113 protein-coding genes (2 of these 113 running past the window's edge) are annotated in these 111,935 nt (G+C 64.3%); 56 read left to right on the plus strand and 57 right to left on the minus strand.

The genetic code is table 11. The features are described from left to right. From AC1DRD_RS03905 to AC1DRD_RS03915, 3 genes are all read left to right on the plus strand, one after another. On the plus strand, nucleotides 1–149 hold the 3' portion of the coding sequence (locus AC1DRD_RS03905; protein ID WP_478040375.1) for a TonB-dependent receptor. The gene continues 2,599 nt to the left of window position 1, outside the view; 149 of the gene's 2,748 nt are visible here — the last part of the coding sequence; its start codon lies off the left edge, out of view; it ends in the stop codon at nucleotides 147–149. A 249-nt stretch (nucleotides 150–398) separates the two neighbouring features. Further along, nucleotides 399–5,021 carry an RHS repeat-associated core domain-containing protein gene (locus tag AC1DRD_RS03910; RefSeq protein WP_478040376.1) on the plus strand — a complete coding sequence of 1,541 codons (4,623 nt, stop codon included), beginning with the start codon at nucleotides 399–401 and terminating at the stop codon, nucleotides 5,019–5,021. 2 nt (nucleotides 5,022–5,023) lie between these two features. Next, a complete protein-coding gene (locus tag AC1DRD_RS03915) occupies nucleotides 5,024–5,710 on the plus strand; it encodes a hypothetical protein (protein WP_478040377.1) in 687 nt (228 codons plus the stop codon). Between the two features lie 161 nt (nucleotides 5,711–5,871). On the opposite strand, the gene AC1DRD_RS03920 is transcribed toward AC1DRD_RS03915, so the two are convergent. Further along, nucleotides 5,872–6,921 (minus strand): mannose-1-phosphate guanylyltransferase/mannose-6-phosphate isomerase, encoded by a 1,050-nt coding sequence (locus tag AC1DRD_RS03920; protein WP_478040378.1) that lies wholly within the window; start codon nucleotides 6,919–6,921, stop codon nucleotides 5,872–5,874. Nucleotides 6,922–7,103: 182 nt separating this feature from the next. On the opposite strand from AC1DRD_RS03920, the gene AC1DRD_RS03925 reads away from it, so the two are divergent. From AC1DRD_RS03925 to AC1DRD_RS03970, 10 genes are all read left to right on the plus strand, one after another. Next, nucleotides 7,104–8,492 (plus strand): TIGR03013 family XrtA/PEP-CTERM system glycosyltransferase, encoded by a 1,389-nt coding sequence (locus AC1DRD_RS03925; protein ID WP_478028225.1) that lies wholly within the window; start codon nucleotides 7,104–7,106, stop codon nucleotides 8,490–8,492. 121 nt (nucleotides 8,493–8,613) lie between these two features. Continuing rightward, on the plus strand, nucleotides 8,614–10,662 hold the full coding sequence (prsK, locus tag AC1DRD_RS03930; RefSeq protein ID WP_478028268.1) for an XrtA/PEP-CTERM system histidine kinase PrsK: 2,049 nt from the start codon (nucleotides 8,614–8,616) through the stop codon (nucleotides 10,660–10,662). Then, the gene (gene prsR, locus AC1DRD_RS03935) at nucleotides 10,659–12,008 is read left to right on the plus strand and encodes a PEP-CTERM-box response regulator transcription factor (protein WP_478040379.1); all 1,350 of its coding nucleotides are present in this window, start codon (nucleotides 10,659–10,661) and stop codon (nucleotides 12,006–12,008) included. The genes prsK and prsR overlap by 4 nt, the downstream gene beginning before the upstream one ends. A gap of 10 nt (nucleotides 12,009–12,018) precedes the next feature. Then, nucleotides 12,019–14,064 (plus strand): tetratricopeptide repeat protein, encoded by a 2,046-nt coding sequence (locus tag AC1DRD_RS03940; RefSeq protein WP_478040380.1) that lies wholly within the window; start codon nucleotides 12,019–12,021, stop codon nucleotides 14,062–14,064. 28 nt (nucleotides 14,065–14,092) lie between these two features. Further along, the gene (locus tag AC1DRD_RS03945; protein WP_478040381.1) at nucleotides 14,093–14,902 is read left to right on the plus strand and encodes a DUF815 domain-containing protein; all 810 of its coding nucleotides are present in this window, start codon (nucleotides 14,093–14,095) and stop codon (nucleotides 14,900–14,902) included. A gap of 53 nt (nucleotides 14,903–14,955) precedes the next feature. Next, entirely contained in the window at nucleotides 14,956–15,978 is a 1,023-nt protein-coding gene (locus AC1DRD_RS03950; protein WP_478040382.1) for a sensor histidine kinase, read from the plus strand. A 33-nt stretch (nucleotides 15,979–16,011) separates the two neighbouring features. Further along, on the plus strand, nucleotides 16,012–16,845 hold the full coding sequence (locus tag AC1DRD_RS03955; protein WP_478040383.1) for a diacylglycerol/lipid kinase family protein: 834 nt from the start codon (nucleotides 16,012–16,014) through the stop codon (nucleotides 16,843–16,845). Continuing rightward, on the plus strand, nucleotides 16,842–17,615 hold the full coding sequence (locus AC1DRD_RS03960; protein ID WP_478040384.1) for a metallophosphoesterase family protein: 774 nt from the start codon (nucleotides 16,842–16,844) through the stop codon (nucleotides 17,613–17,615). The genes AC1DRD_RS03955 and AC1DRD_RS03960 overlap by 4 nt, the downstream gene beginning before the upstream one ends. 366 nt (nucleotides 17,616–17,981) lie before the next feature. After that, nucleotides 17,982–19,238, plus strand: a complete 1,257-nt coding sequence (locus AC1DRD_RS03965) for a dipeptidase (protein WP_478040385.1) — start codon at nucleotides 17,982–17,984, stop codon at nucleotides 19,236–19,238. Further along, nucleotides 19,235–19,780 carry a GNAT family N-acetyltransferase gene (locus AC1DRD_RS03970; protein WP_478028282.1) on the plus strand — a complete coding sequence of 182 codons (546 nt, stop codon included), beginning with the start codon at nucleotides 19,235–19,237 and terminating at the stop codon, nucleotides 19,778–19,780. Before AC1DRD_RS03965 ends, AC1DRD_RS03970 begins: the two co-directional genes overlap by 4 nt. Before the next feature lie 23 nt (nucleotides 19,781–19,803). Here the strand turns inward: AC1DRD_RS03970 and AC1DRD_RS03975 are convergent, their stop codons facing one another. The 7 genes from AC1DRD_RS03975 to sseA all read right to left on the minus strand — a co-directional run bounded on the left by AC1DRD_RS03975 (nucleotide 19,804) and on the right by sseA (nucleotide 25,550). Further along, nucleotides 19,804–19,992 carry a hypothetical protein gene (locus AC1DRD_RS03975; RefSeq protein WP_478040386.1) on the minus strand — a complete coding sequence of 63 codons (189 nt, stop codon included), beginning with the start codon at nucleotides 19,990–19,992 and terminating at the stop codon, nucleotides 19,804–19,806. A 10-nt stretch (nucleotides 19,993–20,002) separates the two neighbouring features. Beyond that, nucleotides 20,003–20,491, minus strand: coding sequence for a Fur family transcriptional regulator (locus tag AC1DRD_RS03980; protein ID WP_478028286.1), 489 nt, complete (start codon nucleotides 20,489–20,491; stop codon nucleotides 20,003–20,005). A gap of 65 nt (nucleotides 20,492–20,556) precedes the next feature. Continuing rightward, a complete protein-coding gene (locus tag AC1DRD_RS03985) occupies nucleotides 20,557–20,943 on the minus strand; it encodes a MerC domain-containing protein (RefSeq protein WP_478028287.1) in 387 nt (128 codons plus the stop codon). 128 nt (nucleotides 20,944–21,071) lie between these two features. Beyond that, on the minus strand, nucleotides 21,072–21,989 hold the full coding sequence (locus tag AC1DRD_RS03990) for a TorF family putative porin (RefSeq protein WP_478040387.1): 918 nt from the start codon (nucleotides 21,987–21,989) through the stop codon (nucleotides 21,072–21,074). 199 nt (nucleotides 21,990–22,188) lie between these two features. Next, complete coding sequence (locus AC1DRD_RS03995) at nucleotides 22,189–23,466, minus strand: mechanosensitive ion channel family protein (RefSeq protein ID WP_478040388.1); 1,278 nt, start codon at nucleotides 23,464–23,466, stop codon at nucleotides 22,189–22,191. Continuing rightward, on the minus strand, nucleotides 23,463–24,650 hold the full coding sequence (gene metC / locus AC1DRD_RS04000) for a cystathionine beta-lyase (protein ID WP_478040389.1): 1,188 nt from the start codon (nucleotides 24,648–24,650) through the stop codon (nucleotides 23,463–23,465). The genes AC1DRD_RS03995 and metC overlap by 4 nt, the downstream gene beginning before the upstream one ends. Before the next feature lie 51 nt (nucleotides 24,651–24,701). Next, nucleotides 24,702–25,550, minus strand: coding sequence for a 3-mercaptopyruvate sulfurtransferase (gene sseA, locus AC1DRD_RS04005; RefSeq protein ID WP_478040611.1), 849 nt, complete (start codon nucleotides 25,548–25,550; stop codon nucleotides 24,702–24,704). A 190-nt stretch (nucleotides 25,551–25,740) separates the two neighbouring features. On the opposite strand from sseA, the gene queF reads away from it, so the two are divergent. The 3 genes from queF to AC1DRD_RS04020 all read left to right on the plus strand — a co-directional run bounded on the left by queF (nucleotide 25,741) and on the right by AC1DRD_RS04020 (nucleotide 29,926). After that, entirely contained in the window at nucleotides 25,741–26,187 is a 447-nt protein-coding gene (gene queF / locus AC1DRD_RS04010) for a preQ(1) synthase (protein WP_478028292.1), read from the plus strand. A gap of 136 nt (nucleotides 26,188–26,323) precedes the next feature. After that, entirely contained in the window at nucleotides 26,324–28,591 is a 2,268-nt protein-coding gene (locus AC1DRD_RS04015; RefSeq protein WP_478040390.1) for a glycosyltransferase family 4 protein, read from the plus strand. A gap of 48 nt (nucleotides 28,592–28,639) precedes the next feature. After that, a complete protein-coding gene (locus AC1DRD_RS04020; protein WP_478028296.1) occupies nucleotides 28,640–29,926 on the plus strand; it encodes a glycoside hydrolase family 130 protein in 1,287 nt (428 codons plus the stop codon). 45 nt (nucleotides 29,927–29,971) lie between these two features. On the opposite strand, the gene AC1DRD_RS04025 is transcribed toward AC1DRD_RS04020, so the two are convergent. The 8 genes from AC1DRD_RS04025 to hflK all read right to left on the minus strand — a co-directional run bounded on the left by AC1DRD_RS04025 (nucleotide 29,972) and on the right by hflK (nucleotide 38,763). Next, complete coding sequence (locus tag AC1DRD_RS04025; protein ID WP_478028298.1) at nucleotides 29,972–31,912, minus strand: OPT family oligopeptide transporter; 1,941 nt, start codon at nucleotides 31,910–31,912, stop codon at nucleotides 29,972–29,974. 127 nt (nucleotides 31,913–32,039) lie between these two features. Further along, nucleotides 32,040–32,702, minus strand: coding sequence for a GNAT family N-acetyltransferase (locus tag AC1DRD_RS04030; RefSeq protein WP_478040391.1), 663 nt, complete (start codon nucleotides 32,700–32,702; stop codon nucleotides 32,040–32,042). Between the two features lie 16 nt (nucleotides 32,703–32,718). Continuing rightward, nucleotides 32,719–33,051 carry a hypothetical protein gene (locus AC1DRD_RS04035; protein ID WP_478040392.1) on the minus strand — a complete coding sequence of 111 codons (333 nt, stop codon included), beginning with the start codon at nucleotides 33,049–33,051 and terminating at the stop codon, nucleotides 32,719–32,721. Further along, nucleotides 33,048–34,253 (minus strand): M20 metallopeptidase family protein, encoded by a 1,206-nt coding sequence (locus tag AC1DRD_RS04040; RefSeq protein ID WP_066808366.1) that lies wholly within the window; start codon nucleotides 34,251–34,253, stop codon nucleotides 33,048–33,050. Before AC1DRD_RS04040 ends, AC1DRD_RS04035 begins: the two co-directional genes overlap by 4 nt. 54 nt (nucleotides 34,254–34,307) lie before the next feature. Next, a complete protein-coding gene (locus AC1DRD_RS04045; protein WP_478040393.1) occupies nucleotides 34,308–34,949 on the minus strand; it encodes an MOSC domain-containing protein in 642 nt (213 codons plus the stop codon). Nucleotides 34,950–35,084: 135 nt separating this feature from the next. Continuing rightward, nucleotides 35,085–36,623: a Do family serine endopeptidase gene (locus AC1DRD_RS04050; RefSeq protein ID WP_478040394.1), complete on the minus strand. Its 1,539-nt coding sequence runs from the start codon at nucleotides 36,621–36,623 to the stop codon at nucleotides 35,085–35,087. A gap of 137 nt (nucleotides 36,624–36,760) precedes the next feature. Continuing rightward, nucleotides 36,761–37,636 carry a protease modulator HflC gene (gene hflC / locus AC1DRD_RS04055; RefSeq protein WP_478028308.1) on the minus strand — a complete coding sequence of 292 codons (876 nt, stop codon included), beginning with the start codon at nucleotides 37,634–37,636 and terminating at the stop codon, nucleotides 36,761–36,763. Continuing rightward, nucleotides 37,636–38,763: a protease modulator HflK gene (hflK, locus tag AC1DRD_RS04060; RefSeq protein WP_478040395.1), complete on the minus strand. Its 1,128-nt coding sequence runs from the start codon at nucleotides 38,761–38,763 to the stop codon at nucleotides 37,636–37,638. Before hflK ends, hflC begins: the two co-directional genes overlap by 1 nt. Nucleotides 38,764–38,845: 82 nt before the next feature. Between hflK and AC1DRD_RS04065 the strand changes: the two genes are divergently transcribed. From AC1DRD_RS04065 to AC1DRD_RS04085, 5 genes are all read left to right on the plus strand, one after another. Beyond that, nucleotides 38,846–39,796: an Mrp/NBP35 family ATP-binding protein gene (locus AC1DRD_RS04065; RefSeq protein ID WP_478040396.1), complete on the plus strand. Its 951-nt coding sequence runs from the start codon at nucleotides 38,846–38,848 to the stop codon at nucleotides 39,794–39,796. A gap of 23 nt (nucleotides 39,797–39,819) precedes the next feature. After that, a complete protein-coding gene (locus tag AC1DRD_RS04070; RefSeq protein WP_478040397.1) occupies nucleotides 39,820–40,251 on the plus strand; it encodes a CoA-binding protein in 432 nt (143 codons plus the stop codon). A 61-nt stretch (nucleotides 40,252–40,312) separates the two neighbouring features. Further along, nucleotides 40,313–40,657, plus strand: coding sequence for a hypothetical protein (locus AC1DRD_RS04075; RefSeq protein ID WP_066813276.1), 345 nt, complete (start codon nucleotides 40,313–40,315; stop codon nucleotides 40,655–40,657). 113 nt (nucleotides 40,658–40,770) lie between these two features. After that, complete coding sequence (locus AC1DRD_RS04080) at nucleotides 40,771–41,070, plus strand: hypothetical protein (protein ID WP_478040398.1); 300 nt, start codon at nucleotides 40,771–40,773, stop codon at nucleotides 41,068–41,070. A gap of 41 nt (nucleotides 41,071–41,111) precedes the next feature. After that, nucleotides 41,112–41,567, plus strand: coding sequence for a hypothetical protein (locus AC1DRD_RS04085; RefSeq protein WP_478040399.1), 456 nt, complete (start codon nucleotides 41,112–41,114; stop codon nucleotides 41,565–41,567). A 20-nt stretch (nucleotides 41,568–41,587) separates the two neighbouring features. Here the strand turns inward: AC1DRD_RS04085 and AC1DRD_RS04090 are convergent, their stop codons facing one another. The 5 genes from AC1DRD_RS04090 to AC1DRD_RS04110 all read right to left on the minus strand — a co-directional run bounded on the left by AC1DRD_RS04090 (nucleotide 41,588) and on the right by AC1DRD_RS04110 (nucleotide 45,896). Beyond that, complete coding sequence (locus AC1DRD_RS04090; protein ID WP_478040400.1) at nucleotides 41,588–42,883, minus strand: homoserine dehydrogenase; 1,296 nt, start codon at nucleotides 42,881–42,883, stop codon at nucleotides 41,588–41,590. A gap of 81 nt (nucleotides 42,884–42,964) precedes the next feature. After that, nucleotides 42,965–43,345 carry a hypothetical protein gene (locus AC1DRD_RS04095; RefSeq protein ID WP_478040401.1) on the minus strand — a complete coding sequence of 127 codons (381 nt, stop codon included), beginning with the start codon at nucleotides 43,343–43,345 and terminating at the stop codon, nucleotides 42,965–42,967. Between the two features lie 501 nt (nucleotides 43,346–43,846). Next, the gene (locus AC1DRD_RS04100) at nucleotides 43,847–44,800 is read right to left on the minus strand and encodes an isopenicillin N synthase family dioxygenase (RefSeq protein ID WP_478040402.1); all 954 of its coding nucleotides are present in this window, start codon (nucleotides 44,798–44,800) and stop codon (nucleotides 43,847–43,849) included. A 160-nt stretch (nucleotides 44,801–44,960) separates the two neighbouring features. Beyond that, complete coding sequence (locus tag AC1DRD_RS04105) at nucleotides 44,961–45,473, minus strand: hypothetical protein (protein ID WP_478040403.1); 513 nt, start codon at nucleotides 45,471–45,473, stop codon at nucleotides 44,961–44,963. A gap of 66 nt (nucleotides 45,474–45,539) precedes the next feature. Next, nucleotides 45,540–45,896, minus strand: coding sequence for a DUF3597 domain-containing protein (locus tag AC1DRD_RS04110; protein ID WP_478040404.1), 357 nt, complete (start codon nucleotides 45,894–45,896; stop codon nucleotides 45,540–45,542). A 162-nt stretch (nucleotides 45,897–46,058) separates the two neighbouring features. Between AC1DRD_RS04110 and AC1DRD_RS04115 the strand changes: the two genes are divergently transcribed. The 6 genes from AC1DRD_RS04115 to AC1DRD_RS04140 all read left to right on the plus strand — a co-directional run bounded on the left by AC1DRD_RS04115 (nucleotide 46,059) and on the right by AC1DRD_RS04140 (nucleotide 50,411). After that, entirely contained in the window at nucleotides 46,059–47,291 is a 1,233-nt protein-coding gene (locus AC1DRD_RS04115; RefSeq protein ID WP_478028328.1) for a multidrug effflux MFS transporter, read from the plus strand. A 65-nt stretch (nucleotides 47,292–47,356) separates the two neighbouring features. Beyond that, nucleotides 47,357–47,686 (plus strand): DNA primase, encoded by a 330-nt coding sequence (locus AC1DRD_RS04120; RefSeq protein WP_478028329.1) that lies wholly within the window; start codon nucleotides 47,357–47,359, stop codon nucleotides 47,684–47,686. A 106-nt stretch (nucleotides 47,687–47,792) separates the two neighbouring features. Next, a complete protein-coding gene (locus tag AC1DRD_RS04125; RefSeq protein ID WP_478040405.1) occupies nucleotides 47,793–48,386 on the plus strand; it encodes a YdeI/OmpD-associated family protein in 594 nt (197 codons plus the stop codon). 246 nt (nucleotides 48,387–48,632) lie between these two features. Then, nucleotides 48,633–49,043, plus strand: coding sequence for an ExbD/TolR family protein (locus tag AC1DRD_RS04130; protein WP_478040406.1), 411 nt, complete (start codon nucleotides 48,633–48,635; stop codon nucleotides 49,041–49,043). A gap of 66 nt (nucleotides 49,044–49,109) precedes the next feature. Then, entirely contained in the window at nucleotides 49,110–50,057 is a 948-nt protein-coding gene (locus AC1DRD_RS04135; protein WP_478040407.1) for an MliC family protein, read from the plus strand. Nucleotides 50,058–50,075: 18 nt separating this feature from the next. Next, entirely contained in the window at nucleotides 50,076–50,411 is a 336-nt protein-coding gene (locus AC1DRD_RS04140; RefSeq protein ID WP_066816687.1) for a DMT family protein, read from the plus strand. Between the two features lie 175 nt (nucleotides 50,412–50,586). Here AC1DRD_RS04140 and AC1DRD_RS04145 read toward each other — a convergent pair whose 3' ends face one another. Next, nucleotides 50,587–50,808: a hypothetical protein gene (locus AC1DRD_RS04145; RefSeq protein WP_478040408.1), complete on the minus strand. Its 222-nt coding sequence runs from the start codon at nucleotides 50,806–50,808 to the stop codon at nucleotides 50,587–50,589. A gap of 96 nt (nucleotides 50,809–50,904) precedes the next feature. On the opposite strand from AC1DRD_RS04145, the gene AC1DRD_RS04150 reads away from it, so the two are divergent. Continuing rightward, the gene (locus tag AC1DRD_RS04150) at nucleotides 50,905–51,369 is read left to right on the plus strand and encodes a c-type cytochrome (RefSeq protein WP_478040409.1); all 465 of its coding nucleotides are present in this window, start codon (nucleotides 50,905–50,907) and stop codon (nucleotides 51,367–51,369) included. Between the two features lie 482 nt (nucleotides 51,370–51,851). Here the strand turns inward: AC1DRD_RS04150 and AC1DRD_RS04155 are convergent, their stop codons facing one another. Further along, on the minus strand, nucleotides 51,852–52,367 hold the full coding sequence (locus tag AC1DRD_RS04155; protein WP_478040410.1) for a CHRD domain-containing protein: 516 nt from the start codon (nucleotides 52,365–52,367) through the stop codon (nucleotides 51,852–51,854). Nucleotides 52,368–52,747: 380 nt separating this feature from the next. Next, the gene (locus AC1DRD_RS04160) at nucleotides 52,748–53,005 is read right to left on the minus strand and encodes a YjhX family toxin (protein WP_478040411.1); all 258 of its coding nucleotides are present in this window, start codon (nucleotides 53,003–53,005) and stop codon (nucleotides 52,748–52,750) included. 275 nt (nucleotides 53,006–53,280) lie between these two features. Between AC1DRD_RS04160 and AC1DRD_RS04165 the strand changes: the two genes are divergently transcribed. Beyond that, entirely contained in the window at nucleotides 53,281–53,700 is a 420-nt protein-coding gene (locus AC1DRD_RS04165) for a hypothetical protein (protein WP_478040412.1), read from the plus strand. A gap of 7 nt (nucleotides 53,701–53,707) precedes the next feature. Here AC1DRD_RS04165 and AC1DRD_RS04170 read toward each other — a convergent pair whose 3' ends face one another. The 6 genes from AC1DRD_RS04170 to AC1DRD_RS04195 form a co-directional block, all read right to left on the minus strand. Then, the gene (locus AC1DRD_RS04170; RefSeq protein ID WP_478040413.1) at nucleotides 53,708–54,142 is read right to left on the minus strand and encodes a DUF1330 domain-containing protein; all 435 of its coding nucleotides are present in this window, start codon (nucleotides 54,140–54,142) and stop codon (nucleotides 53,708–53,710) included. Between the two features lie 73 nt (nucleotides 54,143–54,215). Then, nucleotides 54,216–55,775 (minus strand): hypothetical protein, encoded by a 1,560-nt coding sequence (locus AC1DRD_RS04175; RefSeq protein WP_478040414.1) that lies wholly within the window; start codon nucleotides 55,773–55,775, stop codon nucleotides 54,216–54,218. Between the two features lie 20 nt (nucleotides 55,776–55,795). Beyond that, complete coding sequence (locus AC1DRD_RS04180; RefSeq protein WP_478028346.1) at nucleotides 55,796–56,854, minus strand: ribonucleotide-diphosphate reductase subunit beta; 1,059 nt, start codon at nucleotides 56,852–56,854, stop codon at nucleotides 55,796–55,798. A gap of 14 nt (nucleotides 56,855–56,868) precedes the next feature. After that, entirely contained in the window at nucleotides 56,869–57,126 is a 258-nt protein-coding gene (locus AC1DRD_RS04185; protein WP_478040415.1) for a hypothetical protein, read from the minus strand. Next, nucleotides 57,123–57,668 (minus strand): hypothetical protein, encoded by a 546-nt coding sequence (locus AC1DRD_RS04190; RefSeq protein WP_478040416.1) that lies wholly within the window; start codon nucleotides 57,666–57,668, stop codon nucleotides 57,123–57,125. Before AC1DRD_RS04190 ends, AC1DRD_RS04185 begins: the two co-directional genes overlap by 4 nt. Next, nucleotides 57,665–57,859: a hypothetical protein gene (locus tag AC1DRD_RS04195; protein WP_478040417.1), complete on the minus strand. Its 195-nt coding sequence runs from the start codon at nucleotides 57,857–57,859 to the stop codon at nucleotides 57,665–57,667. Before AC1DRD_RS04195 ends, AC1DRD_RS04190 begins: the two co-directional genes overlap by 4 nt. A 119-nt stretch (nucleotides 57,860–57,978) precedes the next feature. Between AC1DRD_RS04195 and AC1DRD_RS04200 the strand changes: the two genes are divergently transcribed. Continuing rightward, nucleotides 57,979–58,221 (plus strand): DUF2171 domain-containing protein, encoded by a 243-nt coding sequence (locus tag AC1DRD_RS04200; protein WP_478040418.1) that lies wholly within the window; start codon nucleotides 57,979–57,981, stop codon nucleotides 58,219–58,221. Nucleotides 58,222–58,302: 81 nt separating this feature from the next. Beyond that, nucleotides 58,303–58,569: a DUF2171 domain-containing protein gene (locus tag AC1DRD_RS04205; RefSeq protein WP_478040419.1), complete on the plus strand. Its 267-nt coding sequence runs from the start codon at nucleotides 58,303–58,305 to the stop codon at nucleotides 58,567–58,569. Nucleotides 58,570–58,717: 148 nt separating this feature from the next. Here AC1DRD_RS04205 and AC1DRD_RS04210 read toward each other — a convergent pair whose 3' ends face one another. Further along, complete coding sequence (locus AC1DRD_RS04210; RefSeq protein WP_478040420.1) at nucleotides 58,718–59,116, minus strand: endonuclease domain-containing protein; 399 nt, start codon at nucleotides 59,114–59,116, stop codon at nucleotides 58,718–58,720. Nucleotides 59,117–59,195: 79 nt separating this feature from the next. After that, complete coding sequence (locus AC1DRD_RS04215) at nucleotides 59,196–61,115, minus strand: ribonucleoside-diphosphate reductase subunit alpha (protein ID WP_478040421.1); 1,920 nt, start codon at nucleotides 61,113–61,115, stop codon at nucleotides 59,196–59,198. Between the two features lie 416 nt (nucleotides 61,116–61,531). On the opposite strand from AC1DRD_RS04215, the gene AC1DRD_RS04220 reads away from it, so the two are divergent. After that, nucleotides 61,532–62,524, plus strand: coding sequence for a phytanoyl-CoA dioxygenase family protein (locus AC1DRD_RS04220; protein WP_478040422.1), 993 nt, complete (start codon nucleotides 61,532–61,534; stop codon nucleotides 62,522–62,524). Nucleotides 62,525–62,550: 26 nt separating this feature from the next. Here the strand turns inward: AC1DRD_RS04220 and AC1DRD_RS04225 are convergent, their stop codons facing one another. Further along, nucleotides 62,551–65,166: a putative bifunctional diguanylate cyclase/phosphodiesterase gene (locus tag AC1DRD_RS04225; protein ID WP_478040423.1), complete on the minus strand. Its 2,616-nt coding sequence runs from the start codon at nucleotides 65,164–65,166 to the stop codon at nucleotides 62,551–62,553. 107 nt (nucleotides 65,167–65,273) lie between these two features. Next, nucleotides 65,274–66,173: a LysR substrate-binding domain-containing protein gene (locus tag AC1DRD_RS04230; protein ID WP_478040424.1), complete on the minus strand. Its 900-nt coding sequence runs from the start codon at nucleotides 66,171–66,173 to the stop codon at nucleotides 65,274–65,276. 90 nt (nucleotides 66,174–66,263) lie between these two features. On the opposite strand from AC1DRD_RS04230, the gene AC1DRD_RS04235 reads away from it, so the two are divergent. After that, a complete protein-coding gene (locus tag AC1DRD_RS04235; RefSeq protein WP_478040425.1) occupies nucleotides 66,264–67,262 on the plus strand; it encodes an aldo/keto reductase in 999 nt (332 codons plus the stop codon). 6 nt (nucleotides 67,263–67,268) lie between these two features. Here AC1DRD_RS04235 and AC1DRD_RS04240 read toward each other — a convergent pair whose 3' ends face one another. Together AC1DRD_RS04240 and AC1DRD_RS04245 are read right to left on the minus strand one after the other, a co-directional pair. Next, on the minus strand, nucleotides 67,269–68,435 hold the full coding sequence (locus tag AC1DRD_RS04240) for a serine hydrolase domain-containing protein (protein ID WP_478040426.1): 1,167 nt from the start codon (nucleotides 68,433–68,435) through the stop codon (nucleotides 67,269–67,271). A gap of 39 nt (nucleotides 68,436–68,474) precedes the next feature. Then, nucleotides 68,475–68,957 carry a winged helix-turn-helix transcriptional regulator gene (locus AC1DRD_RS04245; RefSeq protein ID WP_478040427.1) on the minus strand — a complete coding sequence of 161 codons (483 nt, stop codon included), beginning with the start codon at nucleotides 68,955–68,957 and terminating at the stop codon, nucleotides 68,475–68,477. Between the two features lie 110 nt (nucleotides 68,958–69,067). On the opposite strand from AC1DRD_RS04245, the gene AC1DRD_RS04250 reads away from it, so the two are divergent. The 4 genes from AC1DRD_RS04250 to AC1DRD_RS04265 are packed head-to-tail and all read left to right on the plus strand — an operon-like array spanning nucleotide 69,068 to nucleotide 71,315. Then, the gene (locus AC1DRD_RS04250) at nucleotides 69,068–69,442 is read left to right on the plus strand and encodes a YciI family protein (RefSeq protein ID WP_478040428.1); all 375 of its coding nucleotides are present in this window, start codon (nucleotides 69,068–69,070) and stop codon (nucleotides 69,440–69,442) included. A gap of 14 nt (nucleotides 69,443–69,456) precedes the next feature. After that, nucleotides 69,457–70,110, plus strand: coding sequence for a dihydrofolate reductase family protein (locus AC1DRD_RS04255; protein WP_478040429.1), 654 nt, complete (start codon nucleotides 69,457–69,459; stop codon nucleotides 70,108–70,110). Then, nucleotides 70,107–70,766 (plus strand): glutathione S-transferase family protein, encoded by a 660-nt coding sequence (locus AC1DRD_RS04260; RefSeq protein ID WP_478040430.1) that lies wholly within the window; start codon nucleotides 70,107–70,109, stop codon nucleotides 70,764–70,766. Before AC1DRD_RS04255 ends, AC1DRD_RS04260 begins: the two co-directional genes overlap by 4 nt. Nucleotides 70,767–70,790: 24 nt before the next feature. Then, entirely contained in the window at nucleotides 70,791–71,315 is a 525-nt protein-coding gene (locus tag AC1DRD_RS04265; protein WP_478040431.1) for a DUF1993 domain-containing protein, read from the plus strand. Nucleotides 71,316–71,327: 12 nt separating this feature from the next. On the opposite strand, the gene AC1DRD_RS04270 is transcribed toward AC1DRD_RS04265, so the two are convergent. Continuing rightward, a complete protein-coding gene (locus AC1DRD_RS04270; protein ID WP_478040432.1) occupies nucleotides 71,328–72,044 on the minus strand; it encodes a haloacid dehalogenase type II in 717 nt (238 codons plus the stop codon). Nucleotides 72,045–72,188: 144 nt separating this feature from the next. Between AC1DRD_RS04270 and AC1DRD_RS04275 the strand changes: the two genes are divergently transcribed. The 9 genes from AC1DRD_RS04275 (at nucleotide 72,189) to AC1DRD_RS04315 (ending at nucleotide 79,799) form a co-directional block, all read left to right on the plus strand. Next, on the plus strand, nucleotides 72,189–72,623 hold the full coding sequence (locus AC1DRD_RS04275; protein ID WP_478028374.1) for a hypothetical protein: 435 nt from the start codon (nucleotides 72,189–72,191) through the stop codon (nucleotides 72,621–72,623). Between the two features lie 20 nt (nucleotides 72,624–72,643). After that, on the plus strand, nucleotides 72,644–73,054 hold the full coding sequence (locus AC1DRD_RS04280) for a hypothetical protein (protein ID WP_478040433.1): 411 nt from the start codon (nucleotides 72,644–72,646) through the stop codon (nucleotides 73,052–73,054). Between the two features lie 51 nt (nucleotides 73,055–73,105). Then, the gene (locus tag AC1DRD_RS04285) at nucleotides 73,106–74,629 is read left to right on the plus strand and encodes a fumarate hydratase (protein WP_478028377.1); all 1,524 of its coding nucleotides are present in this window, start codon (nucleotides 73,106–73,108) and stop codon (nucleotides 74,627–74,629) included. 97 nt (nucleotides 74,630–74,726) lie between these two features. Next, on the plus strand, nucleotides 74,727–75,092 hold the full coding sequence (locus tag AC1DRD_RS04290) for a GIY-YIG nuclease family protein (protein ID WP_478040434.1): 366 nt from the start codon (nucleotides 74,727–74,729) through the stop codon (nucleotides 75,090–75,092). Between the two features lie 31 nt (nucleotides 75,093–75,123). After that, the gene (locus tag AC1DRD_RS04295; RefSeq protein WP_478040435.1) at nucleotides 75,124–75,606 is read left to right on the plus strand and encodes a hypothetical protein; all 483 of its coding nucleotides are present in this window, start codon (nucleotides 75,124–75,126) and stop codon (nucleotides 75,604–75,606) included. After that, complete coding sequence (locus tag AC1DRD_RS04300) at nucleotides 75,603–76,520, plus strand: EamA family transporter (protein WP_478040436.1); 918 nt, start codon at nucleotides 75,603–75,605, stop codon at nucleotides 76,518–76,520. Before AC1DRD_RS04295 ends, AC1DRD_RS04300 begins: the two co-directional genes overlap by 4 nt. Nucleotides 76,521–76,530: 10 nt before the next feature. Next, the gene (locus AC1DRD_RS04305) at nucleotides 76,531–76,995 is read left to right on the plus strand and encodes an SAM-dependent methyltransferase (protein WP_478040437.1); all 465 of its coding nucleotides are present in this window, start codon (nucleotides 76,531–76,533) and stop codon (nucleotides 76,993–76,995) included. Continuing rightward, nucleotides 76,992–78,356: an MFS transporter gene (locus tag AC1DRD_RS04310; protein WP_478040438.1), complete on the plus strand. Its 1,365-nt coding sequence runs from the start codon at nucleotides 76,992–76,994 to the stop codon at nucleotides 78,354–78,356. The genes AC1DRD_RS04305 and AC1DRD_RS04310 overlap by 4 nt, the downstream gene beginning before the upstream one ends. A gap of 96 nt (nucleotides 78,357–78,452) precedes the next feature. After that, a complete protein-coding gene (locus AC1DRD_RS04315) occupies nucleotides 78,453–79,799 on the plus strand; it encodes a methyl-accepting chemotaxis protein (protein ID WP_478029011.1) in 1,347 nt (448 codons plus the stop codon). A gap of 7 nt (nucleotides 79,800–79,806) precedes the next feature. Here the strand turns inward: AC1DRD_RS04315 and AC1DRD_RS04320 are convergent, their stop codons facing one another. Next, nucleotides 79,807–80,316, minus strand: coding sequence for a hypothetical protein (locus AC1DRD_RS04320; protein ID WP_478028387.1), 510 nt, complete (start codon nucleotides 80,314–80,316; stop codon nucleotides 79,807–79,809). Further along, nucleotides 80,313–80,555 (minus strand): helix-turn-helix transcriptional regulator, encoded by a 243-nt coding sequence (locus AC1DRD_RS04325; RefSeq protein WP_478028389.1) that lies wholly within the window; start codon nucleotides 80,553–80,555, stop codon nucleotides 80,313–80,315. The genes AC1DRD_RS04320 and AC1DRD_RS04325 overlap by 4 nt, the downstream gene beginning before the upstream one ends. 100 nt (nucleotides 80,556–80,655) lie before the next feature. Between AC1DRD_RS04325 and AC1DRD_RS04330 the strand changes: the two genes are divergently transcribed. Both AC1DRD_RS04330 and AC1DRD_RS04335 read left to right on the plus strand, forming a co-directional pair. Continuing rightward, a complete protein-coding gene (locus AC1DRD_RS04330) occupies nucleotides 80,656–81,813 on the plus strand; it encodes an MBL fold metallo-hydrolase (protein WP_478040439.1) in 1,158 nt (385 codons plus the stop codon). A 77-nt stretch (nucleotides 81,814–81,890) separates the two neighbouring features. Next, nucleotides 81,891–82,349, plus strand: coding sequence for a hypothetical protein (locus AC1DRD_RS04335; protein WP_478040440.1), 459 nt, complete (start codon nucleotides 81,891–81,893; stop codon nucleotides 82,347–82,349). 68 nt (nucleotides 82,350–82,417) lie between these two features. Here AC1DRD_RS04335 and AC1DRD_RS04340 read toward each other — a convergent pair whose 3' ends face one another. After that, complete coding sequence (locus AC1DRD_RS04340; RefSeq protein ID WP_478040441.1) at nucleotides 82,418–82,960, minus strand: DUF3617 domain-containing protein; 543 nt, start codon at nucleotides 82,958–82,960, stop codon at nucleotides 82,418–82,420. Between the two features lie 83 nt (nucleotides 82,961–83,043). Here AC1DRD_RS04340 and uvrB point away from each other — a divergent pair, with 83 nt between their 5' ends. Both uvrB and AC1DRD_RS04350 read left to right on the plus strand, forming a co-directional pair. After that, nucleotides 83,044–85,239 (plus strand): excinuclease ABC subunit UvrB, encoded by a 2,196-nt coding sequence (uvrB, locus tag AC1DRD_RS04345; protein WP_478040442.1) that lies wholly within the window; start codon nucleotides 83,044–83,046, stop codon nucleotides 85,237–85,239. A 341-nt stretch (nucleotides 85,240–85,580) separates the two neighbouring features. Beyond that, nucleotides 85,581–86,306 carry a hypothetical protein gene (locus AC1DRD_RS04350; protein WP_478040443.1) on the plus strand — a complete coding sequence of 242 codons (726 nt, stop codon included), beginning with the start codon at nucleotides 85,581–85,583 and terminating at the stop codon, nucleotides 86,304–86,306. Between the two features lies 1 nt (nucleotide 86,307). On the opposite strand, the gene AC1DRD_RS04355 is transcribed toward AC1DRD_RS04350, so the two are convergent. Then, a complete protein-coding gene (locus tag AC1DRD_RS04355; protein ID WP_478040444.1) occupies nucleotides 86,308–86,676 on the minus strand; it encodes a PRC-barrel domain-containing protein in 369 nt (122 codons plus the stop codon). A 115-nt stretch (nucleotides 86,677–86,791) separates the two neighbouring features. Here AC1DRD_RS04355 and AC1DRD_RS04360 point away from each other — a divergent pair, with 115 nt between their 5' ends. From AC1DRD_RS04360 to AC1DRD_RS04375, 4 genes are all read left to right on the plus strand, one after another. Continuing rightward, a complete protein-coding gene (locus tag AC1DRD_RS04360; protein ID WP_478040445.1) occupies nucleotides 86,792–87,328 on the plus strand; it encodes a hypothetical protein in 537 nt (178 codons plus the stop codon). 100 nt (nucleotides 87,329–87,428) lie between these two features. Then, a complete protein-coding gene (locus AC1DRD_RS04365) occupies nucleotides 87,429–87,578 on the plus strand; it encodes a hypothetical protein (RefSeq protein WP_157082174.1) in 150 nt (49 codons plus the stop codon). 3 nt (nucleotides 87,579–87,581) lie between these two features. Next, on the plus strand, nucleotides 87,582–87,857 hold the full coding sequence (locus AC1DRD_RS04370) for a DUF3175 domain-containing protein (protein ID WP_478040612.1): 276 nt from the start codon (nucleotides 87,582–87,584) through the stop codon (nucleotides 87,855–87,857). Between the two features lie 376 nt (nucleotides 87,858–88,233). Next, entirely contained in the window at nucleotides 88,234–88,569 is a 336-nt protein-coding gene (locus tag AC1DRD_RS04375) for a hypothetical protein (protein WP_478040446.1), read from the plus strand. A gap of 34 nt (nucleotides 88,570–88,603) precedes the next feature. Here the strand turns inward: AC1DRD_RS04375 and AC1DRD_RS04380 are convergent, their stop codons facing one another. Next, nucleotides 88,604–90,061, minus strand: coding sequence for a flavin-containing monooxygenase (locus AC1DRD_RS04380; RefSeq protein ID WP_478040447.1), 1,458 nt, complete (start codon nucleotides 90,059–90,061; stop codon nucleotides 88,604–88,606). An 80-nt stretch (nucleotides 90,062–90,141) separates the two neighbouring features. Here AC1DRD_RS04380 and AC1DRD_RS04385 point away from each other — a divergent pair, with 80 nt between their 5' ends. After that, the gene (locus AC1DRD_RS04385; RefSeq protein WP_478040448.1) at nucleotides 90,142–91,725 is read left to right on the plus strand and encodes an amidase; all 1,584 of its coding nucleotides are present in this window, start codon (nucleotides 90,142–90,144) and stop codon (nucleotides 91,723–91,725) included. Here AC1DRD_RS04385 and AC1DRD_RS04390 read toward each other — a convergent pair. Further along, complete coding sequence (locus tag AC1DRD_RS04390) at nucleotides 91,722–92,180, minus strand: DUF2721 domain-containing protein (protein ID WP_478028408.1); 459 nt, start codon at nucleotides 92,178–92,180, stop codon at nucleotides 91,722–91,724. The genes AC1DRD_RS04385 and AC1DRD_RS04390 overlap by 4 nt on opposite strands. Nucleotides 92,181–92,314: 134 nt before the next feature. Between AC1DRD_RS04390 and AC1DRD_RS04395 the strand changes: the two genes are divergently transcribed. Further along, entirely contained in the window at nucleotides 92,315–93,442 is a 1,128-nt protein-coding gene (locus AC1DRD_RS04395; RefSeq protein ID WP_478040449.1) for a GNAT family N-acetyltransferase, read from the plus strand. Here the strand turns inward: AC1DRD_RS04395 and AC1DRD_RS04400 are convergent. From AC1DRD_RS04400 to AC1DRD_RS04465, 14 genes are all read right to left on the minus strand, one after another. Next, a complete protein-coding gene (locus AC1DRD_RS04400) occupies nucleotides 93,439–94,494 on the minus strand; it encodes a ParB/RepB/Spo0J family partition protein (protein WP_478040450.1) in 1,056 nt (351 codons plus the stop codon). The genes AC1DRD_RS04395 and AC1DRD_RS04400 overlap by 4 nt on opposite strands. Before the next feature lie 472 nt (nucleotides 94,495–94,966). Next, the gene (locus tag AC1DRD_RS04405; RefSeq protein WP_478040451.1) at nucleotides 94,967–96,631 is read right to left on the minus strand and encodes a hypothetical protein; all 1,665 of its coding nucleotides are present in this window, start codon (nucleotides 96,629–96,631) and stop codon (nucleotides 94,967–94,969) included. Nucleotide 96,632: 1 nt separating this feature from the next. Continuing rightward, nucleotides 96,633–97,601 (minus strand): hypothetical protein, encoded by a 969-nt coding sequence (locus tag AC1DRD_RS04410; protein ID WP_478040452.1) that lies wholly within the window; start codon nucleotides 97,599–97,601, stop codon nucleotides 96,633–96,635. A gap of 9 nt (nucleotides 97,602–97,610) precedes the next feature. Next, entirely contained in the window at nucleotides 97,611–98,885 is a 1,275-nt protein-coding gene (locus tag AC1DRD_RS04415) for a hypothetical protein (RefSeq protein ID WP_478040453.1), read from the minus strand. Between the two features lie 10 nt (nucleotides 98,886–98,895). Beyond that, a complete protein-coding gene (locus AC1DRD_RS04420) occupies nucleotides 98,896–100,224 on the minus strand; it encodes a hypothetical protein (protein ID WP_478040454.1) in 1,329 nt (442 codons plus the stop codon). A gap of 31 nt (nucleotides 100,225–100,255) precedes the next feature. Further along, on the minus strand, nucleotides 100,256–101,308 hold the full coding sequence (locus tag AC1DRD_RS04425; RefSeq protein WP_478040455.1) for a hypothetical protein: 1,053 nt from the start codon (nucleotides 101,306–101,308) through the stop codon (nucleotides 100,256–100,258). Nucleotides 101,309–101,350: 42 nt separating this feature from the next. Then, nucleotides 101,351–103,147 (minus strand): hypothetical protein, encoded by a 1,797-nt coding sequence (locus AC1DRD_RS04430; RefSeq protein WP_478040456.1) that lies wholly within the window; start codon nucleotides 103,145–103,147, stop codon nucleotides 101,351–101,353. 55 nt (nucleotides 103,148–103,202) lie between these two features. After that, entirely contained in the window at nucleotides 103,203–104,657 is a 1,455-nt protein-coding gene (locus AC1DRD_RS04435; protein WP_478040457.1) for a S8 family peptidase, read from the minus strand. Further along, complete coding sequence (locus tag AC1DRD_RS04440) at nucleotides 104,654–105,496, minus strand: hypothetical protein (protein WP_478040458.1); 843 nt, start codon at nucleotides 105,494–105,496, stop codon at nucleotides 104,654–104,656. Before AC1DRD_RS04440 ends, AC1DRD_RS04435 begins: the two co-directional genes overlap by 4 nt. Next, nucleotides 105,493–105,750 (minus strand): hypothetical protein, encoded by a 258-nt coding sequence (locus AC1DRD_RS04445; RefSeq protein ID WP_478040459.1) that lies wholly within the window; start codon nucleotides 105,748–105,750, stop codon nucleotides 105,493–105,495. Before AC1DRD_RS04445 ends, AC1DRD_RS04440 begins: the two co-directional genes overlap by 4 nt. After that, the gene (locus AC1DRD_RS04450; protein WP_478040460.1) at nucleotides 105,747–106,853 is read right to left on the minus strand and encodes a hypothetical protein; all 1,107 of its coding nucleotides are present in this window, start codon (nucleotides 106,851–106,853) and stop codon (nucleotides 105,747–105,749) included. Before AC1DRD_RS04450 ends, AC1DRD_RS04445 begins: the two co-directional genes overlap by 4 nt. A gap of 23 nt (nucleotides 106,854–106,876) precedes the next feature. Next, nucleotides 106,877–111,280 (minus strand): N-acetylmuramoyl-L-alanine amidase, encoded by a 4,404-nt coding sequence (locus tag AC1DRD_RS04455; protein ID WP_478040461.1) that lies wholly within the window; start codon nucleotides 111,278–111,280, stop codon nucleotides 106,877–106,879. 4 nt (nucleotides 111,281–111,284) lie between these two features. Next, a complete protein-coding gene (locus AC1DRD_RS04460; protein WP_478028433.1) occupies nucleotides 111,285–111,680 on the minus strand; it encodes a DUF3467 domain-containing protein in 396 nt (131 codons plus the stop codon). Nucleotides 111,681–111,827: 147 nt separating this feature from the next. Beyond that, a protein-coding gene (locus AC1DRD_RS04465) for a sigma-54 interaction domain-containing protein (protein ID WP_478028434.1) crosses the window boundary here: on the minus strand, nucleotides 111,828–111,935 show its end. It continues 867 nt past the right edge of the window; only the last 108 of its 975 coding nucleotides appear in the window; its start codon lies beyond the right edge, outside the window; its stop codon occupies nucleotides 111,828–111,830.

Consider the following 111,935-nt stretch of genomic DNA (forward strand, 5'->3'; position numbering starts at 1 on the left):
TACAGGTCACGCCGCAGTACACGATCTACTTCGACGCGGCCAACCTGACTGACTCGCCGTGGCGCCACTATCAGGGCAGCAAGGACTTCCTGGCCGAACGCGAGCGTTATGGGTCGACGTACCGCATTGGCGTGCAGCTGCACTTTTAGGATCGGGTTGCTCCCCCGTTGGGAGCTGCCTTTTCCGCCGCCTTCAAAGCTGGCGACGCTGCCGATGGTCGTTGATCGGCGAAAATTCGCCGGGCGCCGAAGCTTTCAACTGCGCGGTTTTGCAGGCAGGGCCGCGTGCGTGTCATGATATTGTAGTGAAAGGTAAATTTACGTTCTATTTGGACTTAACCCCTTGTGAAGCTGGAGATCGCAGTACACCTTCGCCGCATTGAGTCTCGATCGGGGGCGATGACGACGATGCACAGATTTGCTGCATATTTGGCTCTTCTCTTTACGCTGCTATTGTTCCCCGTCACGGCGAATGCGCAAGGAGTGGCCCCGCCGGCTTATGCGCCAACGCCACTCTGGAGCGGCAATTTTCCGAGTGATCCTGGAAACTGGCCAAGCCCGGATGCGGCCTGCAAGGCTCAGCACGATTATTACAACCCGGGCGCGACGCTTCAACCGCCGACCTATAATGGCGGGCGTACGGCGGCTTGCAACTGGACGCTGAACGCCAATTCCAACACCATCCTCTCCGCCCTCGCAACAGCATATTGCCCCTCCGGCTATCAATTGGCGGATCCCGGCATCTGCCTGCGCGGCGATGCCAATACCGGCTCGCGTGCGCAATGCGGTTGTAAAGACGGCGGTCCTGATGGCTCTCCAAATCCGACCGTAGGCAATCCTGTAGCGCTCAACCAAGGAGCAAAGGTCGATGAAGAGGTTGACTATTCCGCTGCCGAACGACGGTTCTCGGTCGATCGAACATATTACAGTCTCGGAGAGGACTATACGAACGTTGTCTCGCCAACAGCTATTCCGGGTTTTGGTGCGCGCTGGCACGGCGTCGTACCTGGAAGGCTCGCTTTTGGTAACGGCAGGCTCGAATATCTAGACGTCGATGGTTCCTTCGCCATCTTCCTTCCCGATGGTGGGGACTCCGTCTGGACCTGGCACACTTATGCGGCGACTAGGCGCAGACTATCGATGGTCGCCATTCCGTCGTCCGGTCGTAACGATTATTTCTATGCTGGATCGGCTGTCTCTAATGGCGGTGGCGAGGTCCGGATGGATATGCAGCAGGGTGAGTATATCCTGTTCCGTCGGGCCGGTCCCAGCAATCCAACGGATGGCGTCAGGTATCTTGTCCCAATTGAGCATGGTTGGGCGGATGGGTACAAGATTTCCTATTCATATCCCGACACAGGCGAGTTTCCCAACCTGGTGACCGATAGCCTCGGTCATCAAATGACCCTGACCTGGGCCGACGCGCCGCGGGAAACCGCAGCTACCCTGTCGCTGAATCACGCGGTGCACGTGATTTCCAAGATCGACCTGCCGGATGGAACGAGCCTGAACTATACCTATGGCAAGGACTATGACGTCCGCGGTTCCAAGCTCCAGGACCGCCTGGAAGGAGTCCAGCGCCTCTCATCCACCGGCACGTTGCTTTGGGGGCGGACCTATCTCTATGAAAACTTGGCGATCCCTTATGCGCTGACCGGCAAAGTCGACCAGAACGGCAACCGGCTTTCTACTTATACCTATGATGCGGCCGGGTTGGTCACGTCGACCGAACTCGCTGGCGGGTTCAACAAGTACCAAATCGTCAACCTGGAGGACATGTCTTGGGGGGCCTCGTTCATAAGGCAGGTGACAAATCCGCTCGGATATCGACAGGATTATAGATTCTATAAAGCGCATAACTGGGCTGACGCTCAGCGTGTGCTTCAAAGCGTTACCAACTACGCCTCGATGGGAGTCGAAGGGTCGACGACTAACTATAATTACTACGGCTATGTCGGCGACATGGCGATCGCCGACTTTACCGATGAGAAGGGGCTGCAGCAGCACGTCGATATCGACGGACAGCTCCGTCCCACGCTGTTGCGCGAAGCGTCAGGGACATCGGATGCGCGGACGACCAACTTCACCTGGGATCCAGTGTTCGATCTTCCCAAGCACGAAGATCGACCTGGGCTGAGCATCGATTACACTTACAGTCCGGCGGGATTGTTGCTGACGAAGACTGCGACCGACACAACGACGCAAACCATTCCCTACTCGACCGCGGGTCAAGCGAGGACCTGGACCTACACCTGGAACGACAACGGCCGGCTGTTGTCGGTCAACGGGCCCAAGGGGCTCGATGTGAACGGTAAGGACGACGTCACCACCTTCACCTACGACACCAACGGCAATCTGCTGACCTCGACCAATGCGCTTGGTTACGTGACGCATTTCGCCAATTACGATGCGAATGGTCGACCGGGAAAGATGACCGACCCCAATGGCATCGATACGCTGTATACTTATGATCAACTCGGCCGGGTAGCGACCGTGACCGTCAAGAGCCCGGTTTCATCCGGGGGCGACGCGGTGACGACCTTCGATTATGACGTCGAAGGCCGCGTCGTCGGGGTCACGCTGCCAGGCACATTTAAAATGGCGATCGACCGCGACCTTGCCGGGCAGGTTACCGCGATCCGCTCGACGGTGAACGGCGAAAAGATCGCCTTCGCCCGCGATCCGATGGGCAACGTCACGCTCCAATCCGTGAAACGATGGGACGGCACGACGGCGCGTGAGAGCAGCCGTACCTTCGATGGTCTCGGCCGCTTGTTGACCGAGACATTGGGTGCCGGCCGCACCACAACCTGGGCTTATGACAAGCTCGGCAACATCGTCTCGACCACCTCGGCGCGATCCTTCGCGACCGCCCAAGCTTTTAACGGACTCAATCAACTGGTCTCGTCGGTTGCGCCCGACACGGGTAGCAGCACGAGCAGTTATGACGCGTTCGATCGAGCGACCAGTTTCAAGGATCCCAAATCCATTCAGACGACGTTCGTCCGCGATGGCTTTGGCGACTTGATCCAGGAGGTCAGCCCCGATCGCGGCACCAGCACCTATTATTACGATGCGGCGGGCGACGTGATCGCGGCGATCGATGGGCGAGGGCAGCGCGTCGATATCGTGCGCGACGCGCTGGGGCGTATCTTGAGCAAGACGCCGGTGAGCCGTCCAGCATCTGAAATCGTCAACTATAGCTATGACGCTAATTTGATCACCGGCTCGTACGGCATTGGACGGTTGGTCTCTACCGTGGACAGCACCGGTGAAACCCAGTTCGGTTATGATCATCGGGGCAATATTACTACCAGGCGGCGGAAGAGCGGGACGACCGTCCTTGCCGATCTTTCCTATACTTACGACAACGCTGACCGCGTGGTGCGCATCACCTATCCGTCGGGTCGGATCGTGAACTACACGCGTAATTTGTACGGGCGCGTAACCCTGGTTTCCACGCGAGCGAATGCCTCCGCCCCGCTCCAATACCTGATATCCGGCATCACTTATGAACCCTTCGGGTCGATGCTGTCGGCGACATACGGAAACGGCCTCCTGTTCCAGCAAAGTTGGGGCAATGACGGCCGGCTCGCGAGCAGGCGGCTTTACCTCCCGGCAGGAACCGACGTCTCGTTGCTGACTTATGGTTACGACAATGACGACAACATCACGTCGATCGCCGACAACGTCGATTCCACCCGTAGCGTCACTTATGGCTATGATTCCGTCGGGCGATTGACGCAGAGCGTGCTGGCATCCGGGAGCGCGCGGCGCCAGGATTTGATTTACGATACCAATGGCAACCTGCAGCGCACCGAGCTGCGCGCCAATCCCGCGGACATCGTGCCGGCATCGACGACGACCTTCGCGCTTAACACGGGCACGAACCAGCTCGCTTCTGTGGTCGATGCCGCCGGCACGCGGTCGATCACCTATGACGGGCGTGGCAATACGATTGCCGAAACGCGGCCGGGGAGCGGGATTACCGTGGCCTATGACGGCTTCGGCCGGCTGACGAGCTACCAGGTGTCGGGCGGCGATACGCTGGTCAATGAATATAACGGCTTCGACGAGCGCATCACGGGTGGAACGACGACCGATCCGCGCCATTATGTGTACGATCTCGATGGTCGGATGATGGGCGAATATGGTTCGTCCTATACCGATGTGCGGGCCGAGACGATCTGGCTGAGCCCGACGGTGAGCAGTCCTGCCGAGCCTTTTGGCGGAGATGACGGCATGGGCGGCTACGCCCCGCTCGCCGTCGCGACCCCCGCCGGGCTCAATTGGGTCTACGGCAATCATCTCGGCGTACCGATCCTGATCACCGACAATCTGCGCAATGTGGTGACGCCGGGATACACACTGGTTGGGTTTCCCGGACAGACCCGGACGCTCGTGGACCTCTACTACAACCGTTACCGCGACTACGACCCCACGACCGGGCGGTATATCCAGGCCGACCCGATAGGCCTTTCGGGCGGTGCTAATCCCTATCTTTATGCAAACGGCAACCCGATCGGACAGACTGACCCCGCCGGCCTAAGTCCTGGAGGCGCGGCGGCGGCTGATGTCGCGGAATTTGCCGTCGATTGGTGGTTGGAACGACAACTCCGACCCGGGCGTGCCACCCCATGGGGACGCGCTATCGGCGTGGGAGAGGCCATCGGTGCGGTCGCTGCAGTGAGCGTGTTCCTATACGACCAACATTGCAAAGCTCGGCAGGAAGAGGAATGCCGCCTAATAATCGAAGAAATATACAGGTATATGGAGCAAGTTAGAAGTCGAATTGCCGATTTGCGCGTCGATAAGTTTGATCTGTATAATCTCGCGCGCTACGCGCCCAGTCCGTCGTTGCCAAAGGGAACTGGCTACTGGGGGGGGCATATCGAGCAAGTGACCGGGTGGCAGACCGGACTTAGAAACCTTATACGAAAGGCGGTCCAACAGGGATGTAAAGTTCCTCCCGAAGCGTGGAAGCTTGCGTATGCCCCGATTCCTCTTCGTCCAGGGCGCTGATTATGAACAAGACGTTTTTCGACAAATTGGCAATGCTATTGAGTACTGACTGGTTTTTCCCATGGTGGCCAAGTATCGGTCTGCTAATTTCGTACGATGATAAGAAAGTTGCTCAGAATAAATGCCGCGACGAAGTGAAGGTATTTACCAGGAATTTCGATAACTATTGGATTATTTCATTCGATGACGTTCGTATTGAGCATACTTCTCGACATATAATTGATACAATAAAGGAGTATGTTTATCCGGGGTTTATGCTATTTGATCTCGTTAATAATGGTGGTACGAAAATAGAGCCAAACTCTCAGAAAATTCCTTTAGATCTCATAGGAATTATGACAGAGTTGTTGGTTTCAGATCGTAACTCTATAGAGTTTGATCTACCGGAAGATGTATGCAGCATCGTGACGTATTGTTGGAAAAAAAGTGAAGAGGAAGACATAGATTATTCAGCGTTATGTCGGTCAGGTCGTGGGGAATGGGATCAGATTATATCTAATCTTACACCGGATTTGCCTTGTATGACTGCCGATTTTGTCTCGATAGATATCGATTCACATAATCGCATCGCTAGGTTTTGTGGGCTTATCAATAGCAAGCTAACCGGGCAATCTATGCATCTTTTGACGGATTGGTATGAGAATTTCGCGCGAGAATTGACCGGATCGGCAATGACAGCTCCGCTGTGAATGAGGTAGCGCAACATGGTATTACCAAGCATCGCAGGAGTCGGACCGCACGACCGTGTGATGCGCAATCGCGCCAAGCAGGGTGTCCGCACGCTGGATCGGTAGGTGCGATAACCCCAATTTGGCTTATGACTTTTGCGCTGTTACCGTAAATTTGGCGGCTATTCCATCGCCTCGATCAGCTTCTTGACTTCCTGGCTGCGGCCGCGCGGCAGGATCAGGACATCCTTGCCGTTGGCGACCACGATCAGGTCGGTCACACCGACCAAAGCGATGCGCACGCCATCGGCCTGGACTAGGCAATTCTCGGTCTCGATCGCGACGACATCGCCCTTGCAGACGTTGCCGTTGCCATCGCACGTACTCAGTTCGTGGAGCGCATCCCAGCTGCCGAGGTCGCTCCAGCCCATGCTGACCGGCACGACCGCGACGCGCGGCGTTTTCTCCATCACGGCATAGTCGATCGAGTCCGAGGGCGAAGCGGCGAAGGCTTGCGGGTCGGGGTGGACACGCGCTCCTTCGTGCCTGGCCTTGAGCATGGCCTGCTGAGCCGCATGCAGAACTTCGGGGGCATGGACCGCGAGCGCGCCCAGGAATGCGTCGGCCCGGAACAGAAAGATGCCGCCGTTCCAGACATGATCGCCCGCCGCCAGCATCGCCTCGGCGCGGTCGCGCGGGGGCTTTTCGACGAACCGCGTCACCTTGTGCACGCGCGGCGCAACTGCTTCGCCGACATGGATCCAGCCATAGCCGGTTTCCGGCGAGTGCGGATCAATCCCGAACGTGACCAACCAGCCCTGGTCGACCATCGGCCGCGCCGCATGGATCGCGGCGTGGAAGGCATCGGTATCGGTGATGACATGATCCGACGGCATGATCAGCAAGACGGCCTCTCCGTCGCCCGCCGCGAGCGCGGCGAGCGCGATCGCCGGCGCGGTGTTGCGCGCTACCGGTTCGAGGATCAGCGCCTGGGCCGGCGTGCCGATCGCCATGAGCTGTGCCTCGATCTCTTCGGCATGGCGCTGGTTGGCGACCACGATCGGCGGCGCGAAATGGTCGCCCGAGGCGCGCTGCGCGGTCAGCTGGAGCATGGTTTCGTCGGCGGTCAGCGCGAGCAATTGCTTGGGCGTTTCCGGCGTCGACATCGGCCACAACCGCGTGCCCGATCCGCCCGAGAGGATGACAGGGATGATCGACGTCGTCTCGGGCATTCACGGGTCCTTTGCGGTTGATGCTAATCTAGGGTCTTCCGACGATTTGCCAAACTCGCAGAAAGTCGCCGGTTTCCGCGGCGTTCAGCCTTTCTTTGTCAATTTCTGCGACACCGCCTGAAACCTGTCGGAAAACCTTACACCCGACGATTGCACTGAGGCCGAAAAGGCAGGCGAAGACGATGATCAGGCTGTTCAAGCACTATGTGCCGCACGCCGTTTTGTTCCTGGGACTGCTCGACGTCGCGTTGCTGATCGCGGCGGCGGAGATCGCCTATTCGATTCGCCTGCATCAGCTCGGCAGCATTGTCGAGCCGATCGTCAATCGCTTGCCGCAACTCTTCACATTCGCCGTGTCGCTGGAAACCGCGATGATCGCGGTCGGCGTCTATGGCGCCGACGCGCTGCAGTCGCTGCGTCGGGCGATCGCGCGCATCCTGGTCGCGATCTCGCTCGGCGTGATTTTCCTGTCGGTGCTGTACTTCCTGTCGCCGGCGATAACCTTCTGGCGATCGAACCTGTTCTACGCGATGGGAATCGCGCCGGTAGCGCTGATCGCCATCCGAATCCTGCTCGGCAAGATGCTGGGCAGCCATGTGTTCAAGCGCCGCGTCGTCGTGCTTGGCGCCGGCCCGCGCGCCGCGCGGCTGAAAGCCTTGCAGCAACAGCCCGGATCGGCCTTCGTCGTGGTCGGCTATGTCTCGATGAGCGAAGCCAACCGAGTGATCCCCGAAGCGATCGCGCGCGATGCGATCTACAATCTCGCCGACCATGTCGTATTGCTCAACGCGAGCGAAGTGGTGCTGGCGCTCGAGGAGCGGCGCAACGCACTGCCGCTCAAGGACCTGTTGCGGATCAAAACCACCGGCGTCCATGTCAACGATATCTCGACCTTCCTCGAGCGCGAGACCGGCCGCGTCGACCTGCAGAGCGTCAATCCGAGCTGGCTGATCTTCTCCGACGGTTTCTCGTCGGGGCGGATGCTGTCGGGTGTGTTCAAGCGGCTGTTCGATATCACCGCCAGCCTGCTCCTGCTCCTGGTTGCGGGGCCGGTCATCCTGCTCACCGCGCTGGCGGTGAAGCTCGAGAGCAAAGGCCCGGCTTTCTATCGCCAGCGCCGCGTCGGCCTCTACGGCGTCGGGTTCGATTGCCTCAAGCTGCGCTCGATGCGCCAGGATGCCGAGGTCAACGGCCAGGCGGTGTGGGCCGAGAAGGACGATCCGCGCATCACCCGGATCGGCCGCTTCATCCGCAAGGTGCGGATCGACGAACTGCCGCAATGCTGGTCGGTGCTGAAGGGGGAGATGAGCTTTGTCGGCCCGCGCCCCGAACGCCCGCAATTCGTCGAGGATCTCGAACAGCAGCTGCCTTATTATGCCGAGCGCCACATGGTGAAGCCGGGCATTACCGGCTGGGCGCAGATCAATTATCCCTATGGCGCGTCGATCGAGGACAGCCGGCAGAAGCTCGAATACGATCTATATTACGCCAAGAATTATTCGCCGTTCCTCGATCTGTTGATCCTGCTCCAGACGATCCGCGTCGTGCTGTGGCCCGAGGGTGCGCGCTGATGTTGTTGGTACGGCACCGGCCCGCTCCCCCACCCGGCCTCCCATCTACGGTACTCTATGGGAGGCCGGGTGGGGGAGCGGGCCGGTGCGGCGCGGACACAGCGAAGCTGGGTCCCAAATAATGGCGGGGACAGTCATCCTTTGGGGCCACGCGCTCGCCGCCTTGCTGTTCGCGGTGCTGGCGCTGTCGCAATTGCGCGACGGCGCGGTCAGCGTGCCGCGCACCGCGTTCGTTGCGGCATTGGGTATCACCGCATTGTGGGCGCTGGCGGTCGCGGGGATCGGCAACCCCGATCTGACGGCGCGCGTGGCGGAAAGCCTGCGCAACATCGCCTGGCTCGCCTTCATGATGGCCTTGCTGCGGCGCGACGATTCTGCAGGCCGCGATCGCGCGGTGACGATGATCTATGGCGTGGTCGTGCTGGTCGCGCTCGCCGGAATCGTGCTGAGTGTGATCCAGGCGTCGGTGCCCGCCGACCTGGTCAAGGGCTTCGCGGCGGTGCGCATCCTGTTGCGGATGATGGTCGCGCTCGGCGCGCTGGTGCTGGTGCACCATCTCTATTCGGTCGCAGCACCCGGAGCCCGTGGTGGTATCCGGCTCGCGGTGGCGGCGCTCGCGATTATGTGGACGACCGATCTCGTAATGTACACGACGGCCTATCTCAGCGGCGACGGTTCGCAGGAATTGATCGCCGCACGCGGTCTGGTCATGATCGCAATCGTGCCTCTGCTGGCGATCGCGGTCCATCGTAACGGCGACTGGACGCTCAAATTGTCGCGAACGGTGACGTGGCAGTCGCTCTCGCTGGTCGCGCTGATGGCCTATGCCGTCGTCACGGTGCTGGCGATCAGCGCGATCGACAATTTCGGCGGCAGCTATGCGCGGCTGGCGCAGACCGCCTTCGTGTTCGGCTCGGCCGCCGCCTTGCTGACCTTGCTGTCGTCGCCGACGATCAAGGCCTGGCTGCGGGTGATGGTCGCCAAGCATCTGTTCAACCATCGCTATGATTATCGCGCCGAATGGTCGCGTTTCACCGATACGCTGGGCGCCCCCGGTGAGGGTGCGGCGCCGCTCGAGGAACGGATCGTCAAGGCGGTCGCCGACGTCACCGATTCCGCCGCGGGACTGCTGCTGGTGGCGGACGACGGGATGTTCGGTCTGGGCGCGACATGGAACTGGCTCGGTGCCGTGCCCGTCGCCATCGCCGGCGAGACGCTCGCGCAGGCGATGGCCGGGAACAGCCGGATCATCGAACTCGACGCGGTGCGCGCGGGTGAGGCGCCGCCAGACGAGCTCGCTGCGGTGCCGCAATGGATGCTCGACGAGCCGAGCGCCTGGGCGATCGTGCCGCTGGTCCACCTCAACCAGCTGATCGGCGCGATCCTGCTGGCGCGGCCGCCGATCGACCGCTCGCTCGACTGGGAGGATTTCGACCTGTTGCGCATCGCCGGGCGCCAAGTCGCAAGCTATCTGGCCGAGGCGCGCGCGCACGAAGCGCTGGCCGACGCTCGCCGCTTCGACGAGTTCAATCGCCGTTTCGCCTTCATCATGCACGACGTGAAGAATCTGGTGAGCCAGTTGACCCTGGTCGCGCGCAACGCCGAACGCCATGCCGATAATCCCGATTTCCGCGCCGACATGATCGCCACGTTGAAGGATTCGGTCGGGCGGATGAACGACCTGTTGGCACGTCTGTCGCAGCACAATTCGGCGCGGGTCGAGGACCCGGTGGCGGTCGAGCTGATGCCGATCGTCGAGCGCGTCATGCGGCGGCGCGGCGGCAGCCATCCGATCGCGGTCACGGGCAAGCGCGATGCCGTCGCGGTCGCCGATCCTGCGCGGCTCGAACAGGCGCTGGGGCATCTGATCCAGAACGCGATCGAGGCAAGCGCGCCGGGTGAACCGGTTGGCGTGGTGGTCGGGCGTGCGACGATCGAGGTGATCGATTCCGGTCCGGGGATGAGCGCGAGCTTCATCCGCGACCGGCTGTTCCGGCCGTTCACCTCGACCAAGAGTGGCGGGTTCGGGATCGGCGCGTTCGAGGCGCGCCAGGTTATTCAGGCGATGGGCGGCAAGCTCGACGTGGTCAGCCGCGAAGGCGAGGGCACGCGCTTCACCATCGCGCTTCGAGAGGCGCTCGCGCCAGTCAAGATGGAGCGGGCGGCATGAACACAGGCCCACGACCGAAATTGCTGATCGTCGAGGATGATGCCGGGCTGCAGCGCCAGTTGCGTTGGGCCTATGACGATTACGAAGTGATCGTGGCGGGCGACCGCCGCGAGGCGATCGACGCGGTGCGTGCCGAAGAACCGGCGGTGGTGACGCTCGATCTGGGCCTGCCGCCCGATCCTGACGGGGTTAGCGAAGGGTTCGCGACGCTTGCCGAGATCCTGCGGTTGAAGCCCGATACAAAGGTCATCGTCGCTTCCGGTCACGGCGCGCGCGAAAGCGCGTTGCGTGCGATCGCCGAGGGCGCGTGGGATTTCTATCAGAAACCGATCGACATCGACGCATTGGGCCTGATCGTCGCGCGCGCCTTCCATGTCCACGCGCTCGAGGAAGAGAATCGGCGTCTCGCCACCACGTCACGCGAGGCGTTGGGCGGGCTGATCACCGCCGCGCCCGAAATGCTCAAGGTCACCAGCATGATCGAGCGCGTCGCCAATGCCGACGTGTCAGTGATGCTGCTCGGGGCGAGCGGTACCGGCAAGGAAGTGCTGGCGCGCGGCCTGCACGAGAAATCGGGGCGCAGGGGCCAGTTCGTCGCGATCAATTGTGCGGCGATCCCCGAGACGTTGCTCGAGAGCGAATTGTTCGGCCACGAAAAGGGCGCGTTCACCGGCGCGGTCAAGACGACCGAAGGCAAGATCGAACTCGCCGATGGTGGGACCTTGTTCCTCGACGAAATCGGCGACGTGCCGCTGCCGCTCCAGGTCAAGTTGCTGCGCTTCCTGCAGGAACGGGTGATCGAGCGGGTCGGCGGACGCAAACCGATTGCGGTCGACACCAGGATCGTCTGCGCGACGCACCAGGACGTCGATGCGATGGTTGCCGGCGGGACGTTCCGCGAAGATCTCTATTATCGCCTGGCCGAGATCGTCGTGCGCATCCCCAGTCTGGCCGAGCGCACCGGCGATCCCGTGCTGCTCGCCAAGCATTTCCTGCACCATTACGCCAAGACCATGAACCGGCCGGTCACCGGCCTGTCGCCCGATGCGCTGAGTGCGATCGATGCCTGGGGCTGGCCGGGCAATGTGCGCGAACTCGAAAACCGCATGAAGCGCGCGGTGATCATGGCCGACGGCAAAAGCGTGACCGCGATCGATCTTGATCTTGCAGAGCGCGACACACCCGATCCGATCAACCTGAAGGCGGTGCGCGAGAGCGCCGACCGCAAGGCGATCCGCCACGCGCTGGCACGCGCCGAGGGCAATATCTCGAACACCGCCAAGCTGCTCGGGATCAGCCGTCCGACGCTCTACGATTTGCTCAAGAATTACGACCTCCATGCCTAGGACCGGGACCATGAAGACCATCGTCAAAAGCGCGCTGATCGGCGCGACCGCGATCGCCGCTATCATCGGTGTCACGGCGACGTTGACCGCACCGGCGCAGGCCGACGCGACCGGCGCGCGCACCGAATTGGGGTATAGTCTGGCGCTGCTCCAGGACGGCAATTTCAACGCCGCGCGGGCGCATGCCCAGGCGGCGGTCAAGCAAGATCCGCAATGGGGCGCCGCGCATGCGGTGTTGGCGAAGACCTTCCTTGCGCTGGGCGATGGCGTAGGCGCCGAATCCGAACTCGGTCGCGCCGCAGCAGCAGGGTTCGACATGAGCCGCGGGCATCAATTGCTGGCCGAAGCTTGGCTGTTGCAGGGCGACGCCAAGCGCGCGTTGGCCGAGGCGGCCAAGGCGGATCCCAGGTTCGGCGCCTATGCCACGCGCGTCACCGCGCGCGCGCTGGCGGCGCAGGGCAAAGCGGCCGAGGCGCAGGCGCTGCTCGGCGAATTGCTCGACGGCAATCCCGGCAATTCCTACGCCTGGTCCGATCTCGCGCGCATCCGCTATAGCGCGGGTGACATCGCCGGCGCGTCGGGTAACGCGCAAAAAGCGGTCGAGCTCGACCCCAACAATCTCGAGGCGTTGACCTTGCGCGGCGAATTAGTGCGCGAGCAATATGGCCTGAACGCCGCCTTGCCGTGGTTCGAGGCGGCGCTGCAGCGCGATGCTTATTACCATCCGGCGCTGATCGAATATGCCGCGACCTTGGGCGATCTCGGCCGTTACACCGATATGCTCGGCGCCACGCGGCGCGCGCTGGCCGCGCGGCCGGCGAGCCCGCAGGCCTTCTATCTCCAGGCGGTGCTCGCAGCGCGCGCGGAGAATTACGATCTCGCGCGCAGCATGATGGAGCGGACCGGCGGACGAATCGACGATCTGCCTGGCGCGTTGCTGCTTAACGGCACGCTCGCTTACCAGGCCGGCGCCTATGAACAGGCAATCGGGGCGTGGCGCGAGCTGGTTGGGCGACAGCCGATGAATATCACCGCGCGCCGTCTGCTCGGCGCGGCGCTGCTGCGGTCGGGGGATGCCAAGGGCGCACTCGACGTGCTGCGCCCGGTGGCGATGCGCGGCGATGCCGACAGCTATACATTGGGCCTGGTCGGGCGCGCGTTCGAGGCGACCGGTGAGCGCGACTGGGCCGCCAAATTCCTCGACCGCTCGGCCTGGCCGGTGCGCGCCGGGGCGACGCCGTTCGGCACCGACGACAGCCTCGCGGTGCTGACCGGCGCGGCCGACAAGGATCCGACCAACCCGGTGCTCGCGGTCACCGTGGTCCGCGGGCTGATCGATGCCGGGCAGGGCGATACCGCCTTGGCGCGGGCGCGCGCGCTACAGGCAGCGACGCCGGGCGCGCCGGCGGCGCATCTGCTGGTCGGCGACACGTTGATGACGATGGGCCGATATGGCGAGGCGGCCGATGCCTATCGCAAGGCCGCCGATATCAAGTTCGACGAGCCGACCATGTTGCGAACGGTCGATGCGCTCGATCAGGCGGGGCGTCGGCCCGAGGCGACCGGCGTGCTGGCGCTGTTCCTGACCCAACATCCCGAAAGCGTGCCTGCTTTGCGCCTTGCCGCGCATTGGCAAATCGCATCGGGCGACTGGGACGGGGCAGTCGAGACGCTGGAGGATTTGCGCGCCCGCGTCGGCTCGCGCGATTCAGGCCTGCTGTCCGAACTCGCCTACGCCAATGTCGGGGCGGACAATGTTGACGATGCCGTCTCCTATGGCGCGGCGGCTTACGACATCGCGCCGATGAGCCCGGCGGCGACCGATGCTTATGGCTGGGCGCTATATGCGGCAGGCGAGAATGCCAAGGCGATCGACCTGTTCGAGAAAGCTGCGTCGCTCGCCCCCAAGCAGAGCGGCATTCGCTGGCATTTGGCCCAAGTCTATGCCGATAGCGGCCGCAATGCCCAAGCGAAGGCTGCCATCGCGGCGTTGCTCGCCGATCCCGGCTTCACCGATCGCGCGCCGGCCCAGGCATTGCTCAAGACGCTGGGCTGAACGCGCCAAGCCGTGTAACGCGGCCGTCATGACCGACCCGCTCGACCGTATCGCCGCCGCGCTCGAACGCATTGCGCCGGCCGTCCCGGCCGATGCCGATCCGCTCGCGCATCCGGCCTATATCTGGCGCGACGGGCGCCTGGCCGCCGCGCGCAAGTTCGATCCGCTGCCGCTCGACCTCCTCTTGGGGATCGATGCACAAAAAGCCGCTCTGGTCGAGGATTTCGGCCGGCTGGCGGACGGCTTCGCCGCGCAGGACGTATTGTTGTGGGGGGCACGCGGAACCGGCAAGTCGGCGTTGGTCAAAAGCGCGGTGTCGGCGGTCCAGGCCGAGGGTCGCAAGCTCGCCTTGATCGAGGTCGGGGCGATGGACGGCCTACGGGCGCTGTTCGACCGGATCGACGGCCTGCCGCGCGCGTTCGTGCTGTTCCTCGACGATCTCGGCTTCGACGCCGGCGGGGATGCCCGTGCGCTGCGTTCGCTGCTCCAGGGCGGAGCGGAGGCGCGGCCAGCCAATGCGCGGTTGGTAGTAACCGCCAATCGCCGCCATCTGGTACCGCGCGACATCGCCGAACAGGAAAGCGCGATCAATCCGCGCGACAGCGTCGACGATCATCTCGCGCTTGCCGACCGATTCGGGCTTAGCCTTGGATTCCATGTCGTCGACCAGGCGGGTTATTTGGCGATCGTCCGTGCCTATGCCGACCGGTTCGGCTTGTCGTTCGATCCCGACGAAGCGGTCGGTTGGTCGACCCGTCGCGGCGGTCGGTCGGGGCGCGTGGCTTGGCACTACATCACTGATTTGGCTGGACGATCGGGCAAGAAGCTGCCTTTCTAAACCGATAAGGATCATTATCTGGCCGCATCGGCTTGACTTCGAGGGGCGTAACGATGCCCAGTCCATATATGGCCAGGATTGGCGAACTCGATCTGCCCGACCGGTTGTACCCGGCGGTACCGCGCTGGGCGACCCAGTGCGGCGTAGCGTTGTTGTGCGTCGGCGCGGCGGGTCTGATTCGCCTCGGGATCAATGTCCTGGCACCCGGTGCGGCAGTGTTCGCGCTGGTCTTCCCCGCGATCATGCTCGCCACGCTGTTCGCTCGGTGGCAGTCGGGGCTGCTGACCGCCGTCATTTCCGTCAGCTATGCGTTTTTCTTTATCTATCTGCCGGCGCCGGCGACCTCCCAAAGCGGCCCTTATTGGACTTTGTTCGCTATCGTCATTTCCGCCGGACTGACCGTATCGCTGGCCGAGACCTTTCGCCGGGCGGTGCATCGCGCGACGGCCGAGCGCGATCGCGAAATCGCCGACCGCGACCTGATGCTCAGCGAATTCGAGCATCGCGTGAAGAACAATTTCCAGATCGTCGCCAGCATCCTCGACATCCAGCGCCGTCGCGTCAGGGATCCGGCCGCCAGTGAAGCCCTGGCATCGGCGTTGATGCGCGTCGACAGCATCGCGCGCGCGCATCGCCATCTTTATCGCGACGGTCAGGCGAGCGAGGTGAATGTCAGCGAATATCTGAAGGACTTGTGCGACGCGCTGTCGGACGCCTTGCTGTTGCGCGGCGGCATCACGCTGACCTGCGATGCCGACGCCGCCCATATCCCGCGCGACCATGCGGTATCGATTGGCCTGGTCGTCAACGAGCTCGTCACCAACGCCGCCAAACATGCTTTTCAGGACCGGGAGACAGGAACGATCAGCGTAGCTTGGAAACATCTGCCCGCGGGCGGATGGCGGCTGACCGTGGCCGATGACGGCGTCGGGCTTCCGTCCGGGTCGCGCGCCAAGAGCAAGGATGGCGGGCTCGGCCAGAAATTGATCGAAGCGTTTGCCAAGCAGGCGGGCGGCACATTGACCACGGCGAGCGATGCCAACGGCTTGCGGGTAACGATGGATTTACCCGACTGAAACTTCGCGCCGCCGGGGCGTTGTGCGTCGGGCATGGAACAACTCTGGTTTATCACCAATCCGCATTCTGGCTCATCAGACGCAAAAAAGGCCGAGGCGATCGAAGCGGCCTGCACCGAACGCGGGCTGAGCTTCGTCGGGCGCACCGATTTCCCCGATCAGGCGATGCCGACGGCCGCAGATCTCGATCATGTCGGGGCGGACACCGTGGTCCTGTTCGCCGGAGACGGGACGATCAACGCGGCGTCGTGCGCGCTGGCGGCTTGGGATGGCGGCATCCTGATCCTGCCCGGCGGCACGATGAACATGCTCGCCAAGGTATTGCACGGCAACGCCGATCCGGCGGCGATCCTGGAAGCGGCGCACGAGCAGGAACAGCGCGTCGCGCTCGCTTATGTCGAGGCGGGAAAGCATCGCGCGCTGGTCGGGATGATCGTCGGGCCGGCGGCAAGCTGGTATCGCGCCCGCGAACATGTGCGCGAGGGCAGCCTGGGCCAGATTTGGCCGGCGATCCGCAAGGCCTGGCGGCGGACGTTCGGGCATGGCGTGCATTTGACCGGCGCACCTGGCTTCCCGCCCCGCGTCCAGGGCGCCTATATCCGGGCGCAAGATGATCATCTGCAAATCGCCGCGGTCAATGCGCGCGATGCCGGCGCGATCGCCGATCTCGGCTGGAATTGGGTGACCGGAGATTGGCTCGCGGCCCAGTCGGTGACCGAAATTCGCGCCCAGCAAGTGCGCATCGCCGAGCGCCGCCCGGTACTAGCCTTGTTCGACGGCGAGCCGCAGATGCTCGATCCGGGAACGACCATCACGGTCGGGCGTAGCAGGCAACAGTTCATCACCACCGTGAAAGAGCACGCATGATCCGACTGTTCCATGTCAGCGACGTCCATTTCGGACGCGAGGACAAAGCAGCGATCGCCTGGTTCGACGCGCTGGTCGCGGCCGAAAAGCCCGACGCGGTAGTGATGACCGGCGACTTGACGATGCGCGCACGGCGTCGCGAATTCGATGCGGGCCTGGCGTGGCTGCGATCGCTCGACCGGCCCGTCACTGTCGAGGTCGGCAACCACGACCTGCCCTATTTCAACCTGCTGGCCCGGATATTCACGCCTTATCGCCGGATTCGCGAGATCGAGCGCATGATCGAAAAGCCGGTCGAACTGCCGGGCATCGCGATCGTGCCGCTCAAGACCACCGCACGCGCGCAATTCCGGCTCAACTGGGCGTCGGGTCGTGTCAGCCGGCATGCGCTCGAGCAGGCGCTGGCGTTGGTGGACGCTGTACCCAAGGACAAACTGGTCTTCATCGCGTGCCATCATCCGCTGATCGAGCCGCACAAGCGCCTGTCGAAGCAGACGCATCGTGGCGCCGAGGCTTTGGAGGCACTGGTCAGGGCGGGGGCGCACGCGGTGCTGACGGGGCATGTCCACGACGCGTTCGACGTCGAACATCGCGACGGCGACGCTGTGGTGCGGATGATCGGCGCCGGCACCCTGTCCGAACGCACGCGCTCGACTCCGCCGTCGTTCAACGAGATCAGGATCGAGGACGGGGCGTTCGAGGTGGTGTGCCGCACGATGACGCCGCAGCCCGATGAGGTTTTGCCGGTGGAGGAGCCAGTGGCGGCGTAAAACCCCATTGGTTGGGCGATACCGACCACAAACCGATGTAGCCCTCTCCCGCTCGCGGGTGCACCGGGTCGGTCATGCCCCCGGCATGACCTGAACAGCGCGGGGCGCTGTTCACCCGGTGCAGGTTGGGTGAGGGTCTTCTTTCTTCTTCCAAGCGGAGGAGTTCAAGAAGAAGAAAGAAGACCCTCACCTTCCCACCGCCTTCGGCGGTGGGGCCCTCCCTCTCCCACAGGCGGGAGAGGGGCAAATGTCTGACGGCCCCTCAACGAGCGAGAGGGCTGAGCGCAAAGATATTCCCTCCCTGACCTATCCCATAACTCCCGGTAGGACTTGAGCTACCCGCAATCCCGGCTAGGCTCGCGGTCCATGCGCCATGCTTTAGCTCTGCTGCTCGCCGCCCCGCTGATGATCAGCGCCGGTCCCGCTTCGTACGAAACCCGCGTCGCCAATGTCCTGGCCAAGACGCCGTTGATCGACGGGCATAACGACTGGGCGGAGACGCTGACCGACAAAGCGGGCGATGCGCGCTGGACGATGGATCTGACGCGGCTCGATCCGGCCAAGTACAATACCGATATCACCCGGCTGCGCGCAGGGCATGTCGGCGGGCAATTCTGGTCGGTTTACGTTTCGGCCAATCTGTCCGGGCCCGAGCAGGTCAAGGAGACGCTCGATCAGATCGGGCTGATGAAGAGCATTTTCCAGCGCTATCCCAATGTCTTCGCCCCCGCGGTGACGGCGGCGGACGTGCGGCGCATCCACGCCTCGGGCCGGATCGCGTCGATGCTGGGGGTCGAAGGTGGCGGCCAGATCGACGGCAGCTTCTCGGTGTTGCGCGCCTATCGCGCGCTCGGCGCTTCCTATCTGACCCTGACTCACGTCAAGACGATCGAATGGGCGGATTCGGCGACCGACAATCCCCAGCATGACGGGCTGACCAAGTTCGGCGAGGCGGTGGTCCACGAGCTCAACCGGCTCGGCATGCTGGTCGATCTCAGCCACGTGAGCGAGGACACGATGATCGACGCGCTGCGCGTGTCCAAGGCCCCGGTGATCTTCTCGCATTCCTCGGCGCGCGCGCTCGACGACCATCCGCGCGATGTGTCCGACAAGGTGCTGAAACTGCTCGCCCAGAATGGCGGCGTGATCATGGTCAATTATGCCCCGAGCTATGTCTCCGAGGCCCGGCGGCAATGGGAAGCGGCGCGCAACGGTGAAAAGGCGAGCTACAATGCGCCGCCTTATGGCGGGCTCTATATCGGCCAGCCCGATCGCGCGAAGGCGGCGCTGGCGGAATGGGACAAGGCACATCCGCGCCCCGCGGTGACGCTGGCGATGGTCGCCGATCATATCGATCATGTCGTCAAGGTCGCGGGCATCGACCATGTCGGGATCGGATCGGATTTCGACGGCGTGGAAAGCTTGCCCGACGGACTCGACAGCGTCGCCACCTATCCGGCGTTGCTTGCCGAATTGATGCGCCGCGGCTGGAGCGACGAGATGATCGCCAAGCTGGCCGGAGGCAATGTGCTGCGCGTGATGGAAGGCGCCGAGCGTGTGGCCGCGTCGATGGCCAAGGAGCCGCCCGCTACCGCCACTGTATCGATGCTCGACGGTAAATGACGGACGCGCTCAAGACGAGGATCGCGACAGAGGCCGACATTCCCGCAATCTCGGCGCTGATGGATCGCGCGATCGGCGAATTGCAAAGCGACTACCTGACGCCCGAGCAGGTCGCGGCGAGCCGGTTGAGTATGGGGCTCGATACCCAGTTGATCGCCGACGGCACCTATGTCGTGGTCGAGGATGGCGACGGCCGCATCGTCGGCTGCGGCGGCTGGAGCTATCGCGCGACTTTATACGGTGGCGATGCCGGGGCGGTGGCGCGCGATGCGGCGGTGCTAGATCCCGCCAAGGACGCGGCGCGCATCCGGGCAATGTACACCGACCCCGGGTTCACCCGGCGCGGCATCGGCCGGATGGTGCTCGCGGCGAACGAGGCAGCCGCGCGGACGGCCGGGTTCACGCGGGCCGAACTGATGGGCACGTTGGCGGGAGAACCGCTCTATCGCGCATGCGGCTATGAGACGATCGAGCGCGTCGACAGCATGGCGGATCGCGACGTGCCGGTGCCGGGGGTGCGGATGGGGAAGGTGCTGGCCTGAGGACGGCAGCAGATGTCAGGCCGTTACTTCTTCAATCGTTCGGCCAGTTTTTTGCTGACGGGCATCGTAATTTCAACATTGCCCACCTGACCCAAAACCGGTGCCGAAGCGGTCGCTACATATGCGGAACCGGCCGTCGCAACAGGTTCTGGGCACGTGATGTGGCCATTGATCCCACAATTACCGCCAACGTCCCCGTGACCATCGATCATCGATCTTCCTTCAGGAAATTGCGGGTCCCGCGTCCTCGCAGTCCGAACACTTACCCCGCACCTCGATCACCGGGCGCACCGGCGAGAAACCCGCTGCTTCGGCCGCGTGGCGGACATTGTTGGCGATCTTGTCGTCGTCGATATGCGTGGTCTGTCCGCAGCTGTCGCAGACCAGGAAGATGCAATCGTGCAGGCAGTCGGGATGCGCGTTGGCTATATAGGCGTTCGAGCTTTCGACCCGGCGCGCCAGATTGGCACCGACGAACAAATCGAGGATGCGATAGACGCTGTTGGCCGCGACGCGGCGCCCCTCCGTTTTCGACACCGCGTCGGCGATGTCATAGGCGCTGGCCGGCTTGTCGAACTTGGCGAGCGCATCGAAGATGCTCGCGCGCATCGTCGTCCATTGCTCGCCGGATTTCTCCAGCGTCGCCTGCGCGACCTTGGTCAATTCGACGCCGGACGCCTCATGATGGTCGTGATGATGATGTGCGCCCATGCCCGGGAATTTAGGGATTGTGATGGGATAGAGCAATGGCCCAAGCGGGCCGGGTCGCCCAGGGCCTAGTGCGCTGCGCGCCGGTTGAGATCGTGGCCGAGCGCCAGGATCGCGACCCCGATCAGGGTCCACAAAGTCTCGCCGCCATTGCCATGGGGAAGCTGCATCGCGCCGGCCATCATGCCGAGCCCCAGCGATCCGGTGACCGCGGGCGCCATATAGCCATGTTCGAAGATGCCACGCCCCAGCGCCAGCGCGCCCAGGATGATCGCGACGGTCAGTCCGATCTCGTGGAAAGCGGGGTTGAGCAGCATGCCGCCGGCGGTCGAGGCGAGCGCCACGAGCACCGCGCTGGCGAAGCAATGCACCGCGCACAGCCCCGACAGACCCATCGCATAGCGATCGAGCTGGGGGAAACGGGCCAACCAGGAAAGGCGAATCGCGGAATGCATCGAGCGCCCATCTAGGCCTAACCGCGCGACGTTACAATATTACATCAACAAAAATCGGCTGTGCCGGCATCGTCCGCCGACCCAGCGCCAGCGAAACCGGGGGAGCAGGGCTCCCCCGGTCGCGACTGTCAGAACGAAGCCCCGAGCGATACGACCACGCCGCTACGCGCGGCGTTCTTGCCATTGGCCAGGGTGAAGGTGCCATCGGTGTCGACATAGCTGACGCCGAACACCAATTGCTTGTAGGTCAGCGTCGCGCCCAACCCCCAATCGGTATATTCCTTGCCCAGCGACAGCCAACTCGGACCCCAGGTGTGGCCGAGATGCGCCGTCAGCCCGAGCGGAGTCTTCGGGATCGACGCCGACAGGTCGCCGGCGAGATAGACGTTGTCGTTGTTCTTGAACAAGCCGGTCTGGCCCTGGTCGAGTGCCAGCGCTTTTTGCTTGGGTGCGTAATTGACCGTGACCTTGCCGGTCACCGGCCCATAGGTATAGGCGATATCGGCATAAGGCTCGAAGAAATCGCCCTTGCTGTTGTCGCCGGCGGGGCGCGAGCGCGGATAGATGTAATAGAGTACGCCGGCGTCGAACGTGACGCCGCTATAGGTTTTCTTGAACCCGGCGATCGCGTCGATTTCCTGGCTGCCGGTGCCCGAGAAGGTGACATAGCCCGATGTCGACGAGCTCCAGACCGAGGCGTAGAAGCCCGACGAATGGGTGACCGTGAGCGATCCCTGGATCGCGGGCTGCAGGTTCGTCTGCGAAATGCCGCGGAAGCGGTAATCCGAGATCAAGGTCACCGAGCCGTTGATGGTGAAGGCCGGCGGCGGCGCGGTCGGGCCATCGCCCGCGGCAGGAGCGGCGGGCGCCGGTGCCGGATCGTCGACGGTCGCAACCGCGGCAGGGGTGCCGTTATCCGCCGACGTGGATGCCGCGGGCGCAGCCGCTGCATCGGGCGCCGGCGTCGTAGCGGGCAAGGGGTCCGCCAAGGCGGGAGTCGCAATGGCGAGCGCCAGCGCGCCAAGGCTGATGTGAGACAAGCGCATTATCTTCCTTTCGAAGCGAAAAGTGCGTTCGTCCCGCCTGCGGTACCGGTCCAGCCTCTGTATCGGCGAATGCCGATCGGGCCGTTGAGCCGGGTACACGCAGGCAGAGTGCCGATTTTCGCTGCGGTGCACAACACTATTCGACCTCAATAGCGCCTATGAGCGTAACGATGTTGCGCCGATGCAACACTTCAGGAGATCAGTCGGGCCCAGCTGTGCCGACAAGATGAACGTCGCGGCGTGGATAGGGGATGATGATGCCATGGTCGCGGAACAGCAGCCAGAGCCGGTTCAGCACGTCGGAGCGGATACTGCCAACGCCGCTTTCGGGATCGTTGATCCAGACCAGTATATCATGCTCGATGCCGATTTCGCCGAATTTGGTCAGCCAGACGTTGGACTTGGGCATATCGAGCACGCGCGGACTTTCCGCCGTCGCGCGCAGCATCAGTTCCTGCGCGAGCGGCAGATCGCAATCATAGGCGACCGTCACCGGGATGCGGACGCGCACGTTACGGTCTGTATAGGACCAGTTCTCGACTGGCTTGGTCATCAGATCCTCGTTCGGGATCAAATGCTCCTTGCCGTCGCGCGTGATGATGCTGACCGCGCGCACGCCGATCTTGTTGACCCAGCCGACATCCTTGTCGGCGACGACGATGACGTCGCCCGGCTTGATCGAGCGATCGAGCAACAGGATGATCCCGGCGATCAGGTTACCGACCGTTTTCTGGAGGCCGAACCCCACAGCCAGGCCGAGCGCGCCGGAGAATACCGTCAGGCTGGTCAGGCTGATGTCGAGCAAGTCGATGCCGATGAAGAAAGCGAGCGTGATCGTCGCGATCCCGGCCAGCTTTTGCGCGAGCAATTTCTGCGTCGGGTCAAAGCTGCTGGTGCTGACGATGGCGTGACCGACCAGCCGGTTGACCAGGCGGATCGCCGCGAGCAGGCAGATCACGGTCACCAGTACGATGATCACTCGCAGCAACGAAAAGCGCCACGAGCCGAGATCGAAGCCGATCGAATCGAGTGTATTGTTGACCGGTGCAAGCCCGCCGATCGAATGGCTGAAGATCGCGACGAACAGGACGAGCGCGACGCTCCACGCCATCCAGCGCGCGAGGTTGAGGCCGCGCAGGATTTGCGCCGCCATCCGCGCCACCGCGGCGCCCAGGAAAAAGCCGATCAGCCCGGCCGCGAGCGGCGGCCATTGTCCAGCCGCTTGCAGGATCGACAGCAGCAGTGCCGCGGCGCCATGCCGGACCACCGAGGGCACGCGCGGGCCGATCCCCTCGGCATGATGGCCGAGTTGGCGTCGCCACAGCGCCTCGATCGGCGGGCCGAGCCAGCGGCCGGCCAATACGCCGAGCGCAAGCGCCGCGACGATCAAACCGAAGACGATCGCCAATTCGGTCGCCTCGCTGCCGCGCGGGACCGCCAGTCCCTGCGCGCTCAACCAGGCGATCGCGTCGTTCATTCCTGCGCCGCGCGGAACGCCGCGAACGCCTGATCGAGGTCGGCGATCAGGTCGGCTGGGTCCTCGATCCCGATATGGAGGCGGACCAGCGCCCCGCCATGATCGGGCACGCCAAGGGCACGGCGGGGATCGGCGGTGACCGCCAGGCTTTCGAAGCCACCCCAGCTGAAGCCGATGCCGAACAATCGCAGCGCGTCGATGAACGCGGCGCGGCTGGCTTCGGTGCCTCCTTTGAGCGCGAAGGCGAACAACCCGGACGATCCCTTGAAGTCGCGGATGAAGAATTCGTGTCCTGGGCAGCTCGGCAAGGCGGGGTGGAGTACGGTGGCAACCTCCGGCCGCTGCGCCAGCCAGCGTGCGATCTCGAGCGCGCCCGCCTCGTGCTGCTTCAACCGCACGGCCATGGTGCGCAGCCCGCGCGATCCCAGCCAGCAATCGTCGGGGCTGGCGACCTGGCCCAATTGATAGCTCAGATTGCGCAGCTTGGCGAAATAGCCGGGCGCCGCGGTCACCGATCCCAGCATCACGTCGGAATGGCCGACGACATATTTGGTGCAAGCGAGCACCGTCAGGTCGATCCCCTTTTCGATCGCCGGAAAGAGCAAGGGAGTCGCCCAGGTATTGTCGAGGATCGTGACGATGCCCCGTGCCTTGGCCGCGACGACGATCGCCGGGATATCCTGCACCTCGAAGGTCAGGCTGCCCGGGCTTTCGAGCAGGATCGCCTTGGTCTTGTCGGTGAACAGTTCGGCGATGCCGGCACCGATCAGCGGATCGTAATGCCGCGTCGTGATGCCCATCCGCTTGAGGAAGCCGGCGGCGAAATTGGTCGTCGGGTCATAAGCCGAATCGACCAGCAGCAATTCGTCGCCCGGATCGAGCACCGACAGCAACGCGGCCGTGACGGCGGCAACGCCCGAGCAATAGAGGAAGGTATCCTCGGCGCCGGGCTCGAGTTCGGTCAGCGCATCGGCCAGCGCCCATTGCGTCGGCGTCCCGCGGCGGCCGTAATAGAGCCGATGGCGGGTGTCGCCGCGCCCGGTTTCGCGCAGATGCTCGACCGAATCGTAGAGGATCGTCGATGCGCGCCACACTGGCGGATTGACGATCCCCTGCGTCCATTCCCTGCGCCGCCCTGCGGTCACCACGCGGGTAGGGGGCTTGTCGTTCTCATTACCGGCCATCCGCCCGTGCTAGGCCGGGAAGCACGCGCGGACAAGAATCGAGTGCCGATCCTAGGCGGCACCCATCGCCTTGGGGGTCGACATATCTGCTCCCCATTCGGACCAACTGCCGTCGTACAGCGCACCGTCATTGCCGAGCAGGTGGGCGCCGAACAGCAACACCGCAGCGGTGATGCCCGAACCGCAGGTCGTGACCAGCGGCTTCGACAGGTCGACCCCGGCGCGCTCGAACTCCGCCTTGAGCGCGTCGCCGGTCTTCCACGTGCCGTCATCGTTGAGCAGTTGTTTGTATGGCAGGTTCTTCGAGCCCGGGATGTGGCCGGCATGGGTCGCCGGGCGCGGATCGGGTTCCTCGCCGGTGAAGCGCGGACCCGAACGGGCATCGAGCACCTGTTCCACGCCGCTGTCGACATTGGCCTTCATCTGATCGAGCGTTCGGACCTGGCTGTCATCGGCCCAGACGGTGAAGTGGCGGTGGCGATGCTGCGGTTTGCCGCTTTCGACCGGGCGCCCCTCCGCCTGCCATTTGGCGAAGCCGCCGTCGAGGATCGCGACGTCGTGCGCGCCGAACACGCGCAACATCCACCAGGCGCGTGCCGAGGTGTGGTAATGCGAATTGTCGTACAGCACGATGCGGCTGCCGTCGCCGAGCCCGAGCGATTGCATGCGGCTGGCGAATTTCTCGGGCGGGGGCAGCATCGTCGGCAGCGGGCTGTTGAGATCGGCGATCTCCGCGATATCGAAGAACGCCGCGCCCGGAATATGCGCCTTTTCGAACGCGGCCGCGGGATCGCCGTCCGGGCTGCCCGGCACCGAACCGAAATAGGTTGCGTCGACCACGCGAAGGTCGTTCGCTCCCAATTCGTTGGCCAGCCATTCGGTGGTCACCAGCGCGTCCATCATCGTCTCCTCTTACTGTCGATCAACACCAACTCGCCCGGGGAGGAAAGGGACGGCGTGATGATGTTAGCGCGGACCGGTGACGCCGTCGAGGTGGAGGAAAGGATGAATTCATTATCGCGCGGACCTCGCGCCGGCGTCCGCGGCGCGCGGGGTGACGCGCCGGGCACAGCCTCCTATATCCTCCGCCATGAACCCAAAGCATCTTGGCCAGGCGAGCAGCCTGCCCGCATCGCCCGAAGAGGCGGTGCTCGATTACGTCCCCAATCCGCGCCAGGGCCGACCCTATCTGGTCCGCTTCACCGCGCCCGAATTCACCTCGCTCTGCCCGGTGACCGGCCAGCCCGATTTCGCGCATCTGGTGATCGATTACGTGCCGGCGGAAACCATCGTCGAATCGAAGTCGCTCAAACTGTTCCTGAGCTCGTTCCGCAACCATGCCGCGTTCCATGAGGATTGCACGGTCGGAATCGGCGAACGGCTGACCGCCGAGATGAAGCCGCAATGGCTGCGGATCGGCGGCTATTGGTATCCGCGCGGCGGGATCCCGATCGACGTGTTCTGGCAATCGGGACCGGTACCGGATGGTCTGTGGCTGCCCGATCAAGGTGTGCCGACGTATCGTGGACGGGGCTGACCTACCCGGGTTTAACACAGGTCAACGCGAATCCTTTGTTGCAATGCAACATGAACGCAACCATATTCCTTTCAATCCGTTCAGGGAGGTGTGAGTCGGGCAACAATGCCCGGAAATTACTTGTGAAAGGGTCACAATGGCGACTTCGCCTCTTCTGCCCCGTACCAAACACGTCGCGCTGATTGGCAATTTCCTGCCGAGGCAATGCGGCATTGCGACATATACTACCGATACGTATCTGGCGCTCCAGGACCGCTTCCCCGACATCAAGGTCGACGTCTATGCGATGGACGACCGCCCAGAAGGGTACGATTATCCGCCGGAAGTCACCGGCTCGATCGCGCAGGAAGATCGCCTGGCCTATCTGAGCGCCGCGCGCGCGATCGAAGCGAGCGGTGCTCAGGCGGTTTGGATCCAACACGAATATGGCATCTTTGGCGGGCCGGCGGGCGAGCATCTGCTCGCGTTGCTCGACCGGCTGACCATTCCCGTGATCGTGACGCTGCACACGATCCTGGAAACCCCTAATGACGATCAGCGTCGGGTGATGGACGGCTTGCTCAAGCGCGCCGCACGGGTCGTCGTCATGGCCGATATCGGCCGCGACATTTTGATGCGCGTCTATGGCGCCGATCCGCGGACGATCATGATGATCCCGCACGGCGTGCCTGATCGTCCGCTGGTCGATCCCGACACCATGAAATCGCGTTTCGGCTGGGAAGGGCGCAAGGTGTTGCTGACCTTCGGTCTGCTGGCGCCGAACAAGGGGATCGAAAGCGTGATCTCCGCCATGCCCGAGGTGGTAGCAGCCAAGCCCGATGCGCTGTACGTCGTATTGGGCGCCACGCATCCCAATTTGGTCGCGCAGCAAGGCGAGGCCTATCGTGACCGGCTGAAGGCGCTTGCCGCCGAAAAGGGCGTCGCCGACCATGTCCGCTTCATCGACGGCTTTCTCGAGCATGACGAATTGCTCGACTATCTCCAGGCGACCGACCTCTACGTTACGCCCTATACCAACCCCGCGCAGATCACGTCGGGAACCCTGTCCTATGCGGTCGGCGTGGGCAAGGCAGTGGTGTCGACGCCCTATATCCACGCGACCGAAATCCTGGCCGACGGCCATGGCGTGATCGTCGATTTCGGCGATGTCGAGGGCTTTGCACGCGAGATTTCGCGGCTGCTGGCCGACGATGCGGAGCGCGCCGAACTGATGCGGCGCGCTTATGCTCGCGGTCGTACGATGATCTGGCCGCGCCTTGTCGAGGCCGGCATGGCCGGGATCGACGCGATCGTCGCAGCGGCACCGCGACGGATCAGGAGCGCCAAGCCGCTGACCCCGCTCAAGCCGAGCATCGCCGCCGTCGAACGGATGAGCGACGCGACCGGCATGTTCCAGCACGCCGTCCTTTCGGTGCCGGACTTTCGCCACGGCTATTGTATCGACGACAACGTCCGGGCGCTGATGCTGATGACCGCGATCGACGATCTCGACGAGGACAGCCGCGACAAATGGATGACGACCTACGCAGCGTTCATTCAATATGCGTGGAACCCCGACAAAAGGCGTTTCCGCAATTTCATGAACTTCGATCGCACCTGGTGCGAGGACGCGGGGTCGGAAGATTCGAACGGCCGTACGATCTGGGCGCTGGGTGTCACTGCCAAGCGGGCGACGCTCGCCAAGCACCGCGATTGGGCGGCGCGTCTGTTCGACGAGACGGCGGGGATCGCGTTCGATCTGAGCAGCCCGCGATCGCAGGCGTTCGCCATGCTGGGCGCCGCGGCGATGCTGAGCGCGCATCCCGGTCATGCGCGGTCGCGCACGATCCTGGAACGCTTCTCCGCCGATCTGGCCGATCTGCTCCAGGAAACGCGCCGGCCCGAATGGGAATGGTTCGAGATCGTTCTTGCCTACGACAACGCTCGCTTGCCCGAAGCGATGATCCGCGCGGGCATGGCACTCGAGCGCCAGGACCTGATCGAAACTGGCTTGCGTGCACTCGACTGGATCGTGGCCCAGCAGACCAGCCCCGAAGGCCGGTTCCGCGCCGTCGGCACCGAGAGTTTCGGGCGGCCTTATGAAGGGCCGTTGCCGTTCGATCAGCAACCGCTCGAAGCGCAAGCGACGATCGATGCGTGCGCCGCGGCGTTCAAGGCGACCGGCGACGTGCGCTGGGTCGAAGAGGCGAACCGGGCGTATCGCTGGTATCTGGGGCAGAACGACCTCGACCTGCCGCTGGCGACGGTGCAGGACGGCGGCTGTTTCGACGGCCTGATGCCGGGCGGTTTGAACCGGAATCAGGGCGCCGAGTCGATTTTAGCACTGCAATTGGCCTCTTGCGCGATTTCCGCACTTGGAAAGGCAGCCGGAACCGTGGCAGGGACGGGTCGCGCCGTCGCGTAGCAACGACACGCGGCGCCGCTTGGATCAAGGTTGCAAGCGGGATGGCCGTTGCTCGACATATTTCATCACAGCCTCAGGCTGCACGCCGACCCGTCGCGAGTCGTCGTTCGTCCATTCCATATCGGCTGGTCCCCCGTTGGCGGCGGGACCAGCCGGACCGATCGGTTGGTCCGGGCGGTTCTGGCGATGTCGGCGCAGGAAACGCGCGACGAACTTGAGGTCGTGCTCAAGGATTTCGAGGCGCGTCACTGGCAGACGCGCCGCGTGTTCATGACGCGCTATGACGAGATCGAGGATTTGCTCGGGCTCGACGGGCGCGACATCGGTGACGAGAAGCGCCAGCTGATCGGCGCCTATTTCTGCCACGAATATTCCTACGCCGCGGCGGCGCTGATGAACCCCAGCGCGGTGCCGCATTTCGACCAGACCGGCATGCCCAAGGGATCGATGCGCATCCTGATGTCGCTGCGCTCGGTGGGTGAGGGGCACATTTCGTCGGTCGCCTTCCGCGAAGGCATCATCACCTCCGACAATCAGCTCAAGCTCGCCCCCGAACCGCCCTTCGCGACGGCGGCGGACGTCCATGGCAGTGACGAGGAGCATGTGCCGTCCGGACCGGTGACGGTCCACCGTCATCGCGATTCGACTTTGTCGGGCACGGTGATTTTCCCGATCACCGACGCGCAATCGAAGGGGCTGGAGGACCTCCGCCTGGTCCAGTTCCGCCACGACGATGGCGAAGTCGAATGGCTCGGCACCTATACGGCCTATAACGGATCGCAGATCCAGTCGGAGCTGTTGCGCACCCGCGACTTCCGCGCCTTCGACCTGGTGCCGATGACCGGACCCGCGGCGCGCAACAAGGGCATAGCTCTGTTCCCGCGCAAAGTCGGCGGTCGGTACCTGGCGATCGGACGACAGGATGGCGAGAATCTCTTCCTGCTCGATTCGGATCGGCTGACGCATTGGGAGGAAGGCGCGCGCCTGCTCGAGCCGCGTTATCCGTGGGAACTGGTCCAGATCGGCAATTGCGGCCCGCCGATCGAGCTCGACGAGGGCTGGCTGTTGCTGACCCATGGCGTCGGCGCGATGCGTAAATATTCGGTCGGCGCAGTGCTGCTCGACAAGGACGATCCGTCGAAGGTGATCGGGCGCACTATCGAACCGATCCTGGCCGCCAAGGATCAGGACCGCGAGGGGTACGTGCCCAACGTCGTCTATTCGTGCGGCGCGATCCGCCATGGCGACAGCTTGTTCCTGCCGTACGGCGTGGCTGACAGCTCGGTCGCGTTCGCCTTCGTGCCGATCAAGGCGCTGGTCGCGACGCTGGTGTGACGTGATGCCATTTCCCCTCCCGCTAACGGGTGGGGAAATCGCCGATCAGCGCACCATGTTTTTCGTGCGGCTGTAGAGCCAGGCGATCGATCCGAAGAAGACCAGCAAGGCGGCGAGCTCGGCCCATTGGGCATAGCTCACGCCCATGATCCCGGCCGGGATCTCGCCGCCGCGCGCCGCGACGAAGAACGCGAAGCCGACGCCCCACAGGCTTTCGCCGACGATCAGGCCGGTCGCCGCCAGCGTGCCCATCCGCTCGGCGAAATCGGGATTGGCGGTGCGCTGCGCCCAGCGATCGTAGAAATGCCCGATCAGCGCGCCGACCGGGATCAGCAGGGTCAGCGCCATCGGCAGGTAGATGCCCATGCCGACGCCGAGCGGCGGCAAGCGCATCTTGCCCATCTTGCCGAGCGTCTCGTCGATCGCGATCACGATCACACCGATCAATGCGCCCGTCCCGATCAGCCACCAGTCGATGCCCGAGCCGAGAATGCCTTGCGCCAGCGCCGCGATCAGCGATGCCTGGGGGGCCTGCAGCGCGTTGGGACCAGCGCCGGGCATGCCGACGAAGCCGAACGTGTTCTTGAGCAGATCGAGCACGATCGGGATGACCAATGAGCCGAAGATCACTCCGAACACCAAGGCGACCTGTTGCTTCCACGGCGTCGCGCCGACCAGCTGCCCGGTCTTTAGGTCCTGAAGGTTGTCGTTGGAGATCGTCGCCACCGAAAAGACGATACCGGTGGTGAACAGGGCATAAGCGATCAGCGCGCTGGCACGGTGCGGATCGGTCTGGTGCCCGAAAAAGGCGAGCAGGAGCAGCGACGCGCCGACCGCGGCGAGAATGCCGACGCCCGACACGGGACTGTTCGACGCGCCGATCAGGCCGGCCATATAGCCGCACACCGATGCGATCACGACCGCGACGAGGGCGATGTAGATCACGGTGCCGCCGATCACGGCAACCGCATGTTCGCGGATCGGGCCGCCGGCGGAGAACTCCCACAGCAAGACGGCGATCAGCGGCAGCATCAGCAGGATCGTGCCGCCGACGATCGAGATCGGCAGGTCGCGCTCGGTCAATTCGAGCAGTTCGCCCTGACCGCGCGCTCTCGCCGCCGCCATTGCCGAGCGGATGCCGCCGATGATCGGGCCCAGGATCTTGAACAAGGTCCAGATCGCCGCGACGCCGATCGTGCCGGCGCCGACGAAGCGGACCTTGTTGCGGAAGATGTCGGTGACGATCGCGTCGGTCGCGCCGGGAACATGCGCGCTGAGCCACGGCACCAGCCCGACCCAGGCGATCAGCATGCCGAAGAACATCGCCGCGCCGACCGACAACCCGACCAGATGGCCGACGCCGATCAACGCCATCGAGAAACTGGTCGAAACGCCGCTGACGCTCGGGCCGATGCGAAAGTTCTTGGCGGCGTCCGCGGCAACTACCTTGAGCGTCGCGAGCAACTGGAACCCCGCCGAAATCAGCGAAGCGATCACGATGATCCGCAGCCCCTTGGCGTTCTCCTCACCGCCATCGGTGCTGGTGCCGACCTTGAGCACCTCGGCCGCCGCGACCCCTTCGGGATAGGGCAGGTCGGACCCGGTCACCAGCGCGCGCCGCAAGGGGACCGAGAACATCACCCCCATGATGCCGCCGGTCGCACACACCGCGACCGTCGTCCAATAGGGAAAGCCTTGCCACCAGCCGACCAGGATCAGCCCGGGCAGCACGAAGATGATCGCCGATAAAGTCCCTGCCGCCGACGCGATCGTCTGGACGATGTTGTTCTCGACGATATTGCTGCCCGGCAGCATCCGCAGGATCGCCATCGAGATCACCGCCGCGGGGATCGACGTGGCGAAGGTCAGCCCGACCTTCAGCCCGAGATAGACGTTGGCCGCTGTGAACAGGATGGTGATGATGCCGCCCAGGATCACGCCGCGAATGGTAAGCTCGGCGATCGGGCGGGTGGTGGCGGTGGTCATGCGCAAAACCCGGTTTAGTGTTCAAGGTGCCGGCGCGGTATGACCGTTGTGCGTCGGACTGTGTGTCGCCGCGCTGAACGGAAATCGCCCCGGTTGTCTGCCCGGAACGTGGCACATTATTGCGGGTCTAGGACAGAAGATTCTGCGTCGCTGGCAGCGAGGCCGTGGTGTAGTCGCTGTGCAACGACCAGCCGAGCGATGTGTAGAGCTCGCGACCAGCCGGCGTCGCACAGAGCATCGCCTCTTTGATACCCGATTGCCGCGCCTTGGCTGCCAGCGCGCGCATGATCGCGCTGCCCAGGCCGCGGCGCTGATATTGATCGGCGGTACGGATGCGGTCGAACACGATCAGGTCATCGACCGCTACGATTCGGCCGCGCGCGGCTTCTTCACCGGCAGCGCCTAATATATGCGCAAACGTAATGGAGTTGCTGTATGTGATGCGTAATTCGAATTCAGCTGGAAAGGCTGGCGCCCGGTCGAGCATGACCGACAAAGGTGCGGTCATCATATAGCCGGGCGTGGCGATCTCCCAGTCATGGGGCAATAGCGGGCGGACAGCGTCGGCCGGCGCGCAGATCTTGAGGTAAAGCAACGAACGGCCGATGCTCGCGGCAAGCGGACGGATTGCATCGGCGTCGAGCTGCGCGAAGATGTAGCGGCCGATCTGGTCGGGCTGATCGACATGGATATAGAGACCGCCGTGGCGCGCCACCGGCATCGCCGCGCCGCGCGAAATCGCCCAGGCATCCGCCCAGCGGGCGATCAGGTCGGGATCGGCAACGAGCATCGCTCAGTACGGACCTTCAGTCGGTCTTGGGGATCAGGCCATATTCGACGTTGAGGTCGAGCAGGCGATGGCCATGGATCGATCTCGCCTCGATATCGACCACCACGACCAGGAAGATGTCGGGCCGGTCGGTCTCGATGATGATCTGGTCATAGCGGCCGCGCGCGTCCTGATAGACGCGATCGACATCGTCGAAACTCTCCACGCCGAGCGACTTGGGGTCGAGCGAATCGACATAAGGCCAGATGTCGATGTCGAGATCGGAATCCTCGTCGTCGGTGACGTCGGGCATCGGCTCGTCGAAGCACGCGGCGAATTCGGCCGCGCTCAATTCGCGCGGCGTGGTCAATCGAACCCGTTCTCAAGGAAGCGTTCGGCATAGGCGCAATGCATCGCGATGCCCTTGGCCATGACCGATTCCTCGATCGTCATCTTGGTATTGTGGAGCGGCGGGTTCTTGGCGGGCTCGGAACCCTCGGGCGCGACACCGATGAACGCCATCGCGCCGGGCACTTCGCGCAGGACATAACTGAAATCCTCGCCGCCCATGATCGGCGCCGGCATCGGCTGCCACTGGCCGGGCTCGAGGTCCTCGGAAATCTGCTTGAGCAGCGACACCGCGCGCGGATCGCACATCGTCACCGGATAGCCGTCGTCGATCCGCACATCGGCGGTGCAGCCATGCGCGATGGCGATATTCTCGGCGATGCGTTTCAACCCTTCGCGCGCCTTTTCGCGCGTCTTCTGGCTGAGCGTACGCAGCGTGCCGATCATCTGCACTTCGTCGGGGATGATGTTGTAGGCACTGCCCGCCTCGATCTTGGTGATCGACAGTACGGCGGGGTCGGTCGCCGGAATCTGGCGCGCGATGAACACCGACAAAGCGGTGACGATCTCGGCCGCGACTGGAATCGGGTCCATCGCATCATGCGGCATGGCGGCATGGCCACCAGCGCCGCGGATGGTGAAATTGAGCGCGTCGGTCGAGGCGAGCAGGGCACCCGGGCGCGTCTGGATCGCACCGGCGCGCGCGTTGGGATAGATGTGGAGTGCGAAGGCGCTGTCGGGGCGCTCGATATCGAGCAGCCCGTCCTCGATCATGAAGCGCGCGCCGTGATGGCCTTCCTCGCCCGGCTGGAACATGAAGACGACGGTGCCGGGCAGGCTGTCCTTGCGCGCGGAAAGGGCACGTGCGGCGCCGACCAGCATCGAGCAGTGGCTGTCATGGCCGCAGGCATGCATCGCATTGGGCACCTGGCTGGCGAAATCGAGCCCGGTCTCCTCGGGCATCGGCAGCGCGTCCATATCGCCGCGCAACAACACGGTGCGGCCATTGTCGCCGCCGCCGCGCAGGATCGCGATGAAGCCGGTGGTCGAGGTCGATTCGTGGATTTCGAGCGGCAATCCGTCGAGCGCGGCGCGCAGCTTCGCAGTGGTGCGCGGACATTGGTTGCCGATTTCGGGATCGGCATGGATTGCGCGTCGCAGTGCCACCACGTCGGCGAGTTCTGCCTCGCCGGCGGCAATCCAGTCGGTGGAGAAGTCATTCATCGCTATCGTCCTCGAGTCTCGATCGCACGCTAGACCAATTCATCAGCAGAGGCATCATGCAGCAGCCAGCGCCTCGCGTACGCGGCGGCCGATATTGCTGGCGAGCCCGGGCATCGCCGCTAGGTCTTGCAATTCGGGCACGGTCGCGCCGCCGCGATTGACGATCGTCACCAGCCGCGGAAACCCGAAGCCGGGATTGGGTCGCTCGGCGAGCACGATCTCGTCGCCCGGCGCGATCGATCCTTCGCGCAGGACGCGATAATACCAGCCCGAATGTCCGGTCCTCACCATATGCCTGCCTAGCCTTGGCTCGCCGAGCGCCAGCGCGAGTTTGAAACAGGGTTGGCGCGGCTGGCAGACCTGGAGCAGTGCGCCGCCGATCGCATGAACGTCGCCGACGCAGAGGTCGTCCTCGATCATGCCGTCGACGGTCAGATTCTCTCCCATCGCGCCGGCGACGAAGCGCGGCGCGAGATCGGGAAAGGCGACCGCCCAATCGGGGTAGCGCGTGGACGCATAAGCGTAGACCGCCTTCTCGGGGCCGCCATGGACCGACAGATCGGCCTGATGATCGCCATCCAGCCCGAGCGCGGCGGCCGTGATCGGGCCCGATACCGCGCTCTTGATGAACCCGCTCGCCACGCGGTCGGGACCGAGCGGCGCGATCTGTCCAACCTGAATCGAGGCAATGCGCACCGTCACCGGCCCTTGTCGCCCGCACCGATGAAAATCGTGCTCATGTCACCCATGCAAAAACTCCCTCGTCCCGGCTGAGGGACGAGGGAGGTTTAACTGGCAAGCCCCGGGGCTGCCAAGCTTCGAGGCGATCGATCAGTTCCCCTTGAGCTTGATCGCGATATATTGGCTGCCCTGGCGCGCGCGGGTCATGTAGAGGAGCAATGTCGTCTTGCCCGCCGTCTTCGCCGCGCGGATCTGCGCGTCAAATTCGGTTGGTGTGCGCACCGGCACCCGATTGATCGACGAGATAATGTCGCCGCGCTGCAGGCCCTTGGCCGCCGCGTCGCTCGACATGTCGACCCCGGTGACGACCACGCCGCTGACCTGGCCCGGATTGACGCCGAGCGTATTGGCGATCTGCGGGGTGAGCGCGGTCACCTGCACGCCGAGCAGATTGACGCCGGCATGGAGTTCGGGCGCACCGTTGCCGGGCGTGCCGTCGCCATCATCGTCGCCGTCATTGCCGCCGGTGATCGAATTGGCGAGCTCTTCTTCGCTCGGGCGGTTGCCGACGATCGCGGTGACCGTCATTGGTTTACCGTCGCGGATGACGCTCAGCTTGGCGGCGCCACCCGGCGCGACGTTCGCGACCAGATAAGGAAGCGTCTGTTCGGGATTCACTTCCTGGCCATTGACCGCGACGATCACGTCGCCCTGTTTCAGCCCCGCTTTCTCTCCAGGCCCGCCCGGCTCGACGCGGTTGACCAGTTCGCCACGATCCTTGGGCAGGCCGAGCGTGCCGGCGATATCCTCGTCGATCGGCTGGCGGCCGATGCCGAGATAACCGCGCTGCACCTTGCCGCCCTTGATCATCGTGTCGATGATCGGCTTGGCCGAGGCGGCGGGGATGGCGAAGCCGATGCCGACCGATCCTTCCGACGGCGAATAGATTTGCGAGTTGATGCCGATCACGTTGCCGTTCAGGTCGAACATCGGGCCGCCCGAATTGCCCTTGTTGATCGCCGCATCGGTTTGGATGAAGCGGTCATAGGCGCCGCCCTGGCCGGTGACGCGGTTGAGCGCCGAGACGATGCCGGCGGTGACGGTGCCGCCCAAGCCGAACGGCTCGCCGATCGCGATCACCCAGTCGCCGACCCGCGCCTTGGTCGAATCGCCGAATTTCACGTACGGAAGATTGGTCGCGTCGACCTTCAGCACCGCGAGGTCGGAGGCGGTGTCGCTGCCGATCACTTTCGCCACATATTCCTTGCGGTTGAACAAGGTGACGGTGATCGATTCGATCTTGCCCTTGGCCGCGGCGGTGATGACGTGCGCGTTGGTGACGATATAGCCGTCGGGCGAAACGATGAAGCCCGACCCCAGGCTCTGCCCCTCGCGCGTGATCGGCTGGCCGTCATCCTGGCCCTGCTGGCCGAGCAACCCCCCGAACAAGTCGCCGAACGGATTGCCGCCCGACGAGACCTGCACCTTCTGCTTGGTGGAGATATTGACCACGGCTGGCTGCAGCTTGGCGACCATGTCGGCGAAGCTCATCGGCGCGCCGGCCTTGGGCGCTGCGGCGGAGATGGTGCCCGGCTCGTTCTGCGCGTTCTGCGCATAGGAAGGCGACAACACGGTCGTAGCGGCGCCCCCGAGCAGCAGGGCGGTAGTAATGGCGTAGGCGTAGCGCACTTGGGTGAATCCTCTTCGTCTCGATATGCCCCAGTTGGACTGTTCTTGCCCACCGGAGCCTGAACGGCGATTGAATATGAACGAACTGCAAGGAACGTGATTGGTCAAACCCGCCACGTTCCGATCGGTTCAGAACATCACTTTCCGTTGCCTTCGAATTCCTTCAGGTACGAATTGTCGGGCGTCAGGATCAGGTTGGTCGATCCCGGCGGCAGCTTGCCGTTGGAATCGGGCCCGAACGTGACTCGATAGGACTGCATCGCACGATAGAAGTCGTAGAAAGCAGGATCCTTGTTGAACGCTTCGGCGTAGATCTTCGCTGCCTGCGCATCGGCCTGGGCGCGGATGATCGCCGCATCGCGCTGACCTTCCGAGCGGATCGTCTGCGCCTGTTGTTCGCGCGTATTCTTCATCCGGTCGAGCGCCGATTGCAGCGGCGATCCTTCCGGATAATCGGCGTGCTTGATGCGGACGTCGATGATCTGGACGCCATAATTGCGCGCGTAACGCTGCAGTGCGATCTGGATATTGTCCATCAACTGGCCGCGTTCGGGACTCAGCAGCGCGTTGAAATCGACCTTGCCGAGTTCGGAGCGCAAGGCAGAGGCGAACAACGGCGTCAGCTGGGCGCGGACACGATCCTCGGTGCCCGAGGTCAGGCCCATCGACTGCACCAAACGCAGCGGATCGACGATCCGGAAGCGCGCGAAAGCGTCTACCTCGAGCCGTTGCTGGTCGGTTGACAGCACCGGCTGGTTGTCGAGATCGAGATCGAGCACGCGCTTGTCGATCCAGATCAGGCGATCGACCAGCGGAATGCGCGCCATCAGCCCCGCGCCGGTTTGGCCGAGCGCTTCGCCGGGCTTCCAGCGATTGACCGTGCCGATCGGATTTTCGAACTGGACGACGACGACCTGCTTGGTTTCGGGAACGATCGCGACCGTGCTGGCGAGCAGGATCACCGCGAGCAAGGCGACGACGCCGAGTGTGATCGGGTTACGCAACCAAGTCATCAGCGTGCCTCCGCTTGCGGGGCGTCGGGCAATTTCCTGATATTCCCGGGCACTGGCAGGAACGGCGCGATGTTGCGCGGCTCGATGATCGTCTTGTCGTTCTTGGACAGAATGGCTTCCATCGTCTCGTAATACATGCGGCGGCGCGTCACTTCGGGCGCGACCTTGTATTGCTCATAAACGCTGTTGAACGCGGCCGCCTGGCCTTGGGCGATCGCCACCACCTGTAGCGCATAGCCGCGCGCCTGGGTGACGTTCGACTGCCGCTCATTCTGCGCGGCGGTGACGTTCTTGAAGGCGTCGTTCACTTGCGCCGGCGCGGCGGCATTGTTGAGCGCGACGTTCACGATACGGATGCCCGACTGATAATCGTCGAGGATTTGCTGCATGGTGAGCGCGACCTGGGTCTGGATCGACAATTTGCCCGCCCCGAGCACGTCGTCGAGCGTCGAATTGGCGATCGCCGCGCGCACCGCGGTTTCCGCGGTGGCCTTCACGGCGTCATCGGGCTTGTCGAGCTCGAACACATATTTCTGCGGGTCGATGATGTTCCACTGCACCGAATAGCTGAGATCGACCAGATTGCCGTCGCGGGTCAGCACCAGATTGGGGCCGCCGCCGCCATTGTCGCTGTCGGGGAATTGAAAGGTCTGGATGCCCATGACGTTGATCGTCCGAACCGAGGCGATCGGCGCGGGCAGCGTCCAGTTATAGCCCGGGCCGATCGTGCCCGAATAGCGGCCGAAATAGGTCACCACGCCGCGCTCCTGCGGCCCGATCACGTGCAAGCTGGTGAACGCGATCCACAACACGACCAGTAAGCCGACGCCCGCCAGCCACAAGGATCGCCCATTGCCGCCACCGGGGAGGCGGAAATTACCGCCGCCACCGCCGCCGCCGCCACGGGCGCGCTTCAGCAAATCTTCGATGCCGCTGGCCGCGCGTGGGCCGCGAGCGCGCGATCCCGGCGCCTGCGCCCAGGGATTGCGCGGGCCGGCGTCGCCGCCGCCATTGCCGTCGCCGCTCCCGCCATCGGAATCGCCGCCGCCACCACCTCCCCAGGGGCTTTTCGGCTTGTCGGACATGGTTTCGGAAAGGCGGCGCCGCCACGGCAAGGCAATCGTCATATCCGTCTTTATAGGTGCCGCTGCGCGGAAAAACAGTGGCAAGCGGCGGTTGCGGCCCTATCTGGCGCGCATGGACGAAAAGATGGGGTTGGCGGCACGCGTCGCAGAAGTGGCGGGCAACCGCGCGACAGTGAGGCTGGATGGCGATCGCGCGAGCGTGATTCTCGACGTTACCGGGTTGGAATCGGAGGCGCGCGAGGCGCTAGAGGCGGCGGTGCATGCCGCTGCCGTGGCCGGTCCCGAGGCGCGCGAGGTGCGCATCGCGATGACCAGCGAGCGTGTCGGCCGCAAGCTGATCGCGGTGGCCAGCGGCAAGGGCGGAGTCGGCAAATCGACTGTCGCCGCCAATCTGGCGATCGCGCTGGCCAGGGCCGGACGCAAGGTCGGGCTGGTCGATGCCGATATCTATGGACCCTCGCAACCGACCCTGATGGGGGTCGAGGGGATCAAGCCCCGGGCGCGTGAGAAGACCATGATCCCGGTGCCGACCGCATTCGGCGTGCCGATCCTGTCGATGGGCCAGTTGGTCGCGCCCGGTCAGGCCATTGCCTGGCGCGGTCCGATGGCAGCCAGTGCGCTGGGGCAATTGATCGAGGGCGATTGGGGCGCCGCCGACACCCTTGTGGTTGATATGCCGCCAGGTACCGGCGACGTGCAGCTGACGATGATCCAGAAATACAAGCCGGCGGGCGTGGTGATCGTCTCGACGCCGCAGGATCTGGCGCTGATCGATGCGCGCCGCGCCGCCGATCTGTTCGGCAAGGCCGGCGTGCCGGTGATCGGCGTGATCGAGAATATGGCGGGCTATCGCTGTCCGCATTGCGGCGAATATTCCGATCCGTTCGGACAGGGCGGCGCGGAGGCCGCGGCGACGGAGATGGGTGTTCCGTTCCTCGGGCGCGTGCCGCTCGAGATGGCGATCCGGATCGCCTCAGACGCGGGCACACCGCCGGCTGCCGGGAACGGGCCAGAAGGCGCAGCGTTCGGAGAGATAGCCGGGAAAGTGAACGACTGGCTTTCCGCCGGTCGTTAGCCGAATGAATTTGGGAGACGGACATGCCGCTCAGCGCTGACCAGGATATCCGCGAGTTGCTGACCAACGCCCGCACGATCGCGATGGTTGGCGCGTCGGACCGGCCCGATCGCCCGAGCTATGGCGTGATGGCGATGCTGCAGCGGCACGGCTATCGTGTGATCCCGGTCAATCCGCAGATCACCGGCGAGCATGTTCATGGCGAGTACGTTTTCCACGACCTCGCCCAGATCGGCGTGCCGATCGACATCGTCGACATCTTCCGTCGGCCACAAGCGGCGGGTGAAGCGGTCGATGCGGCGATCGCCTCGGGCGCGAAGGCGGTGTGGATGCAATTGGGCGTCATCAACGAGGACGCCGCGGCGCGTGCCGAAGCGGCTGGGCTGAAGGTGGTGATGGATCGCTGTCCGGCGATCGAAATTCCCCGGCTGGGCGTGCCGCGCATCGTCGCCTGACGCGAAACCGCCGCAATCGTAGGTCATTACGGATCCGTCGTAACATCGGCGGAGTCGGATCATGCTGTGGTGGCTGGTGATGATGCAGGCGGCCCCGCAGCTCGATACGGCGATGGAGCGCTACCGCGCCGCAACCCGGGCCACGATCGACTGCCATGACAACCAGCCCGACGACATCGTTATCTGCGGGCGGCGCGAGGCTGATCGCTATCGCGCGCCGTTGACGGTGATCGACCCCAATGACCCCAGGCATGAAGGCGTCCCGGCCGAGCGCGAGCGGATGCTCGCCAGGACCAATAATTGCCAGGAAAAGTCGACCTTTCTCGTTGGTTGCGGCGCGGCCGGGGTATCGGTCAGCACGCGATCCGGCGTGTCGTTGATGGGTGAGCGACCGATCGCCCCGTAAACACGTTGGATTGCAGAAGAAATAGGGCCGAGCCGGGCGCACCCTCTGGCGCAGCGGAACGTCTTGTGGCCTCATGTGTTGGCATTTGGGGTGGTCGAGACAGGGGTCGTCCGATGCTCACGCCGTTATTGTTCGTCATGTTGGGCGCCGCGGCGCACAACCCGCCGTTGAAGCTGAATTTCACGCTCAAGCCACCGGCGCCGCCGTCGCGATGTGTGGGCGTATGCGCCGATCGATATCGACTGCCGGCGTCGAGCGAGGATACGCAGTCGCTCAAGGATCGTGCGCTTGCCGATGACGGCAGGAAATGCGACGTGATCGGTGCGATGCGCTGCCTCAGCAAGCGCCGCACCTTGTTGCGATCGAGCCAGGATCCGATCGATACCTTGCGGGCAAGTTTCCTGCCGCGTTAACGCCGGGTTCGAGCGGTACATTGCTCGCGGGAGGGATCTTTATGCCCGGATTGCTATTGTCTCTGGCGCTGCAGGCTGCGGTGGCGCCCGCCACCGTGCCACCCCAAACACCTGCCACCGACACGCCGGAGCGATTCTCGATCCTGGTCCCTGTCGCCAACGAGCCATGCGTCCGCCATGTCGATGGCAAGGACATCGTCGTGTGCGGCAATCCGCTGCCCTCGCAAACATTGCCCTATCCCGAAGAGATAACGCCCGACGGGCCGGTGCCGTCCAATCCGTATAAGAGCGGCACCGGCGCGTTGGCCGCCCAAGGCACGCCCTGTCCGATCAGCCGAAGCTGCGTCGTCGGATTCGGTCCGCCGCTCGTGCCGATGATCAAGGGGGCGGCGGACCTTGCCAAAAAGGCGTTCGCGAAGAAGCCCGACAAAACCGGCCGCGTCGCGATTCCGTTCGACGACACGCCGCCGTCGACCGAGGGGAAACTGCTGCCCTGAGGGAGAAGGCTCCCGAAGGATCAGCCGAGGATGTGCATCCAGAGCGGCTCGCCGGCCAGGCTTTGCGACCCGCGCAGCTTTTCGAGCGCCTGGGCCACCGCGCGTTCGGGTCCCTCATGCGTGACGATCGCGACGAGCACGCTGCCGTCGGCGCTGACACCGCGCTGCATCAGGCTCTCGATCGAGACACCGGCGTCGCGCATCGCCGCGGCGATCTCCGCCAGCACGCCGACCCGATCGGCGACCATGAAGCGGAGATAGGCGCGGCCGCGGCGCTCGCCGCTATCGGCGGCAGGCAATGCGGTGAGCTGGGCGGCGGGCATCGCGTAAGGCGGCCCGAATTCGTCGCGGGCGATGTCGATCAGGTCGGCGACCACCGCCGATGCGGTCGGGCCGTCGCCCGCGCCGGCACCCTGGAACAGCAATCGGCCAACAAAATTGCCTTCCGCGACGACCGCGTTGAGCGCGCCGGAAACATGTGCAAGCGGGTGGCTGAGCGGGACGAGATGCGCGTGGACGCGCTGGAACAACCCCTTCGACCCGGCTTCCGCGATGCCGACCAGGCGGATGCGATAGCCGAGGGTCGCGGCTTCGGCGATATCGGCGGCGAGGACGTGGCGAATCCCGCCGGTCGCGACATCGGCGAAAGCGGGGCGCGTGCCGAACGCCAGGCTGGCGAGGATCGACAGCTTGTGCGACGCATCGACGCCGTCGATGTCGAAGCTGGGATCGGCTTCTGCAAACCCCAAAGCCTGCGCCTCGGCCAGCACGTCGGCGAAGTCGCGTCCTTCGGCTTCCATCTTGGTCAGGATGAAATTGCAGGTGCCGTTGAGGATGCCGTAGACCCGGCTGATCTCATTGGCCGCGGCGCCTTCGCGCAGGCCCTTGATGACCGGAACGCCGCCGGCCACCGCTGCCTCGAACTTGAGCGGGGCATTGGCTGCTTCGGCCGCTTCGGCGAGTTCGAGCCCGTGATGCGCCATCATCGCCTTGTTGGCGGTGACGAGTCCCTTGCCGCCGGCCAGCGTGGCGCGCGCCAGCGTCAGTGCCGGGCCATCCGATCCGCCAATTAGCTCGACCACCACATCGGCGTCGTCGCGATGCGCCAGCGCCGCGGTGTCGTCGACCCAGTCGAACCGTTCGATATCGACCCCGCGGTCTTTGGCCCGATCCCTGGCGGACACCGCGACGATCTCGATCGGCCGGCCCGCGCGCCGCGCGATGAGCTCGCCATTGACGTCGAGGAGTTTGATCACGCCGGCACCGACGGTGCCAAGGCCTGCGAGCGCAACGCGGAGCGGGGAGATCGAAGTCATCGCTGTCCCGCGTAGAGGAACTTTGCCGCTCGCCGCAAGCGTTCGCAGCGAAGCGGATCGGTCGAAAAAGTGGTGAGCGCCCTAGATGCGCGTTCCGGCGATGCCCAGCGCGTTGGCCAAAGCGGCGCGGCGCAGCACCACGCTGGACGGACCGGGTACGCGCGATCCGGCCAGGCACCCGGCGAAGACCGGATCGAGCCGGCGCGCGGCGGCGAGCGACAGATCGGAGCCGAGCGGCGCGCGGACAAAGGTCAGCGCGGTGTTACGGTCGCGCTGGACCACGCAACGCCCCACCGTCGACCACAAGCGCAGCAGGCCGGTCGGGTTCGGCACCGTCCGCTCCACGCGCGCGACGTCGTCGCGTTCGCCGGCGAACAGATCGACCGCCGGTCGTGCCATCGCTCCTGGTAACAACCAGGTTGCGCCAGCCAGCAGACCCGCCGCCACGATAAAACGCTGCATCGCCCCCATGCCCCTCATTTCAAACTATCGCCCTAGTTTGACGCCTAGCGCGTCGGCAAGTGCCGCGCGACGAAGCGCCTTATCGTTCGGATCGGTGATTCCGCTATCCGCCAGGCAGCGAGCGAAGGCCGGCTCGAGCCGAGCCCGGGCGAGACTGGCCCCGCGGCCCCCGCCGACCCACGTCAAACTCGCTTCGCGGTCCTCTGCGCTGACGCACTGGCCCACCGCATTCCATCGTACCATCTGTGCGATTTGCTTCTGATTTGGCGGGGGCATGTAGCGAAGGCTCGTTTCCGCGCCGCTCCGAAACGCTCCTTGCCCGGTATAACTGGTATAGGGTGCCTGGAAGCCGGATTGGTTGCGTGGTGTTCGTTGAGCATGGGCCACTGGAATGGCGGTCAGTGCGGCGACAAGCGCGCCGACAATCAAGGTTTCGCGATACACGATACTTTCCCTTGCTGAACTTCCTCTTGCTGCAGAAATAGTCTTAGCACGAAACGATCAGGCTTTCACGAGGCCAATTTCGACCAGCCGTTCGTGCAGATAATCGTGCGCGGTGATCGGCGTCGGATAGCGGTTCGGATTGTCCGCGCTGATGCAGCTCGGCAGCGTCTCGATCAGGAATTCCGGATTGGGATGGAGGAAGAACGGCATCGAATAGCGCGAGAAACCGCGGCGTTCGGGCGGCGGGTTGACGACCCGGTGTGTGGTCGACGGCAGCACGTTGTTGGTCAGCCGCTGCAGCATGTCGCCGACATTGACCACCATCGCGCCTTCGGGTGGGCGGATCGCCAGCCACTTGCCGTCGCGGTCGAGCAGTTCGAGCCCGGCTTCCTCGGCGCCGAGCAACAAGGTGATCAGGTTGATGTCCTCGTGTGCGCCGGCGCGCACGCCCTCGGCATCGGCCGGGATCGGCGGGTAATGGAGCAGCCGCAGGATCGAATTGCCGTGATCGACGACGGTCTCGAAATAATCGGGCGATAGTTTCAAATGCCGCGCAATCGCCGAGAGCAGACGGAGACCGGCGCGGTCGAAGGCATTCCACAGGTCGGTCAGCGCTTCCTGGAAATCGCCCGGGCGCGACGGCCAGACATTAGGCATCATCGTCGCGGCGGCGGGATGGCCCTCTGGCAAGTTGCGCCCGACATGCCAGAATTCCTTGAGATCGACGTGCTTGGCGTCCTTGGCGATCTCGGTCTTGAACGGCGTATAGCCGCGCTGTCCGCCCCAGGCCTTGTCGTAATAGCCGTGCTTTTCGTCCTCGGGCAGCGCGAAGAATTGCTCGGTCAGGCTCCAGGCGCGCTGGATCAGCGGCAGCGGGATGCCGTGGTCGGCGACGATCGCGAAACCGAACCGTTCGAACGACCCGCCAAACGCGGCGGCAAAGGCGGCGGGATCGCGCGCTTCGTCGGCGAGGCTGAGGGCGGGGACCTGGGCAGAGGGGGTGTCTAGCATTTTCTATTGTCCGGAATTCTCGAAAGCGGGGATGATAGACCCTCGCCATTCATCCGTCACCCCTGCCGCCCGCCCGTCACCCCAGCGAAAGCTGGGGTCTTAAGAGGCTTTAGGTACGCTTGCGGCATGAGACCCCAGCTTTCGCTGCGGTGACGGGGTATTATCCACCCATATCGATCGTGCCGCTCGACTTGGTCGCGCCCTGGTCGCTCAGCTTGAGCGCGAACGGCTTGCCGTCGTCGGTCTTGCCGGTCAGGCCGGCGCCATCGGCGGACAGGGTGAAACCCGCTTTGCCCAGCCGTTCCTTGAGCCAGTCGCGCACCGTCGCGGCACTGGCCGGGCTAGTGAAGGCGACGCGGACCTTGCCGGAATCCTTGCCATTGTCCTTGCCGTCGTCGCCGCCATTGACGTTGATCGAGCTGATCGTCGAGCCGGGATAGAGATGCACCCCGTTCATCTCGAAATTGCTCGCGTCGACCGAGAATTTGGGCAGCTTCAGATCGGCCTTAAAGCCGTTGGTGTCGATCTTGAGGTTGCCCGAACTGTCGATGCCGCCGGACACGGCGCCGTCCGAACTGTTGCCGCTGAAGCTGATCGAGGTGCTGTTGCCGTCATGGTCGCCACAGGCGGCGAGCGCCAACGCGGCGGCGGCGAGAGGTGTCAAACGAAGCATGGCGGGCTCCCATAGTGCATTATATCTATAATACACTCGGGCGCCCGCCACAACAAGTCCAACGCGTCAGCCGTTCATCAATTTGTCCATTGTCTTCTGATGGAGCCAGATGTTCATCGTCGCGGTGTCGCTCTGATCACCGGTATAGCCGAGCTCGGTCGCGAGCTGCTTGCGCGCGTCGAGGCTCGAATCCTGGCCGATCGCCTTCATCAGGTCGACGATCGATTCCTTGTAGTTGAGCGGTTCGCCACGCGCCTCGGCGTGCTTTTCGAGCACCGCATAGATCTGATCCTCGCTCAGGGTTGCCGGCGGGGGAGGCGGGGGTGGAGGAGGCGCCGCTGCCTCGGCAGGAGCTGGGGCCGGCGCGGGCGCCGGTGCGGCCGAGCCGAAAATGGCGTCCTTGATCGTACCGAAGATGCTCATGCGATTCTCCTCACGTTTCCACCCCCGGAAGGACAGTGGCTTAGGACCTGTACCCGCGACCGGCAATGGCCGTGATCGGTCCGGTGGCGGCACCCTATTCCGCTTGCGTGACAAAATTTTTTCGGGGCTGATTTGTTCGCCCGGCTGGGGCATGGGGGCGGGATGCCGCAGCCTGGAGATCCTTCTCGCGCCGAATCCTCGTCGCCGATCCACTTCGTGGAGTTCGTCGCGCTGATCGCGGCGCTGATGGCGCTGGGCGCGCTCGGCATCGACACCATGTTGCCTGCGCTGCCGGAGATCGGTCAAAACCTGAATGTCTCGGCCCACGATTTGCCGCTGGTGATCGTGATGTTCTCGGGCGGGTTCGGCGCAGCGCAGTTGGTCCACGGTCCGCTCGCCGATCGCTATGGCCGGCGGCCGGTGCTGGTCGGCTCGATGGTGCTCTACATCCTGATGAATCTGGTCTGCGCGATGGCGAAGAGCTTCGACCTGCTGCTGATTTCGCGCGTGTGCGCCGGGGTAGCGATTGCGTCGACGCGCGTGGTGACGATCGCACTGATCCGCGATTGCTATTCCGGCCGTGCGATGGCGCGGGTCAGTAGCCTGGCAGTGATGACCTTCATGATCTTCCCGATCATCGCCCCGAGCATCGGCCAGTCGATAGTGAATCTGGGAGGATCGTGGCGGCTGATCTTCAACATGATCGCGATTGCCAGCGCGGTGGTGGCGGCATGGTTCATTTTCCGCATGCCCGAAACGCTTCCGGTCGAGCGCCGCGTGCCGCTTGAGGCGAAGCTGCTTTTAGGCAATTGGAAACGCACGCTGCAGGACCGGCTGTCGGTGGGCTACGCCGCCGCGGTGATCGGGCTGCAGGGTGCGCTGTTCGGTTACATCACGTCGATCCAGCCGATCGTCGATAAGGTGTTCCACCAGGGCAATCGGCTGGGGCTGATCTTCGCCGCCTGCGCGGTGACGATGGCCTGCGGCAATCTGCTCAATTCGCGGATCGTCATGTGGCTCGGCATGCGGCGCATCTCGCACGGCGCGATGGTCGTGCTGATCGTGACGGCGTCGACCAGCCTGGTGATCAGCCATCTCGGCCTGGAGAATCTGTGGACCTTCGTCGCGCTCCAGGCGGTGACGATGGCGTGTTTCGGCCTCGCCGCGTCGAACTGCTCCGCGATGGCGATGATGAACATGGGCGAGATCGCGGGCACCGCGTCGAGCCTGCAGGGATTCGTCGTCACCACCGGTGGCGCCGCGATCGGTGGGCTGATCGGCATGGCGTTCGACGGCACTACCACGCCGCTGCACCTTGGCTTCCTGGCGGCGGGAGTGGTAGCATTGGTGCTGGCGGCAATCGTCGAGCGCGGTCGCCTGTTTCGCCCCGCTTAGTATAGCGCCTGACGGAACCCGAAGCCCGCGCCGCCGTTCGCATCATGCCAGGCATGGAGATGGAGATGGGCGGTTATCAAGTATCGGGGCAGACCCCCGGCGACGACGGGTTCGACGAAGAAGGCTATGACGAAAGCCAGCGCGCCGAAATATTGGAAGCGACGCGCGACGGGCCGACCGACGGGACGATCCTGACTGACCTCGACCCCGATCTGGGCGATGAGCCAGACAAGGACGATGTCGAGATGTCCGACGCCGATGTCGGTGAAGAAGATGATGACGCCGACATGGACGAGGACGATATCGACGAGGACGAGGTCCAGGACGGATTCGACGACGGCGATTCCGACGACGACGACTTGTCCGACGCCGACGACGAGGCGCTCAATTCCTGACGCCCAATTCCTGACGCCCAATTCCTGGCGCCATGTCATCGGCGTTGACCGCCGGCTAGCGACGGCCCTAGGTTTTCGGCCCGACCGGAAGCCGAAAGGAGAGCCGATGTCCAGGGACCCGCGCGTCGACGCCTATATCGCGAGCAAGAACGATTTCGCGAAACCGATCCTCACGCATCTGCGCGACCTGATCCATGGCCATGCGCCCGCGGTCGAGGAAACGATCAAATGGAGCATGCCGTTCTTCACCTATAAGGGCGAATTGCTCGCCAATATGGCGGCGTTCAAGGAGCATGCCGCGTTCGGTTTCTGGGACCGGCTGGGGCTCGCCACCGGCAAGGAAGGCGACGCAATGGGGCAATATGGCCGCCTGACCGACGTCGCGACGCTGCCGCCCGACACGCTGCTGCTCGAGCGGCTCGACCAGGCGCTGGCCAAGATCGATGCCGGTGAAAAACCCAAGCGGCCGGCCCGTGCCGGCAAGCCCGAGGCCGAGGTCCCGCCAACGCTCGCCACCGCGCTGGCGGCGGACGCGCAGGCGACGGCGAACTGGAACGCCTTTGCGCCGAGTTGCCGCCGCGAATATTGCGAATGGGTAGCCGACGCCAAGCGCGACGAAACGCGGGCCAAGCGGGTCGCGCAGACGGTCGAGCAGGCGCGCGAGGGCAAGAAGCTCAACTGGAAATACGAGGATTGCTGAGGGGAAGCGAGTTGTCGACCTCCTAATCTCCCCTCCCTGACAAGGGAGGGGATCAAGGGGTGGGTATAGCGGCGGGCGAGGTTCGATGCCTCGCTCGTCGCTGTTTTGGCGATCAACTATTGAGTCTTTGTAGGCGCGCAGACGCGCGCACCCACCCCCGACCCCTCCCTGCAAGCAGGGAGGGGAGTCACTTGCCATCTTTCTCTGATATGATACGTTATCACGTAACTTAAAGGGAGAACGCTCATGGCCAGCCATACCGCCCATTCCCAACCGATCGCCGAGATGAACATCACGCCGCTGATCGACGTCTTGCTCGTTCTGCTGATCATGATGATCCTCACCTTGCCGGTCGCCACGCACAAGGTCGCGGTCGACTTGCCGAGCGGTCCCGGCCATCCGGTGTCGCCCGACAAGATGCACCGGCTCGAAATCGCCGCGTCGGGCGCGCTCAGCCTCGACGGCGCCGCCACCACGGAGAGCGCGTTGCCCGATCAACTGGTCGCGACGATGGCGGACAAGGATGCCACGCTGACTATCCGCGCCGATGCCGCCGCGCGCTACGAGACGTTCGACCGCGTGCTGGCGACGGTGAAGCGCGCGGGCGTCACGCGGCTGGGGTTTGTCGGCAACGATCAGTTCAAGGGCGTCTTCTGACGCGGGAACGACGCGGGCGTCGGAACGTTCACACCCCCTATCACCGTATTGTCCGGGGGTTTCATCTTGCGCGCCGTCTTGCTTGTTCCGTTCCTGTGCCTTGCCGCTTGTTCGCAGCCGACCACGACCGGCAATAGCGAAGTCGATATCAACGATGCCGCCGAACGCGCACGCGGCGACATCAACAGCTATAATGCGACGGACAATGTGTCGGAGGTCGCGACCAACGGTGCGACGGCGCCGGCTACCGACGATGAACCGCCGCTGGCACCCGCCGCGCCCGGCCAGCCGGGCGGGCTGCCCGATGACCGGACGCCGGTTTCCGAGGGGAAGTTCACCCCCGACAGCGCGCAGGGGGCGGCGAACGTCGTCCAGATCTATTTCGCCAGCATCGAGGGCGGTAAATACGCCGCCGCCCGCGCCTTGTGGGGCGATGACGGTGCCGACAGCAAATTGAGCCCAGCGGCGTTCGCCGTAAGCTTTGCCAAATACAAGGAATACCACGCCAATATCGGCGGCCCGGGCGAGATCGAGGGCGCGGCGGGAAGCCGCTATGTCTCGGTGCCCGTGCAAGTCTATGCCCGGCTCAAGGACGGCCGGCCCGATTACCAGACCGGTACGATCGTCCTGCGCCGCACCGTCGTCGATGGCGCGACGTCCGAGCAGCGCAAATGGCACATCTATTCGATCGACCTGAAGCCGGCCCCCGGCAAGGGTGGTGCGAAACCGGGCGCGGATGACGGAACCGGTCCTGGCGATACGAGCGGCACGCCGCCGGTGGTCAGCGCGCGCTACCGCTGCATGGACGGGAGCAAATTCGCGGTGCGGTTCGATAATCAGCGCGACACCGCCGAACTCACCCGCAACGCCCGGCCGCTGGCGACGCTCGACGGGCAGAAGCCGGCATCGGGCATCTGGTACAAGAAGGGGCCATACGAGCTGCGCGGCAAAGGCGATGCCGCGACCTTGACGACGCCGGGTCAGCCGCCCATCGCGTGCACCGTCATTCGCTAACGAAAGAGATCGACCGGCATGTGGACGGTGGCCCTGCTCGCGCTGTCCAATTGTTTCATGACGATCGCGTGGTACTGGCATTTGAAGGGCGGCATGGCCAAGCCGCTGTGGATCGTCATCGCGATCAGTTGGGGCATCGCCTTTTTCGAATATTGCCTGGCGGTGCCCGCCAACCGCATCGGCTATGCCGCCGGCTGGTCGGGCGGACAGCTCAAGGTGACGCAGGAAGCGATCGCGCTCGCGGCGTTCGGCGTGTTCATGGTGACCGTGCTGGGTGAACCGCTCGGTTGGCGGCATCTGGGGGCGTTTCTCTGCCTGGTCGGCGCGGTCGCGTTCCTGTTCGCGGGGAAGTAGGCGGTACCCACAACACCGCCGTCGTGCCGGGCTCGTCCCGGCATCCACTGCGCAACAATGCCTCAGCTCGATTGTGGAGGAGTGGATGCCGGGACGAGCCCGGCATGACGACTCGAAAGAAGGTGCCGTGAACCAGGACCTTCGCGGTTAGGGCTAAATGCTACGACCTCAGCCCCTAATTCCCCATCGCGTTGGCGAGCACCGCCAGGTCGCCATTGTCGACCGCGACGCCGGTCGCGTCGGTGTCGGCTGCGACGCTGTTGTTGGTCACCGGATCCGGCGTATTGGCGCTCGCCACGTCGTACGCCGTCCAGATGATCCCGGCCGCCCAGAACAGCGCCGACCATCGGCTGCGAAAGATTTTGGTCGAGATCATCACCGGACGATAGCCCGGCACAGTTAACGCGCGCTCCGCAAAGCCGGTTAACGGCGGGATTGCCCGATCGCTCGCACGGTCATAGCATCGCGCGACTTCAACCAAGGGAGAGGCGCGATGACCAGAACGATGTCGGCATTGATACTGGTGATGGCGGCGAGCGTGCTGACCGCGGCGGCGGCGACGCGGCGCGCCGATGCGGACCAGCTGATCGCGGCGCGGCAGGCGGGGTTCAAGCTTCAAGGTGCGGCCTTTGGCGGGATGAAAGGCGTGATCGACGCCAAGGGCGACGTGAAGACCCAGGCCTTCGCCGCCGGCGCGATCGCCGCCTGGGCGCGCGCCTTGCCCGGGCTGTTTCCTGCGGGCAGCGACGGCGGCACGACCAAGGCGCTGCCGACCGTGTGGAGCGACCGCGCCGGGTTCGAAAAGGCGGCGGCGACACTGGCGACCGAGGCGGCCAAGCTCGCCGACCTCGCCAAGGCAGGCGATCAGCCCGGCTTCGCGACGCAATGGGGCGTGGTGCGCAACGCCTGCTCGGCCTGCCATGACAAGTACCGGGTGGCCGACAAGCCCAAGGGATAGGGGTGCGGAGCGGCGGCAGGCGGTAGGCTCAAAAAGCCGCTTGGCAGGAAGCGACCCAGTAGCGGTCGTTCTTCAAAATGTTATCATCGGGGAATGTTGATACTTCTGGCGATCAGTAGCTTGGCCGTGCCGGACTGGGATACATTACGCCTTAACTACGGCAATCCGGTAGGGCGGATTGTGTGGCCGTATGTCAAATGCGTGACGGATCGCGACAATAGCCTGCCTCCCCGAAGCGTAAGACGAGCAATGTCTGACTGTCGCCCCGCCAAATTGAAGGCAATCAAGGAGGCTCGCGCGGGCAACGAGCGACAACGCGTCGCGTCCGCACTTCGCGATTTTGAAGCGCGGTATATGAGGTTTAAACTCAGAAGTTCCCATGTACGGGATGAATAATTTACCGGCTTCCTAATCCAAGAATCGTTGCCAGCGGATGTCCGCTTTCCGCCATTCCCCCACGGTCCTGTTTATGACCTCACCACCTAATTCGGCATCACCTTGCCGCTGATCTCGCCATCCGGGAATTTGTCGGTGTGGATGTTGATCACGATCTTGCCGGCGTTCAGCGCGTCGACGAATTCCTCGAACGTATCCTGATCGTTGAGCAGCTTCGCGCCCTCGGCATAGGCGTAGTTGCGCATCGATACGTGGAACCCGGTCTTGGTCGCGCGATAATTGGCGCCATAGGGCACGGGCAGCACCGCTTCGACATCGTCGGCGGTGCGATATTGGTGGAAATGGACCGGGCCGATCGGCTTGGCGACCAAGGCGTCGTTGAGCTGATCGAGCGTGATCCCCTGGACGTCGAGCTCGACCGAGACGCGTTGCGACTTGGTGTCGACCTTGACCGTCACGCGGCCATGCGCGGGCGATCCGGTCGTCGTCGGGATCGCGGTGCCGTCCAGCGCCGCATGAAAGCTCTCGGTCCTGGCGGCGGCCGGGGTAGCGATCGCGATGGCGGTGACGGCGGTCAGGGCAATCAGGGGAGTGAAGCGCATCGAATCCTCAATTGGCAGGCGAGCACGGGGCACGCGCTCGCGGCTGGTTAGCTCAGGCAAGCTTGCCCCAGGATGAAGCGGGCTCTCCTCCCCGATTTGGCCGGGACATAGGGCCGTTGCGACACCGGCGATAGGACAGACGCGGCACGCAAAATTCCCTCTCCCGTATGCGGGAGAGGGAGGGAGCCGCTCGCAGAGCGGCGGAAGGGTGAGGGCAGGGCGGTTGTTGTCCCGCCTCCGACGTGCCTCGGGCGGAAATGGGGACACGTCCTCACTCCCGTGCGTAGCGGCGCGGCAAAGCCGCGCCGTCGGACCTCGCTGACGCGAGGCCGGCCGCGCTGACCGCCGGTACCGGAAATAGCGGGGCTATTTCCGGGCGCTCAGCGATTATCCAGCTGACTCCGCACCGCCGCCAGCCCCAACCGGCTGATCCGATATGGCTGCCCGCTCTGGCTGAAGATCAGCCCGCGCCGCTTGAGCTTGCGGAACACCGGCAGCGAGCCGTCCGTCAGCACATGGCCTTCGCGGGTGAAGCAGATCGCCTCGACGATCCGCCCGTTGCTGTCACGGCGGTGATGGATCGCGCCGCCCTGCGCGAGCGCGTGCAGCACGCGCTGTTCGTACTTGGAAATGTTCACGTGGAATGTGCCCGTCAGTCGAGAAAACGACCGCGCCGCCCGACCGGGACGTCCCGGCGGGTCGAGCGCATGACGACGGCGCCTCCGGCAAAACCGGGGCCGTCAGGTCAGCGGGCGACAATTTCCTTCATACTTCCCTCAGGGGTGGTGAACGCCGCTGATGTGCCGTTGGGCGGCGGGTTCGTCAAGATTTGGGGGTGTACCAAGACGATATTCGACAAGGGCTTTAGGTGCTTAGCCGACGTGGTAGGATTAGGTTGAAAGGGGAGCTTGTCATGACCGGATGGATCGATTGGCTCCGCAACCTCCGTGGAGTACAATGGCTGGCGCTCGTCGCGTTGCTCTGCGCCTATGCCGTCATCGCAATGCCGTTCCTCGGCATGCCGTGGAATCGGATGGAAGATTTCGTGGCCCTGCTCATGATTTTGGGCGTGTTTGTTTTGCTCGCCACTGGCGGGAATACAGCCGCAGCAAGGCCAGGGCCATCGGGATTTGGCCATCTCGGCAGGGTCGCGATGGCCATGATGTTCATTTGGGGGCAGCCGTGGTGGCCTGTCCCGCGTCCCCAGCAAGCCAGTGATTTTTGGGTCTTCGTCTGGCCGTTCATCGTCCTGGTGAACGCAACTCAGCTTCTGTCGGCGAGGGCGCCAGATACCAAGGGCGCGGCGCTCGACGAGGAACCTGGTCTGGCGTGAGCCGCCGTCAGGCGAAGCCCGCACCCGCCTCGCGAGGATCGCAGCGGATCAGCCGGCTGGTCGCGACCGCCGCCTGGCGATGGACGACCGCGACGCGATAGGCGGGGTCGGTCACCATCTCGAGAAAGGCATGCGCCGACGGGTAGAGCGCGACGAACGCGGTATCCCACGCCTCGTCCGCCGGCCCGGTCAGCACGAGGCGCGGCGCACCCGACCAAATGACATTGCCACCGACGCGGCGAAAGATCAGGCCGCTTTCCGCGCCGTAGCGGGCATAGGCTTCGGCCCCGGTCAGTCCGAGCGCGGCGCAGTCATGGTCGTCGGGATAGGCGGCGCGCTCGCGATAACGGACCAGGTTGAGCATCGCGATCGGCGCGTCGCGAGGGAGCGCCTTGAAGGCGTCGAACTGCTCGCGGGTGGGGTCGATGTGGGCTTCGGGCATTGGGCTCTCCCGGGGCCGATGTGAAGCTATTTCGGAAGTCAGTAAACCGTCACCGCCATCCAAACGAACATGCTTAAAAAAGCAAAGTGGCGATAAATATCAGAACTAATAACCATATCGACAATACGGCGGAAGAAATGGTGAATGGAAGATTTTCGATAGTTATATATTTTGATATAAAATCGAAATTGGATGCAATCTTAACAATTGGAAACGCAATGAAAAATATCGACATAACTATTACATTGAACAAGGCCGTGCTATATATGGCAAAATTCATTGATCCTGCAGGAGATCCCTTATTTATGATCCAATTGTAACCGCCAAGGTCATAAAATAGGGTTTCGGCGAGAAGATTGTCCAGTGCAACTGCCTCTCTATTATCTCTCTCGGCGATATTGTGTTTATGAAACCATCCCTGTCCATTTTCTGGAGATAGAGCAAGATAGGGTGAGAAAGTTAAATACGATCCAACCCCGGAGGTTACATTACTCATTGTATCTTGCAAATTTAACTGGAGATAATAGTTGTAAATTTGTGAGTAACTCACATTTTTGTTATTGTAAGTGACAAGTGGAGTTATGAGCACAGATCGTTCGTGAAGGCAGGCGGAATATATATTATTCAGATTTACAGAGTCTCTTTCAACTAGGATGCTACGATCATTCGCTAAAAACATACTTATAGAGAATTTTTTGCAAAAATTATCTAGAACTTGTGCAAAAGATCTTTTGTCACGAAACTCTACCGAGGAGGTGCTTGAAGAAAAGCCTAATTCCAAGCTGCGGTAGCCCGTTGGATTTCCGCTCGCATCGGTCTGTCGAATCGACTTTCCGTCGGCAGACATGGATGCCTGCGATATGTGGCCTGCTCGAACTTCTTTTCGAGTTAAGTAGAAGTCCAGGTCGTTTCCATTGTTAGATCTATTTCCTTTATAGGAATAACTGACGTCAATCGTGAATATTTTATCTTGATGTGTGATGACATCATACAGTTCTGGATCGGTTATTTTGTTATCTAGCGCTCTGGCCGTTTCGGCGAGCGGGCTATCCAGGAGCCGATCGAACTTAATTTCGATTGGTATACTTCGCTGCGTGGATGTGATGTCGATGTATGAGCAAGCGAGCAGAGCGGCGGGTACGCCAAAAAGGGCGATAGAAGAAGTGATAAGAAAGTCTGCATATGCAACTAGTAAAAACTTGAAGAAATTTGGAGTAGTTCTTAGTATTTCTAAAAAATATAAAGTTTGTGCATTTGCTAATATGTATAACGGCAGGCCTATTAATAGGCAAATCATCCAGCTCAGCTTTTCTGCAGAGCTTCCATATGTCCATACCGATACTATGGTATCATATCTCGATGAACTATATAGTGGCAGAAATAATATTGATCCACCGATGAGTAATACATAGGCAATAGATGATCTAAGTAAGAATCTGCCAGATGTAGATTTTACGCCATACAATTGTGTGTATAATTTCCACGCCCACGCAGCAATGTAGGAATGCCAATCTAGTTGGTTAGATCGTTTTATTAATTCTACGGCCCGTTCTTTGAATGAGGGGGTCGCAAGTTTATCCAAGGCGCCACCAGCACTTAAAGCGGTGGTCACCAAGCCCAGTTCGATAAGCAACGCTCCCCCTCCTAGATCGTTTACTCCGCCGCAATCCCCGCCTTATCGAACATATCCCCTTCGCCGCTCCCGACATCCTCGTTCGCCGCAGGCCCGGCCTTCGCCTTCTGCCGCTTGTCGAAGCTGTCCCACACGTCGTTCCATTGCCCACGCGTCGCCGCCTTCGAATATTCCGTCGCGCGGGTTTCGAAGAAGTTGGCGTGCTCGACGCCGTTGAGCATCGGGGTCAGCCAGGGCAGGGGATGCTCGTCGATCATGTAGATCGGCTTCATGCCGAGCTGGCCCAGTCGCCAGTCGGCGATGTAGCGGATGTACTTCTTGATCTCCTTGGGGGACATGCCGTTGACCGGGCCCTGCTCGAACGCCAGGTCGATGAACGCATCCTCCAGCCGGATCGTCGTCTGGCACACGTCGCCGATATCGTCGCGCACCGCCTTGGTCAGGCAGTCGCGTTCCTGCACGAAGGCGTGAAACAGGCGGATGATGCCTTCGCAATGCAGGCTCTCATCGCGGACTGACCACGACACGATCTGGCCCATGCCCTTCATCTTGTTGAAGCGCGGGAAGTTCATCAGCATCGCGAAGCTGGCGAACAGCTGCACACCCTCGGTAAAGCCGCCGAACATCGCCAGGGTGCGGGCGATATCCTCGTCATTATCGACGCCGAACTGCTGCAGATAGTCGTGCTTGTCCTTCATCTCGGCATATTCGAGGAACATGCCGTACTCGCTCTCGGGCATGCCGATCGTGTCGAGCAGATGGCTGTACGCCGCGATATGCACCGTCTCCATGTTGCTGAACGCGGTCAGCATCATCTTAACCTCGGTCGGCTTGAACACACGGCCGTATTTCTCGTGATAGCAATCCTGCACCTCGACGTCCGCCTGGGTGAAGAAGCGGAAGATCTGGGTCAGCAGGTTGCGCTCATGGTCCGACAGCTTCTGCGCCCAGTCGCGGCAATCCTCGCCCAGCGGCACCTCTTCGGGCAGCCAGTGGAGCTGCTGCTGGCGCTTCCAATATTCATAGGCCCAGGGATATTCGAAGGGCTTGTAGGTCTTGCGGGCACTGAGAAGGGACATGGGCGAACTCCGGACTAGAATGTGATGGGAATGATGCCGCCGATCGGGACGATCCCGAACGACAGAAGAGCGACGACGAGCCACATACCGGGCGTGGCCATGAACAGGACGCGCGCGAAGCGGCGCGCGGCTTCGGGATTGACCGCGCCGGCCTGGGGCGCGGCGCCGACCATCGAATCCGCCTGGTTGGCCATGCGGAGAAAATAGAAGGCAATCACCAGGTCGGTGACGCAGACCAACGAGATCAGGCCGAGGAGCAGGGCGCCGCTCATGATGCGTGCCCTCCGAGCCTGTGCATCACGCTTGTGCCGACGACAAAGACACCCATGGCTAATATGCAAAAGCCGAGAATACGTGATCCGAGAGCATTGTAGGCGTTTGAATCAAAAGAGGCGAGGATCTGTTGGACGCCGAAAACCGGCATCCACCCTAGTCCAAGATCCTCCGCCCAAGCCGGCGCTTCGATTCCGATCAGCGATTTGCCTAGCCACTGGACCAGTACGAAGCCGAGCCAAAAGACGTATAGTACGGTTAGCACGTCATTGGCGGTTCTGAACCTCTGTGGCGCCCCGGGAACCGTGTTCGCCTGATGTTGCGCTATGGCAGTTTCGATCGAGCGCAATTCCTCGAAATAATTGTCCTCGCCTCGCGTGAGACGGCGATCGAGCCGGCGTTGCAGACGGCGCCCCCTCGACGCGTGCCAGCTATCGACGGCGCCAAACTTCCGCGTCGCGATGCCAATGGCCCAGCCGACGGCCGTGACCAGACCCGCCGTCAGCAACGACCAGGCGATATAGTCGCGTGCGCCGCTCATGCGCCCGCTCCCCAGCTCGCCATCGCGGTGGCGAACACCGTCAGGATCGCGGCCAGCGCGAGCAGCATCGTCGCGCCGATGCGCTGGGCATAGATCGCGCCTTCGCTCGCCGCGCGACGCGTGAGGACGATGATCCCGCCCGCGCCGGCGACGCCGGCGACCGCATACATGACGAGGGGCGCGCGGTTCATGCCGCCTTCCTTGCGCCGTAGCGACCGGCATTGGGCATGCGGGAAATCCCGGATGCCGCGCGCCCACGGCCTCGCCTAGGCCAATGGTGTGTCGCCATTCGACAAGAGGAGAAAGAACGATGAGCCAGTTGAGCAACGTCCGCGAGGGTATGGCCGTGATCGGTGCCGATGGCGTCACAGTCGGCGTCGTCGATGCGGTCACGCACCACAGCATCATGCTGCGTCCGACCGGCACGCGTGGTGAGGAAGGCGAGCGCGCCCACTTCATCCCCGCCGGCCTGATCGCCGAGATCGAGGGCGATACCGTGCGGTTGAGCGCCAATGCCGATGTCGCGGTCACGTTCGAGGACGAGCGCCTCTAAGGCGCCGACCAGGGGCATGCGACCAACTTCGCTGTCGCGCGTTCTGCCCGCGTAACCCTCATCACTACAAGGAGCATGACCATGGTCGATCTCAGCCAGATCAAGGAGCATATGGAAGTCATCGGCGCCGACGGCGTCCATGTCGGCACCGTCGATCATGTCGATGGCGACCGCATCAAGCTGACCAAGAAGGATTCGGGCGCGGATGTCGAGGAAGGGCAGGGCAGCCATGCCGGGCACCACCATTACATCTCCAAGGGCCTGATCGCCGACATCGAGGGCGACACGGTGCGGCTGAGCGCCAATGCTGATGTGGCGGTTCAGTTCGAGGAGGAAGAGCAGGCTTGAGGGGAGACTCCCCCTCACCCTTCCGGCGCGACGCGCCTCCCTCCCTCTCCCACAAGGGGAGAGGGAGATTGTAGCGCCCCGGCTCCCTCTCCCCTTGTGGGAGAGGGAGGGAGCGGCGCGTAGCGCCGCGGAAGGGTGAGGGGGACGCTCAACCACGAACTGCCCCCTTCATTACATCGGGCAAGTGATCCGCGATCGCCGAGATCACGCCTTCGACATTACCCATCACATCATTGTTCCAGAAGCGGATCACGCGATATCCTTCGTCGTTGAGGAAACGCGTACGAACCTCATCGCTATCCCTGCGCAACGCATGTGTCGCATCGTCGATCTCGACGATCAGCCTGGCACCATGCGAGCAGAAATCCGCATGATAACGACCCATCGGCACCTGATGGCGGAATTTCGCCTCAGGAAAAGCCTCGCGCAATGCCCGCCGCATGACGAGCTCGGGATCGCCGGCGTTCTTGCGGAGGTCACGCGATCTGGCGGTGGTCGAGGCGGGCAGCAGTTGGCGCTTGGTCAGGCCGTCCGCATTCCCCCTCACCCTTCCGCGACGCTGCGCGCCGCTCCCTCCCTCTCCCACGAGGGGAGAGGGAGATTGGTGGCCGCCTAGCTCTGCCACCTCACTGGCACGCCAGGCATTCGTCATAGTCCGTCGTTTCGCCCAGCTCGAACTTGGGCGCCTCGATCGTGTTGTCGGCTTCGACCCCGCCGGCGAACCCGGCGCGCTGCACCGATTTCGAGCGGAGATAGTAAAGCGACTTCACGCCCAGTTCCCACGCGCGGAAGTGGAGCATCAACAAGTCCCACTTCTCGACATCGGCCGGGATGAACAGATTGAGGCTGGTCGACTGGTCGATATAGGGCGTGCGATCGGCCTGGAGCTCGATCAGCCAGCGCTGGTCGATCTCGAAGCTGGTCTTGTAGCAGTCCTTTTCCTCCTGGCTGAGGAAGTCGAGATGCTGGACCGAGCCGCCGCGCTCGAGGATCGTGTTCCACACCGCGTCGCTGTTCTTCGATTTCTCGATGAAGATCTTCTCGAGATACGGATTCTTGACCGAGAAGGATCCCGACAGCGTTTTGTGGGTGTAGATGTTGGCCGGGATCGGCTCGATGCACGCGCTGGTGCCGCCGCAGATGATCGAGATCGACGCGGTCGGTGCGATCGCCATCTTGCAGCTGAACCGCTCCATCACGCCCATGTCGGCGGCGTCGGGGCAGGGGCCGCGCTCGACCGCCAGCGCCATCGACGCGGCGTCGACCTGCGCGCGGATCTGCTTGAACATCTTCATGTTCCACGACTTGGCCATCGCGCCTTCGAACGGCAGGCCGCGCGCCTGGAGGAACGAGTGGAAGCCCATCACGCCGAGGCCGACCGACCGCTCACGCATCGCCGAATAGGCGGCGCGCTCCATGCCGGGCTCGGCGCGGTCGATGAAATCCTGCAGCACGTTGTCGAGGAAGCGCATGATGTCCTCGATGAAATGCTCGTCCTTGTTCCACTGATCCCAGGTCTCGAGGTTGAGCGAGCTGAGGCAGCACACCGCGGTGCGATCCTTGCCGAGGTGATCCTTGCCGGTCGGCAGGGTGATTTCCGAGCACAGGTTCGAGGTCGAGACCTTGAGGCCGAGATCGCGATGATGCTTGGGCATCGTCGAGTTCACGTGATCGGCGAAGATGATGTACGGCTCACCGGTGGCGAGACGGGTCTCGACCAGCTTCTGGAACAAAGCGCGGGCATCGACCTTGCCGCGCTCGCTGCCGTCCTTGGGCGACTTGAGCGACCATTCGGAGCCGTCGCGCACCGCTTCCATGAAAGCGTCGGGGATCAGCACGCCGTGGTGCAGGTTGAGCGCCTTGCGGTTGAAGTCGCCCGACGGTTTGCGGATCTCGAGGAATTCCTCGATCTCCGGGTGCGAGATGTCGAGATAACAGGCGGCCGAACCGCGGCGCAGCGAGCCCTGGCTGATCGCGAGCGTCAGGCTGTCCATCACGCGGACGAACGGGATGATGCCGCTGGTCTTGCCGTTGAGGCCGACCGGCTCGCCGATGCCGCGGACATTGCCCCAATAAGTGCCGATGCCGCCGCCGCGCGAGGCGAGCCAGACATTCTCGTTCCAGGTATCGACGATGCCGTTGAGGCTGTCGGGCACCGAATTGAGGAAACACGAGATCGGCAGGCCGCGTCCGGTGCCGCCGTTCGACAGCACGGGTGTCGCCGGCATGAACCACAGACGCGAGATATAGTCGTACAGGCGCTGCGCGTGCGCGCCGTCATCGGCATAAGCCGACGCCACGCGGACGAACAGGTCCTGGTACGATTCGCCCGGCAGCAGATAGCGGTCGTTGAGCGTGTCCTTGCCGAAATCGGTCAGGAGGTCGTCGCGGGAATGATCGACCTCGACTGGATATGGCTTGGCGATCGACTTCGAATCGCGCTTCTTCGTCCGGGGTGCCGCATTCGCCTGCACCGTCGCCGCTGCCGCCTCGATCGCATCGGTCGCCATATTTTCGCCCGTTCCTTCGGTGTCTCTGAAATCCATCTCTCGCCCCTGCTTTTCCGCTCGCACAAATCGACTCGGGGGAACGAACCCCCACCTTACCATTCGGGCTCCACAGGCGAGAACAAAAATAGTCCACAGCCTGTTTAAAAAGCACGAGCAGGGTCCTGCCGCGATATAAGATCGCGACTGGATTTCCACCAGTGCTTGGGTCGCCCCCGAACCGAACTACAACAGATTGTGCCTATCCGGCGTCGGACGCAATACCGTAAATGACGAATTAGTGACTCCATTCGTCGCTATTTTGACTCGACTCACGGAAGGTCCGATCCGGTCCATTCGCCGCGACGCGCGAGTTTCCGCGGGCTTCCGCGAAGGCAAGGGAACGAACACGGAACACGCAAAAATATTGTGGTCGATAGCTGGACCGTATCAACCGGTTGTGGTCGGGTCGAGTCATGACTGATCCGATCGCTTCATTTGATCAGATTCGCGGACTCCGGGCTTTATGGGCGCGGACGACGCGCCACGATTCGCCGGCCGAGCCACGTCCCGTGCCGATCCGGACGCTGCTCGACATACTCGGTCTCGGGCTCGAACAGACGATGTCGATGCTGGGACAGGCCCAGCCCGACTGGCCGGCATTCGTCGCGTGGATCGAGGCGACCGCGGGAGCGCCCGACGCGGCACGACTGGCGCGCTACACCGCCTGGTATGACGGCGCCGAACCGCCGGCCGAGGAGGTCGCGCGCCAGGCGGCGGTGATGGCGATGGCGCCGGTATTCGACGCCGACGACCTGGCGCGATGGGATCGCGACGGCGTCGTCGTGCTGCGCCAGGCGATCACAAGCGACCAGGCGGCGGCGATCGCGGAGCATCTCTGGTCGATCCTCGATGCCGATCCGGCCGATCCCGCGACCTGGTACGGACCGCGCACCAACGGCATCATGATCCAGCATTTCCAGCATCCGACGATGGACGTGCCGCGCCGCTCGATGCGCATGGCGAAGGGGTTCGCCGAGCTTTACGGCCATGCCGACCTCATCGTGTCGACCGACCGCTTGAGTTTTAACCCGCCGATCCGGCCCGGCTACACCTTTCCCGGGCCGCATCTGCACTGGGATGGCAATCTGACCGCGCCGATCGCGCTCGAGACCCAGGCGATCCTCTATCTGACCGACACCGCCGCCGATCAGGGCGCATTGCAGGTCGTGCCGGGCTTCCACCATCGCCTGGCCGATGGCTGGATCGCGAGCCTGAGCGGTGCCGATCCCCGCACCGTTGACCTGTCGTCCGAAGCGGTCACGGTGCCGGCAGGGGCGGGCGATCTCGTCATCTGGCGCCACGAAATCCCCCACGGCGCCAGCGCCAATCGCAGCGACCAGCCGCGCCTGGCGCACTATGTGAACCATTATCCGATGCACTGGCCCGACGAGCGGCCCTGGCTGTAGCGCCTGGGTCCGACGGCGCGCGTCCCTCAGCTCGCTTTGCGGACCTTGCGCGTCGGGACCGGCGCGTTGAGCCGCTCGAGGTTGAAATTCTGCGCGAATTCCAGGCCCGCACGGCCGTCCTTGGCCCAGCGGACGGTTGCCGGGAACATCTGGCCTTCGAGCAATTCGATTTGGACGTCGACGCCCGACGGATCGATGGGAAACTCGATGCCGTCGATCAGCGCGCCGGTCGACGAGATGTTGCGGATGCGGACTTCGCCCTTGGTGACGCCGAGGTCGAGAATGGCCGAGCGCAGCATCGTCGATCGCGGGCTGCGGCTGACCTTGTAGCCGAGCGGGGTGGCGTGGCCACCGGCGGCCTGGAGCTGGCGGATGACTTCCTCGCTGCGTGCGGGCTTGCCATAGACATAGCCCTGGATGTGGCTGCAGCCGAGTTCGCGGATCAGCTCGACCTCATCCTGATGCTCGACCCCTTCGGCGGTGGTTTCCATATAGAGCGTGTTGGCCAGCGTCACGATCGCCTTGATGATCGCTGCATTGCGGTTGCCCGGCACGGCGGCGCCGCGCACGAAGCTCTGATCGATCTTGATCTTGTCGAACGGCGCTTTCTTGAGATAGCCGAGCGACGAATAGCCGGTACCGAAATCGTCGAGCGCCAGACGCACGCCGATCCCTTTCAGCGACTTGAACATCTTTTCCGAACTGGCGTTTTCGTTGACGAACACGCCCTCGGTGATCTCGAGCTCGAGCCGATGCGGTGCCAGGCCGGAATTGGCCAGCGCGGAGGTGACGATAGCGGGCAGCGCCGGATTGGCGAACTGGATCGGGGAGACGTTGACCGCGACGCGGACATGGCTCGGCCAGCCCGCCGCCTCGCGGCACGCGGTCCTGAGCACCCATTCGCCGATCGTCTCGATCATCCCGCATTCCTCGGCGATCGGGATGAATTCGGCCGGACTGATCGCGCCGCGCGTCGGGTGGTCCCAACGGATCAGCGCTTCATAGCCGACGATCTGCTCGCCCTCGGTCGATACGACCGGCTGATAGGCGACGTAGAATTGGTTGCCGACCAAGGCGTGGCGCAGATCGTCTTCGAGCTGTTTCTTGGATTGGGCGCCCGCGAGCAACTCGCTGCGGAAGAAGCGGTGGACGCCGCGGCCGTCGCCCTTCGCCTCGTACAATGCGAGGTCGGCATTGCGGATCAATGTTTCGGAGTCGCTGCCATCCTCGGGTGAGATTGCGATACCGACCGAGCAGCCGATCGTGATCGACGATCCATCGATGAAATATGGCTGCGAGAGCGCCGCGATCACACCCTTTGCCAAATCCCCCAGGCGATCGCGATTGCCTTCGCCCGGCACCACGACCTGGAATTCGTCGCCGCCTAGCCGACCGACCAATCCGGCGTCGCCGACCGACCGTTGCAGCCGTTGCGCCACCTGTTTCAGCAAGGAGTCGCCCATCTGGTGGCCAAGCGTGTCGTTGACTGCCTTGAAGCGATCGAGGTCGAGCAGCAACAGCGAGGTGATGGCATGGCCCGATTGCGGCGCCAGCGTCTTGTCGAGCGAGGCACGCATGCGCTGGCGATTGGCGAGCCCAGTCAGGCCGTCGAACAGCGCGAGGCGCGTAATCTCGGCTTCGGACCGGCGTTTTTCGGTGAGGTCGCGGCCCGATCCGACAAAGCCCTGGAACCGGCCGAGCTCGTCGATCATCGGCCGGCCGGAAATCGACCACCAGCGCTCGCTATCCTCGTCGACGGCGGGGCACACCGAATAGTCGGAAAAGCTGGTGCGGGAGGACAAGTGAAAGCTCAACGTGCGCTCGGTGTCGCCTGCTTCGGTATCCATGCGAAAGATGTCGGTGAGCCTGCCGGCGATCGGCTCGACGCCGAGCCGGGCGAATTCGCGCCCGACCTTGGCCGACAGATAGGTGATCAGGCCGTGGCGGTCGGTCTGCCAGAACCAGCCGTCGCCATGATCTTCGACCTCGCGCACCAATTGCGCAGCGAGACGGCCCGAACTGCTCTCGGCCTCGTCGAGCCGGTTGCGTTCGACGTCGTTGCGGGCCAGTCGCACGGTCGAGATCGTCAGGCTGGCGAGCGCCAGGAAAGCGATCGCCGTGGGCAGGCCGAGCCCGGTATGGATCAGCACCATGCCGGCGAGCGCGGCGGCAAAGACCAACGTCGCGGCGCGCAGCGGATGGATCGCGATCGCGGTGATCGTCACGCCGGCGAAGACCGCGATGAACCCGGCGAGATGATATTCGCCCACTGGAAACGCCGCGACCAGCGGCAGTAGTGACAGGAGCCCGACGCCAAGCGCGCCCGAACAGAGCGTCAGGGTACGGATCTGGACATGGGTCGGCCAGAAACGCGCGAAATTGAGCTTGAGCTGGGCGAGAGCGGCGATCGATGCCGCGGCAATCACGCCGCCGCGCAGCGCCGCCAGGCGGATAAGATCGTCATGCCCGGTATAATGCGCGATCACGCCAACGACGAGCGGCGCGAGCAACTGGGCGAACAGCACGAACGGCCAGACCGCGCTCAACTCGCCAATGCGCTGCAATCGGGCCTCGATCGTCTCCGGCGTGGCGTCGACGTCGAGCGCCAGCGCGCCCCAGGTGGAACGCGTTGCATCGGCCACAGATCGGCTCGGACGAACGGACATGACCATGCCCGTAGCGCGAAGACGTTAGGAAGTGCTTTCAGCCGGACCTAAAATAGACGGCCGAGTCGGAGCGAACGGCGCAGTCAGCTCGCGTCGCCGGTTCGAATGAAATTGATAAAGGCCCGCAGCGGCGCCGGCATCAGCCGGCGGCTGTGATAGTAAAGCGAGGGACCGGGAAACGGCTCCATCCAGTCGCTCAAGACTTCGACCAGGGTGCCGCGCGCCAGTTCGGCGGTGAAGAATTCTTCGAAACCCGCCGCTATTCCCAGGCCAGCGACCGCCGCCGCGATCTCCATCTGCACCGACGTCGTGATGAGCGGCCCATCGGGGGCGATGCGATAGCGGCGACCCCCGCGTTCGAAATCCCAGGCGGCGAGCCTGCCGCTCGCGAAACGGTGGCCGAGCCTTTGATGTCCGGCAAGGTCCTGCGGATGTCGGGGCGTGCCGTGGCGATCGAGATAGGCAGGAGCGGCAACGCAGGCGAAGCGCTGTCGTCGCGGGCCGATCGGCACCGCGATCATATCGCGGTCGATGCGCTCCTCGTACCGGATACCGGCGTCGAATCCGGCCGCGAGAATGTCGACCAACTCGTCCTGAGCGGTCACTTCCATCCGGATGCCAGGATGCGCGACAAGGAACCGCGCAGCGATCGGCGGCAGGATATGCCAGGCGACGATGCCGGGAACATTGAGGCGCAAGGTGCCACTGACCTGGCCGCTTTCGGTGACCAGATCGTCGGCCGCGTGGGCGAGTTCCTCCAATGCCGGCGTGAGTCGATCGAGCAGCCGTTGCCCCGCCTCGGTCGGCGTGACGCTGCGCGTGGTGCGATTGAGCAGACGGAGGCCGAGATCGCTTTCGAGTCGGCGCACCGCTTCCGACAGTGATGACGCCGACAGGTTTTTGGTTTGCGCCGCGGCGCGAAAACCACCGGCGGCAGCCACGGCCGCGAATTGCGCGAAGTCATCGAGATTGGGCGTCGCCATTGTACGGATTTTCGCACGGGGCGTCTCGCTTGTCATGGCTTATCGTACGATCGCCAATTCGCCATATGCCGAGTTCAAAGGAGACAGACGATGGAACAGCGCAGGCTAGGCAAGAGTGGACCGATGACCTCGGCAATCGGGCTTGGGTGCATGGGCATGTCGGGCGCGTACGGGCCGGCGGACCGCGACGAGGCCATCGCGACGATCCACGCGGCGCTCGACGCCGGGATGACGCTGCTCGATACCGGCGACTTTTATGGCCAGGGCCATAACGAGATGCTGATCGGCGACGCGATCGCCGGTATGCCGCGCGACGCTTATCAGCTCAGCGTCAAATATGGCGGGTTGCGCGACCCGGCCGGGGCATTCATCGGCTTCGACGCGAGCCCGCGCTCGACCAAGAACTTCCTCCACTACACGCTGCAGCGGCTGCGGGTGGATCATATCGACATCTACCGCCCCGCGCGGCTCGACCCCGATGTGCCGATCGAAGAGACGATCGGCGCGATCGCTGAGATGGTGCAGGCAGGCTATGTCCGCCATATCGGCCTATCCGAAATGGGATCGGAGACGATCCGCCGCGCCGCCGCCATGCACCCGATCGTCGACTTGCAGATCGAATATGCGCTGATCAGCCGTGGGCCCGAGGACAGCATCTTCCCGACGCTGCGCGAACTAGGCATCGGCGTCACCGCTTATGGCGTGCTGTCGCGCGGGTTGATCAGCGGGCATTGGCAGGCGTCGGGCGGCGCGCAGCCGGGCGATTTCCGCGCGCATTCGCCGCGGTTCCAGGCGGGCAATGTTGAGGCCAATCTGCAGATTACGGACCGGCTCAAGGCGATTGCCGATGCCAAGGGCATCACCACCGCGCAGCTCGCCATCGCGTGGGTCGCGGCGCAGGGGCAAGACATCGTGCCGTTGGTCGGGGCCAAGACCCGCACGCGGCTGCAGGAAGCGCTGGGCGCGCTCGACGTGACGCTCAGCGCTGAGGATCTTGCCGCGATCGAGGCGGCGGTGCCGAGCGACGCGGTGCGAGGCGATCGCTATCCCGCGCAGGGCATGGCCTCGCTCGACAGCGAGCGGGGATGAAAAACCCTAGGGCCGGTAGCCTTCCCATTCGGCGGGAAGGCCGACCGGCCCGAGCAATTGATTGGTCAAGGACACGAAGATCGCCGCCGCGCGATTGTCATTGGCCATCAGCAGGATACAGCTCTGGCGCGTGTCGACACACATCGCGTAATTCTCGGTGCCGTCGTCATGCCCTTCCTTGAAATAGGCGTGGCCGAACCGGCTTTCGAACGTGCCCCAGCCGACGCCATAGCCCAGTTTCATAGCTTTCCAGCGATTGGTACGATCGTCGCGCAGCGTCGGAAACTGGGTAGGGCTGTCGATCCAGATCGTGGGGCGGACCATGGCCCTATGCGTGGCGAGTCCCAGGCCGTCGCTGCGCGAAACCGCGGCAAGAAAACGCGCCCAGTCGGCCAAGGTCGTAGCCATCGATCCGGCCACGTCGACTTTGCGTCGATGCGCGAAGGGCTGGCGCTGACCGTCCGCGGTGTAGCCATAGGCAAAGCGGCCGTCATAGCTGTCGCGCCAGGTCATCGACGTGTCGCCCATCCGGAAGCGGTCGAAGACACGCCGTTGGATCTCCTGACCCACGTCAAGGCCAAGACCCTGTTCGAGCACGAACTGAGCCAAATGCATGCCTTCGCCCGAATAGCCGTAGCGCGTACCCGGGTCGCGGTGGAACCGCAGCTTCTTGTCGTCCTCGAAGAAGCGGAAATTGGCGAAGCCGCTGCTGTGGTTCATCAATATCCGCAAGGTCAGCTTGCGCCAGCGTTCGTCGCCCTTGAGATCGGCATAAGCCGCATAGTCGGGCAGCGGCTTGGCCAGATATTGATCGATCGGCTTGTCGAGATCGACTTTCCCTTCAGCGACCAATTGCATCAGCATCCAGGCGAAGGTCGCCTTGGTCAGCGAGGCGCCGGGCATGATCGTCGCCGGCGTCAGCGGCGCCTTGTTCTCCAGCGACGCATAACCATAGCTCTTGATGAAGACGATCTTGCCCTTGCGGATCACCGCGACGCCAAGCCCGGTAACCTGGTTCGCGGTCATCATCCGCTGGACGATACGATCGACGGTCGATTCCGACAGGTTGCGATTGTCGAGCGTATTGTACACGCGTTGCGGCCGGTCGGTGGCGCCGATCGCGAGCAGCGCCAGGGCCGCGCTCATCATCCGCAATGATCGGCCGGTCGGCATGCGAGTCTCTCCAAGAAGTCCGGCGCGCTGTATCGCCGGTCAGGCGCAATTAGCCAACGCTTCGTACGCGGCGGTCAATCGCGGCAATACCGGTTCGTGGTTCGGCGGCAATGGCGTGCCGAGATGTTCATGGCGCAGCTCGGCCATGAACGCCTCCCACAAAGGCGGTCCGCCTTCCTCGAGTAATTGCGCGCGAATCGCCAGCTCGGGCGTGGTCGGCAGATGGCGGCGGCCCCAAGCCCCGATCTGGGCGAGCACCGGCAGCAGCTGGATCGCCGGTTCGGTCAGGCTGTAGATCGCCTTCTGCTTGTGGCTGGGATCGTCGGCGCGCGTGAGCAGCCCGCGCTCCATCAGCTTTTTCAAACGGTCGGCCAGGATGTTGGAGGCGATTCCTTCGTCCGATTGCGAGAGCAGTTCGCGATAGTGACGACGATTGCCGAACATGATGTCGCGGATGATGACCAGGCTCCAGCGGTCGCCCAGGGTCTCCATCGATAGATTGATCGGGCATCCCGACCGCATCGCCTCAGCCATACATGCAATGTAAAAAACTGCTTGCAAAATGCAACTGCTTAATTTAGCCGATGCATATACCGCTTGCGAATTGCAAGCAGTTTTGCGAGGAGGATGCGATGAAGTTTCTGTGCCTGTGCCATTACGAATCGGCGCGCTTCGCCGAGTTGAAGCCCGCGGATTTCGAGGAGATCGGCGCGATCTGCGCGCCGCATGACGCGGCGCTGAAGGCGAGCGGCAAGGTCGAAGTGATCGGTGCGCTCGGCATGCCCGAACAGTCGCGGACCCTGTTTGTCGAGAATGGCGCGGTGATCGCGAAGGCCGGTCCCTATGCCGCGACGCCCGAGCCGTTCGGTGCCTTCTTCATCGTCGAGGCCGATGATATCGACGGGGCAGTCGAGATCGCGAAGCTGCATCCGGGAACGCATCTCGGCGACAAATTCGGGCGCGGCGGAATCGAAGTGCGTCCGATCGATTTCATCGAGCGGCCGTGAGTGGGAGAGAGATGATGGGCAAGGTACGTGTTGGCGCTTTTTCGGTATCGGTCGATGGGTTTGGCGCGGGACCCGAGCAGAGCCTGGACGATCCGCTCGGCAAGAACGGCGAAGAGATGCATGGCTGGTTCTTCCCGACACGGTTTTTCCGGACCATGATCGGCAAAGAGGATGGCGAGACGGGGATCGACAACGATTTCGGCACCCGCGCGATGACCGGCTTCGGTGCGTTCATCCTGGGTCGCAACATGTACGGCCCGATCCGCGGCGACTGGAACGGGACCGACTGGAAAGGCTGGTGGGGCGACAATCCGCCTTATCACGCCCCGACCTATATCCTGACCCATCACCCACATCCGCCGATCGAGATGGAGGGCGGCACGACCTTCATCTTCGTCACTGACGGGATCGAGAGTGCGCTCGAGCAAGCGCGCGCGGCGGCGGGCGATCTCGACGTCAAGATCGGCGGCGGCGTGTCGACCGTGCGGCAATATCTCCAGGCCGGATTGATCGATGAACTCCATTACGCCGTGTCGCCGATCGTGCTGGGGCAGGGCGAGGCGATGTTCGAGGGAATCGACCTGCGCGCGCTCGGCTATGTCCCGACCCAGCAGGTGATGGGCGAGCGCGCGCTGCACATCGTGCTGTCGAAGGGAGAGGCCAAATGACCTTGAAGCTCTATGCACACCCGCTGTCGTCTTATTGCCAGAAGGCCAAGACTGCGTTCTACGAAAAGGGCGTGGCGTTCGAGGAAGTGATGCTCGACGGCAGCGAGCCGATGGCGAGCGAGTTCGCTGCGCTGTGGCCGATCGGGCGGTTCCCGGTGCTGACCGATGGGGCCAGCGACAATGACAGGCGCCTGGTCTTCGAGACAACGACGATCATCGAATATCTCGACGCCAAATATCCCGATAAGCCGCTGATTCCTAACGACCCCATCGTGGCCGTCGACGTGCGGATGTGGGATCGCTTCTTCGACAATTATGTCAGCTATCCGCAGCAACGTCTTGTCTATGGTGCGCTTGGCCGCGAGGCGAAGGACGATGCCAGGTGGCAGGGCGCGCTCGACACGGCCTATGCCCTGCTCGACAAGCATATGGCGGGGCGCGAATGGGCCGCGGGCGATGCGTTCAGCCTGGCCGATTGTGCGGCGGCGCCGGCATTGCTCTACGCCGATTGGAGCCATGCCATCCCCAAGTCGTTCGCCAACGTCTGGGCCTATCGCGACCGTTTGCTCGCACGCCCGAGCTATGCCCGAGCGCTCGATGAGGCTCGGCCATACCGTCATTATTTCCCGCTCGGCGCGCCCGAGGGGCGGGACTAGCTCGGCAGTCGGGGAGAAACAGCGATGGCAACGTCACTCTACGATCTCAGCGTGCCGACTTTCCAACAGACGGTGAGCGCCGTCGCTGGCTTTCTCGACCGCGCGGACAAGCATTGCCAGGAGAATGGCGCCAACCCCGACGAGTTCGTGAACGCTCGCCTCTTTCCCGACATGGCGCCGTTCCATTTCCAGATCGAGGCGCTGACGCATCATGCTGTCTGGGGTGTGGAAGCGCTGATCAGGAGCGTGTTCGAGCCGCCGCCGCTCGTCGGGACGATGCCGTTCGCCGACCTGCAAGCGATGGTCAGGCGAGCGGAGACCGCGCTGGCGGCGTTCACGCCGGAAGAGGTCAATGACTGCGCGGGCAAGGAACTGGATTTACAGATCGGCCCGCGCCGGCTCGCCTTCATGGCGGAGACCTTCATCCTCTCCTTTTCGCTGCCGAACTTCCATTTTCACGCGGTCACGGCCTACGACATATTGCGGACGCGGGGCGTTCCGATCGGTAAGCGCGATTATGAGGGACGGTTACGGACGAGGTCGGGATGACGATAAGCGGGATCAGGCTCCAAACGCGTCGGCCAGTTCCGTCAAACTGCTGACATTCCATTCCCAATCCTGCGCGAAGCCGCGGTCGGGCGCGGGGCGGCCGCCATATTCCATTGGACGATCGACATAAGCGGTGAGCAGCCCGCAACCGCGCGCCGCACTGAGATCGCTGTGATGCGCAGCAACGAGGCAGAGTTCGTCCGGCTGAATCGCCAGCGCCCGGGCGGTGGCGAGATACGCTTCGGGATCGGGCTTGTAGTGACCGCTGAACTCGGCACCCAGGATCGCGTCCCAGGGCAGGGCGGCACGCCGCGCCATATCGAGCATCAGCGCGATATTGCCGTTCGACAGCGTGACGACCGGAAATCGTCGCTTCAGCCGCGTCAGCCCGGCGACCGCCTCTGGCCAGGGATCGAGCCGGTGCCAGGCAAGCGTCAAATCATGCAGCCGCTCGTCGCTGATCGCGCCGGGGTCGATCTCCAGGCTGACCAGCAAGTCCTCGAGCGTTTCACGGTGAAGCGTGTCGAGAATGACGAAGGGCCGATCGCCTGATCGCACGCGCGCCATCGCCGGCTGGTACCGCGCGCGCCAGCCGTCGGCGAACGCCTCGGGGGTGATGTCGGTACGGCCCAAGCCGTCGAGCAACGGAGCGGCCTCGCGAGCGATTCCGCTGCGCCAATCCACCACCGTGCCGAACACGTCGAAGGCGAAGGCTTTGGGCAGAAACATTGAATCCTTCTTCTGCCATCATCCCGTCCGGCGCCAGAGTTATCGTTTGCGATTAGCGGTGGGTGAAAGGCGCCAAGAGCGATTACGTCAATTCGAACGAATTGCCGGATGACAAAGCCCCGTCTTGCGAGGCACTCTCGCTTCATGCGAGCGTTCTTCGCCTTTCTGATAGCGCCCATTCCAGCCGCTATACTGCTGCCCCTGATCCTGCATGTTCGGCCGCTGTTCGGGTCGCAAGCGGCGGCATTCGCCGCCACCTACGTAATTCTGCTCGGATTGCAGGTCATATTGGGCATCCCGTTGCGCTTGACGCTGGCGCGCGGCGAACGGGCGACACTAATGGCGCATGCGCTAATCGGCTCGGCTATGTACGGTGTGCCGTCGATCGGCATAGCCATCTGGATGGCGATACGGTTGGGCCGCTATTACGACCTTACCGCGCAGGTTATCATCGCTCCCGTTAGTTACGTGATCGCGGGCGGGGTGACCGGCGGGCTCTATTGGTTGCTAGCCGGGATCGGGACGCCGGCACAGCGGCAGCGCAAGCGGATCGCTGCGCTAGACGCCGATTTCGGATAAGTGCACGTCTGGGGGAGCGGATGATGCGACAGATAATTGCGTTCTTTGCTGCGCCATTTCCGGCGGTCTTGTTCGTGATCCTTGTTGGCCCGCACCGGTCGCTCGTCGCGCAAGCTATTGCGCTGTGGGGCCTCATATTGCTGATCCAGCTTGTGTTCGGTGTTTTCATCCGCATCGAACTACGGCGACAGGGTAAGGACAAATTGCGTTGGTATGCCTTGGGCGGCGCGATCATGCTCGGGCTGCCAGGGATTGCGATGGTGCTCCTGATCCCGAGCGCGCGAGGTGCCGCGATCGGCGCCGTGATTTTTACGGTGGTGATGATTGCCATGCTCGGCGCTGTTACCGGTGTGACTTATGCGTTGATCGCGGGGCAGCGCCGGCAGGAGCATATCGACGCAATCGATGAACTGGCGCGGCGCTTCGGCTGAAGGTGTTGCGCCCGTTGCGCTACCGGCCGTGGGTGCCTAGTGCGCAGCTTCATGACCACGACCATTCGCGCAGCCGATCTGATCGAGAGCGTCGCCGACGCGCTCCAGTTCATCTCTTACTATCACCCGATGGATTATATCCGCGCGCTCGGGACCGCCTATGAGGCGGAGCAGTCGCCCGCGGCCAAGGACGCGATCGCGCAGATCCTGACCAACAGCCGGATGTGCGCCGAGGGGCACCGGCCGATCTGCCAGGATACCGGCATCGTCAACGTGTTCGTCAAATGGGGCATGGATTGCCGCCTCGATGACACCTCGCGCTCGATGCAGGAGGTCGTCGATGAGGGCGTACGCCGCGCTTATCTGAACCCGGAAAACAAGCTGCGCGCGTCGGTGCTCGCCGACCCAGCTTTCACGCGGCGCAACACCAAGGACAACACGCCCTGCGTGCTCCATGTCGAGCTGGTTCCGGGCGACAAGGTCCATATCGACGTCGCGGCCAAGGGCGGCGGGTCGGAGAACAAGTCCAAGTTCAAGATGATGAATCCATCGGACTCGATCGTCGACTGGGTGCTTGAGATGCTGCCTCAGATGGGTGCGGGCTGGTGCCCGCCCGGTATGCTCGGGATCGGCATCGGCGGGACGGCGGAGCATTGCGTGCTGCTCGCCAAGAAGGCGCTGATGGAACAGATCGACATGGCGACACTCAAGGAGCGCGGGCCGAAGACCGATATCGAGGCGCTGCGCATCGAGATTTTCGATAAGGTCAATGCGCTCGGCATCGGCGCTCAGGGGCTGGGCGGGCTGTCGACCATCCTCGACGTCAAGATCATGGACGCGCCGTGCCATGCCGCGGGCAAACCGGTGGCGATGATCCCCAATTGCGCCGCGACGCGCCACGCGCATTTCACGCTGGATGGGTCGGGGCCGGTCTTTCTCGAAGCGCCCAAGCTCGACGAATGGCCCGACGTCAATTGGACGCCCGACAAGGCGGCGATCCGCGTCGATCTCGATACGCTGACCCCCGAAGTGGTGCAGAGCTGGAAGCAGGGCGACCGGCTGCTGCTCAACGGCAAGATGCTGACCGGCCGCGACGCGGCACACAAGCGGATCGCCGATATGCTGGCCAAGGGCGAGGAATTGCCGGTCAGCTTCAAGGGCCGGGTGATCTATTATGTCGGGCCGGTCGATCCGGTCGGCGAGGAAATCGTCGGTCCGGCGGGCCCCACCACCGCGACGCGGATGGACAAGTTCATGCGCATGATGCTCGACCAGGGCCTGCTCGCCTGCGTCGGCAAGGCCGAGCGCGGTCCGGCCGCGACCGAGGCGATCAAGGACGCGAAATCGGCCTATCTGATGGCGGTCGGTGGGGCCGCGTATCTGGTGGCGCGCGCGATCAAGGGATCGAAGGTCGTCGGGTTCGAGGATCTTGGGATGGAAGCGATCTACGAATTCGAGGTTGCGGATTTCCCGGTGACGGTCGCGGTCGACAGCGAGGGGAATAACGTCCACCAGCTTGCGCCGTTGGTGTGGCGCGAGAAGATCGCGAAAGAGAAGTTGTTGGAGCGGGTGTAATTCGTCGCCCCGGCGGAGGCCGGGGCCGCCGGGTTTTACGCGAGGCGCTAGCCGGATAACGTAACGGCCCCGGCCTTCGCCGGGGCGACGAGGGACTATGCGAGGCGGCTACACCTATATCATGACGAACAGGCCGTTCGGCGTGTTGTATATCGGTGTGAAGTCGAGCCTAGCCCGAATCGAGGCCCATCGTCAGAAGCGCGGGTCAGCCTTCGCGGCGAAATGGGACTGCACGCGGTTGGTGCTGATCGAGGTACATGACTCGATCGACGATGCGATCCTTCGCGAGAAGCGCTTGAAGAACTGGAACCGCGTATGGAAATGCCGCCTGATTTCGGAGCAGAATCCTAATTGGGATGATCTTTGGGACCAGCTGAATGGTGGGGCGGAGCACGTGCCGGACAACGTGGCGGCCCCGGCCTCCGCCGGGGCGACGATTGCGGCGCAGGCGCACCCCGAATGAGCTTCCCGATCAGATCGGATCGTGCGCCTCAATGAGTAGGAAGATCATCCTCCATTCGCCGCTCAACCCAGTCACGCTAGCGACAAAGCTGCGCGACGTGCTGGGTGGCGAGAAGGCCAAGCCCAAAAAGGGCGTCACCGGACATGGCAGCGAGCAGGACATGATGCTGTTCGTCTATCGGCCCAATATCCAGACCAACATGAATGTCCGGCTGACCGCGACGATGCGACCCGACGGCAGCGGGACGCGGATCGAGGGAAAGATCGGACCGGCGAGCAACGTCACGGGTTTCATGATCTTCTGGTTCGGATTCTTGTCGATCTTCCTGATCGCCGCCGGTTTCGCGGCTTATAGCGGCGCGCCGTTCGAATTCTGGGGGATGTTCGGCGGCATGCCGCTGGCGATGATGGTGTTCGGCGCATTGCTGTTTCGGGTCGGTCGGGGCCCCAAGGGCAAGGACGAGAAGGCGATCCTCGATTTCCTTGCGCGCACCGTCCAGGCGCGCGAGGCGTGAGCTTCCCGATCTGGCTGCCCGCGACCTTGCTCGCGGGCGCACTCCAGGCATGGCGCACGGCGGTGCAGCGGCGCATGTCGCGGACCCTGTCGGTCAATGCGGCGGGGCTGGTCCGCTATCTCTATGGTCTGCCGGTCGCGGTGGCGATGATGCTGGCCTATCAGTTTGTGATCGCGCCTGCGGCGTTCCCGACCTTGGGGCACTGGTTCGTCCTGTTCTGCGCGGCTGGCGGCCTGGCGCAGATCGTAGCCACCAATCTGCTGCTGATGGCATTCGGCGAGCGCAATTTCGTTGTCGGCACCGCTTATTCGAAGACCGAGGCGGTCCAGAGCGCGATCCTGTCGGTGGTGCTGCTCGGTGATCATCTGAGCGTTCTCACCTGGCTGGGGATCGGGTTCGGTGTGGTCGGCGTGATGGTGCTGTCGACCGGCGGCAAAAGGATGGGGCCGGGCGAGCTGTTGCGCTCGCTCGGCCAGCCCGCGGCGCGTTACGGCATCACTTCCGGCTTCGTCTTCGCGCTGACGACGATCGCGATCCGCCGCGCGACGATGGAAGTCGCGACGCCCGATCACATCCGCGCCGCGTTGATTGTGCTGGCGGCGACGGTCTTGCTGCAGACGATCATGCAGGGAGGCTATCTGGTCTGGCGCGAACGCGATCAGGTGGCCAAGGTGTTCGCCGAATGGCGCACCGCCGGGCAAGTGGGGCTGATGTCGTCGGTCGCCTCGGCCTGCTGGTTCACCGGCTTCGCCTCGGCGCCGGTCGCATTGGTGCGGATCGTCGGGCAAGTCGAGGTCGCCTTCACTATGGCGTTCGCGCATTTCTATCTGGGCGAGAAGACCGCCAAGAGCGAAGTCGCGGGATTGCTGCTAGTGGCGATCGGCGTAGTGCTGGCGCTTGCCGGAGCGTGGTGAGGAGACAGGCATGGCGTTCGACATCGAAGCGATCGCTTATGTGCGCGGCGGCCGCGCCGAAGCGGTCGATGACGATTGGGACCGCGAGACCGCGGTGATCGAACTCGATCCGCGCTTCGGGTCGGAAGCGCTGGCTGGACTTGGCGACTTCAGCCATGCCGAGATCGCCTTCGTGTTCGATCGCGTGTTGCCAGACAAGATCGAGACCGGGGCGCGTCACCCGCGGAATCGCGCCGATTGGCCGCTGGTCGGCATCTTCGCGCAGCGCGGCAAGAACCGGCCCAACCGGATCGGCATCACCGTCTGTCGAATAGAGAAGATCGAGGGCAGGCGCCTGCACGTCCGTGGGCTCGACGCGATCGACGGCACGCCAGTGATCGACATCAAGCCGGTGTTGCGCGAGTTCCTGCCGCGCGGCGAGGTGCGCCAACCCGATTGGGCGAGCGAGCTGATGGCGGGATATTGGCGCGCATGACCGGCGCAGCGTCCAACCGCGCCGGCGCCGGTGCCTTGTGGGCGACGGTACTGGGATCGAGCGTCGCGATGATCGACGGATCGGTGGTCAATGTCGCCTTGCCGGCGATGGCGAAGGCGCTCGATGCGGATGCCGCGGGAATCCAGTGGATCGTCAATGGCTATATGCTGCCGCTGTCGGCGCTGGTCCTGATCGGCGGCGCGCTGGCCGACTCGCTCGGGCGCAAGGCGGTGTTCCTGGCCGGACTGTTGCTGTTCGCGCTCGCCTCGATCGGCTGCATGGCGGCGCCGACGCTTGGCTGGCTGATCGCCGCGCGCATCGCGCAGGGCGTCGGTGCGGCGCTGCTGACGCCGGCGAGCCTGGCGATCCTGGGCGCCGATTTCGATGGCGAGGCGCGTGCCAAGGCGATCGGGACCTGGGCCGCGGCGGGCGCGATCGGCGCGGCGATCGGGCCGATCGTCGGCGGCTGGCTGGTCGACGCCGCAGGATGGCGCTGGGTGTTCGGGCTGATCGTGCCGATCGCCGTTGCCGCCGCCATTCTTGCGGCGGTCGCGGTCGAGGGCGGGCATGATCCGGAAGCGGCGAAACCCGACTGGCCGGGCGGCGCGTTCGCGACGATCGGGCTCGGCCTGCTGGTCTGGGGGCTGACGATCGCTACATCGGGTGGCCAGGGTGCGGCATATTATATTGCGGGCGGGGTGGCCGCGTCGGCGGCATTCCTGTGGTGGGAAAGCCGGTGCGGCGAGCGGGCGATGGTGCCGCTCGGCCTGTTCGGAACGCGAAGCTTCAGTGCGATCACCGTGCTGACCTTCCTGCTCTATGCGGCGCTGAGCGGTGTGTTGTTGCTCCTGCCCTATCTCTTGATTTCGACCGGATGGCGGGCGACCGCGGCGGGTGCGGCGATCCTGCCCTTGCCGTTGATCATGGGCGCGGGATCGCGCGCGGCGGGCGCGCTGGCCGAGCGGATCGGCACGCGCTGGATGCTGGCGGCGGGGCCGTTGCTGGTCGCGGCCGGGTTCGCAGCGATGCGGATCATTCCCGGCGCGGCGATCGAGTTCGTCCCACATATCCTGCCGTCGATGCTGTTGATCGGCATCGGCATGACCGCCGCCGTCGCACCGCTGACCAACGCCGTGATGGCATCGGTTGATCGCCACCATGCCGGCGCTGCATCGGGAGTGAACAATGCGACCGCCAGGATCGGCGGCATGGTCGCGGTCGCGCTGATCGGGCTGGTGTTGACGGGCGGCGGCCGCGGCGTGTCGATCGACGCTTTTCATGCCGCTTTGTGGTTGGCCGCGGCGGTGGCGGCGATCGCCGGTGCGGCCGGCTGGTTTTCTGTCCCTACGAAACGAGCCTAAAGCTTCGTTAACCCTCGCCGTTTAGTTGCTGAAGGCAGCGGGATTCAGGGGGCGACGCGGTTGGACATCGCAGCAACGGTACGGAAGGCAGCCAAGATGTCGGGCGAGCTCGGCATCCGGACGCTCGACCTGCAAGCAGACATTACGGAACTGGCCGAGCGCGTGACCGCGCAGGCGACGACGATCGACACGATCGGCGGCGAAGCCGTGCGACTGGCCGATGACGGCACCGATGTCGCGCGTGCGGCGGAAGAAGCACGGCGCAGCACCGCGGCGGCGCGGTTGGTGATCGAGGATTCGACGCGCCAGCTGTCCGACGCCTCGATCAACGTCGTCGACCTGATCGACCAGGTCAGCCGCATCCATGCTAGCCTGGGCGCATTCAACGAGGCGCTCGCCTCGGTCAGCCACGTGACGCAAGTGATCAGCGGGATCGCCAGCCAGACCAATCTGCTCGCGCTCAACGCGACGATCGAAGCGGCGCGCGCCGGCGACGCCGGGCGCGGCTTCGCCGTGGTCGCCGGCGAGGTCAAGAAACTGGCGCAGGAAACCGCCGCGGCGACGCAGACGATTGAACGCTCGATCGGCGCGCTGGCGGGCGAGGCCGCAGGAATGCTCGACCGCGTCGCGCATGGCGTCGAGACCGCCAAGACCGCGCATCAGGGCAGCAAGGATATCGAGGAACTGGTCGATCGCCTCGGCGCGCTGATGCGCGACCTGTCGGGATCGAGCGAGCGCGTCAGCGACCGTATCGGATCGATGGTCGACTCGGTCGGCAATATCCGCACTGGGCTGGGCGCGCTGTCGACCACGTCGGGCGCCAATGCCGATGGACTGCAGCGTCTGTCGGAGCGCGTGACGACGGTCAGCGACGACACCAACACCCTGCTCCAACATTTCGCCGAGAGCGGTGTGGAGATGATCGATTCGCCGTACATCGCGTTCGGCCTGGATGCCGCGAAACAGGTGTCGGACGCGCTGACCCGTGCGGTCGCCGATGGCAGGATCTCGATCGCCGATCTGTTCCGCGACACTTATGAGCAAATCCCGGGCACCAATCCGCCGCTCTACACCCACCCGGTCCAGCCGTTCATCATCCCCGCGGCGCGGCCGCATCAGGAACAGGCGCGGAGCTATAAGGGCTTTTTCGGGATGAGCTTCACCGACCGTAACGGCTTCGGTGCGGTCGCGATGCCCGAGCGCTCACACGCGCAGCGCCCCGGCGACGATGGCTGGAACCTGGAACATGCGCGCTGCGGGATGATGTTCGAGTTCACCGAGACGCAGCAGCAGTGCAAGATCACCGACCCGTTCTGCCTCAAAGCCTATCGACGTCAGGTCGCCGATGGCAGCGTCGTGCTGCTCAAGCAGGTGATCGCCTCGATCGCGGTCGAAGGCCGCCATTGGGGCATCCTGCAATTCGCCTATGAGGACCAGGGCTGACTAGCCTCTAGTCCTCCAGGTCCTCGGCTGGCGGCCGTCGCCAGCTTGCATGAAGCGTCGGGATCGCATTCCACAGGATCAACAGATACATCGCGGCGAATCCGCCCAACGCGACCATTTCGGCCGGCGGGCGCTGCTGAACCCATGCCAGGATCGGCAGGCCGACCAGCCCGCACACGGCGAAAAACAGAATAACCGGCAGTGCGGTCAAATACGCCTTGGCACGGATCTCCGCGTCCAGTTCGTCGACGCGCTCGGTGAACGACATCCACGGCTTGATCGGGCCCATGAGCGGCAGCCAGCCAGACAGCACGAAGCCCGCCAATAATATTCCATCGCCGATCAATAGGATGCGGCCGCCGAACAGGGCGGTCGCCATCCCCGCCGTTCCGAGCGCGAGTGAGATGAGCGCCAATCCTCGCAACGGCCGCCGCCGCGGCGGTCCCTTTGCCAGAGCCGGAATGCCCGTGCGGTTGGCGATGTCGTCGAGGCGCTGGGTAAAGGGTTTGCTCGTCATGCGGTATCTCCCGCCCGGCGCAGGACTGCCGCCACGGGCTCGAAGGGGGTGAAGGAAAACAGATGCTCGATCGAGACGTCGAACTGGGCGGCGATCTTCATCGCGAGCTCGAGGCTGGGCTTGTAGTCGCCACGCTCGAGATAGCCGATCGTCTGCGGGTTTACGCCGACGGCTTCGGCTAGCGCCTTGCGCGAGATACCGTGTTCGGCCCGGAATAAGGCAATGCGGTTATAGAGCATAATTAGTGTGTTCTCGCGATTATATGTTGTGTTTACACAACGAAATGTCGAAGGAGTCAATAGGGCTTGTTCGGCGCGCCGCATAGGATAGAGGGCGCGGATGCGGTGGGTGAAACGTGTCGGTGCCGGGCTGCTTTGGCTGGTCGTGCTCTTGTGCCTGGCGATCACGATCGTCCCCGACTTCCTCGACGCGCGTTACTATCGCGGGCCGGCGAGCGATCATTTCGATGGCGAGCGTTTCATCAATCCCGACGGCGCAGATGATGCGCTGTCGCCGCCGGGCGGCACCGGCACGCTGCTGCGCTACGTGACCGCTCGCGACAATCGCCCCATCTGGCCGGATCGCGTCGCGGTGACGCCGGCCAAACCCCCGGCACGTGTCGATGGCGGTCGGATGCTCGCGACCTGGGTCGGACATGCGACGGTGCTGGTGCAGACACAGGGGCTCAACATCCTGACCGATCCGGTGTGGAGCAAGAGCGCGGGGCCGTTCGGGATCGGGCCGACCCGCGTCGCCGAGCCGGGCATCCGGTTCGCGGACCTGCCCAAGATCGACCTCGTGCTGGTCAGTCACGATCATTATGATCACATGGACCTGGCGACGCTCAAAAAGCTGTGGAACCGCGACCATCCGCTGATCGTCACCAGCCTGGGCAATGACAGTGTGATCGGCCAGGCCGGCGTGCCCGCGCGCGCGCTCGATTGGGGTGGCCAGATCGCGGTCCGGCCGGGCGTGAGCGTGGTCGTCAATCGCGGCCATCATTGGGACAGCCGCTGGTTCGCCGATCGCAATCGTGCGCTCTGGTCGGGGTTCGTTGTGCGACTGCCAGGCGGCAATCTGTTCTTCACCGGCGATACCGGCGCGGGCGATCTCAAATGGGCGGACCAGGCGGCGTCCTACGGTCCGATCCGGCTCGCGCTCATCCCGATCGGCGCGTTCCGCTTCACTGCCGGGCAGATGGCAGCAGGCAGCCATGTCGGCCCGGTCGACGCGGTTGAGGTCTATCGCCGGCTCGGCGCGGCGCAGGCGATCGCGATCCATTGGGGAACGTTCCGCCTGTCCTATGAAGGCTGGGACACGCCGCCGCGGCTGCTGGCGGCGGCGGAGGCGTGTACTAGACAACGCGGATTCTCCGCGGTGCGGATCGGCCGGACGATGGACGTGCCCGCCTTTGCGCCGCAGCCTGCGCGTCCGCCGGTCACGCGCGATAACCTGTTGCGCTGTCTCGACACTCCGGCAGTTGCGGCGCTGCGCTGATGTACCGCAATGGGTCGCGTGACCGCTTGGGGTCGGTCGCGCCCGATGCTATGAGGCGCTGGGGAGGGGGTGTCGCAATGACCCGAACAATGGCGCAACGACGCCGCTACGAAACGTCGCTCGATCGCGTCGGCCTGGCGATCGGCGCGGGTGGGCTGATGGGCGGCGCGATCGCCGTTCTGCTGATGCTGTTCGGCGGCACCTTCGCGATCGGCACGCTGGCTATCGCTTTGGTCATCGGATCGGTGCTGACCGCGCTCGCCGTCACTGCGCTTGCCGCCTTTCCCTGGATGCTGCTCCACGCCGCGGGTCGCCGCGGGCCGATCAGCGCAGCGCTGCTCGGCGCCGCGATCGGCTTCGTCGTGTTCCTGGGCGGGCAGACCTGGATTTACGGCCTAGTCGAAATGCCCGCGATGGACGCGCGTACCTTGCTGTTCCGCTGGGCAAGCGGCATCGCCACCGCTCTGATCATGGGCATGATGTCGGCCGGTATCGCGGTGGTGATGTGGCGTGTGGCGTATCGGCGGACGGATTAGCGTTTCTCCACCGGATGGCGGCCCGTGACGACGCAGAAAATCGCGCCGTCACGAGTAGTGCGATCAGATCAGCTGCATTCTCCTACACGACGGGAGACGGTGTGCGTCTTGGTCGTCGCATTGACTGGCCCGGCGCTGATCGTGCTTTCGGTATCATATGAGACTTCGGTCGGGCTGTACGATCCCGTCGTGTTCACTGTCATGGTACCGTTGGGCAGCTTGCACGACGCCTCTGACGCGATCTTGCCGCCGGTGAAGGTGCTGCTCTTGATCGTGCAGTCGACCTTTGCGTTCTTGAGCATCTCACCCGGACCCTTGGTCGCCATGTCGGGGGTGACGCACGCGGTGATCGTCTGTGGCGCAGGTTTAGGGGGTGTCATGCCAGCCGGCATTCCTGCGGGCAGGCCACTGGTCTTGGTTTCGAGCGTCGTGATCGTGGTCTCCCACTTGCCCGGCTGCATCTTCAACGAGGCTGCGGTCGGCAGCGCGTCGCCGGTCGTGGTGACGGTACCGGTCTCCGAATTGGTGGTGATCGTCGTCGAGCTGGTTTTCTCTCCGCAAGCGGCCAGCGCGAGCGCGGCGGTGGCGACGATCAGGGGGGTGGTGCGCATCTTTTCTCTCTCCATGGTGGATTTCGGCGCGACCGTTCCCGCTTTGTTGCGGGTGGGCGCTAAAGTCACCATATTCGCGAACTATGGCAATCCAGATTCGCACCAGCCTGGCTGAACCCGAAACCGGTCAGTCCTTTGTCCCCCACCGTCCAGAGCGACCGGAAAAGGTCGAGGGCGGCAAGGCGTTCAAGCTGGTCAGCGACTACGAACCGTCAGGCGACCAGCCGGGCGCGATCAAGGAATTGACCGAAGCGGCGCTGGCCGGCGAGCGCGATCAAGTGCTGCTGGGCGTGACGGGGTCGGGCAAGACTTTCACCATGGCCAAGGTGATCGAAACGCTGCAGCGGCCGGCGCTGGTCCTCGCGCCCAACAAGATCCTCGCCGCGCAGCTCTATGGCGAGTTCAAGAGCTTCTTCCCCGATAACGCGGTCGAATATTTCGTCAGCTATTACGATTATTACCAGCCCGAGGCCTATGTGCCCCGGTCGGACACGTACATCGAGAAGGAAAGCTCGGTGAACGAATCGATCGACCGCATGCGGCACTCGGCGACGCGGTCGTTGCTCGAGCGCGACGACGTGATCATCGTCGCCTCGGTCAGCTGCCTCTACGGTATCGGCTCGGTCGAAACCTATTCGGCGATGATCTTCGACCTCAAGAAAGGCCAGACGGTCGATCAGCGCGAGATCGTGCGCAAGCTGGTCGCGCTCCAGTACAAGCGCAACGACGCGGCGTTCCAGCGCGGCAATTTCCGGGTGAAGGGCGACACGCTGGAAATCTTCCCGTCGCATTATGAGGACACCGCCTGGCGCGTGTCGTTCTTCGGCGACGATATTGAAGACATTACCGAGTTCGACCCGCTGACAGGCAAGAAGGTGGCGAGCCTGAATTACGTCCGCGTGTTCGCCAATTCGCACTATGTGACGCCCGGGCCGACGCTGAAGCAGGCGATGGAAGCGATCAAGCACGAGCTGGCCGAGCGGCTCAAGGAATTGCAGATCGAAGGCAAGTTGCTCGAGGCGCAGCGGCTCGAACAGCGTACCAATTTCGACCTGGAAATGATTGCGGCAACGGGATCTTGTGCCGGAATCGAGAATTATTCGCGCTTCCTGACCGGGCGCCTGCCGGGCGAGCCGCCACCCACGCTGTTCGAATATCTACCCGAGAACGCACTGCTCTTCGTGGACGAGAGCCATCAGACGATCGGCCAGATCAACGGCATGGCGCGGGGCGACCATCGGCGGAAGATCACGCTTGCCGAATATGGCTTTCGTCTGCCGTCGTGCATCGACAACCGGCCGCTCAGGTTCAACGAATGGGACGCGATGCGCCCGCAGACCACTTATGTCTCGGCGACTCCCGGCGGCTGGGAGATGGAGCAGACCGGCGGCGTGTTCGCCGAACAGGTCATCCGCCCGACCGGCCTGATCGACCCGCCGGTCGAGATCCGCCCGGTCGAGGAGCAGGTCCAGGACGTCATCCAGGAGTGCAACAAGACCACGGCGATGGGCTATCGCACGCTGATCACCACGCTGACCAAGCGCATGGCCGAGGACCTGACCGAATATATGCACGAGGCGGGGGTCAAGGTCCGCTACATGCATTCGGACGTCGAGACGCTGGAGAGAATCGAGCTGATCCGCGATCTTAGGCTCGGCGTTTACGACGTGCTGATAGGCATCAACCTGCTTCGCGAAGGCCTCGATATTCCGGAGTGTGGCTTGGTCGCGATCCTCGACGCCGACAAGGAAGGTTTCCTGCGCTCGGAAACCTCACTGATCCAGACGATCGGCCGCGCCGCGCGCAATGTCGAGGGGCGGGTGATCCTCTATGCCGATCGCATGACCGGCAGCATGGAACGCGCGCTCAACGAGACCAATCGCCGCCGCGAGAAGCAGGAAGCGTATAATCTCGAACACGGCATCACGCCGACCACGATCAAGCGCAATATCGGCGACATCATCGCGCACGTCGCGTCGAAGGATCAGGTCACCGTCCCGATCGACGACGACCGCCCGCACATGGTCGGGCACAATCTGCGCGCCTATATCGAGGAGCTCGAGAAGAAGATGCGCAAAGCCGCGTCGGACCTCGAATTCGAGGAAGCCGGGCGCCTGCGCGACGAAATCCGCGCGCTAGAGGCGGAGGAGCTCGGCCTGCCCGTGGACGACCGCGTATTGCCGCCGGTGATGGGCCGCTCGAACGAGGGCAAGCCGGGCACGCGCAAGACGCGCTACGGGAAAGTGCAGAAGAAATTCGGGAGCGGGAGTCGGCGGTAGAGCTGGGCGCCGAAGACCGCGTAATAGGGTCATGCCCTTCTTCCAACCGTCACCCCGGCCTTGTGCCGGGGTCTACCGTGCAGCCGTTCCGATCCTCACGATTCCTACTGAAGGCTCGCCTTCTGGGTCGGAGGTCCGGTGGATGCCGGCGCAAGGCCGGCATTGTCGGAGCGGCGTGATTACCCCGTTCGGCTCTACCACGCGGGCAATGCGGCTGACCTGGCCCGGCTGAATTCCGCTTGCAGACGCCAAATTCGCGTTGAACAGCGCCCGACGTCGTTTCTATCCTATCGTTCTCCCGCTCCAGCGGCTGACTTTCCCGGCAATAAAGGGAGATCGGCATGGCGACGGTCGCGGGGCGTGTTAACGAGCGGTTGAGCAGGGAGCGCCGCTTCTTTCTCGGCATGGCGGGGGCGATGATCGTCCTGACCTTCGCGGGCTTTGCGCCATCTTATTATCTCTCCGGCGTATTTGGCGGTCCGCGGCTGTCACTGCTTGTTCATGTCCATGGCGTGGTCTTCACCCTCTGGATGCTGCTCTATCTGGTTCAGACCGGTCTGATCTCCGCCGGGCGCGCCGACGTGCATCGTATCGTCGGGCCGGTGGCGGTGCTGGTCGCGGTGGCGATGGTGCCGCTGGGGATCGCGACGGCGATCATCACCAAACAGGTCACCGCTGCCGCGCATTTGCCGCCATCGGGCCCACCCTTGGTCTTCCCGCTCGGCGCGGTCCTGACCTTCGCGGTGCTGACCGGCTGGGCCGTGGCGATGCGCAAGCGCGCGGCCTGGCACAAGCGGCTGATGCTGCTCGGCACGCTCGCGCTGCTGACGACACCGTTGGCGCGGGTCACGCGGATGTCGCATTTGCCGCTCACCCCGCCCTTAGGCGGGATGGTGCTGACCGACTTCCTATTGTTGGTGCTGGTCGCCTACGATCTGCGCACGACGGGCAAGCTGCACGCGGCGACCAAATGGGGCGGCGCATTCTTCCTGCTCACCCAGGTCATCCGCATCGTGCTCAACATGATACCCGCCTGGCAGGTCTTTGCGAAAAGCCTGACCGGTTGAGCTACCCGACCGTCAGGTCCTGCTTCTCGGCCCCGTAATAGCTCGCCAGTCGATCGGCATAAGCCTGGTCGAAATCGGGTGCTGCGCCCGACCAATTGGGGCCGCCCTCCAGGGTCTTAGGTTCGACGCTGGCGACATAGGCATCGGCGGCGAGGTCATAGGCGAGCAGCTGGATCGGCACCGCGTAGAAATGTTTGCCGATGCCCAGGAAACCGCCCAGGCTCAGCACCGCGTACATCGCGCGGCCCGATCTTTTGTGCACCATGAACGCGTGGAGCGTACCGATCGTCTTGCCGCCGTCCCGGCCCCGGACCTTCATTGTCGTGTCCAGGGTCGCCGCCACCAGCGGTTGGATGCTCGTTTCGGCCACTTTTACCCTTTCGCGGATGAATGCGAAACGATCGTAGCGCGACGTACGTCGCCGATCCACGCCCGAATGGCGCTTTGGGGTTGAGGCCGGCGTCGCGCACGGCCATGGTCGGCCGATGCGCTACAAGTTCGTCGTCGTCGCAACGTCTGCCGCTCTCTTGCTCGCCGGCTGCGTCCCGCCACCCGCGCCGCCGCCGGTCGCGCGGCCCGCACCGCCGCCCGTGGCGCAGCCGAGCCCGCCCCCGGTCGTCACGCCGCCGCTCGCGTCCGACTGGAACCAATGGCCGTTCACGCCGGGCGACTGGGCATATCGCAAGGATGGCGTGGGTTCGATCGCCTTGTTCGGCCCGGTCGGCGCCGATGCGCTTCTCACCCTGCGCTGTGATCGTACGCGCGGGGCGATGTATCTGTCGGTCCAGGGGACCGGCGATGCCGCGACGATCCGTACGACGACGCTGACGCGCTCGATCTCGCTGCGCGCGACCGGCGGCGATGCTGGTTATGTCGCCAGCCAGTTCGCACCGAGCGATGCCATGCTCGACGCGATGGTCTTCAGCCGCGGGCGGTTCGTCGTCGATCGCGCCGGCGCCGCGCCTTTGGTCGTGCCGCCTTATGCCGAACTCGGCCGCGTGATCGAGGATTGCCGGGGATAAGTTCGTCGCCTCGCACGTTGTGCCCTTGTTGTCGCATCGCTGGTGCGGAAAACCGGTTCCCACTTTTCCGCGCGATGCTCCGATCGCGAGGAGATGACACATGATCCGCAAGCTCAAATCGGGCGAATACCGGCTCTATTCGCGCAAGGTCGACCCCAAGACGCACAAGCGCCGCAACCTCGGCACATTCGACACGCGTGAGGGCGCCGAGAAGCACGAGCGCGAAGTGCAATATTTCAAGCGGCATTGAGTGATGACGGCCGCAAAGAAATGGTCGCAGGACGTCACCGAGCATTCGGATGCGCTCGATCTCGAGAAGGACGTTTTCACACGCGACGATCCGAAATCGATCGCCTTGTCGCTCAAGCGCTCCGCCGAGCTCAGTCGTCGCCGCAAGGGGGCGCCGTTCCAATCGGCGATGTCGATGTTGACTTTCTATATCAACCGCGCGGGCAAGGACCTGCCGGCGAAGCAGAAAAAGGTGCTGGAAAAGGCAAAAGAAGAGCTCCGCGCCGCGTTCGGGCGCTGACAAGCAACAGGCGGGAGAGAATCGTCGATTTTCTCGAACATTACAAGACTTGAATTACGAGTCCGTACGATTCACATTGAGGTCGTGGCCAGTGTTGGTCACGGTGTTTCAACAAGCGAAAGGAGGTGATCCGATGTCTCATGGTTCAGCAATGGGGTCGGTTCAGTTCGTTCGGGGGACGCGCCGCTAAGTCCGCCGATCCTTTGCGGGGGGTATCCTCCCTCAATCAACGCTTAGGGTCACAGGAATAGCGGTCCGCATGGTCCTCCGGGCTGGAGCTTCCGGCCGCTGACCATGTTAGGAGGTTGCCGGGGATGGGAATCCCCGGCAGCCTCTTTTCATTTATAGCCTATCGAACGCTAAAAACGGGGACGTCATGACCGCGGATGTGAAATATCGCCTGGGCGGGCTGCTTTGCCTGATCGCCTTTGTCGGTTTCGGCTGGTGGGGTATCTGGCAGCCGTTACAGGCAGCGCAGGCGCATGCCGCCGAAGTCCGTTATTCGCTCAAGATCTTCGTGCTCGTCCCCGCCTTGCTGGTATTCGGCTTGTTCTTCCTGATCGGCGGCGCGCGCTGGAGCTATCGCGACGCCGCGAACCGAAAACTGACCACGATCGGCTGGGGCCTGATGGTTGCGGTAGTCGTGATTTCCGGGCTGAGCTTCTGGTGGCTGCAGCGCACCTTCGACGCGCTGGGCTACACGTCAGGCTGAAGCCCTGCGCCGGCCGCTTGAGCCGGCCCGACGGTCAGGCGATCTCGTACGCTTCGGTATCGAAACGCTTCATCATCCGCGCGAATTCGGCGGTGTTGCCGGCCCAGTTGTTGGGCATCACGCCGTCATCGGTCTTGTACCAGCTGCCGCACCCGGCTGCCCAGGATGTGGTGGCCAGCCGCGCCTGCAACGTCAGGTTATAGGCGTGGTGCGCATCGGGCGTGACCGCGATCCGGCGTGCATCGCCGCGCGCCAGCTTGAGGATAGCCGGCAGCGCATATTCCATCTGGCGTTCGACCATGAAGATGATCGAATTGTGCCCGAGATTGGTGTTGGGGCCATAGAGCAGGAACAGGTTGGGGAAGCCGGCGACGGTGGTGCCGCGATAGGCGCTGGCGCCGTTCGCCCAGGCCTGTGCCAGACTCCCGTCCGGCCCGTTGATCGCGATCGGCGCGACGAAGCCGTGCGTTTCGAACCCGGTTGCCCAGACGATCGTATCGAGCTCGATCAGTGTGCCGTCGGTAAGCCGCACGCCGGCCGGTTCGATCCGGTCGATCGCGCGCGTTTCGAGCGTGACATTGTCGCGCACGAGCGCCGGATAATAATCGTCGGACACGAGCGTGCGCTTACAGCCGATCGGGAAATCGGGAGTCAGCGCCTGGCGCAAATCGCGGTCGGCAATGGTAGCGGCGAGATAGTCTAGCGCCATCTTCTCCATCTCGCGCGCCTTGGCGCCGCCCGGCTCGGCGATCGCCGGGTGAGTCGCCTCCAGCCGTCGCCAGATCAGCGCGCGAAACGCCTTTCTCAGCAACGGGACGCTCGCGAAGAGCCGCTTCACCATTGGTGCGATCGGCGCGTCCATGCGGGGAATGACCCAATGCGGCGATCGTTGGAACACGGTGAGATGCGCGGCTTCCTCCGCGATTTCGGGTACGATCTGGATCGCGCTGGCGCCGGTGCCGATCACCCCGACACGCTTGCCGGCGATCGGTGCATCGGCGTGCCAGCGTGCGGTGTGGATCTGCGCGCCGGCAAAGCTCTCGCGACCCGGCAGATCGGGGGTACGTGGGCGGTTGAGTTGGCCGGTTGCGACGATCAGCACCGGGGCACGCCAGCGATTGCCGTCGATCGACGTTACCGTCCATCGCGTGCTCGCCTCATCCCAATCGGCGCTCGCGACCTCGACGCCCAGGCAAAGATGCGGCCGCAGCTGGAAACGATTCGCCTGGTCACGGAAATAGTCGAGAATCTCCGGCTGGCGCGCGAACAGCTGCGACCAATGCGGATTGCCCGCAAAACTGTAGCTGTAGAGGTGGCTCGGCACGTCGCAGCCGGAGCCCGGATAGCAATTGTCGAGCCAGGTTCCGCCGACCTCCAGGCTCTTTTCGAGGACGGCGAAATCGACCCCGGCCTGCTTCATCCGGATCGCCGCCAGCAGCCCCGACATGCCGGCACCGATGATGATCGCCTGGGTTTCGAGCGGGGCAGTCATGACGATAGCATAACCTGCGCATCCCGCTTGTCGAAGGGGAGGAGTTGGACGATGAAGGCGCGCCATAAAAGGGGACTGCCATGCGTCGCTTCGCCGCTCTGATCCTGCTCGCCACACCGTTGCCCGCGATCGCGCAGGATGTGCCGGCGCAACATGCCGTTACCGAGGTCTCGATCGATCAATTGCGATCGCGCATGGATAAGGGACAGGACACCAGCGCCGACATCACGCGCGCCTATCTCGATCGTATCGGGGCGATGGACCGCAAAGGTCCGGCGTTGCGCGCGATCATCGCGATCAATCCCGATGCGCTTGCACAAGCCAAGGCGAGCGACGCGCGGCGCAAGGCGAAGAAGCTGCTTGGCCCGCTCGACGGCATCCCGATCCTGATCAAGGACAATATCGAAACCAAGGATCCCGTTCCGACCACCGCTGGCAGCCTGGCGCTCAAGGACAATCTGACCCATCGTGACGCACCGGTCATCGCGCTGCTGCGGGCGCAGGGCGCGGTTATCCTGGGCAAGACCAATCTCAGCGAATGGGCCAATATCCGCTCGACCAAGGCGATGAGCGGGTGGAGCGGGATCGGCGGACTGGTGCGCAATCCCTATGGTCTCGATCGCACCGCCTGCGGTTCGTCGAGTGGGACGGGTGCGGCCGTGGCAGCGAGTTTCGCCGCGGCGGGGCTGGGGACGGAGACCGACGGATCAGTGGTCTGCCCCTCATCGATCAACGGACTGGTCGGGCTGAAGCCGACGCTCGGGCTGGTCAGCCGCACTTATGTCGTGCCGATTAGCCATAGCCAGGACACGCCGGGGCCGATGGCGCGCAGTGTCAGCGACGTCGCGATCTTGTTCTCGGCGATGATCGGCAGCGACCCGGCCGATCCGGCGACCAAGGATGCGGGAAAATACCGCAAGGACTTCACCGCCGGACTGGCCGCCGCATCACTCAAGGGAGCGCGGATCGCGGTCTACCGCCCCGACATGTCGCCGCTGGTTGCTGCGCGCTTCGATCAGGCGTTGGCGGTGCTCAAGGCGCAGGGCGCGGTGCTGGTCGATGTCCAGCGGCCCAAGACCGACGGCATGGCCGACGCCGAGTTCGACGTGTTCAAGTTCGAGCTGAAGACCGACCTCGACAAATATCTCGCCTCGACGCCGCCCAGCGTGAAGACGCGGACGATCGACGACGTGATCGCGTTCGACACCGCTAATGCCGATGCCGAAATGCCCTATTTCGCGCAGGAGATTTTCGAGATGGCGGCGAAGTCCAAGGGGACGGGCGAGCCGACCTATCAGGCGCAGCGCGACAAATCGTTCGGCCTCGCCAAAGCGGCGATCGACGGCATGCTCAAACAGGCGGATGCGACGATCCTGGTGCAGCCGACTTATGGGCCGGCCTGGTTGAGCGATCCGATTTATGGCGACCAGTATAACGGGCCGAGCTCGTCCGAACTGCCGGCGATTTCGGGCTATCCCAATCTGACCGTACCGATGGGGCTGGTGCGTGGCTTGCCGACCGGATTGTCGTTCATCGGCCCGGCCTATAGCGACGGCAAGCTGCTCGAAGCCGGTTATGTCTATGAGCAGGCGTCGAAGGCGCGGGTCGCGCCGTCCTATGCGCCGACGGCTGATGCGGGAGCCGGGGTGGAGGGTAAGCGCTAGCCCTGCCGCTCTTCGAGCAACTCCTCACGCACCTTGACCGCCAGCAGCGAGGTGCGGACCTCGACGATGAAGCTGACGAGCGCCGCGATCAATAGCAGCATCGCAAGCGTGAAGGTGAGGGCGACGATCGTCGCGATGCGCAGCCCGATCAGTTCGGCGACGAACAATTGCGCGACGACCAGGCACGTCATCACCGCACTCGACACCGCCAGGAACAGCCCGAAATTGATCACCCTGATGCGCCGGTCGAGGATGCGCAGTTCCGAGACGTAGCGGTCGCGATCCGGGCCGCTCGATAACGGATGGAGCTTCTCCAGGTCGCGCACGCGGTCGACCACGCGCGCCATCCGGCCGACCAGCACGTTGAGCAAGGCGCCGATACCGGTCAGCATGAACACCGGCGACAGCGACAGCTGGATGGTCTGGGCGATCGTCGAGACGGTATTGGGCTGCATCGCGGGGCATCATGACGGGCTGACGGCGATTAGGGAAGCGATAGGAGTGTGCGATCGCTTGCACCGAGGGTCGCGAGCCATGTCTTTTTCGCCAAAAACGGCTTGGTAACGGCTGACCGGTATAGCCGGCCGCCATGACCAAGCCGATGTTGCTCAGCGAATTCACCCGCCTGCCCCCCGCGATGCGCGCCACTGCGTTCGACGGACTGTCGGCGTTGATCGATGCGGTCGCGGAGCAAGCGGACGAGGGATACCGATTCCTCCGTTACCAATGGTTCGCCGCAGCGATTGCCGCTTATGGCGGTCGCGCGCGGACCTTGATCGTCGAACGCGACGGCTATCCGGTCATTGCGCTGCCGCTGGCCGGATTCGGACCCGAGGCCGCGAGGCTAGCCGCGATCCCCGGCTGCTATTGGCCGTTTCGCGGCTTCCCCGCTTGCGCCGACGCATCGGACGGCGCGTTCGATGTGCTGGTCGATCGACTGGGGCAAGAGGTCAACGGCCTGCGCATCGGGCCCTCCTATGATGGCGACCCTGCGGTTAGCGGGCTGATCGCGGCTGCGAGGCGACGGCGCTGGGTCGTGCTCGACCGCTTCGTGGCCGATTCCTATCTGCTCGACATGGCCGCTGCGCAACGCCAGGGGGCGTGGCCGCGCGCATCGACGCTCAAGAAGAACCGCTTCCATGAAAAGCATCTGGCGGATCATGGCGCGCTCGACTGGCGTTTCCTGAGCGGCGGAGATCTCGCAGGAGGCGGATTCGATCAGCTTGCCACGGTCGAACAGAAGAGCTGGATCGCCGCGCGTACCGATGGCAGCGACGCCAAATTCACCAAGCGTGGCCATGGCGCGTTCTGGCGCCAGGCCGCCGCCGATCCGGTGATCGCCGAGATGATGTCGGCGGCGCTGTTGACGGTCGATGGGGTTCCGGCCGCCTTTTCGTTCGACCTCAATCTGGGCACGCTCAAATACGCCATCGCCAACAGCTATGATCCTGCCTTTGCCAAACATTCGCCGGGCAGGCTCCTCTATTATCGCAATCTCGTCCGGGCGCTGCAGCAGGGTATGACCAAGGTCGATTGGGGCGCGGGCGACAGCGGTTACAAGAGCACGATCGGCGCCGAACCGGGGCCGGTGATCCGCGACTGGCTGTTGCTCCGGCCCGGTGGGCCATCAATGCTCGGCCGCGTGCTTCAGGGGATGTGGCGGCGGAGCGGACAGTCGCCGGATCAGTCGTCCAGGCCGACTGGCATCAACGACTAATCGCTCTCGTCCCGTGACGACAGGCCGAGCGAGAAACCCTTCGCCTCGGCGGCATCGAGCGCAGCGCGCACCGCTTCGGTGATCGCCTTGCGCGTGACGCCGGAGCCGGCATGCAGCTTCAGGGTCAAGGTGTTCTTGTTGGCGTTCGCGCTCATCGCCAGCCGGCCGGTGGGGCCGCGCAGTTCGGCGGATTGCTCGGGCGGCGGGCTCGACGCGTCGTTGAGCTGCCGCAGCACTTCCGCTGCGGGGTAGGGCGCCAGACCGTCCGTACGGCGGGCCATTTGCGCGCGGGCGATCTGGATCGCGGTCGCCATGATCACCGGCCCGGCCGGCCCGTCGAGCTTCTGCGCTAGCGTATAGGCCGGCTTGAGATGGAGATCGCTCGGGGACCCGAACGCCGCGAGCAACTGATCGGGCAGCGCCGATACCCGGATCATCTTGGATAGCCAGGATTTGGACAGCGCCAGCCGCTCGGCCATCCGGGTCAGATGGCCGTCATAATGATCGTGCAGCGCGGCCGCATAATTGCGCGCGCGTTCGATGTCGGACACGTCCTTGCGCGCACGATTTTCCAGATCGGCGAGGCGGAAGGCGGCCTCGTCGTCGAGGATTTCGACCTGGATCAGGAAGCGCAGCGACGGCATGCTGGTCGCACGCAGATACGACACCGCGAAATGGCGCCGCGTGCCGGCGATCACTTCATATTCGTAGAGAGCGTCGTCGAAGACAGGCCGCACGACTGCGGCAACCTTCTGGATCCCTTCGGTCGCGATCGACTGGATCAGGTCGCGGCAATTGTCGGGATTGAGGTCGTCATAGATGCGCGCATTGCCCGGCCAGATACGCACGCGTGCCGGGTCGACCAGGAATTGCATTGCTTCATACGCCCATTCGTCGCGGCGGGGGGGGGCGACTGGCGGTGGTGCTTCTGCCGACTGGGAGGGCATCGGTTCAGCGGGCGGTGCCGGGGAAACGGCCGCCGTCCCCTCCGCCTCAGCGCGGGCGCGGTTGAACAGGCTGGCAAAGCTGGGCTTGTCGCGACGCTCGGTCATTGCGCGCTACGATAGTCCGGGTTTGACGCCGCCGCCAGCGTTCCGGTCGGCCGGCGATCGTCAGACCCGTAAATAGCGGAAATACCAGAGTTTAGAATATGCCACTCTGAGGTTTGGATTAATCTTTTGAATATGTGTGATAAAAAATTAGGTCATCCCACGACTCTGCGGCTTGGGAAGTGGCTTAGCAATCACGCAGCAATCACGCTCGAGAGTAAACTGGGGTAAACGTGTGCCGCCACGCATGCTCTACGAATACCGCTCCCCAAGCCATGTCACTTTCGCCAAAAGGGCCTAAGTGGCAACGGCAGATATTGGGCCGACTGCGGACTGGCAGCTTTTGGCCCAGTGTTCCGCGAAAGCGGACATCACGAACGTGAACTATCGGATGACTGGAGTCGGGCCGTAGGCCGGCTAGCCGCCCTGACCGTCAATCGAATAAAGCGGACAACTGTCCCTAAGGCCCGCTGCGTCAACCGGCGTGCGCCGATGCCGGTGCGACTGCCGTCGGCGTCGTTGCCGGGGGCGAGCCGGCAGTTGTCGCGGGCCGCGCTCCGGTTCCGGCCGATGGCTGCTGCGCCCCTGCGACTGGCTGCGCCCCTGCGACCGGCTGCGCCCCTGCGACCGGCTGCGCCCCCGCCACCGGCTGCGCCCCCGCTACCGGCTGCGCCCCTGCGATCGGCTGCGCCCCTGCCACCGGCTGCGCCCCCGCCACCGGCTGCGCCCCCGCTACCGGCTGCGCCCCTGTCACCGGCTGCGCCCCCGCTACCGGCGCCGAATGCCCAGGTGTCACGGGAGTTCCGGCAGCAGCGGCTCCGGTCGGCGTCGTTCGGCCCGAAGCCGGCTGCGCTGGCGCAGAAACAGGCACGGGCGTCGACGGTGCGGACGGCGGGCGTAGGCCGGCATCCAGTCGCGCGGCGCGAGCCGCTTCGTCGGCCGATTCCGCCGTCTGCCGCGCCGTGCGGTCGCTGGCGATCCGCGCCGCCTCAGCATCGGGGTTGATCGTATTGACGCGGATTCGCTCCACATCCTGGACGCCGGCCAGCCGAGTGAGCGGAACGTAATCGGTGCGGAACACCAGCTCGACCCCGCTGCTCAGATTGACGTCCGTATGCATGTTCTCGGTGGTCTGGGTGCGATCGGTCGTGACGTAACCGATCGTGTTCTGGACCTTGGCCTCCGCGCCCCAGGGCCCGAATTTGGCATTGACGCTGGCGTTGGTCGTATTGTGCAGGTCGAATTGCGAGCCGCGGTCGTTGGTTGCCGCGCTGGTCGCATCGATGTGGAAGTTCATCGCAGCATTGAGCCGCCCGCTTTCGATGACGATGCGCTGAAGGCCCATCTGGATCATCGTCGCGAGCAATTGCTGGCGGTTGCGCGCCAGTGTCTGCTGGACGAACGGCACGAGCGTTTCGGGGTTCGATCCGGGCGGCACCGGATCGCCTGGCGCGATGCCCAGGGTGCTCCGCAGGATCGCCTCGGATGGCGGCTGCGCTCCCGATTTGAACGCAAGCCGGGTGGAGGCGGCGCGCTCGGCCTCGATCTCCGCCTGGCGCTCGCGCCGTTCGTCGGGGCTGAGGCCACTCAGATCCTCGGGCAGGCTGTCGCTGTCGTCGCCTCCCTGCACTTCGTACGAGGCGGGGAAATGCTCGGCGAGCCATTGCCGCGCGCCGCCCACCCCGACATTGCTGTCGGCAAATCCCTCGGTGGTCTGCGCGACATTGCGAATCAGCTCTACAAACGCGGTGAGCTGCTGCTGGTTCGAATCGTTCATCGCCTTGAACACGCCGCTGATCAGCTCGGTCACGAAGCGCGGGAACGACACCGCGTTGAGCACCGCCTGGGTCGTGCCGGCGACGCGATCGACGGCGACGCCCGAAAATTCTGAGCCCGCATTCTGCGCCAACGCGAGCACTGGGCGCGGTTGCCGGGCGGCCTGCAGATCGTCATGGTCGAGCGCGGCCGATCCGATCTTGACCAGTCCGCGCGCGAGATCGCGCCGCGTCGCCTGGTCGAGCGCGTTGAACCCCTGCTGTGTCGACAACAGGGCGCGGACGTTATGGCGGACATCATCGCGTGCGCCAGGTCGGCCCGGCCGCGGGACGGGCACCGGCGCCAAAAAGGCAGCCGACGCCATGTCAGCCGCCCAGCGCGGCCCAGGACGAACTTGCAGGCGGCGGCGGTGGCGGCGCGATCGCCGTAGCGGCGTCCGAGGCGACGCTTTCGCCGATGCTGAGCGTCGCCTCGATCCAGTCGGCCGCCGCGCCTATCACGGCATCGCCGATAGCCACCAACGGCCCGGCTCCCGAAACCCGATCGGCAATGTCGGCAAGCCAGGCGATCACCGTCATCCCGGCCTTGCCGCGATGGACATAGGGGCTTGGCTGAACCGGCTGCCGATGGGCGGCGCGGGCAATGCCCGTCACCACGTCCCACACGTCGCGCGCGCCGAAGGCATGGCGCAGGTCGGGATGGCCGACGATGGCGAAGGCGTCCTTGAGCATCTGGACGATCTCGCCCGCCATGAACGCGGTGATCCCACCGCTCGCCTGGGCGAGGTTCTGGACCAGCGCTCGCGCCGCGGCGCGCACCCTCGCCTGTTGCGCGCTGCCGCCATAGGGATCGCCCGCCGACAATTCGTCGAGCTTGTAGAGGGACTCGCACAATTCCAGCATGCGGTCCTCGAACTGGAAATTGCGGTCGGCGTCTGCCGCGACAGGACCGGCCGAGGTACCAAACAGGCGCGAGAAGAAGGCACCGCGTTCGGCCGCGCTGACGCGCTCGTTGCGGTGGTGCCACCACGTCGCGACCAATTTTTCCGCGCCACCAAGGTCCAGCGTCGTGGCGCCGGTCGCAGACAGGCCTGCGAGCGTTTCGACCGCGGGGATGATCCCGGCGGGTTCGAGATCGGCGGCAAGGTAGAGCGAGGCCAATGCGCGCAATTGCGCCTTGTCGACGCGATCAGTCGCGGCGTCGGGAATGTCGATATCGCCAAGCTGATCGAGCGCGAAGGCGAGGCCCGGCGCGGTCGCGCGTGCCACCAGCCGCTCGCCAGTCGACAACGCCGCGCAAAGCTGTGCGTCGGCGATCGGAGCGATGGCGGACATGCTCATGGCTCAGGACGTCCCCGCGGCGGACGTGGTGGCGGCTTTCGCGTTGGGATTGTAAGGCGTCGAATTACCCTGGATCACCGACATCATCTCGGGCGTCGCCATCTTGTCGAGCGGCAGATAGTCGCTCTTGAAATTGACCCGCACCTCGCCCGACAGCTTGGCCTTGACCTCGGCCTTGGACTCGCTGGTCTCATCGAGTGCGGAGCCGACCGTCGCGACATGTTCCTGCGTCGCCTCGAACGCCGCGCTGGCGCTGTAGGGCGTGTACCAGCTGCCATATTCGGCCTTCATGCTTTCCTTGTATTTCTGGGCCGAGCGGTCGTTCATCGACGCGGTGTAATGACGGTTGGCGGTGTCGCTAGCGCGCATGTCGAAAATGACCTTGGCGTTGATCGACCCGTCGGTGATGACGATACGGTTGATCCCCAGCATGACCATCGACGACAGCAATTGCTGGCGCTGCTTCGCCATTTGCAGCCGCGCGGCGGTGACCAGCCGCAATTCGGCATTGGCGTCGCTCAGGTCGGTGACCGGCGGATTGACGTTCATGTCGCGGCTGATCTCGGCCAGGCGAACCTCCGCATTCTCGCCCGTCGCCTCGAGCCGCGGCGGCGGCTGGGCGGCCGTGTCGCCGTCGGCGAAACCGTCGGCATTGCTGCTGGTGCCGACCGACAAGGTATCTGGATAGGCGTCGGCGAGATAGTCGCGGCCCGAGGCCTCGCCGATATTGTCGCGCATAAACTGGTCGGTGGTCTTGGCGACATTGGCGATCAGTTCGCCATAAGCCCGCATCTGTTCGATCGAGCTTTCGACGATCGCCTGAAAGACGTTCTTGATCAGCCCGCCGACGAACTTTGGGAAATCGACCTTCTGAACCATCTGGCCGAATTGCTCGACGCCCTGCTGCGTCGCGCCTGCGACGAAATCCTTGCCGGCAAAACCCGGGCTTTGCGACAGCGCCTTCTTGGTGTCCTCGACCGGGTCGGCCAGCGCGCCGGCGATCGGCGCGGCGGATGCCGCCGCGACCGGCGCTATCTCGCCGCGCGCCTCGCGCCCGGCGATTTCCGAGCGAACGCCGTTGGGATCGGCGATGTACGACAGCACGCGTACCGTGTCGGCGGCGATCTTCTTGCGTTCATGGTCGGGCAGATCGAGAAAGGAGGGGATGGCGGTCAGCAGGCGCCGCACTTCCGGGCGCGTGGCGTCGAACGCTTCCGCGCTGGTCGGCGGGAGGCCGCCCTGGGAAGGCGACGAACGCTGTGGCGGGGCGACGAACATCGCGGCCCCCTCAAGCCGCCGGTGCCGGGGCTGGCGCCGGCGCCGCCGGGGCTGCTTTGGGGCTCGGCACGACATTGGGGTCGGCCGGGGTGGCATTGCCCTGGATCGCGGCGATCATCTGCGGCGTCGCCATCTTGTCGAGCGGCAAATAGTCGCTCTTGAAATTGACGTCGACCGCGCCGGACAGCTGGATCTTGGTCTGGAGCGCGGCGGTCGATGCTTCCGACGCCGCGGTCTGCGCGGTGATGATCGGCTTGTTCTCGTACTGATATTCGCCCTTGGCGTAATAATCCGCGCTGTAATCGGTATTGCCGTCGCTGCGGCTATAGTCGCGCTTGCCGCCGCTGTCATACTTGCCCGAACCCGACGAGGTCTGCTGGACGTTGCCATATCGGTCGCGCGCCATGTCGACGGCGCTCGCGGTGCGGCGTTTCGACATCGTGTCGTTGGCGCGCACGTCGTAGATGATCTTCGCCGAGATCTTGCCGTCGGTGACGACGATGCGATTGATCCCCATCAGCACGATGCTGGCCATCAATTGCTGTCGCTGGCGCGCGAGCTGCATCCGGCTGTTCTCGATCAGCGCCTTTTCGACATTGGCATCGGACAGGTCGAGGCTCTTGAGCGCCCCATTCTCGAACTGGAGCTTGTTGTTGACCTGCTTGAGCGCGTCGCCTTCGTCGACACCCTCGCGCAACTCGAGCTTCGGACCCGCAGGCTGGTCGCCCCAATCGTCGTCGCTCTGACCGATCTGGAACAAGTCGGGGAACTGGTCGACCATATTGTCGCGCCCCTGATTGTCCGAGACATTGTCGTCCATGAACTGGTGGAGCGACTTGGCGACGGAGGCGATCATCTCCTGATACGCCTGCATCTGCTCGATCGAGCTCTTGGTGATCGACTGGAAGACGCCGCTGATCAACGCCGAGACGAACGACGGAAACTGGACCTGGTTGAGCAGTAATCCGGCGGTGTTAGCGGCGGCGGTTGCGGCGTCCGCCTTGAACTCGTCCTTGCCGATCGCATCGACCGCGGCGTTGCGTTCCTGCCAGCTCGCTTCCGCCGCCGACTTGTCGTCGCCCTCGGCCAGCGCCTGCGCCGCCGGCTGGCCGATCCCGCCGGGGATGCGGTTGCCCTGGATGCCTTCGGGCCGCGCCAGATAGTCGGCGATCAACGCGGTGTTGCGCGCGATGTCCTGCTGGTCGCCGGGCGACATCCGACGAAACGCATCCGACTGGGTGAGCAACTGCGCGACGCTCTGCCGCACGTGCGGATCGGGCGTCGGCCCTGCGGGCCGGCTGGGCGGCGGCGAAGCGATCGATTGAGCGGCGGCATACATGGCGAACCTCGCGGGGAAAGCGTCTTTCGGGTCAGGCGGCGGCTTGGAGCGCCTCGGGCGGCAACTCGAACTCGACCGGGCGCAGGTAGAGACTGACGCGCGGCGGCGCGGTCGCATCGGTGCGCAGGCTGACGATCGAGAAGCGGCCCGGCCAATGCTCGTCCTCGGGCGTGAACGCGCCCATCCAACGTTCGAGCGCCGCAAGCCCGCGCGGGCGCTCGGCCAATCCCATCGTGAGCAGGCTGAGGAAGCTGGGGGGCACGTCGGGAATCGCCGAGAGCAGGACGTAAATCTCGAAATCGGGGCCGTTTGGCCCGTCGCCGAACGCCAGCAGCGCGCCGTGCGCGGGCAACTCGAAACGCCCACCCAGCACCAGCCCGAGCATCTGCATGATGCCCGGCAGGCGATGCCCGATGCCGAGCACGTCCATCACCGGCTGAAGGTCGGCAAGCCGCAACGGTTCGGTGCAGGCGAAGGTCAGCCGTTGCCCGCCCATGTCGCGCTGCGCCGCCATCGTCGTGAACAGCGGCTTCAGCCCCGGCACCAATTGCAGCGCGGCCTGGACGATGCGGCCGAGCGTGACCGGCATGTCGTCGATCATCCCGCGCCCGCCGGGCAACTCGTAATAGATTTTCGACGCATAGAGGCCTTCGCGGTCGAAGCTCGACCCGAAGAAGGCTCCGTAATCCATGTTGCCGCCGGGCCGCGCAAAACCGCGATACGGCTCGCTCGCCTGGTCGAACCAGCGCAATGCGTCTCGCCCCATGAAACTGCCGACCAGTCGCCGCATCTCGCGGGTCGATTCGTCGCGCCGGTCGATCGACGATGCCTGGGGCGGCAATGGTTCGATCGTGAAGCGCAGTTTGCCCGGTTGGGTTTCCGAAAAGCTCGGCTCGAATGGCGCCGCCATCGGCATCAGCGCATTGTCGCGATAGCGCGGATCGTCGGCGGGATAGGCGAAGGTCCGCATGAACAGGTCGCGCGACGGCGCGAACGGATCGGCGGTGCCGAGCGCGCGTGCCGCGCTCTTGAGCCGGTGTTCGACCCGCTGCACCAGCGGCGCGTCTCGTGAAGGAAATGGCATTGTCTGTTCCTCAAGTGTTCGAGGGTGGACGACCGCCCGAGGTCAATTCGGGCGGTAGCCATGGCCGTTGGCGTAAGCGGGGTGCGCCGGCGTTCCGCGCCCCAGCCCGACCCCGAGGTCGCCGATCCCGTCGAGCATGTCGCGGGCCATGGCGGGGATCTGGATCGGCTTGGAGGTCATTTGCGGTGCCTCGCGCGGCTGCGACAATTCCTCGATCTGGCTGTCGGTCGTCGCGGTATCGGCGAGCCACAGCTCGCAGGCGTTGACGAGGTCGTAGTCGGTCGGATCGATCGTCGAGCGATGCGTCGCGGCGACATCCGGGTTGCGCACCTGATCGATGTCGATGATGGGGCCGGTCGCCGCGTTGACCCGCACCACGTTGTTGGCGAGCCAGGCCGTGATGATCGTCCCGCAGGTCGCCAGCGTCCGATAGCGCGAACTGGTCTTGGCCCCGCCAAGCTCGTAGGTCGCGACCTGGTCGACCACCTGCCACATGTCCTTGGCGCCGTATGAGCCCAGGATCTCGGGATCCTGCAGCAGGCCGATCATGAACTTGACCTGCGACTGGATCTCGCGCGCGGCATAATGGGCCATGCCGTATCCGTGGAGCGACAGGTTGCCGGCGAGATCGCGAGCAGCCTTGCGCACTTGCTGGTGGCTGATCGGGCTGGGCGTCGCCGAACGCAGCAACTGATCGACTTCGCTCTGGCGGATGAACGACGACACCGATGAGACGAAGCGGATCCACAGATCGTTGAATTCGCGATTGACCATCCCGCCGGGATCGCCGCCCGGGATACCGAGCGTGATCGCAGCAAAGTTCTTGCGCTCCTGTTCGGACATCCGGTTGGGCGCCTCGCGCCAATATCGGTAGAGCATCTTGCCGGCATTGCCCGGGCCGATCGGCAGCATGCCATGCTGGAATTGCTCGACGATGCGGTCGACGACCTGGAACACTTTCAACTCCTCGAACATCGCCGAGACGATCATCGGACCCATCACGCGGACATTCTCGGCGACGATGGTCTGGTCGGCGAGATCCTCGAGATCGGGCAAGTCGATGCCGAGATCGGCGATGCTGTCCTCGCCGCCGATATTCTGGACCTGATCGAGCACTTCGTTGACGCGGCGCCGCAATTGCGGCTCGGTGACGGTCACCTTGCGCTGGGCAAGCCCTCGCAACACCGCGGCATATTCCTGCGTGCTGATCCCCGGCGCATCGCCGCCGCGTCCGTCGGGATCACCCTCGCGCGCCAGCAGCACGAGAACGCGGTCGGCAAGCTCGCCATAACTTCGCGCCTCGCCCACCGCAGCGAAGAATTGCCGCGTGAAGGTGTCCATCAGCGGATGATTGACGTTTGGATAGATCGTCAGGCCGTTGCCTTTTCCACCGGCGACGATGGTCATTCCCGTCTTGTTGGTATGCTGCGGGACCAACATGACCGGCGGCGCGGTCGCGCCGTCGAGCGCGAGGATACCCATCGTCAGCGCGACGATCGAGTAAGGCTGATTCTCTTCCACGTCGAACAGCAACTTGCCGCCGTCGACTTCGGTGCGCAGCTCGGGGCTGATCAGAGATTGCGTGTTGAGCAAGGTGCGCGCGCCGACGAACAGCGGATCGCATACCTCATCCATCTTGCTGTTGTTGCGCTGGCTCTTGGCGATCTCGTCGAGGATCTTTTCCGACAGCTCCTTCTCGGCCTGTTCGGCGGTGCTGAGCGCGCGGCCCTTCTTCTCGATCGCGACGAGGCGTGCGACCGTATTGACGTGGCGATCGTGCGCGATCCGCTCGCGGTCGGCAAGGTCGCGGAACCGGGTTTCGGGATTGATCGTGTTCATCTTGGTGTCTCCTTGAATTCGTTCGGGATTGGCTGGTCAGCGTGGGGATGTCGGATCAGCCGTCATCGGCGCCTCCATCGTCATCCCCGTCGCCCGGCTGGCCGAGCGCGCGGTCGAGATCCTGGTCGAGTGCGGCAAGCGCCGCCGCGGCGTCGAGAATGCCGGCGCCGCAGCCGCTGACACCGCTCGCGGCGAAGGGCTGCGCGGTCCGCATCAGGATGTTGCGCACCGTCTCGGCATCGATCGGCCGGGCGCGGCGATGGCTGCGCGCGACGAGCAGGGCCGCGGCCCCGGCCGCGAACGGTGCGGCGAAACTGGTGCCGGTGGCATATTGATAGCCGTCGATCGCGGTGGTCAGCACGCGCTCGCCCGGCGCGCACAAGGCGACATGGTCGCCGCGCGTCGAAAAGGCGGTTGGGCGGCGATCCGCCCCGACCGCGCCGATCGCGATCACGTCGGGATAAGCGGCGGGCCAATAGATCGTCTCGCGCCCGTTATTGCCGCTCGCCGCGATCAGGATGCAGCCACGCGCGATGGCATAAGCGACGGTGTCGGCGTGCGGTTTCGGGCTGTGCGGCGCCAGCGCGGAATCGTCAGTCCCGAAGCTCATGTTGATGACCTTGGCGCCGAGATCGACCGCGAGCTTCATCGCCATGTCGAGGTCGCTGATCGCGCCCAGCCCGACCGCATTGTTCTTGCCCGGCAACCGCGCCGCGGCCAGCGCGCGCATCGGGATGATCCGGCACGCCCCGCCCAAACCGCGCGGCATCCGCAGGCCCTCACCCGCGATAATCCCGGCGCAGCCCATGCCATGGCCGACGAAGCGATCCTCGGGATTGCCGTCGCTGCGGCGATGATCGCCGAGCAGTTGCACGCCCGGCGCGACGTCCGCGCTTTCGAGCCGCACCGTGTCGAACCCGGCGCGGAAGGTGTGGGGGAATTCGGGATGCTTCTCGACCCCGCTGTCGACCAGTCCGACCACGATGCCGTCGTCGCCCGGTTCGATCGCATGCGCCTCGGCCAGGCGCACCATCTCACGCGGCGCCCAGCCATCGTCATTGTCGGGCGCGGCGAGCGCGTGGGCGGCGTCGAACGGGGTCACCGCGACGTAATTGGGCGTGGCGCTTTCGACCGTCGGCAGTTGCGCGAGCGTCTGGCAGAGTTGGCCGACCGGCGTGCCGGCGGGGACGCGCAGCATCAGCGTCCGCGCCATCCCGGTCTGCTGCTCGATTGCGTCATAGCCGAGATGACCATGCCCGGCGCCATGCGCACCCGCTGCGGAGAAGATCCGCGCGGTGCGGAACCCGCCCGTTCGTTCACGGATGATGCGGTCGATCGCACCGCCGTCGATCGAGGTCGCGGCGGCGAGCGCCCCGCGCGCTATGTCGCGCACCGTGGGGACGTGCGCGGGCGCTTCCCCGAGCGCGAGCTTGAGCATCAGGCTCGTCGGCAGACTGTATTGCCGTTCGCCTGGCGAGGCCCAGGGCGTGCCGAGTGCGCGGATCGTCATTGCCGCGTCTCCATCGGTTCGGGGATGGCGGCGATACCGATCGGCGCCAGGACGGGCTCGGGCGCGGTGTCGGCCGAACGGCGGACCGGCGCGAACGCGCTGAGGTCGAAACTCATCGCGGTCGACAGCGCCGGTTCGGGCGCGATCGCGAGTTCGCCAGCCCATTGGTCGTGGCTCGGCGCGAGGAGCAACTCGTTCGACGCGGATTTCAGGATCGACACCGGCTTGTCGCCGATCCGGACGTGCGGGAACAGATTACCGCGGACGAGGTTGCGCCCGGTGACCCGGATCATCGGCGGCGCTTCGGGATCGGCACCCGGCGCCGGACGCACCGGCTCGACGCGCTGGACCAGAGGTTCGGACGAACGGTCAAGCGCCTTGCGCAGCCGGTCGATCGACAGGTTGGTGACGCGGCCGATGGTGTGGACCGATCCTTTTTCCTCGGCGCGCTGGAGTTGCTTGACGGTCCGCACGCCCGCCCATTCGAGCCGCTTGCGTTCGTCGCTGGTCAGCTCGTCGCCGAGTTCGTCGAGCGGCTGGTCGTCGGGATCGTCCGACATCGCGACCGCGTTCTCCTCGATCGCCGGGCGCGTGATCGCGGTGAACACCAGGTGGAACATGCTGGTGTCGGTTTCACCCGGGCCGGCGGGGCGAATGCGGATCTCGCTGTCGGTGAACTCGACATGCGCGCGCAGATCGAGGTTGATGTCCTTGATCGCGAAGGTCAGCGGCAGGTTGAGGTTGCGCGCCTTGATCGCCATCGCCGACTGGGCGTTGTCGAGCTGGCTCTGCACCGCCTGGATGAAGTCTTCGAGCCGGAGTGTCGCGGTGCCGTTCATGACGCGCCTCCGTCGGCCGGTACCACGTGCCACGTCACCGCGAGCCGGGCGGGCTCGGGATCGAAGGCGGTGCGCGTCACGAACAACGGCACGTCGCCGATCACTTCGGTACCCGTGGCCGACGTCACTAACCGTACGTCGATCGGCAACGTCATTTCGAGCGATCGCGCGCGGACGGCACCGCCACCGCCCATCAGGTGCGCGGCATCGGCGAGATCGCCGAGCAATTCACCGAGCGGGCGGCGGCCGTTCATGCCTGCGCTCCGGCGGGCGCGGGCGCGGGGGCCGGCGCGACAACGGGGGCGGGCGCGGGCGTCGGCGGAGCGGGCAAGGCAGGTGCCGGGGTGGGCGCGGCCACTGCGGCCGCGGGCTTCGGCGCCGCCTGGCGGCTATGGCGTTCGAGCAAGGTCCGCTGCGCCTCATCGACGAAGCGATCGAGCGGCAGCGTTTCCGACGCGAAGTTGATCTTCACATCGCCGAACAATTCGGCCTTTAGCTCGCTGTCGGACTGCGCGTTGACGCCGACCGTCGAGACCTTCGTGATCGCGCCTTCGCTACCACGCGCTCCCCAGGTGGTACCGCCGGTGCCGGGGTCGTTCGACGTGGCATATTGGACCGCGGCATTGTCGGTCGCCGCAGCGCGAAAGCGTAGCCGCGCGCCGATCGAGCCGTCCTTGATGACGACGCGCTGCATGCCGAGCAGCACCATCGTCGACAAGGTCGACAGGCGCTGCTGCGCGACGCGCTCGCGCGCCTTGGGCAGGATGTTGTTCTCGAGTGTGTCGGCCGAGAATTCGTTGCCGTCCTCCCCGAAGTCGGCGAGCCAGCTCGGTTCGGCAGCGTCGTCGCCGCTGTCGTCGCTGCTGCCATTGCTGGTGGGCTTGGTGAGCGGCGCCAGCGTATAGTCGCCGCCATTCTGCACCAGGGTCACGTCGCGCGGATATTGCTCGACCAGCCAGGCGCGTGCCTGCCCCTGGGTGACGTTTTCCTGGGTGAATTGGTCGAGCGGCTTGGAAACAGCGCTGACGAGGTCGGCAAAGGCCTCCATCTGCTTGATCGAGCTGTCGACGATCGCATCGAACGTGCCGTGCACCAGCGACGCGACGAAGGCCGGGAAATCGATCTCGTCGGACAAGGCGCCGGCGCGCCGCCCGAGCGCATCGGTCGCCTTTTCCTTGGGCGCGGTCGATCCGCCGGTCGTCGTCGTGTCCGACGCCGGCAGCACGCCATCGGTCGATTCATCGCCCGCCGGGGCGCTTGGATCGGCGATCTCGCGCCCGAAAGCGTCGCGCGCCAGCGCCATCGCCGGAGCGATGCTGCCGCGCGCCGGCGGCGGAGGAGGGATGAGGCGAGCCATCAGCCGTTATCCGCGCGCCGGGCTCAGGCCGGCTGCAATTGCTGTTGCGGGACCGGAGCGGGAGCTGGCGTTGGGGCGGGCGCGGAGGGCGTGACCGGATCGGCCGGCGCGCGATCGGCGCCGTGCCGCGTCTGCTGGCGGCCATCGCCCGACAGCGTCACCTCGGTGACCGCGACCTGATCCTCCTCGCCCGCGCGGCTGAAGGTGGTGGTCACCCGCACCGTCAACCCGACCCGCTCGGGAGTCGAGCCGTTTCGGCAGATGTCGGCGCGCACCGTGGCGCTCCAGCCGTCGAGCACCTGGCCCTCGGTCGGGGTGATGGCGATATCGCCGACCGCGCCGCCCTGGAATTTCCAGTCGATCGCGACGCCCGCCTGGGTGCGCCCGCTCGGCCCCTCGATATAGGGCCAGTCGTCGAGCACCACGCGTTCGCCCGGCATTGCCGGCGCGCCTGCCCCACCCGCCAGCGCGTTCTCTGGCAGGACCATGCCGGCAAGTTGGGCGAGGTCGTAATTACGCCCGTTCTTGCTGCTGGTTTGGCGCGTCAGCGCGATGCCGACGCCGAACCCGTCATCGCCGGCCGCGGGATCGGCCAGAGCGTGTGTCCGGGCCACCACGCGGCGCGGCGGAGTGGCGCCCAGCGAGAAGGCATAGCCCGCCCCCGTCGCGCTGCCGCGGTTGATCGTGTGGCCGAACGTTCCGCCGGAATGAAGCAACTGGATCCGGTCGATATTGCCCGCCGCCTCGAACTCGGTGGTGAAGGCGTCATAGGTCATGATGTACTGGCTGCCGGTCTGGTGCGTGTCGGCATAATTGCCCGGCGCGCCGGGCGAGCCGACCACGCGGTCCCAGGGATCGGTGATGCGGACGTAATAGGCGCCGTCCTTGCGATACATGCCGGTAACGACGATCGCGTGGATGCCGGGGACGTCGGCGGTGACCCAGATCGGCCCGTTCGCCTCGATCACGCCGCGGAATCCCTCGGGCGTGTAACAGGCATTGGGTTCGACCGTCAGGCCGATCGCATTGGCGAAGGCGCGCTTGTCGCCGGGCGCGAGGCCGCTGGTCAGCGAACTGGTGAGGTTGTGGCATTGCGCGATCAGCTCGGGCGAGACGCTCTGGCGGTCGCGCCAGCCGATCACCATCGCCGCGGCGGTCGCCCAGCAGCTGTTGTCGGTCGGTTGCGGGATCGGATAGACCTCGTCCCAATTGATCGACCAATCGTCGGCATCGAGCGCGCGGACACTGCCATAGCTTTGCGCGGCGGCCGGGTCGGGCAACGCGAAGCCAAAAGCACGCAAGCCGGCGCAGACCGTCGCGAAATTGCCCGGCAGTGCCCGGCTGGGGTCGGCGGCATAAGTGTCGAGGCCGGCCTTGCCGGCGGGCGTGCCGCCCGGGGCCGCTTCGTTCGCCGCCATCAGCAGCGCGAGGTCGCGCGCATTGCTCGCGGTGGCGAGCTGAGCAAGCTGGGCCGAGACGCCCGAGCCGATCGCCGCGTCGTCGAGCGCCCCGCTCTGGTCGGAGGCGCTGTGCGGGAAGACGATGAAACTGACCGGAAAATTGTTGTTGAACCGACTGCCGCGGCCGCTGCCGCCGAGATTGGTGCCGACTTTCTGCGAGCCTTCGCCCAGCGCCGAGCTCTGCGCCCCGCCCGAATCGACGAAGTAGAACGGGCTCTGCAGCGCCTGGTCGTGGCGAATGGCGAGGCCGAAATCGCCGAGCGCCATGCCTTGGTCGCGAAGCTTGCCCGACAGCGCACCATAAGGGACGCGCGAGGCGTCGAAATAGCGCCGCTGAGCGTAGGCCGGTTGCGACGCATCGGCCGCGCGCGCCGTTTGCGAGACGTAATAGCCCGGCGACGGGTCGCTGTTCTTCGCTTGCTGAATGACCGGATAGCGGCCCTTCTTCTCGCGCTCGGGGCGCTGGTCGAGCAACGCGTTGCCGTTCACCACCTGGGGATCGGACGGCGTCATCGCGACCACGCCGACCCAGCGGCCATCGTCGCTGACCGCATTGGCGAGATTGTCGTCGCCGGTGTCGTCGGGGTGATAGGCGGTCGGCGATCCGTCGAAATCGACATTGGGATGGCCGAAGAAGACGAACGCGACTGGTTGATCGGGCGCGTTGTCCCACGCCACCGAGGTCAGCTTCACATGCTTGTAGTCGACCATGTGCCAATGGCCGGGCACGTCGGCGAATACCAGCGACGACCCCGCCATCGCGTGCGACAGCCGGGCGGGGTGCCGCGACGCACGCGCCGCCACCCGTCGCGCGGCCGCACCGAGCGACTGCGCCGCCGCCGATGGCAGCGCCTGGATCGGGATCCAGCTGGTGCTGATATCCTGATCGGTCGGCGCCATAAGCGAGTCCGGCCCCTTGCCGTTCGCCACCGGGTCATAGGAATAGACCAACTGGCGATTGATATAGAGTTCATGCGCCGGGAAGCCGTCATGGTCGCCGACGATCATCGCTTCGGGGCCGTTGGCGCCTTGCTTGAGATAGATGGCGACGTCGGAATCGATGTCGGGCGAGGTGATCAGCGGCAGCGCGCCGGCCATTTCGATCGACACGACCGAACTCTGGCTGGTCATCGCCAGGATGCTGCGGCTGGTGCTCGATGCGCCCTGATAGATGCGAAGGTTCGAATCGCTCACCGCCAGCCGTGCCCGGCGCGACGGGCCGGGGCCACCGGCGACCTTGTCCATCCACCAATCGGGCTTGCCGTCGACATGATAGGTGTAAGTCGAATCGTAGGCGGTCGATTCGCCCCAGTGCCGGTCGACCGTGCGTAGGTCGCTGATGCCGCTGTCGGCTCCCAGGGTCAGCGTCGCGGTGATCTCGGCGCGGCTGGTACCCTGGTCGTAGCTGAAGCTGCGATTGTCGCCGCCGAAATCCTCGCCACCGATCAGGTGGCTGCCAAGGTCGTAGTCCGACAGCGGCCCCTTGATCAGCGGCGACGGGATGAAGGCGCGATATTTGATCTCGATCGTGTTGCCGCCCCCGTCGAGCGCATGCGCGACGCCGAGCGACTGGCCGGTCGGCTGCGGTTGCGGCGCGCAGAAGCGGTTGCTGACCAGATTCATGAAATGATCCCAGTCCCAGGCGCCGTCGGGGCACGAGCCATGGCTGGTGTTGGGATCGGCTTCGCGATGGCCGATGATCGTCGTGCGGTCGGGCGTCAGCCCGTATTTGTCGCACAGATAGGTGACGAGTGCCGCGGACTCGCAATATTGCGTGTCGGTCGGCGGGGTATAGGGATAGCATTGCTGGCCGCCGCCCGGCTTGGGGTAGCAGGCGCCGCCTTGCTTGATCGCGACATGCTCGATGCCGATGCTACGGCGGTTGGCGCCTTTCGCGTGCCAGGCCGTGTCGGCCTCGTTGACGAACTGGACGATCTCGCCGTCCTGCCCGACCAGATAATGCGCGCTGGCCTGGGCGCCTGCCGCGGTGAAGGTGTTGACCGTGCTCGATGTGGTCGGCGCATCGGTAATGTGGATAACGATACGGTCGATCGTCGTGCCGTTGCGCCCCGCGGTGAAGGCCGGCGATGGCGCGATACGCGAGACACGGCTGTAATCGGCGGTGGTCAGCGCCAGCGCGCTCGCCTGCGCCACCGGTGGCGAAGCGGAATCGTCGCTGTAGGGCGCGGCATCGATCCCCATATTCTCCGGATCGACGTCGAACGCTCGGCCGAAGGCGAGGCCCGCCGCGGTTGCCGCGGGCGCCGTCGCGGTCGCCGGAGCGGGCGCGATCGCACCCAGCGTGGGTGGGGTCGCGGTTGTCGGCGCTGTGACCGGGCCCTGGTCGACGGCCTTGAGCGGGGGCAGCGGCCCAAAACCATCGTCATAAGGCACATTCCCATGCGCCGGCGGAGCAGTGGTTGGCGATGAAGTGCCACTATTCCCGACCGGCGCAGGCTGTCCCGCCGCGGGAGCGGGCGAGGCCGGCGTCGTGCCTGGCTGGGCGCGGTCGCCAGCCCATTCCGCGACCGAAGCGGGCCCGGCGACATAGGCTCCGCTGACGCGCGTCGGGAACATCCGGACGCGGCGCAACGCCCGGTCACTCAGCTCGCCGAGCGAGATGTACGGGCTCGATGCCGTGGGCATCGCGTCGACCATCCAATCAGTCGCGGTTGGCGGCGTCGCCGTGGCGAGTCCGAACCACAATTTGTCGGCAGAAATGAACCGCGCCAGCACTTCGGGCGGCACGACATAGACCGCTTCGCCACGCGGCACCGAAAGCATCCCGTGCTCACGGCTGGTGTAGAAAGTGGATGGCGTCCGCCCCTCCTTCCTGACGAATAACCCGGGGTCGGTCGCCAGCACGACTTCGGCGACGCGCGGCGGGCTGTCGGTCCAGATGGTGAAGCTGAGCATCGGGAAGCGGTCGGTCACCTTCAGGCTTCTGGGGCGGAGTTGCGCTGCCATGATTCTACCTCTCGTCACGATGGGGATGCGCGCTGCCGTCGGCGGCGGTGCGCTTGCGGCGGGCGTTGATCGCGCGCCGTTCGAATTCCTGAGGGTTGATGATCGACAAGTCACCGTCGAGCTCGGCAATGTCGGGGATGTCGTGGTGCGCGCGTTCGAACTGCGCGATCGACTGGTTGAGCAAGGTAGCCAGTAACTTGGCGTGAACCGGGCTGACGGCGATCCGGCTCATCAGCTGAATGTCGCCCGATTGCGGCTCGACCTGGCCGGCGTCGAGCAGGAACTCGAACGCGTTGTGCCCGACTTCGAAATAGTTCGCATAGCAAGCGAGCGGCGGCCGGTCGGGGCGCGCTGCGGCGCCTGCCGGGTAACGGTCGGGCTCAAGGTCGGTTGCTGTCACGGAACCTCTCGCGTTGCGATGAGAATCCTTCAGCAAGGCTCGGGCCAAATTGCCCGAACGAGGCTATCGATCTATTTTACAGGGCTTTTTTGAAAAGCTGGCGGATTGAGCCATAATTCCGGCTGTCGCATGTTACACTCTCGAGTGTCACAGTGTGACATCATTGGAATCGCCGTTCGGGTCGGAATCGAGATCGTATTTGGCAAGCTTGCGGTAGAGCGTCATGCGCGACCAGTTCATTTGCCGCGCCGCCTC

The organism is Sphingomonas sp. P4_G2, assembly GCF_056401155.1.

Coding starts and splice junctions, on each gene's coding strand:
- AC1DRD_RS04325 (WP_478028389.1), bottom strand. CDS start 80,555: ATGCTCTATAACCGCATTGCCTTATTCCGGGCCGAACACGGTATCTCG.
- AC1DRD_RS04310 (WP_478040438.1), top strand. CDS start 76,992: ATGACCGGCGCAGCGTCCAACCGCGCCGGCGCCGGTGCCTTGTGGGCG.
- AC1DRD_RS04230 (WP_478040424.1), bottom strand. CDS start 66,173: ATGGCGACGCCCAATCTCGATGACTTCGCGCAATTCGCGGCCGTGGCT.
- AC1DRD_RS04165 (WP_478040412.1), top strand. CDS start 53,281: ATGACCGGATGGATCGATTGGCTCCGCAACCTCCGTGGAGTACAATGG.
- AC1DRD_RS03920 (WP_478040378.1), bottom strand. CDS start 6,921: ATGCCCGAGACGACGTCGATCATCCCTGTCATCCTCTCGGGCGGATCG.
- AC1DRD_RS03950 (WP_478040382.1), top strand. CDS start 14,956: ATGCCCAGTCCATATATGGCCAGGATTGGCGAACTCGATCTGCCCGAC.
- AC1DRD_RS04375 (WP_478040446.1), top strand. CDS start 88,234: ATGACCGCGGATGTGAAATATCGCCTGGGCGGGCTGCTTTGCCTGATC.
- AC1DRD_RS04320 (WP_478028387.1), bottom strand. CDS start 80,316: ATGACGAGCAAACCCTTTACCCAGCGCCTCGACGACATCGCCAACCGC.
- AC1DRD_RS04370 (WP_478040612.1), top strand. CDS start 87,582: ATGACGGCCGCAAAGAAATGGTCGCAGGACGTCACCGAGCATTCGGAT.
- AC1DRD_RS03925 (WP_478028225.1), top strand. CDS start 7,104: ATGATCAGGCTGTTCAAGCACTATGTGCCGCACGCCGTTTTGTTCCTG.
- AC1DRD_RS04450 (WP_478040460.1), bottom strand. CDS start 106,853: ATGGCTCGCCTCATCCCTCCTCCGCCGCCGGCGCGCGGCAGCATCGCT.
- hflC (WP_478028308.1), bottom strand. CDS start 37,636: ATGACTTGGTTGCGTAACCCGATCACACTCGGCGTCGTCGCCTTGCTC.
- AC1DRD_RS04130 (WP_478040406.1), top strand. CDS start 48,633: ATGGCCAGCCATACCGCCCATTCCCAACCGATCGCCGAGATGAACATC.
- AC1DRD_RS04400 (WP_478040450.1), bottom strand. CDS start 94,494: ATGACCGAGCGTCGCGACAAGCCCAGCTTTGCCAGCCTGTTCAACCGC.
- AC1DRD_RS04440 (WP_478040458.1), bottom strand. CDS start 105,496: ATGAACGGCACCGCGACACTCCGGCTCGAAGACTTCATCCAGGCGGTG.
- AC1DRD_RS03975 (WP_478040386.1), bottom strand. CDS start 19,992: ATGATCGATGGTCACGGGGACGTTGGCGGTAATTGTGGGATCAATGGC.
- AC1DRD_RS04265 (WP_478040431.1), top strand. CDS start 70,791: ATGGCAACGTCACTCTACGATCTCAGCGTGCCGACTTTCCAACAGACG.
- AC1DRD_RS04180 (WP_478028346.1), bottom strand. CDS start 56,854: ATGTCCCTTCTCAGTGCCCGCAAGACCTACAAGCCCTTCGAATATCCC.
- AC1DRD_RS03980 (WP_478028286.1), bottom strand. CDS start 20,491: ATGGGCGCACATCATCATCACGACCATCATGAGGCGTCCGGCGTCGAA.
- AC1DRD_RS03910 (WP_478040376.1), top strand. CDS start 399: ATGACGACGATGCACAGATTTGCTGCATATTTGGCTCTTCTCTTTACG.
- AC1DRD_RS04240 (WP_478040426.1), bottom strand. CDS start 68,435: ATGCCGACCGGCCGATCATTGCGGATGATGAGCGCGGCCCTGGCGCTG.
- AC1DRD_RS04405 (WP_478040451.1), bottom strand. CDS start 96,631: ATGGCGTCGGCTGCCTTTTTGGCGCCGGTGCCCGTCCCGCGGCCGGGC.
- AC1DRD_RS04075 (WP_066813276.1), top strand. CDS start 40,313: ATGCTGTGGTGGCTGGTGATGATGCAGGCGGCCCCGCAGCTCGATACG.
- AC1DRD_RS04110 (WP_478040404.1), bottom strand. CDS start 45,896: ATGAGCATCTTCGGTACGATCAAGGACGCCATTTTCGGCTCGGCCGCA.
- AC1DRD_RS04285 (WP_478028377.1), top strand. CDS start 73,106: ATGACCACGACCATTCGCGCAGCCGATCTGATCGAGAGCGTCGCCGAC.
- AC1DRD_RS04090 (WP_478040400.1), bottom strand. CDS start 42,883: ATGACTTCGATCTCCCCGCTCCGCGTTGCGCTCGCAGGCCTTGGCACC.
- AC1DRD_RS04390 (WP_478028408.1), bottom strand. CDS start 92,180: ATGCAGCCCAATACCGTCTCGACGATCGCCCAGACCATCCAGCTGTCG.
- AC1DRD_RS03940 (WP_478040380.1), top strand. CDS start 12,019: ATGAAGACCATCGTCAAAAGCGCGCTGATCGGCGCGACCGCGATCGCC.
- AC1DRD_RS04350 (WP_478040443.1), top strand. CDS start 85,581: ATGGCGACGGTCGCGGGGCGTGTTAACGAGCGGTTGAGCAGGGAGCGC.
- AC1DRD_RS04065 (WP_478040396.1), top strand. CDS start 38,846: ATGGGGTTGGCGGCACGCGTCGCAGAAGTGGCGGGCAACCGCGCGACA.
- AC1DRD_RS04315 (WP_478029011.1), top strand. CDS start 78,453: ATGTCGGGCGAGCTCGGCATCCGGACGCTCGACCTGCAAGCAGACATT.
- AC1DRD_RS04070 (WP_478040397.1), top strand. CDS start 39,820: ATGCCGCTCAGCGCTGACCAGGATATCCGCGAGTTGCTGACCAACGCC.
- AC1DRD_RS04435 (WP_478040457.1), bottom strand. CDS start 104,657: ATGACGATCCGCGCACTCGGCACGCCCTGGGCCTCGCCAGGCGAACGG.
- AC1DRD_RS04415 (WP_478040453.1), bottom strand. CDS start 98,885: ATGTTCGTCGCCCCGCCACAGCGTTCGTCGCCTTCCCAGGGCGGCCTC.
- AC1DRD_RS04445 (WP_478040459.1), bottom strand. CDS start 105,750: ATGAACGGCCGCCGCCCGCTCGGTGAATTGCTCGGCGATCTCGCCGAT.
- AC1DRD_RS04420 (WP_478040454.1), bottom strand. CDS start 100,224: ATGTATGCCGCCGCTCAATCGATCGCTTCGCCGCCGCCCAGCCGGCCC.
- AC1DRD_RS04040 (WP_066808366.1), bottom strand. CDS start 34,253: ATGAATGACTTCTCCACCGACTGGATTGCCGCCGGCGAGGCAGAACTC.
- AC1DRD_RS04200 (WP_478040418.1), top strand. CDS start 57,979: ATGAGCCAGTTGAGCAACGTCCGCGAGGGTATGGCCGTGATCGGTGCC.
- AC1DRD_RS04305 (WP_478040437.1), top strand. CDS start 76,531: ATGGCGTTCGACATCGAAGCGATCGCTTATGTGCGCGGCGGCCGCGCC.
- AC1DRD_RS04185 (WP_478040415.1), bottom strand. CDS start 57,126: ATGAGCGGCGCCCTGCTCCTCGGCCTGATCTCGTTGGTCTGCGTCACC.
- AC1DRD_RS04025 (WP_478028298.1), bottom strand. CDS start 31,912: ATGACCACCGCCACCACCCGCCCGATCGCCGAGCTTACCATTCGCGGC.
- AC1DRD_RS04360 (WP_478040445.1), top strand. CDS start 86,792: ATGCGCTACAAGTTCGTCGTCGTCGCAACGTCTGCCGCTCTCTTGCTC.
- AC1DRD_RS04235 (WP_478040425.1), top strand. CDS start 66,264: ATGGAACAGCGCAGGCTAGGCAAGAGTGGACCGATGACCTCGGCAATC.
- AC1DRD_RS03965 (WP_478040385.1), top strand. CDS start 17,982: ATGCGCCATGCTTTAGCTCTGCTGCTCGCCGCCCCGCTGATGATCAGC.
- AC1DRD_RS04455 (WP_478040461.1), bottom strand. CDS start 111,280: ATGGCAGCGCAACTCCGCCCCAGAAGCCTGAAGGTGACCGACCGCTTC.
- AC1DRD_RS04150 (WP_478040409.1), top strand. CDS start 50,905: ATGACCAGAACGATGTCGGCATTGATACTGGTGATGGCGGCGAGCGTG.
- hflK (WP_478040395.1), bottom strand. CDS start 38,763: ATGACGATTGCCTTGCCGTGGCGGCGCCGCCTTTCCGAAACCATGTCC.
- AC1DRD_RS04195 (WP_478040417.1), bottom strand. CDS start 57,859: ATGAACCGCGCGCCCCTCGTCATGTATGCGGTCGCCGGCGTCGCCGGC.
- AC1DRD_RS04280 (WP_478040433.1), top strand. CDS start 72,644: ATGATGCGACAGATAATTGCGTTCTTTGCTGCGCCATTTCCGGCGGTC.
- AC1DRD_RS04080 (WP_478040398.1), top strand. CDS start 40,771: ATGCTCACGCCGTTATTGTTCGTCATGTTGGGCGCCGCGGCGCACAAC.
- AC1DRD_RS04120 (WP_478028329.1), top strand. CDS start 47,357: ATGGGCGGTTATCAAGTATCGGGGCAGACCCCCGGCGACGACGGGTTC.
- AC1DRD_RS04125 (WP_478040405.1), top strand. CDS start 47,793: ATGTCCAGGGACCCGCGCGTCGACGCCTATATCGCGAGCAAGAACGAT.
- AC1DRD_RS04395 (WP_478040449.1), top strand. CDS start 92,315: ATGACCAAGCCGATGTTGCTCAGCGAATTCACCCGCCTGCCCCCCGCG.
- AC1DRD_RS04335 (WP_478040440.1), top strand. CDS start 81,891: ATGACCCGAACAATGGCGCAACGACGCCGCTACGAAACGTCGCTCGAT.
- AC1DRD_RS04380 (WP_478040447.1), bottom strand. CDS start 90,061: ATGACTGCCCCGCTCGAAACCCAGGCGATCATCATCGGTGCCGGCATG.
- AC1DRD_RS03915 (WP_478040377.1), top strand. CDS start 5,024: ATGAACAAGACGTTTTTCGACAAATTGGCAATGCTATTGAGTACTGAC.
- AC1DRD_RS04015 (WP_478040390.1), top strand. CDS start 26,324: ATGGCGACTTCGCCTCTTCTGCCCCGTACCAAACACGTCGCGCTGATT.
- AC1DRD_RS04170 (WP_478040413.1), bottom strand. CDS start 54,142: ATGCCCGAAGCCCACATCGACCCCACCCGCGAGCAGTTCGACGCCTTC.
- AC1DRD_RS04410 (WP_478040452.1), bottom strand. CDS start 97,601: ATGTCCGCCATCGCTCCGATCGCCGACGCACAGCTTTGCGCGGCGTTG.
- AC1DRD_RS04330 (WP_478040439.1), top strand. CDS start 80,656: ATGCGGTGGGTGAAACGTGTCGGTGCCGGGCTGCTTTGGCTGGTCGTG.
- AC1DRD_RS04260 (WP_478040430.1), top strand. CDS start 70,107: ATGACCTTGAAGCTCTATGCACACCCGCTGTCGTCTTATTGCCAGAAG.
- AC1DRD_RS03945 (WP_478040381.1), top strand. CDS start 14,093: ATGACCGACCCGCTCGACCGTATCGCCGCCGCGCTCGAACGCATTGCG.
- AC1DRD_RS03990 (WP_478040387.1), bottom strand. CDS start 21,989: ATGCGCTTGTCTCACATCAGCCTTGGCGCGCTGGCGCTCGCCATTGCG.
- AC1DRD_RS04365 (WP_157082174.1), top strand. CDS start 87,429: ATGATCCGCAAGCTCAAATCGGGCGAATACCGGCTCTATTCGCGCAAG.
- AC1DRD_RS04275 (WP_478028374.1), top strand. CDS start 72,189: ATGCGAGCGTTCTTCGCCTTTCTGATAGCGCCCATTCCAGCCGCTATA.
- uvrB (WP_478040442.1), top strand. CDS start 83,044: ATGGCAATCCAGATTCGCACCAGCCTGGCTGAACCCGAAACCGGTCAG.
- prsR (WP_478040379.1), top strand. CDS start 10,659: ATGAACACAGGCCCACGACCGAAATTGCTGATCGTCGAGGATGATGCC.
- AC1DRD_RS03985 (WP_478028287.1), bottom strand. CDS start 20,943: ATGCATTCCGCGATTCGCCTTTCCTGGTTGGCCCGTTTCCCCCAGCTC.
- AC1DRD_RS04385 (WP_478040448.1), top strand. CDS start 90,142: ATGCGTCGCTTCGCCGCTCTGATCCTGCTCGCCACACCGTTGCCCGCG.
- AC1DRD_RS04430 (WP_478040456.1), bottom strand. CDS start 103,147: ATGAACACGATCAATCCCGAAACCCGGTTCCGCGACCTTGCCGACCGC.
- AC1DRD_RS04190 (WP_478040416.1), bottom strand. CDS start 57,668: ATGAGCGGCGCACGCGACTATATCGCCTGGTCGTTGCTGACGGCGGGT.
- AC1DRD_RS04255 (WP_478040429.1), top strand. CDS start 69,457: ATGGGCAAGGTACGTGTTGGCGCTTTTTCGGTATCGGTCGATGGGTTT.
- AC1DRD_RS04085 (WP_478040399.1), top strand. CDS start 41,112: ATGCCCGGATTGCTATTGTCTCTGGCGCTGCAGGCTGCGGTGGCGCCC.
- sseA (WP_478040611.1), bottom strand. CDS start 25,550: ATGGACGCGCTGGTGACCACCGAATGGCTGGCCAACGAATTGGGAGCG.
- AC1DRD_RS04295 (WP_478040435.1), top strand. CDS start 75,124: ATGAGTAGGAAGATCATCCTCCATTCGCCGCTCAACCCAGTCACGCTA.
- AC1DRD_RS04030 (WP_478040391.1), bottom strand. CDS start 32,702: ATGCTCGTTGCCGATCCCGACCTGATCGCCCGCTGGGCGGATGCCTGG.
- AC1DRD_RS04425 (WP_478040455.1), bottom strand. CDS start 101,308: ATGCCATTTCCTTCACGAGACGCGCCGCTGGTGCAGCGGGTCGAACAC.
- AC1DRD_RS04270 (WP_478040432.1), bottom strand. CDS start 72,044: ATGTTTCTGCCCAAAGCCTTCGCCTTCGACGTGTTCGGCACGGTGGTG.
- AC1DRD_RS04095 (WP_478040401.1), bottom strand. CDS start 43,345: ATGCAGCGTTTTATCGTGGCGGCGGGTCTGCTGGCTGGCGCAACCTGG.
- AC1DRD_RS04250 (WP_478040428.1), top strand. CDS start 69,068: ATGAAGTTTCTGTGCCTGTGCCATTACGAATCGGCGCGCTTCGCCGAG.
- AC1DRD_RS04205 (WP_478040419.1), top strand. CDS start 58,303: ATGGTCGATCTCAGCCAGATCAAGGAGCATATGGAAGTCATCGGCGCC.
- AC1DRD_RS04290 (WP_478040434.1), top strand. CDS start 74,727: ATGCGAGGCGGCTACACCTATATCATGACGAACAGGCCGTTCGGCGTG.
- AC1DRD_RS03955 (WP_478040383.1), top strand. CDS start 16,012: ATGGAACAACTCTGGTTTATCACCAATCCGCATTCTGGCTCATCAGAC.
- AC1DRD_RS04220 (WP_478040422.1), top strand. CDS start 61,532: ATGACTGATCCGATCGCTTCATTTGATCAGATTCGCGGACTCCGGGCT.
- queF (WP_478028292.1), top strand. CDS start 25,741: ATGAACCCAAAGCATCTTGGCCAGGCGAGCAGCCTGCCCGCATCGCCC.
- prsK (WP_478028268.1), top strand. CDS start 8,614: ATGGCGGGGACAGTCATCCTTTGGGGCCACGCGCTCGCCGCCTTGCTG.
- AC1DRD_RS03970 (WP_478028282.1), top strand. CDS start 19,235: ATGACGGACGCGCTCAAGACGAGGATCGCGACAGAGGCCGACATTCCC.
- AC1DRD_RS04155 (WP_478040410.1), bottom strand. CDS start 52,367: ATGCGCTTCACTCCCCTGATTGCCCTGACCGCCGTCACCGCCATCGCG.
- AC1DRD_RS03960 (WP_478040384.1), top strand. CDS start 16,842: ATGATCCGACTGTTCCATGTCAGCGACGTCCATTTCGGACGCGAGGAC.
- AC1DRD_RS04115 (WP_478028328.1), top strand. CDS start 46,059: ATGCCGCAGCCTGGAGATCCTTCTCGCGCCGAATCCTCGTCGCCGATC.
- AC1DRD_RS04140 (WP_066816687.1), top strand. CDS start 50,076: ATGTGGACGGTGGCCCTGCTCGCGCTGTCCAATTGTTTCATGACGATC.
- AC1DRD_RS04215 (WP_478040421.1), bottom strand. CDS start 61,115: ATGGATTTCAGAGACACCGAAGGAACGGGCGAAAATATGGCGACCGAT.
- metC (WP_478040389.1), bottom strand. CDS start 24,650: ATGGCCGGTAATGAGAACGACAAGCCCCCTACCCGCGTGGTGACCGCA.
- AC1DRD_RS04105 (WP_478040403.1), bottom strand. CDS start 45,473: ATGCTTCGTTTGACACCTCTCGCCGCCGCCGCGTTGGCGCTCGCCGCC.
- AC1DRD_RS03995 (WP_478040388.1), bottom strand. CDS start 23,466: ATGAACGACGCGATCGCCTGGTTGAGCGCGCAGGGACTGGCGGTCCCG.
- AC1DRD_RS04245 (WP_478040427.1), bottom strand. CDS start 68,957: ATGCGGTCGGGATGCCCGATCAATCTATCGATGGAGACCCTGGGCGAC.
- AC1DRD_RS04340 (WP_478040441.1), bottom strand. CDS start 82,960: ATGCGCACCACCCCCCTGATCGTCGCCACCGCCGCGCTCGCGCTGGCC.
- AC1DRD_RS04100 (WP_478040402.1), bottom strand. CDS start 44,800: ATGCTAGACACCCCCTCTGCCCAGGTCCCCGCCCTCAGCCTCGCCGAC.